71 protein-coding genes and 1 tRNA gene are annotated in these 88,234 nt (G+C 67.3%); 39 read left to right on the plus strand and 33 right to left on the minus strand.

Going from position 1 to position 88,234, the window contains the following annotated elements:
- Positions 1 to 143 precede the first annotated feature (143 nt).
- Positions 144 to 743 carry a superoxide dismutase gene (locus NYP18_RS12595; RefSeq protein ID WP_259428559.1) on the minus strand — a complete coding sequence of 200 codons (600 nt, stop codon included), beginning with the start codon at positions 741 to 743 and terminating at the stop codon, positions 144 to 146.
- Between the two features lie 165 nt (positions 744 to 908).
- On the opposite strand from NYP18_RS12595, the gene msrA reads away from it, so the two are divergent.
- The gene (msrA, locus tag NYP18_RS12600; RefSeq protein WP_259428560.1) at positions 909 to 1,586 is read left to right on the plus strand and encodes a peptide-methionine (S)-S-oxide reductase MsrA; all 678 of its coding nucleotides are present in this window, start codon (positions 909 to 911) and stop codon (positions 1,584 to 1,586) included.
- 8 nt (positions 1,587 to 1,594) lie between these two features.
- Here the strand turns inward: msrA and NYP18_RS12605 are convergent, their stop codons facing one another.
- Positions 1,595 to 2,260, minus strand: a complete 666-nt coding sequence (locus tag NYP18_RS12605) for an HAD family hydrolase (RefSeq protein WP_259428561.1) — start codon at positions 2,258 to 2,260, stop codon at positions 1,595 to 1,597.
- Between the two features lie 102 nt (positions 2,261 to 2,362).
- Between NYP18_RS12605 and NYP18_RS12610 the strand changes: the two genes are divergently transcribed.
- Positions 2,363 to 4,075 carry an alkaline phosphatase D family protein gene (locus NYP18_RS12610; protein ID WP_259428562.1) on the plus strand — a complete coding sequence of 571 codons (1,713 nt, stop codon included), beginning with the start codon at positions 2,363 to 2,365 and terminating at the stop codon, positions 4,073 to 4,075.
- Here NYP18_RS12610 and NYP18_RS12615 read toward each other — a convergent pair.
- A complete protein-coding gene (locus NYP18_RS12615) occupies positions 4,065 to 5,906 on the minus strand; it encodes an alpha/beta-hydrolase family protein (RefSeq protein WP_259428563.1) in 1,842 nt (613 codons plus the stop codon). The two genes, NYP18_RS12610 and NYP18_RS12615, sit on opposite strands and share 11 nt — an antisense overlap.
- A 108-nt stretch (positions 5,907 to 6,014) precedes the next feature.
- On the opposite strand from NYP18_RS12615, the gene NYP18_RS12620 reads away from it, so the two are divergent.
- From NYP18_RS12620 to NYP18_RS12640, 5 genes are all read left to right on the plus strand, one after another.
- Positions 6,015 to 6,980 carry an L-lactate dehydrogenase gene (locus NYP18_RS12620; RefSeq protein WP_259428564.1) on the plus strand — a complete coding sequence of 322 codons (966 nt, stop codon included), beginning with the start codon at positions 6,015 to 6,017 and terminating at the stop codon, positions 6,978 to 6,980.
- A gap of 78 nt (positions 6,981 to 7,058) precedes the next feature.
- Entirely contained in the window at positions 7,059 to 8,945 is a 1,887-nt protein-coding gene (locus tag NYP18_RS12625) for a pyruvate kinase (protein WP_259428565.1), read from the plus strand.
- 15 nt (positions 8,946 to 8,960) lie between these two features.
- A complete protein-coding gene (locus tag NYP18_RS12630) occupies positions 8,961 to 9,677 on the plus strand; it encodes a glycerophosphodiester phosphodiesterase (protein ID WP_259428566.1) in 717 nt (238 codons plus the stop codon).
- Between the two features lie 23 nt (positions 9,678 to 9,700).
- Positions 9,701 to 10,621: a DUF5926 family protein gene (locus tag NYP18_RS12635; RefSeq protein WP_259428567.1), complete on the plus strand. Its 921-nt coding sequence runs from the start codon at positions 9,701 to 9,703 to the stop codon at positions 10,619 to 10,621.
- Between the two features lie 112 nt (positions 10,622 to 10,733).
- Positions 10,734 to 11,213, plus strand: a complete 480-nt coding sequence (locus NYP18_RS12640) for an NUDIX hydrolase (protein WP_259428568.1) — start codon at positions 10,734 to 10,736, stop codon at positions 11,211 to 11,213.
- 27 nt (positions 11,214 to 11,240) lie between these two features.
- On the opposite strand, the gene NYP18_RS12645 is transcribed toward NYP18_RS12640, so the two are convergent.
- From NYP18_RS12645 to NYP18_RS12680, 8 genes are all read right to left on the minus strand, one after another.
- Positions 11,241 to 12,530, minus strand: a complete 1,290-nt coding sequence (locus tag NYP18_RS12645) for an LCP family protein (protein WP_259428569.1) — start codon at positions 12,528 to 12,530, stop codon at positions 11,241 to 11,243.
- Positions 12,531 to 12,539: 9 nt separating this feature from the next.
- Positions 12,540 to 13,472, minus strand: coding sequence for a class C sortase (locus NYP18_RS12650; RefSeq protein WP_259428570.1), 933 nt, complete (start codon positions 13,470 to 13,472; stop codon positions 12,540 to 12,542).
- Entirely contained in the window at positions 13,473 to 16,706 is a 3,234-nt protein-coding gene (locus NYP18_RS12655; protein WP_259428571.1) for a choice-of-anchor G family protein, read from the minus strand.
- Complete coding sequence (locus NYP18_RS12660) at positions 16,699 to 17,775, minus strand: isopeptide-forming domain-containing fimbrial protein (protein ID WP_259428572.1); 1,077 nt, start codon at positions 17,773 to 17,775, stop codon at positions 16,699 to 16,701. Before NYP18_RS12660 ends, NYP18_RS12655 begins: the two co-directional genes overlap by 8 nt.
- A gap of 95 nt (positions 17,776 to 17,870) precedes the next feature.
- The gene (locus tag NYP18_RS12665) at positions 17,871 to 18,752 is read right to left on the minus strand and encodes a class C sortase (RefSeq protein ID WP_259428573.1); all 882 of its coding nucleotides are present in this window, start codon (positions 18,750 to 18,752) and stop codon (positions 17,871 to 17,873) included.
- 76 nt (positions 18,753 to 18,828) lie between these two features.
- A complete protein-coding gene (locus NYP18_RS12670; RefSeq protein WP_259428574.1) occupies positions 18,829 to 20,394 on the minus strand; it encodes a SpaH/EbpB family LPXTG-anchored major pilin in 1,566 nt (521 codons plus the stop codon).
- A gap of 626 nt (positions 20,395 to 21,020) precedes the next feature.
- Entirely contained in the window at positions 21,021 to 21,752 is a 732-nt protein-coding gene (locus NYP18_RS12675) for a CPBP family intramembrane glutamic endopeptidase (protein WP_259428575.1), read from the minus strand.
- Positions 21,749 to 22,975, minus strand: coding sequence for an amidase (locus NYP18_RS12680; RefSeq protein WP_259428576.1), 1,227 nt, complete (start codon positions 22,973 to 22,975; stop codon positions 21,749 to 21,751). Before NYP18_RS12680 ends, NYP18_RS12675 begins: the two co-directional genes overlap by 4 nt.
- 34 nt (positions 22,976 to 23,009) lie before the next feature.
- On the opposite strand from NYP18_RS12680, the gene pheA reads away from it, so the two are divergent.
- The gene (gene pheA, locus NYP18_RS12685; protein ID WP_259428577.1) at positions 23,010 to 23,957 is read left to right on the plus strand and encodes a prephenate dehydratase; all 948 of its coding nucleotides are present in this window, start codon (positions 23,010 to 23,012) and stop codon (positions 23,955 to 23,957) included.
- A gap of 7 nt (positions 23,958 to 23,964) precedes the next feature.
- On the plus strand, positions 23,965 to 24,651 hold the full coding sequence (locus tag NYP18_RS12690) for a histidine phosphatase family protein (RefSeq protein ID WP_259428578.1): 687 nt from the start codon (positions 23,965 to 23,967) through the stop codon (positions 24,649 to 24,651).
- Here NYP18_RS12690 and NYP18_RS12695 read toward each other — a convergent pair.
- Genes NYP18_RS12695 through NYP18_RS12705 form a run of 3 tightly spaced genes read right to left on the minus strand, consistent with a single transcriptional unit; the run spans position 24,648 to position 26,843 of the window.
- On the minus strand, positions 24,648 to 24,995 hold the full coding sequence (locus tag NYP18_RS12695; protein ID WP_259428579.1) for a metallopeptidase family protein: 348 nt from the start codon (positions 24,993 to 24,995) through the stop codon (positions 24,648 to 24,650). The two genes, NYP18_RS12690 and NYP18_RS12695, sit on opposite strands and share 4 nt — an antisense overlap.
- Before the next feature lie 18 nt (positions 24,996 to 25,013).
- Positions 25,014 to 26,039, minus strand: a complete 1,026-nt coding sequence (locus tag NYP18_RS12700) for a septum formation family protein (RefSeq protein WP_259428580.1) — start codon at positions 26,037 to 26,039, stop codon at positions 25,014 to 25,016.
- Between the two features lie 36 nt (positions 26,040 to 26,075).
- The gene (locus NYP18_RS12705) at positions 26,076 to 26,843 is read right to left on the minus strand and encodes a GntR family transcriptional regulator (protein WP_259428581.1); all 768 of its coding nucleotides are present in this window, start codon (positions 26,841 to 26,843) and stop codon (positions 26,076 to 26,078) included.
- 118 nt (positions 26,844 to 26,961) lie between these two features.
- On the opposite strand from NYP18_RS12705, the gene serS reads away from it, so the two are divergent.
- Genes serS through NYP18_RS12720 form a run of 3 tightly spaced genes read left to right on the plus strand, consistent with a single transcriptional unit; the run spans position 26,962 to position 30,013 of the window.
- Positions 26,962 to 28,221: a serine--tRNA ligase gene (serS, locus tag NYP18_RS12710; RefSeq protein WP_259428582.1), complete on the plus strand. Its 1,260-nt coding sequence runs from the start codon at positions 26,962 to 26,964 to the stop codon at positions 28,219 to 28,221.
- A 2-nt stretch (positions 28,222 to 28,223) separates the two neighbouring features.
- The gene (locus NYP18_RS12715; protein WP_259428583.1) at positions 28,224 to 29,165 is read left to right on the plus strand and encodes a lysophospholipid acyltransferase family protein; all 942 of its coding nucleotides are present in this window, start codon (positions 28,224 to 28,226) and stop codon (positions 29,163 to 29,165) included.
- Positions 29,166 to 29,176: 11 nt separating this feature from the next.
- The gene (locus NYP18_RS12720; RefSeq protein ID WP_259428584.1) at positions 29,177 to 30,013 is read left to right on the plus strand and encodes an HAD family hydrolase; all 837 of its coding nucleotides are present in this window, start codon (positions 29,177 to 29,179) and stop codon (positions 30,011 to 30,013) included.
- A gap of 11 nt (positions 30,014 to 30,024) precedes the next feature.
- Here the strand turns inward: NYP18_RS12720 and NYP18_RS12725 are convergent, their stop codons facing one another.
- Positions 30,025 to 30,447, minus strand: coding sequence for a hypothetical protein (locus tag NYP18_RS12725; protein WP_259428585.1), 423 nt, complete (start codon positions 30,445 to 30,447; stop codon positions 30,025 to 30,027).
- Between the two features lie 66 nt (positions 30,448 to 30,513).
- Here NYP18_RS12725 and glpK point away from each other — a divergent pair, with 66 nt between their 5' ends.
- Positions 30,514 to 32,022, plus strand: a complete 1,509-nt coding sequence (gene glpK / locus NYP18_RS12730) for a glycerol kinase GlpK (protein WP_259428586.1) — start codon at positions 30,514 to 30,516, stop codon at positions 32,020 to 32,022.
- Between the two features lie 3 nt (positions 32,023 to 32,025).
- Here glpK and NYP18_RS15560 read toward each other — a convergent pair whose 3' ends face one another.
- Positions 32,026 to 34,101: an N-acetylmuramoyl-L-alanine amidase gene (locus NYP18_RS15560; protein WP_259428587.1), complete on the minus strand. Its 2,076-nt coding sequence runs from the start codon at positions 34,099 to 34,101 to the stop codon at positions 32,026 to 32,028.
- A gap of 190 nt (positions 34,102 to 34,291) precedes the next feature.
- Between NYP18_RS15560 and glf the strand changes: the two genes are divergently transcribed.
- The 4 genes from glf to NYP18_RS12755 all read left to right on the plus strand — a co-directional run bounded on the left by glf (position 34,292) and on the right by NYP18_RS12755 (position 37,583).
- Positions 34,292 to 35,485 (plus strand): UDP-galactopyranose mutase, encoded by a 1,194-nt coding sequence (gene glf, locus NYP18_RS12740; RefSeq protein WP_259428588.1) that lies wholly within the window; start codon positions 34,292 to 34,294, stop codon positions 35,483 to 35,485.
- A gap of 133 nt (positions 35,486 to 35,618) precedes the next feature.
- Positions 35,619 to 36,263, plus strand: a complete 645-nt coding sequence (locus NYP18_RS12745; RefSeq protein WP_259428589.1) for an arsenate-mycothiol transferase ArsC — start codon at positions 35,619 to 35,621, stop codon at positions 36,261 to 36,263.
- A gap of 5 nt (positions 36,264 to 36,268) precedes the next feature.
- Positions 36,269 to 36,790, plus strand: coding sequence for a phosphatase PAP2 family protein (locus NYP18_RS12750; RefSeq protein WP_259428590.1), 522 nt, complete (start codon positions 36,269 to 36,271; stop codon positions 36,788 to 36,790).
- 151 nt (positions 36,791 to 36,941) lie between these two features.
- Positions 36,942 to 37,583 carry a three-helix bundle dimerization domain-containing protein gene (locus NYP18_RS12755; RefSeq protein ID WP_259428591.1) on the plus strand — a complete coding sequence of 214 codons (642 nt, stop codon included), beginning with the start codon at positions 36,942 to 36,944 and terminating at the stop codon, positions 37,581 to 37,583.
- A 6-nt stretch (positions 37,584 to 37,589) separates the two neighbouring features.
- Here NYP18_RS12755 and NYP18_RS12760 read toward each other — a convergent pair whose 3' ends face one another.
- Positions 37,590 to 39,008 carry a DUF5129 domain-containing protein gene (locus tag NYP18_RS12760; RefSeq protein WP_259428592.1) on the minus strand — a complete coding sequence of 473 codons (1,419 nt, stop codon included), beginning with the start codon at positions 39,006 to 39,008 and terminating at the stop codon, positions 37,590 to 37,592.
- Between the two features lie 75 nt (positions 39,009 to 39,083).
- Here NYP18_RS12760 and NYP18_RS12765 point away from each other — a divergent pair, with 75 nt between their 5' ends.
- The 11 genes from NYP18_RS12765 (at position 39,084) to NYP18_RS12815 (ending at position 57,987) form a co-directional block, all read left to right on the plus strand.
- Positions 39,084 to 41,075 (plus strand): glycosyltransferase, encoded by a 1,992-nt coding sequence (locus tag NYP18_RS12765; RefSeq protein ID WP_304503838.1) that lies wholly within the window; start codon positions 39,084 to 39,086, stop codon positions 41,073 to 41,075.
- The gene (locus NYP18_RS12770) at positions 41,072 to 41,575 is read left to right on the plus strand and encodes a phosphatase PAP2 family protein (protein WP_259428593.1); all 504 of its coding nucleotides are present in this window, start codon (positions 41,072 to 41,074) and stop codon (positions 41,573 to 41,575) included. The genes NYP18_RS12765 and NYP18_RS12770 overlap by 4 nt, the downstream gene beginning before the upstream one ends.
- Positions 41,572 to 42,567, plus strand: a complete 996-nt coding sequence (locus NYP18_RS12775; protein ID WP_259428594.1) for a decaprenyl-phosphate phosphoribosyltransferase — start codon at positions 41,572 to 41,574, stop codon at positions 42,565 to 42,567. Before NYP18_RS12770 ends, NYP18_RS12775 begins: the two co-directional genes overlap by 4 nt.
- 60 nt (positions 42,568 to 42,627) lie before the next feature.
- Positions 42,628 to 44,601 carry an arabinofuranosyltransferase AftB family protein gene (locus tag NYP18_RS12780; protein ID WP_259428595.1) on the plus strand — a complete coding sequence of 658 codons (1,974 nt, stop codon included), beginning with the start codon at positions 42,628 to 42,630 and terminating at the stop codon, positions 44,599 to 44,601.
- Positions 44,602 to 44,778: 177 nt separating this feature from the next.
- Positions 44,779 to 45,807 (plus strand): alpha/beta hydrolase, encoded by a 1,029-nt coding sequence (locus NYP18_RS12785; protein ID WP_259428596.1) that lies wholly within the window; start codon positions 44,779 to 44,781, stop codon positions 45,805 to 45,807.
- A gap of 317 nt (positions 45,808 to 46,124) precedes the next feature.
- Complete coding sequence (locus NYP18_RS12790; protein WP_259428597.1) at positions 46,125 to 48,032, plus strand: alpha/beta hydrolase-fold protein; 1,908 nt, start codon at positions 46,125 to 46,127, stop codon at positions 48,030 to 48,032.
- A gap of 2 nt (positions 48,033 to 48,034) precedes the next feature.
- Complete coding sequence (locus NYP18_RS12795; protein ID WP_259428598.1) at positions 48,035 to 48,544, plus strand: DUF732 domain-containing protein; 510 nt, start codon at positions 48,035 to 48,037, stop codon at positions 48,542 to 48,544.
- Between the two features lie 18 nt (positions 48,545 to 48,562).
- A complete protein-coding gene (locus tag NYP18_RS12800) occupies positions 48,563 to 49,471 on the plus strand; it encodes a cutinase family protein (RefSeq protein WP_259428599.1) in 909 nt (302 codons plus the stop codon).
- Positions 49,472 to 49,609: 138 nt separating this feature from the next.
- Positions 49,610 to 51,472: a FadD32-like long-chain-fatty-acid--AMP ligase gene (locus NYP18_RS12805; protein WP_259428600.1), complete on the plus strand. Its 1,863-nt coding sequence runs from the start codon at positions 49,610 to 49,612 to the stop codon at positions 51,470 to 51,472.
- 137 nt (positions 51,473 to 51,609) lie between these two features.
- Complete coding sequence (pks13, locus tag NYP18_RS12810) at positions 51,610 to 56,433, plus strand: polyketide synthase Pks13 (protein ID WP_439648101.1); 4,824 nt, start codon at positions 51,610 to 51,612, stop codon at positions 56,431 to 56,433.
- 3 nt (positions 56,434 to 56,436) lie between these two features.
- Entirely contained in the window at positions 56,437 to 57,987 is a 1,551-nt protein-coding gene (locus NYP18_RS12815; protein ID WP_259428602.1) for an acyl-CoA carboxylase subunit beta, read from the plus strand.
- A gap of 335 nt (positions 57,988 to 58,322) precedes the next feature.
- On the opposite strand, the gene NYP18_RS12820 is transcribed toward NYP18_RS12815, so the two are convergent.
- From NYP18_RS12820 to trmB, 5 genes are read right to left on the minus strand one after another with little or no spacing between them, the layout of a single operon-like run.
- The gene (locus NYP18_RS12820; protein WP_259428603.1) at positions 58,323 to 58,697 is read right to left on the minus strand and encodes a DUF3054 domain-containing protein; all 375 of its coding nucleotides are present in this window, start codon (positions 58,695 to 58,697) and stop codon (positions 58,323 to 58,325) included.
- A complete protein-coding gene (locus NYP18_RS12825; RefSeq protein WP_259428604.1) occupies positions 58,669 to 59,754 on the minus strand; it encodes a lysylphosphatidylglycerol synthase transmembrane domain-containing protein in 1,086 nt (361 codons plus the stop codon). Before NYP18_RS12825 ends, NYP18_RS12820 begins: the two co-directional genes overlap by 29 nt.
- Before the next feature lies 1 nt (position 59,755).
- The gene (locus NYP18_RS12830) at positions 59,756 to 62,062 is read right to left on the minus strand and encodes an MMPL family transporter (protein WP_259428605.1); all 2,307 of its coding nucleotides are present in this window, start codon (positions 62,060 to 62,062) and stop codon (positions 59,756 to 59,758) included.
- Positions 62,063 to 62,079: 17 nt separating this feature from the next.
- Entirely contained in the window at positions 62,080 to 62,757 is a 678-nt protein-coding gene (locus NYP18_RS12835) for an NYN domain-containing protein (protein ID WP_126119973.1), read from the minus strand.
- Positions 62,758 to 62,789: 32 nt separating this feature from the next.
- Positions 62,790 to 63,572 carry a tRNA (guanosine(46)-N7)-methyltransferase TrmB gene (gene trmB, locus NYP18_RS12840; protein WP_259428606.1) on the minus strand — a complete coding sequence of 261 codons (783 nt, stop codon included), beginning with the start codon at positions 63,570 to 63,572 and terminating at the stop codon, positions 62,790 to 62,792.
- Positions 63,573 to 63,698: 126 nt separating this feature from the next.
- Here trmB and NYP18_RS12845 point away from each other — a divergent pair, with 126 nt between their 5' ends.
- From NYP18_RS12845 to NYP18_RS12855, 3 genes are all read left to right on the plus strand, one after another.
- Positions 63,699 to 64,865 (plus strand): hypothetical protein, encoded by a 1,167-nt coding sequence (locus NYP18_RS12845; protein ID WP_259428607.1) that lies wholly within the window; start codon positions 63,699 to 63,701, stop codon positions 64,863 to 64,865.
- The gene (locus tag NYP18_RS12850; protein ID WP_259428608.1) at positions 64,862 to 65,245 is read left to right on the plus strand and encodes a DUF6802 family protein; all 384 of its coding nucleotides are present in this window, start codon (positions 64,862 to 64,864) and stop codon (positions 65,243 to 65,245) included. Before NYP18_RS12845 ends, NYP18_RS12850 begins: the two co-directional genes overlap by 4 nt.
- A gap of 137 nt (positions 65,246 to 65,382) precedes the next feature.
- On the plus strand, positions 65,383 to 67,212 hold the full coding sequence (locus NYP18_RS12855; RefSeq protein ID WP_259428609.1) for a phosphoenolpyruvate carboxykinase (GTP): 1,830 nt from the start codon (positions 65,383 to 65,385) through the stop codon (positions 67,210 to 67,212).
- Between the two features lie 311 nt (positions 67,213 to 67,523).
- On the opposite strand, the gene NYP18_RS12860 is transcribed toward NYP18_RS12855, so the two are convergent.
- On the minus strand, positions 67,524 to 68,282 hold the full coding sequence (locus tag NYP18_RS12860; RefSeq protein WP_259428610.1) for a class I SAM-dependent methyltransferase: 759 nt from the start codon (positions 68,280 to 68,282) through the stop codon (positions 67,524 to 67,526).
- A 36-nt stretch (positions 68,283 to 68,318) separates the two neighbouring features.
- Here NYP18_RS12860 and NYP18_RS12865 point away from each other — a divergent pair, with 36 nt between their 5' ends.
- Positions 68,319 to 69,446: a glycosyltransferase family 4 protein gene (locus tag NYP18_RS12865; protein WP_259428611.1), complete on the plus strand. Its 1,128-nt coding sequence runs from the start codon at positions 68,319 to 68,321 to the stop codon at positions 69,444 to 69,446.
- Here NYP18_RS12865 and NYP18_RS12870 read toward each other — a convergent pair.
- The gene (locus NYP18_RS12870; RefSeq protein ID WP_500784497.1) at positions 69,403 to 70,839 is read right to left on the minus strand and encodes an MmpA family trehalose lipid delivery protein; all 1,437 of its coding nucleotides are present in this window, start codon (positions 70,837 to 70,839) and stop codon (positions 69,403 to 69,405) included. The genes NYP18_RS12865 and NYP18_RS12870 overlap by 44 nt on opposite strands.
- A gap of 5 nt (positions 70,840 to 70,844) precedes the next feature.
- Positions 70,845 to 71,930, minus strand: coding sequence for a PorA family protein (locus NYP18_RS12875; protein WP_259428613.1), 1,086 nt, complete (start codon positions 71,928 to 71,930; stop codon positions 70,845 to 70,847).
- Between the two features lie 86 nt (positions 71,931 to 72,016).
- Between NYP18_RS12875 and NYP18_RS12880 the strand changes: the two genes are divergently transcribed.
- Complete coding sequence (locus NYP18_RS12880; protein WP_259428614.1) at positions 72,017 to 73,144, plus strand: acyltransferase family protein; 1,128 nt, start codon at positions 72,017 to 72,019, stop codon at positions 73,142 to 73,144.
- Here the strand turns inward: NYP18_RS12880 and NYP18_RS12885 are convergent.
- The 3 genes from NYP18_RS12885 to NYP18_RS12895 are packed head-to-tail and all read right to left on the minus strand — an operon-like array spanning position 73,060 to position 76,845.
- Positions 73,060 to 76,173 carry an alpha-(1->3)-arabinofuranosyltransferase domain-containing protein gene (locus tag NYP18_RS12885; protein WP_259428615.1) on the minus strand — a complete coding sequence of 1,038 codons (3,114 nt, stop codon included), beginning with the start codon at positions 76,171 to 76,173 and terminating at the stop codon, positions 73,060 to 73,062. The genes NYP18_RS12880 and NYP18_RS12885 overlap by 85 nt on opposite strands.
- A 3-nt stretch (positions 76,174 to 76,176) precedes the next feature.
- A complete protein-coding gene (locus tag NYP18_RS12890) occupies positions 76,177 to 76,374 on the minus strand; it encodes a DUF2613 domain-containing protein (protein ID WP_259428616.1) in 198 nt (65 codons plus the stop codon).
- 18 nt (positions 76,375 to 76,392) lie between these two features.
- The gene (locus tag NYP18_RS12895) at positions 76,393 to 76,845 is read right to left on the minus strand and encodes a universal stress protein (RefSeq protein WP_259428627.1); all 453 of its coding nucleotides are present in this window, start codon (positions 76,843 to 76,845) and stop codon (positions 76,393 to 76,395) included.
- Between the two features lie 127 nt (positions 76,846 to 76,972).
- On the opposite strand from NYP18_RS12895, the gene NYP18_RS12900 reads away from it, so the two are divergent.
- From NYP18_RS12900 to NYP18_RS12910, 3 genes are all read left to right on the plus strand, one after another.
- Complete coding sequence (locus NYP18_RS12900) at positions 76,973 to 78,175, plus strand: glycoside hydrolase family 3 N-terminal domain-containing protein (RefSeq protein ID WP_439648099.1); 1,203 nt, start codon at positions 76,973 to 76,975, stop codon at positions 78,173 to 78,175.
- 84 nt (positions 78,176 to 78,259) lie between these two features.
- Complete coding sequence (locus tag NYP18_RS12905) at positions 78,260 to 79,960, plus strand: VanW family protein (RefSeq protein WP_259428617.1); 1,701 nt, start codon at positions 78,260 to 78,262, stop codon at positions 79,958 to 79,960.
- A 1-nt stretch (position 79,961) separates the two neighbouring features.
- Positions 79,962 to 80,300, plus strand: a complete 339-nt coding sequence (locus tag NYP18_RS12910) for a DUF2200 domain-containing protein (protein WP_259428618.1) — start codon at positions 79,962 to 79,964, stop codon at positions 80,298 to 80,300.
- Positions 80,301 to 80,483: 183 nt separating this feature from the next.
- Here the strand turns inward: NYP18_RS12910 and NYP18_RS12915 are convergent.
- Positions 80,484 to 80,557: transfer RNA gene (locus NYP18_RS12915), tRNA-Gly, on the minus strand.
- A 119-nt stretch (positions 80,558 to 80,676) separates the two neighbouring features.
- Between NYP18_RS12915 and dcd the strand changes: the two genes are divergently transcribed.
- Both dcd and NYP18_RS12925 read left to right on the plus strand, forming a co-directional pair.
- Positions 80,677 to 81,240 (plus strand): dCTP deaminase, encoded by a 564-nt coding sequence (gene dcd, locus NYP18_RS12920; protein WP_259428619.1) that lies wholly within the window; start codon positions 80,677 to 80,679, stop codon positions 81,238 to 81,240.
- 74 nt (positions 81,241 to 81,314) lie between these two features.
- The gene (locus tag NYP18_RS12925) at positions 81,315 to 82,637 is read left to right on the plus strand and encodes a UDP-glucose dehydrogenase family protein (protein ID WP_259428620.1); all 1,323 of its coding nucleotides are present in this window, start codon (positions 81,315 to 81,317) and stop codon (positions 82,635 to 82,637) included.
- On the opposite strand, the gene NYP18_RS12930 is transcribed toward NYP18_RS12925, so the two are convergent.
- On the minus strand, positions 82,634 to 83,869 hold the full coding sequence (locus NYP18_RS12930) for a YibE/F family protein (protein ID WP_259428621.1): 1,236 nt from the start codon (positions 83,867 to 83,869) through the stop codon (positions 82,634 to 82,636). The two genes, NYP18_RS12925 and NYP18_RS12930, sit on opposite strands and share 4 nt — an antisense overlap.
- 36 nt (positions 83,870 to 83,905) lie before the next feature.
- Between NYP18_RS12930 and NYP18_RS12935 the strand changes: the two genes are divergently transcribed.
- A complete protein-coding gene (locus NYP18_RS12935; RefSeq protein ID WP_259428622.1) occupies positions 83,906 to 84,865 on the plus strand; it encodes an LLM class oxidoreductase in 960 nt (319 codons plus the stop codon).
- Positions 84,866 to 84,868: 3 nt separating this feature from the next.
- Here the strand turns inward: NYP18_RS12935 and NYP18_RS12940 are convergent, their stop codons facing one another.
- From NYP18_RS12940 to NYP18_RS12950, 3 genes are all read right to left on the minus strand, one after another.
- On the minus strand, positions 84,869 to 86,134 hold the full coding sequence (locus NYP18_RS12940) for a pyridoxal phosphate-dependent aminotransferase (RefSeq protein ID WP_439648100.1): 1,266 nt from the start codon (positions 86,132 to 86,134) through the stop codon (positions 84,869 to 84,871).
- Between the two features lie 242 nt (positions 86,135 to 86,376).
- Positions 86,377 to 87,015, minus strand: a complete 639-nt coding sequence (locus tag NYP18_RS12945; RefSeq protein WP_259428624.1) for a DUF1707 SHOCT-like domain-containing protein — start codon at positions 87,013 to 87,015, stop codon at positions 86,377 to 86,379.
- An 83-nt stretch (positions 87,016 to 87,098) separates the two neighbouring features.
- Positions 87,099 to 88,010 (minus strand): cytochrome b/b6 domain-containing protein, encoded by a 912-nt coding sequence (locus NYP18_RS12950; protein WP_259428625.1) that lies wholly within the window; start codon positions 88,008 to 88,010, stop codon positions 87,099 to 87,101.
- Between the last annotated feature and the right edge of the window lie 224 nt (positions 88,011 to 88,234).

Consider the following 88,234-nt stretch of genomic DNA (forward strand, 5'->3'; position numbering starts at 1 on the left):
ATCACCTGAAAAGCACGAGCGTTGCAACGACCCTCAGAATCCGCCTCCGGCAGGGAAACGGGGGACGCCCCGCTCACGGTGGGTGAGTCGGGGCGTCGATGTTTCACGTGAAACCCGGGATGTTTCCCGGGAACGTGGGGGTATTACTTGGCTGCGGCGTAACGCTGTGCGACGTCGTCCCAGTTGAAGACGTTCCACACGGCCTTGACGTAATCGGCCTTGACGTTCTTGTACTGCAGGTAGAAGGCGTGCTCCCACATGTCCAGCATCAGCAGCGGGGTCAGGTTGATGGAGATGTTGCCCTGCTGGTCGGTCAGCTGCTCGATGACGAGGCGGCCGGCGATGTGGTCGTAGCCGAGCACAGCCCAGCCGGAACCCTGCAGGCCGAGAGCGGCTGCGTTGAAGTGGGCCTGGAACTTCTCGAAGGAGCCGAAGTCGCGGTCGATGGCCTCAGCCAGCTCGCCGGTCGGGGTGCCACCACCGTTGGGGGAGAGGTTCTTCCAGAAGATGGAGTGGTTGGTGTGGCCACCGAGGTTGAAGGCCAGGTTCTTGGACAGTGCGCGGACGCGGTCCGGGTTGGCCTCGCCGTTGCGCTCTGCCTCCAGTGCCTCCAGGGCGGCGTTGGCGCCGCCGACGTAGGTGGCGTGGTGCTTGGAGTGGTGCAGCTCCATGATCTCGGCGGAGATGTGGGGCTCGAGAGCGTCGTAGGCGTAGTCGAGCTCGGGAAGTTCGTAAACTGCCATGTTGTTTCAGTTTCCTTTCGTTTAAACAGGGGCGTTCCCGACTGTACCGCCGGAAACCGCCCACTGACCATGATAAGCGAAAGAATCATTTCCGCAACGATAATGTTGCCGAAATGGATCGGTGCAGGTGGCGGCCCCCGCGAAAGCGGGCGTACAGTGGGATCCATGTCCTGGATGTTTGTCCGCACCCCTGAACTCGTACCCGCCGACAAGGCCCTGCCCGGCCGGGACACCCCGGTCCTGGCCCATCCCCGTCCGCACGCTGTGCTGGGCACCCCGATCACCGGTCCCTGGCAGGAGGGGCAGCGTTCCCTCCTCGTCGGCATCGGCTGCTTCTGGGGTGTGGAGAAGATCTACTGGGAGATGCCGGGCGTGGAGGGGACCTCCGTCGGTTATGCCGGCGGCACCACCCCCAACCCCACCTACCGCGAGGTCTGCGGCGGCGGCACCAACCACGCCGAGGTCGTCGAGGTGGTCTACGACCCGGAGAAGCTCACCCTGCAGCAGCTGGTGGCCACCGCCCTGGAGAACCATGACCCGACCCAGGTCATGCGGCAGGGCAATGACGTGGGTACGCAGTACCGCTCCGCCTTCTACACCACCGGCCCTGACGCGGCGGCGGAACGCGATGAGGTCCAGTCGATCGTCGACTCCTACGCCGCCCAGCTCAAGCAGCACGGCTTCGGTGAGGTGACCACGGAGGTGCGCACCCTCGCGGAGACCGATTCGGGCGCCTACTATCTGGCCGAGGACGAGCACCAGCAGTACCTGCACAAGGTGCCCCACGGCTACTGCCCCCACCACTCCACCGGGGTGGCCTGCCGCCTGCCGGAACAGTCGTAGCGGCCGCCTCATCCCCAGACGATCTCGTCGAGGGAGCCGATGCTCCCCGCTGAATCCCCTCCGCGATCCAGGTGGATGGCGGTCATGCCCACCTGCCGCGCCCCCGCCACGTCATTGAGCCAGGAATCGCCGATCATGACGGCCTCCTCCGCCGTCACGCCGAGCCTCTCCAGTGTCCCGAGGTAGGCCTCCGGCTGCGGTTTCGGCGCGCCGATCTCCACGGTCGCGCACATGACCATCCCCTCGCGCCACAGGCCGGTGCTCTCCATCTTCGCCTGCTGCATGACCTGCGCCCCGTTGGTGAGGATCCCCACCTTCAGCCCGGCCGCCAGTGCGTTGTCGAGGGAGGGGGCTGCGTCGGGGAAGGCCCGCCAGTTCTCCCGGTAGACCGCGAGGTAGAACTCGTAGAGCTCGAGGGCCTCGGCCTCGCCCAGTTCAGGGCGGCCGAGGAATTCCCGGCAGCGTCCGATCCGCTGGCCCAGGTGGCTGATCCGGCCGTTCTCGAAGCGGCTGAACCAGCGCTGCTCAATGTCCGACCACCGCTCCCACTGGCCGCCGGACATGCCGAGTTCGCGGCACCAGGCGTCGACACCGGCGCGGGCGGCGTGGTCGTGGTCGACGAGGGTGCCGTCCAGGTCGTAGAGGACGGCGGCGGTCGTGGCGGGCAGTTGCATGCATCACAGGGTAGGTGACGTGGCAGTGACATTAGTTAAAGCGGTGTGAATTCTCGGTTGCCCGGTTTGCGGACCCGCAGGTCAGCCGGGACAATGAGGGCCGTGAGCAGCACAGGGCACCACCGTACCGGCCCCCGGATCACGCGACGGGGGCTTCTCCAGGGCTCCCTGATCGCCGGTGCCGCGGCAGCCGCACCGAGTTCCCTGACCCGCGTCCGCGCCTCCGATATCCAGGCCTACGCTGATGTGGATCTCAATTCCCTGCACGCCCCCCTTCCTTATGCTGACCCGGAGTACCACGCGTTCATGCACGGGGTGGCCTCCGGTGATCCGCTGCCGAATTCCGTGATCCTGTGGACGCGGGTGACCCCGACCCCGGAGTCGGTCCCCGGTTCCGGGGTCGGCCCTGATGTGCTGCTGCGCTGGGAGGTCTCCGAGGATCCGGAGTTCTCCGTCCTGACGCGCGCCGGCACGGTCACCGCCACCGCCGCGCAGGACCACACCGTCCACGTCGACCCCTTCGGCCTGCGCCCGGGCACGGTGTACCACTACCGTTTCACCGCCCTCGACGGCGAGCAGGCGGGGAGGATGTCCCGCACGGGGCGGACTCGGACGGCGCCGGCGGATGACGCGGACGTCGAGAAGCTCAGCCTCGCGGTGTGCTCCTGCGCGAACTTCGAGGCCGGCTACTTCTCCGCCTACTCCGACATCGCCCGCCGGGCGCATGCCGGGGAGATCGACATCGTCGTGCACATGGGCGACTACCTCTACGAATTCGCCTCCGGGGACTACGCCGGGAAATACGGCGTGGTCCGCCCGCACGTGCCCACCTGGGAGATCCGCACCCTGGCGGACTACCGCTCGCGCTACGGCCACTACCGCCGCGACGTCGAGCTGCAGGCCGCCCACGCTGCCGCACCCTGGGTGGTGACCTGGGACGACCACGAGATCGCCGACAACGCCTGGGAGGGCGGCGCCCAGGGCCATGATCCCTTCCACGGGGACTGGGACACGCGCCGGGACTCGGCGATGCAGGCCTATCTCGAGTGGCTCCCGGTCCGCGGCGACGCCCCCTCCCGGGGTGGGCGCATCTACCGGACGCTGCGCTTCGGGCGGCTCGCAGAGATCCACATGCTCGACCTGCGTTCCTACCGCAGCGCGCCGGGGGTGCTGCATCCGGTGCAGCGCAACGCCGTCGACCGCACGATCATGGGCTCCGAGCAGTTCACCTGGTTGGCCAACCGCCTGACCACGGCCGATACGAGGTGGAACCTCATCGGCACCTCCGTCATGATGGCCCCGCTCAACCTCATCCACGTCGACCAGGCTGTGCGTTCCCAGCTGGCGGGCATGGTGGGGCTCGATGTCGCGGGCACCCCGGTCAACGTCGACCAGTGGGACGGTTATGCCGCAGACCGCCAGCGCCTGCTCGATGAACTCGCCCGGGAGCACGGCCACGGCCGCAACGTCTTCCTCACCGGTGACATCCACTCCGAGTGGGCCAGCCACATCCACCACGGCGACCGGGTCATCGCGGCGGAGCTGGTGTGTTCGTCCATCACAGCCAACAACGTCGACGAGATCCTCGGCCTCGCGGAGGACAGCCCCGTCTCACAGAGCGCGGAGCGTCACGTGCTGGCCCACAACCCGCACATCCGGCACGTGGACCTGGATGCGCACGGTTACGCCACCCTCACTGTCCACCCGACGCACGTGGACATGTCCTGGCAGCGCGTCCGCGACGTCACCGTCGCCGGTTCCCCGGTGGTGCCGGGCCCGGGCGTGCGTTACGACGGCGCGCTGATCACCGCTTGATCGAATCGCGCCGGATGAACTCCCCGGCGCGCAGGGCCAGCCGCCGGTCCATCCGCACCGCGGCGTGCCCGCCGAGCACCGCGTCCCAGTACCAGAGCATCTCCTCGTGGTAGTTGTGCCCGTGGCCGCCGGGCACCAGCAGTGAGGTCAGCTGGTCCAGGCCGATCTGCCAGCCGGTGATGAAGGGTATCCAGCGCATCCCCTGGAACACGTCCAGGCGCTGCGGGCGGGGGGCCGGTACCCCGCGGGAGCCGGGTTCGGTGAGCCAGACGGGGCGGCGCCAGAACAGCTCCTGGTCCCACCACACGATGGGGTCGGAGGGGTGCTGGGCGACCACGACGCGGGGATAGTCCCAGTCATGGGCGTAGGGCATGCCGCTGAAGTCCTGGCGCAGGTGCTCGGGGTGGGAGACGAAACGCACGTGCCGGCCGCCGCCGACGACCGGCAGGCGGGCCGGGGTGCCGGCATCGCGTGCGTCGGTGAGGCCGCGCAGCATGCGGGTGAAGCGGGGTGCGCCGGAGAAGACGGCACCGTCGGTGCGTTCGAGGAGGTCCTCCAGACCGTCGAAGGAGGTGGCGATGCCGTAGGCGCCGAGCGATTCCCCCGCGACGTAGAACTTCGGTCTGTTCTCCGGGTCCATCTGTTCCAGGCGGCGGAGGATTGCCTCGATGAGGATGCGGGAGGCGCGCACCGGGGTGTCGTGGTCCACCAGGTAGGACAGGGCGGAGGGGAGGAAGGAGTACTGCATGGCCATGGTGGCGCAGTTCCCGCCGGTGAGGAATTCCACGGTGTCCACGGACCAGTCGGTGATCCAGCCGGAACCCGCGGAGGTCTGCAGCACCAGGGTGTTGCGGTGGAAGGCGCCGGTGCGGTCCATTTCCGCGAGGACGAGCCGGGCGGCGGATTTCAGAGAACGCCCCGGCACCAGGCCGATGAAGATCCGGATCGGTTCCCGGGTCTGCGCCAGGCCGGTGACCTCGGCGATGTCCTTCGCCCGCGGGCCGAGGGAGAGCACGGCCCGGCCCTGGGAGCCGACGGCCGACCACCGTTCCAGGGACCAGGGGGAACCGGAGCGTTCCGGTTCCCACGGCATGCTCGTGCCGGGGAAGACGGACTGGTTGAGCTGTTCGGCCCGCCGGGACATGTCCGCCAGGAGCCGGCGCATGAGCACCTTGTCGCTCAGCACCAGCGCCAGCCAGGTCAGACCTCCGGCTGCCAGTGACCATGCCACCCCCAGCGGCATCCAGCGGGAGAGCCGGCGGCCGAGCTCGTCGACGGAGACCTGGGCGGCGTCCCCGAGCAGCAGCAGGATCCCGTAGCCGGCGGTGCCGACCACCCCGCCGACGAGGGCGTGCCGGCCGCCGCGCACGTGCTCCAGGTGGACCAGGCGGGCCTGCTGGCGCTGCCGCCGCAGACTCATGAACACCGCCGCGGAAGTCACCAGCGCCACCGCCGTGTGGCCGGTCTCCAGCCAGAAGTGGCGGACCCGGGCGGGTGGGCGCAGGCCGTGCCGGCGCAGCCACCGGTTCAACGCCCAGGACACCCCCGTGCCCACCACATGGCCCGCCCCCTGGCAGATGGCGACGTTCGCCGCCGTCACCCACCAGGGACGCGGCAGCAGGGAGGGGGAGATCGCCCACCACGTGGCCAGCTCCGCGCCGAGGATCCCGGCGCCGAGGTCCGCCGGGAGGCGGCGGCGCCGCGTCATCCGGAAACCGGGTGTGAGGTCGGCGGTGACCTCCAGGGCGAAGGCCGCCCCCCTGAGTGCGCGCACCGCCACTGGCGCGGCGGCGGCCAGAATCCGGCGGTGCAGGCGGCGGGGAACCCTCATGTGGGCGATTCTGGCAGAGCGGCCGGGGCTTCGCAGGGTTTGCTGCGCAGACCGCCGGATCAGGCGATAATGGTGGCTGTCCCCCTCCCCGAGCCACCGGAGAACCCCATGCGAACAGCAGTAGGCAACAAGATCGTGCTCATCGGCGCCGGGGACGTGGGTGTGGCCTACGCGTACGCGCTGGTCAACCAGGGCACAGTCGATCACCTGGCCATCATCGACATCGACGCCAAGAAGCTCCGCGGCAACGTCATGGACCTCAACCACGGTGTGGTGTGGTCCAGCTCCACCACGCGCGTCACCGAAGGCACCTATGCGGACTGCCGGGACGCGGCGGTCGTGGTCATCTGCGCAGGCGCGGCCCAGAAACCCGGTGAGACCCGCCTGCAGCTGGTGGACAAGAACATGAAGATCATGAAGTCTATCGTCGATGAGGTCATGGGACACGGTTTCGACGGCATCTTCCTCGTCGCCACGAACCCGGTTGACATCCTCACCTACGGCGTGTGGCGTTATTCCGGCCTGGACCATCACCGGGTCATCGGCTCCGGCACCATCCTGGACTCCGCCCGTTACCGGTTCATGCTCGGGGAGCTGTCCCGGACCTCACCGACGTCGATCCATGCCTACATCATCGGCGAACACGGTGACACCGAACTGCCGGTCATCTCCTCCGCCACCATCGCGGGCGTCTCCCTGGCGTCCCGGGTGGAGCAGGAGGAGGGCTTCGAGGAACGCATCGGGGAGATCTTCGAGGAGACCCGCGACGCCGCCTACGAGATCATCGACGCCAAAGGGTCCACCTCCTACGGCATCGGCATGGGGCTGGCGCGCATCACCAGGGCGATCATCCAGAACCAGGACGTCGCCCTGCCCGTCTCCGCCCACCTGGACGGCGAATACGGCGAGAAGGACCTGTACATCGGTACCCCGGCGATCATCAACCGCGCGGGCATCGCCCGCGTGGTGGAGCTGCGCCTCAATGACCATGAGAAGGAACGGTTCGCGCATTCAGCCGCCACGCTGCGCGCCGTCAAGGAGGAGTTCTTCCCGCCCACCTCACCCGGGTCCTGAGGGGCCCGACCCCCGTCCGGGATGCCGGGCCGCCCGATCATGGGCACAATGGGAAGGAATTATCCAACCAACCCAAGCGTGCGGAGGCCGACCGTGGACATCAGGTTGCATGAGCTGATCACCGAGGTTGACAACCTCATCCAGGCGCTCGAGACAGTGGAGCGGCGCCAGGCCGACGCGATCTCCGCGGCCGCGGACAACCACCGCAGCGGGGCAGCCAACCTCGTCCACTACGCCGAACTGCGCCAGCATGATGTCCGTGCGGTGCAGGGCGGCCTCGCCTCCATCGGCGCCACCCGTCTGTCCACCGCCGAGCCGGCCGTCCTGGCCCGGCTGCAGGCGGCCCGCAACGTGCTCTCCGCCTACGCGGGTGAGGAGCTGAAGTACACCGGCGGCCAGGTCCGCAACGCCTTCGCCCTGGCCGATGACATCCTCGAGGACCACGCGACCATCCTCTTCGGCGAATCCTCCGAGGAGACCCACTCCCGCATCATGGTCACCCTCCCCACGGAGGCCGGCGAGGACCTCGGGATGGTGCGCGACTTCGCCCGGGCCGGCATGGAACTGGCCCGGATCAACTGCGCCCACGACGGCCCGCAGGTGTGGGAACGCATGATCGCCAACGTCCGCACCGCCGCCCGCGAACTCGACCGGGAGATCAAGGTGGCCATGGACCTGGCCGGCCCGAAGGTGCGTACCGGACAGATCGCACCGGGCCCGGCGGTCGGGCGTGCCCGTGTCACCCGGACCTCGACCGGCCGGGTGCTCACCCCCGCCAAGATCTGGCTCACCCCCGCTGACCTGGATGAGGAGCACACCCCGCCGGTACCCACCGGCCTGCCGGGGCGCCCCACCCTGCCGCTGCGGGTGGACCGGGCCTGGCTGGAGAAACTCACCGTCGACTCCGAGATCACGCTGCACGACAACCGGGACGCCAAGCGCCGCTTCACCGTCACCCGCATCCGGGACGAGGGGGTGCTCGCGGAGGGGCAGCGCAACGCCTACATCGCCAACACCACCTTCCTGGAGCATGACTGGGAACGGACCCGGGTCTCCGGGGTGCCACCCACGGAGCAGCGTCTGCGGCTCTACGCCGGTGACCGGCTCATCCTCACCGACGACCAGACCCCCGCGGAACCGACCCCGGGCCGGGTCCCGCGCATCGGCTGCACCCTGCCGGAGGCGGTGGCGGCCATCGAGGTCGGACAGCGCGTGCTCTTCGATGACGGGGCGATCGCCGCACGCGCCGTCGATAAGCAGCGCAGCGACGACGGGCACACGGAGATCTGGCTGGAGATCACCCGGGCACGGCCCGAGGGCACGAAGCTGGCCGCCTACAAGGGCATCAACCTGCCGGAGACCGTCCTGCCGCTGCCCAGCCTGACGGCGGAGGACATCGAGGCCTTCCGTTTCGTGGCCGCCCACGGTGACATCGCCAACGTCTCCTTCATCCGCGACGCCGCCGACGTGGCCTTCCTCCTCGAGACCCTGGAACAGATCGCCCAGGAATCACCCGACCCGCAGCAGGTCCGCAACCTGGGGCTCGTGCTCAAGATCGAGACGATCCCGGCCTATGAGAACCTGCGCGACGTCCTGCTGGAGGGCATGCGCCACCCGAACCTCGGCGTCATGATCGCCCGCGGCGACCTGGCCGTGGAACTCGGCTTCGACCGCATGGCAGAGGTCCCGCGCCTGATCTTACAGATGGCGGAGGCCGCGCACGTGCCCGTCGTCATGGCCACCCAGGTGCTGGAGAACCTGGCCAAATCGGGGCTGCCCTCCCGCGCGGAGATCACCGACGCCGGCTACGCCCTGCGTGCGGAGGCGGTCATGCTCAACAAGGGCCCGCACATCACCGACGCGATCCGCATCCTCCACACCCTGTCCACGAAGCTGGGCCGCTCCCAGCGCAAGAACCGTCAGCTGCTGCGCCGCGTCGGCAGCTGGGTCGATGACGATGAGTGACGGGGGAGGATCCCGGTGAAGATCATCGCCCACCGTGGCTACTCCGCGAAGTACCCGGAACTGACCCGCCTCGCCTTCGAGAAGGCCCTCGAGCTGCCCATCCACGGCGTGGAATGCGATGTCCGCCTCACCCTCGACGGCGAACTCGTGGTCATCCACGACCCTGTCATTGACCGGGTCTCCGATGGCCGGGGACGGGTCTCCAACGCCACCCTCGCCCGCCTGCGCGACCTCAACTTCGGCACCGCCGACCACCCGCAGCAGGTGCTCACCCTCCCGGAGCTGCTGGAGATGATGCAGGACCACCCGGACAAACACCTCTACATCGAGACCAAACACCCCGTGCGCTACGGCCGGATGATCGAGGAACAGGTCGTGCGCTGTCTGCGGCACGCCGCGCTTCTCGACGACCCCCGCATGCACTTCATCTCCTTCTCACCCGCCGCCATCATCCGCATGCGCCACATCGCGCCGGGCCTCGACCGCATCCATCTGCGCCGCAAGATCGAGCGCCGGCTCAACCCGCTGGATGTCCACCCGGGACAACCCACCGGGCTGGGGGTCTCCCTGTGGCGGGCCAAGCTGCGCCCCAGCCTCATCGGGCGCATGGGCCTGCCCACCTACATGTGGACGGTCAACGATCCCGAGGACATGCTCTGGGCCAGGGAGCGGGGCGTGGACCTGCTGGCCACCGACGAACCCGAACTCGCCCTCCGTACCCTCGGGAACTGAAGGCGGGCGGGTATCTTTGACCCATGGCCAAGAAGAACAAGAAGAACGAGAACCTGCCCGAGGGCATGAGCCGCCGCCAGGCGAAGCTCGCCGCCCGCGCCGCTGAACGAGCCGCCCTGGAGAAGGACGCCCGACCCTACGGTGGCATCGGCGGCGAAGCCGACCTCATCGCCCTGCAGGAGTTCGTGCCCTCCGCGACCGCCAAGGTCGCCGTCACCGGCATCGACCGGGACGTCCACATCGCCACCGTCCTGCCCGGCGGTGCCGCGGCGATGATCCGTGAGGAGGACAACGGCGGCGCCGCTTTCGTCGCCCTGCAGACCACCGCCCACAGCCAGAACCCGGGCCGCGACCTCGCTTACGCCCTCAACTGGCTCAAGGACGCCGAGCCGGGCCAGACCCTGGAGTCCGGCGTCGCCGACGGCAGCCAGCCGGCCCTGGGCGAACTCATCGCCGCCGACGCCACGCTCGAGATCACCGAGCACCAGGACTTCAACTGGTGGCTGCCGGAGGGCACCGAGCTCGACGCCGCCACCGCCCAGGCCCTGCAGGCCGCCAACGACTCCGTCGTGGAGTCCCACCGCGTGGACACGGAGATCCCCGGCGCCGTGTGGTGGGTCAACCCCGGTGGCGGCAAGGCCCACATCCGCTGGGTCCGCCCCGAGGACAACGAGGACGCCCTCCTCAACGCCCTGGCGCGTGTCGCCGCCCGCGGCGAGCTCAACCTCGGTGAGAACACCAAATTCGCCGGCGCCTTCCGCACCCACGGCATCATCGTCCCCGTCTTCGACCTCGACCCGGAGGTCGCCTGGGACTCCTACGGCGCCGAGCTCAGCAGGGTCTCTGCGGCCGTCGACGCCGAGGTGTCCAACGACGCCCAGCTCACCGCCGACGAGCGCAAGCAGCTGCAGAACATCAAGTCCCGCCAGGTGACCATCCGGTAGGTTGCTCTGCGACAGCACCCGCAGAATCCCACGTCCCGCCCGGAGCCGACTGGTTTCCGGGCGGGACGTGCGCTTCTCCGATGTACCACCAAGAGAGAAGGAGCCGTAGCGCATGACCCTCCGCCACAGTGTCCGGGGCCTCATCCTCGATCCCGTTGACCATGTCCTCCTGGTCAACCTCAACTGGGTGGGGCTGGGATTCGAGGGCGGGCTGTGGATCACCCCGGGTGGCGGCATCGAGGCCGGGGAGACCCGGGAACAGGCGCTGCGCCGGGAACTGCGTGAGGAAACCGGTTTCCTGCCGGAGGAGATCGGCCCCGAGATCTGGACGAAGACCACCCATGCCCCCTCGGGATCTTGGTCAGGTCAGGTGGACCACGTCCACCTCGTGCGAGCGCCGCGTTTCGATCCCTCCCCCTCCTTCACTGCCACCCAGCTGCAGGAGGAGAACATCCAGGGCCTCCGGTGGTGGTCACCTCAGGAGCTCTCCGGATCTGCAGCGACCTTCGTGCCACGGAAGCTGCCGGAGCTGTTGCGGGAGCTGCTCGACAACGGCATCTCGCAGACGCCGGTGGAGATCACGGGCTACTGAGCGGAGAAGCTGCCGCAGGAACGCCGCCTATTTCATCGACTCCCACAGCGCCTGGGCCCCGGCCTGGTCCCACAACACCACGCTGCCGACGGCATAGTCGGCGAAACCGGCCACCGGCACGGTCTCCGTCTGCACACCGCCACGCATGGCCAGTCCCACCCGGCCGAGGTGCCACACGTGGTCACCCTTGCCCACCGTGAAGGCACCGGCGGTGCTGCTGACCAGCGGGACAAAGCGGAAGGGATTGAGCAGCGTGCCCGCGTTGGTGGACTGATCCACCAGCGCGGCGAAGAACTCCCGCTGACGGTTCACCCGGTCGAGATCCCCCTGCGCGGTGGCGCGGGTACGCACGTAGCCGAGGGCGGTCGGGCCGTCCATCTCCTGGCAACCGGCCTGGACGTCCAGCTGCGCGAGAGGATCGTAGATCGGCTCCGGCGGACACAGCTCCACCCCGCCGACGGCGTCGACAACATTGGCCAGCCCACCCATGCCGATCTCCGCGTAGCGGTCGATGCGCAGGCCCGTGGCCTGCTCCACGGTGGTGGTCAACAGGGGCGGGCCACCGAAGGTGAAGGCGGCGTTGATCTTGTCCTCGCCGTAGCCGGGGATGCTGACATAGGAATCACGCGGCAGGGAAACCAGCCGGGCCTGCCCCGTCAGTGGGATGTGGAGGATCATGATGGTGTCGGTGCGACCCACACCCAGGTCACCGCCTGTGCCGAGCCGGTCGACGTCCTCCTCGCTGAGCCCCTGCCGGGAATCGGAGCCGACCAGCAGCCAGTTGGTGCCGGCGGTGTTGGCCACCCGGTACTCCGGCAGCGCCTCGACGCGGTTGAGCTGGGCATCGGCCCACAGCATCATCGACAGGCTGAGGACCACGACAGTCGCTACTGCCCAACCGAGAGTGCGCAGCGGGCGGAAACCACGACGGCCCGAGCGGCGGCGCCTGCTGCGCGGTGGGGCGGCCGGCCGTGCCGGGGGACGTGCCGCCGGACGTTGCGGAGCGCGTGCCTGGGCGGCCCGGGCCGGCGGTGCCTGGTGGCGACGGGGTGGTTCCTCGCGCCGGGGTGGGATGTACTGCTGCGGCCGCTCAGCGGGGGCTGCTTCACGACGCGGCGTCCGGCGCCGCACCGGCTCCGGCTGGGCTGAGCTGGGGCGGGCTGCCGTGGAACGGCGACGGACGGGTCGGCCATAGCGGTCGACGATGGGTTTACCGTCCCGACCCCGGACGATGTCACCGGCGTCGCGGGGATCGGCGGAGCCACCCGGCGAACGGCCGGGTCGGGGGTCGCGCTGCCGGGGGTCGCGTTCATGCATGTCAATAGACTAGCCAGACTGAGGGTTCAACCCCAGCCGGGAAGCTGTCGCCGGGGACTCCTGCTTCTGTTTCTTCCTGCGGTGCAGGGTCGACCACAGCGCAATGGCGATGATCGCCGCGATGAGTGCCAGATCCAGCTTCATCCACCAGGACAGCTGCGGCCGCCAGCCACCGGCTAACTCGTCCTCGGTGATCGGGGTGGTGTCCCGGACCGCCGTGACCAGCAACCGGTCGGAGTTGATGCCGTACGGGGTACAGGTAATGAGAACGAGCTTGTCCACACCCTCCTCATAGGTCACCGCGTCATAGTCATCAGGCTTGACCACCTCCGAGCCGGTCATCCGGTACCGCAGGGTCTCACCCAGCACGTTGATGTAGACGGGTTGACCCTCCTCCAACTTGCCGAGGTTGTCGAACATGCTGGCATTGACCATCCCGGTATGCGCCGTGATCGCCGAGGTGTTGCCCTCCCCGCCGATGGGCAGGTCACTGCCGTACATGTGACCCGCCCCGCGATAGAGGACGTTGTCGGTGGTCCCGTGGTAGACGGGCAGGTCCACCCCGATATCCGGGATACTGATGCGCGCCATGACCGAACTGCGTTCGGAGGGCAGGAGCTGGGACTTGTAGTCCAGGTACTCCGGGTCCTCTGGATCCTCCGGGCGGTAATGGTGCCCGGCAGTGTCGAGATGGTCGTTGTACCCTTCGGCCCTGCCCCAGAGATCGGCGAACACATCCGGGGAGTCGACCTTGCTGAGCTCCTCCTCGTATTTCCGCGCGATCTCACTGTTCTGGTAGTCGTTCCACAACGTGGACACCATCGGGTACAGCAGGATCACCAGACTGACAATGAGCAGCAGGAGGGAAAGCAGACGGGATTTTCTTCCCGGATCCTGCTTTCTGTCCGCTTTTCTGCGGTCCTCCAGGCTGTGCAGTGCCACTTACTTCCTCCGGCTCCGGACATAGAGGGCCAGTGCTCCCAGCGCTGCGATCAGCCCCAGGGCCAGGACCGACACGAGGGTGGTCACGCCGGTGGCCGGGAGCTGACCGAGGATATTCGAAAGACGCATCGCGCCGTGCTTGTCGGTGGCAGTGGCGGTGATCGTTCGGCCTTCAATGATTGTGGTGGCCTCGGCGGTTACCTCTGAGGTATCCGCTTCGTAGTGGAAAGGCGCCTCAGGGTTGGTGAAACTGACCTCGAAGGAGCAGGTTGCGTCTTCGCCATTTGGACCGAATACGAGCGTGCAGCCGGTGACCTCACCGGTCCCCGGACCTACGGTGATGTCGGCTGGGAGGGTGAACAGGTCATTGACCAGCGAAGGGTCGTAGATCTTGATGGCATCCAGCTCCACGGCACCGATATTCTTGACGGTGTAGCTGATAGCCATGCTGCCTTCCCCGGAGGGGAGAAGAGTGGTTTCCCCGATCCCGTCCAGCAGACCATCGATGTGCTTGTCTACCTCAATTGCCGCGTAGAAATTGGTGATACCGAGATTCTGATTCGGTGTGGGGACAACATCAGGGGTTATGACTGGGCCGGCAGCGAACGTGGTGGTTGCGTACTTGAAAGCACCGTCTGTCTCCTGTGGGTAGAAAGAAGGCAATGAGCTGTTTTCCAGCATCCACCTAACATGCTGCGACTCGGTACCCAGCCTCTCTCGGATCATGACCTGAGCTGGAACCTGAGTTGATGGTTCCGCATTGAGGGCCTCCAGATTGAGGACAGGGACGTCCTTGATGGTGAAGGAACTATCAGTAGGGATAGAGATAGGAGAATTCGTTACGTGGGGGAGCCACGTTTTTCCGCCGTCTAAGGAGTACTCGAAGTTATAGTTTTCTTCCCCTGGTGCCGGACCAGACACCGACTTCGACAGCACAATGTCTCGCCTGTCAATGTCGTAGGCATGGACGATATTCACTTTGTGAGTCTTTTCTCCGGGCGGGACGATGAAAGTGAAGGCGCGGTGCTTCCACTCAGCGCCGATTGTGGTGGTGTCCACATTTACCGGGCCTTCCTCAGCCATACCGATGGGATGCATCGCTGTGGGGCCGTCTGCAGGTGTCTCGCCGGAAACGCGCACGCCGTTAGTCTTATCGACGTCGAGGAAATAGGTATACGGAGTTCGGATACCGGGCTCATGGCCGGTCGGACGCAGGGCCTCATGTGTCTCGTTCAGTTTCGGAGAAATAGCGGTGACAGTGCACTCGGCTCCGGGCGTGATTCGTACCGGCTCGATCCCGCCGACAGCACCTGAAAGAGACAGTTCATCCGCTTCGAGGAAGAAGCCTTCACCAAGGTTGATTCCGTCGTACTGGAGACCCGTCTTATTAAGCACTTCCTGGCGGTTTTCCTCAGTGCCGATCGTACAGAGCAGGTCATAGGCGTAACCGCCGGTATGCAGATTCCGGCCGTCACCGATCTTCGCGACGTCAATATCCATCTTGACCGGAGGCTGCGCCATAACCGATGCAGTAGCCAGTGGAAGGTGAACGAGCTCACCGGAGGTGTTCAGATCACCGACGTTGACCTCCAACGCAGACACCGTGAACACGGTCCCATGTGTCTCTTCCGTTGTGAACTGCCTGTTGATGATGATGTTGGCGAGCGGTTTAAGAACTTCCTCCAAGACTGGGTCCAGAATACCCACAATCTGGGATAGCACGGCATCAGTTGCACTTCCGATTAAAGTGCTGACGACAGAAGTTGGGCCGTTGAAGAGGATTTCCTCAAGAAGTTCTCCGACTCCCCCAGTGAGCGGATTGAGAATAGCGCCCAGAATCTCCACAAGGTAAAGGAGGCCAGTGCCCTCGTACGTGAATCCACCATTGAAGAGCTGGGAAAGGGTACCGCTGATTTCAAGGGAACCAACGCCGCCCAGCAAACCAGAGCTTTTCAGGATGATGCTAACTGAGGTTTCGTAGAGCCCCCCGGTCTGCGATGCACGGTCGCCTAGCAGAAGGCTCTCCAGATGAGCCATCAGACCATTCTTATTGGTATCAGCATCATCAGTCAGCAGGCTCAGGACAGAAGCCGTGATGGCATTGATGTTGTCTGGGGTGAGTAGGTTGGTGTTGGCTTCAAGGCTGTTTAGATTCCCGGTATGCAGCTGCTTCAGATCAACCTTGATCAGACCGTTCTTCAGGTCGATTTTCACTAAGCCGTCTGCGTCGCTCAGCTCGTGGTTCAGCAGGTCCGTCACGATATTGACCGGAACTTTGGCTGTCACTTCGAGGTCGAGATTCACTAGTAGCCCAACAAGCGGAACAGCCCTAATTAAGTTCGTCAGGGTGCGCAGAAGGGAGTTGAACAGGCTGTCCTCGCCCAGTGCATCATTAATCGTGGTGTTGAGGCCATCAAAAAGAGAGGTGATGTCTCCCATCAGAGTGTCAATGAGGGGGACATCGAGAACCAAAATCGCATCTGCGACTTGGTAGCCGTGGCAGACCACTTCGGCGACAGCCGCGTCAGTACCGATATCGGTTGCAGTGAGTGGATGCGCACACGTGACCTCGTAGTTCGAGAAATCGGAGTCGTCCGGGTTTATCGCGACGGCGCTGATAGCACCGAGTTCAAGTGCGGCCGTGTCAATGATGTTTTCGGTGATGACGGTACTGTTACCCAGAGCCAAGAGACTGAGAATATCGATTGATGAGCTCTTCCCCTCGCCCGGTTGAGTCAACTCGAGGCCACCTGAATCACTGACGACGCCGGCGGCACCATGTGCGTGAGCGGCGGAAGGAACGTAGGCGTATTCGCGCAGAGTACCGACGGAAGCATCATTGAGCACGAACTCTAGAAGCCCGCCTTGACCAAGCAAGGGGAGGGAAATCTGTCCTAGGTTGAGGTAAATGAGTTCCAGCGCCTCAACATCAAGTGAGGAGGCTGCCACATTCTTGTCGTTGTCGAGCACCGTTTCCCAGAGCTGATCCACACCCCGCAAATCGGTAGCGCTCAAAGCATCGCCATTCGGTCCGATGGTGAGCCACTGGTTGAGCAGGCGTAGATCCAATAAACCACCGTAGGCATAGGAATAGGTGTTATCGAGGTGCGTCGCGGGATCGTAAGGACTCTCCTGAGCATTCGTTTGAACCGGCAGTACAACACCAGCCACGAGGAAAACGCTGAGGGCTGTCGCAAGTGTGCGACGGATTTTTGTTTTCATGTTTTTAAGCACGGCGGCCTCGCAGGAAAAGAGTGATACCGATAATCGAAAGGAGAGTTCCCAGGGCGAGCATCCCCAGGACGCTGGCACCGGTGGAAGCCAGCGGATTCCTGGACTCGGGTTGTTCCGGGGCACCGGGCGATCCAGGTTTATTGGGGGTGTCAGCAGGCGAAATCACCGGAGTCTCGCCCACGGAACCGGGAGTCAGGATGGTGCTGCTTCCTGAACTTCCCGGAAAGCCCACCGGAATAGGGATGGGCACGGGGATAAGCAGACCGCTAGAATCGGCAACCGGCAGGACATGCTCATTGGAGACCACCGACTCCTCACCGTCCTCGGGATAGCCGTCGGGGTAAAGGTGGCCGATGTTGAGTACCTGGCTACCATGCGCCAGCTTGGAGAATGCACGCACACCGAAAGTGAAACGCACGATCACGTCATCATGGTTGCCACGCTCCCCGGCAAGGAGCTCCAGGCCGGTCGGGGTGAAGGTGGCGGTGATGACGTTGTTGTCATTGGTGATGTTGTAGTGCTCGCCGGCGGTCAGCGGGACCGTGCGGGAACCGATGTGCAGCTGTACCGCGGATTTCCCGGCCAGCGTGACACCGGAAGGCAGGGCATCGCGGATGATGTAGCGGTGCAGCTGATCGTGGGTGTCGGGCAGCGGCACAGTGCCGTCGAGGGTGTACTGGAACTTAGCACCCGGGATGATTTTGCTGACGTCGGCGGATTTCCGCAGGGTCAGCGGTTGGGTCTTGGGGTAGACGGTGACGTCATAGAGATCGCCCTTGGGGACGGTCACCGTGATCGGCGCGACGGTGGCACGGGCGATGTCGCCGGTGCGGGTGGCCAGTTCACGGATGTTGTAGGTGCCGGGGGCGAGGTCGTTGAAAAGCACTGTGTCACTGTCGCTGTACAGCGTGAGCGGGGCCGTGAGGTTGCCGCCTGAGAACTCGAATTTTACGGGATGGACTCCTGGGGTATCCAGCGAGGTGGGCAGCTTCTTGATGGTCACCGAACCGAGACGTTCCTGCGCGGCGGCGGTGACGGGCATCGCCAGGACCAGGGCTGTGAGCAACATGGACAGCAGCCGGAGTAGGGTGCTCCTTCCCGATGGGCTTACAGAATTGACCTCGCCAGCAATCCTTTTGAACAGCGATGTCGATAACCATATGGTCATTTCCGCTCCTTTCTGTGCCGGTAGATCCAAACCAAGAAAATGAGAACAACAAGAGCAGCGCTCAAGGCGAAGGCCAGGAGCATCCAGGGTTGCCAGAGGAAGCGGGCGTCCTGGGCGGGGAGGGGGACGTCGGTAAGCCTTTCGCCGGTGACCAGAAGCCGGTGCGTGTTGATGCCGTAGGGCGTGCACGTGATCAGCGTGATCAGATCCTTGCCCGCGACCGTGCGCAGCGTCTCGGTCTCGGGCGGCAGCACCGTGTGGATCTGCGTGACGCGGTAGACGAGCGTCTCGCCGAGCACATCCACAGCCATCAGATCGCCTTCGGTGACATCGACGAGGTTGTCGAACAGCGTCGCCGTAGTGATGCCGGTATGCCCGGTGATCACCGCATGCGTACCCACCCCACCCACCGGCAGCGAAGTTCCGTGGAGATGACCCGCACCGTGCGCCAGCGTGTGTTCATCCGTGCCGTGGTACACCGGCAGATCGATCTGGGCTGACGGCACCCGGATACGTGCCATCACCGGGGTGATATTGAGTTGTTGAAGATAAGCCTGGTAGTCGGGGGTGAGGGTGTCATTGTCGATGGTCCAGGGATCTCCCGCGACCGGAATGCTTGTCGACGCATTCCACTCCCACGCCTGACCGAGTTCCGCATCAAGCTGCTCCTCATGTAGCCGTGCGATCTGCTCCGAGTACTCGCGGGCGATGCGCGCCTGCTCCATGTTGTGCAGCTGCGTCGAGACCACCGGTGCCAGCATGATGCCGATGCCGAGCAGAACGAGAAAAATGGGTGCCACAACATAACGCAGCACGTAACCGAGCCCTCTTCTTTTCGGAGAGGCAGGCTCGGGGGCCGGTAATGTGTGAACACCCATGTGTTTGTTTCTTGTCTCGCGCGTGTTTGCCGTGTGACCAGCCGGGAAGGCTGGTCACACGAGCTGGTTCACGTGATTAGCCGCGTGCGCGGTTTCCACGCAGGGCTGCGAAGCCACCTGCGACTGCAACGAGCAGACCGCCGGCGATCATCGCCATGGTGCCCATGCCACCGGTGGACGGCAGCTGGCCGTCGATGGTGTCCTCGAGGTTGATGACGTCGGCAGTCATGATGAATTCGTCACTGGAATCAACGTTGACCGGCTGTGGCGCCGGGTTGAGGACGTATCCAGTGGGGGCGATGGTCTCCACAACACAGAGATCCGGGTCAACTTCGGATTCGGCAGGAGCGCCGTTGTTTACCCAATCCCTGATCTGAACTCCCTCCAGGAGGGCAACACCGTTTGTAGCAGTGGTGAATTCATTGACGTTGATGAGGTCGCCCTGCTCATTCTCGATAGCGGCGGATAGGGGCCCCTCTGAAACCTCCCACGTGTCCGAGGTGATTTCCTCACAGCGCCACAGTTCGAAGCTTGCCCCGCGAGTGACGTCGCCCTCGATTTCGATCAGTGCTCCGTTGACATCCCTCTTGTTGATAGTGAGAGTTCCGAGACGGGTCTCTGCACCAGTATCTGGATCGTCAGGATCTTCCGGATCGGTGGTGATACTACCGCCATTGGGGAGTTCCACGACAACATCATTGCGGATGACGCCATCTTCAGGAAGCTCGACGATGGTAGCGGTGAAAGTGACCTGAATCTGAAGGTTAGGGTTGGTTACGCGAGCTGTCTCCAACTTTTCTAAACCGGTCTCGGTGAACTCGATCTTGATGGTGTCGTTGGAGAACTCCGTCGGGTCAATGCTGTAGTCAGTGGTCTCGACAAGAGTCACAGAAGGGGTGGTGTTGATAACCGTTACCGTGATAGCGGTATCGGTACCGAGGTCGAGCTCTGCAGGCAAGGCATCGATAATGTTAAAGCGGTCGAGTTCCTCGGCGGGCACCGAAGCATTGATGGTGTAGTTGACGGGCATGTTCAGGGTCGTACCAAGGTCACTGACGTCCTTCTCAACGCTCAGAAGTTGGTTCTTCGGCTCGACAGTCTGCTGGTATCCCCACTCTCCATCTCCGTTAGTGAAGGGGAGTGCCACCAGGAACGGTTTACCCACCGAGAAGTTGCCATTTTGTTTTTCTGTGACCAGGTAAAGACCAACGGTGAAGTTCGCGGTATCTGATCCGTCGACATTGTCGTTCGTGGTTCCGGTGGAAATTGTGACAGTACCAGTGGAGTCGGTGGTGAGCTCCCACGCATCTCCGGCAAGGTCAGGGGTAGTTCCTGCGTCGAGCGCCGCCTGAATGTTGTTGACAACGGTCCAGCCGTCAACAGTGTTCAAATTTTCGCCATTCAAATCGACTTTCGCAACAGTGAAGTCGGCGCCACCTAGGGGGGTTGTGGTGTCATCGATTTCCCCGTCATATTTGTTGATGGTCAGGGACACATCTGCTCCCAGGTTGACGCTGGATGCCTGGCCCGCGTTGATCGACTGCGCGCTCGCCATCGGCGCGAGGGCGGGTGCTCCGGCCACAGAGAAGCCGAGTGCGAGGCTCAGAACAGCGGCACTGATCCGCTTATGGGTCTTCTTCATTTTTTCCTCAAAGGTGTGGGAGGCATGCGGGCCACACTGATCGCATCAGCGGTTCATTCATCAGCTTGCGGTGGTCCAGCCAAACAGTATTTCTGCTTTTGATAAGCAAGAACGGATGCTAACAGTGTTGGCAGAAAGTAAAAATCGACTTCTAGTTATGGCATTTCCCTAAACCCGCTTTGAATGGTCAACATTATTCTGAGCTGTGAGAACACTGTGCGCACACTGGATCTAGGGGGGGTAAGAGCTGGGGGTGGAGGCTGGTAGCGATGATCCTCCGTGCGGAACCGATTGCATTTAATGCAATATGCCGGAATCGCAGGCTAGCTGAGTGTTTGTAATGACTTTCTCAGAATGTGTTAATGGAATTGCATGGTTAGTTATTATGAAATATCCGTTAATTGCAGCAGGGAAATTGTTTAAACATTGTGGCGGGTGAGCCTTCCGTGCTGGCCGGGCACGGGCAGTGGATGGAGGGGCCTCCCGACCCTTCGGCTGTAGTCCCAGTCATTCGCAATGCTGCCAAGTAATTGAAGTGCGAAGCGATCATTAATTACTTGTAGCAGCAATCAATTGTTTATTGGAGGAGCAATGGAGATGTGTCCCGCCGCTTTACTTGCAGGCCTTTAAAACCCCAACCAACTCAAATCCCCACCGATCGCGGTATAACCCACGAAGGCGACGGCGTCGATGATGAAGTGGGCGATGACCAATGGCCAGATCCGTCCGGTCCGCCAGTAGAACCAGCCGTAGAGCAGCCCCATGAGGATGTTGCCGAAGCCGGCGGAGATCCCCTGGTAGAGGTGGTAACTGCCGCGCAGCACGCTGGAGGCCGCAAGCGCAGCGGGCAGGCCCCAGCCCAGCTGCCGCAGACGGGTGAGCAGATACATCACCACGACGACCTCCTCGCCGAAGGCGTTGGCCAGCGACCAGATCAGCAAGACGGGGATCTCCGTCCAGGGGTGCTCCAGCGCGGTGGGGATGACCTGTCGGGACAGTCCCAGGTGCACGGCGGTCGCGTAGAAGGCCAGTCCCGGGATGCCGATGGCCGCCGCCAGCCCGAGACCCCAGCCGAGGTCGCGCACGCCCGGTCGTCGGAGGCGGACCTCACCGGCCAGCAGGAACAGTGCCAGTGCGCCGTAGAGGAAGAGCGTCGCGGCCGAGGCCAGCTGCAGGCCGAGATCGATCCAGGGGATGTGGGATAGGGACTGGTAGATGGTCATCTGCTGCTGATCCAGCGGACGCGGGTCGAGGAGCGCGTCGGTGAGCTGCAGCAGTGCGCGGATCCCGGAAACACCGAATGTGAGGGCGATGACCAGGACGATCTCAGTGCGTAGGCGTCGAGTCAGGTGGGTCATTCATGCAGGATAGCCGCGAGGCTGAGCAGCGCAGCGTCAGAAAGTGTGACCGAACCCAGGTGCACGCCGACGGGCGGGCGCCCGGGTACCTCCCAGGGCACGGACACCGCTGCCCGCCCGGTCATGTTGAACAGGGACCCCCAGGGCGACCAGCGGGTCTGCTCGAGGAAGTTCTCCGCGGGACGCATGTCGGCGAAATAACCGATGGGTGGGGGATCGGTGGTGGTCATGGGTGTCAGCAGGGCGTCGATACCCCAGTACTCGGCGAGGTGGGCCCCGAGGTGGTCGGCGTGTTTCTCGGCGGCGGCGATCCGGTCCGTGCTCAGGGAGCGGCCGTGGGCGCGCAGCCAGGCGACGAGATCCTCCGCCGGTTCGGGCAGCCCGGCGAGCCGGGAGGTGAAGATGGTGGTGAAGGTCTCGAAGGTCTCCTCCGCGGCAGGGTAGGGGTGGACCTCGATGACGTCGTGGCCGGCTTCGCGCAGTGTGTCGGCGGTCTCCGCCACGGCACGCAGATGCACCTCATCGACCATTGCCCCGGTGAACAGCGGCTGGGTGAGCACGCCGATGCGGCGGCGACCAGGCTCGGGGGAGAGGCGGTGGAGGAAGGCGGTGTCTGCAAGCGAGCGGGTGATGAAACCCTGCGCTGCTAACCTTGGTGCGGTGGGTTTGAAACCGACGACTCCACAGGTGGCGGCGGGCACCCGGATGGAACCGCCCCCGTCAGAGGCATGGGCGGCGGGAAGGAGACCGCGGGCCACGAGAACGGCTGCCCCACCGGAGGAGCCGGCGGGGGTGCGCCCCGGCCACAGCGGGTTCTCGGGTGCGGCCATGCCGGGTGGTTCGGTGTAGATCATGAGGCCGAGCTCGGCGGAGGCGGACTTGCCGGGGATGATGGCGCCGGCGTCGATAAGCGCCTGCGCGATCGCGTCCGAGACCTCAGGATGGCGGGTGCGGTGGACGGAACCGAAGGTGGTGGGCATGCCGCCGACGTTCGAGAGGTCTTTGACGGGGATGAGCAGCCCGTGGAGGCGGCCGCGCTGCGCGGTGGCCACCTTGTCGGCCCGTTCCGCGCGCTCGTGGGCCTGTTCGAGCGCGAGGTGGGAGAAACCGTGCTCGGTGGGACCGAGTCCGGTGAGCCGGTCGGCCAGTTCCTCGACCTGTTCCACCGCCGTCACCTCACCGCGACGTAGGGCGGCGGCGAGTTCACGCAGGGAAGTGGTCATGCGGTACAGAATACGACTGTCTAGGCTGGCAGGCATGACTGAACCCACTGTCACCGTCGCCTATCTCGGCCCCGCCGGCACCTTCACCGAGGCCGCACTGCTGCGTTTCGCGGCGGCAGGGGCCTTCGGCCCGGAGGAGGTGGCGCAGCTGCCGGTCAGTTCCCCGCGGGAGGCCCTCGAGGCGGTTCGTGAGGGGCGCGCGCAGTTCGCCTGCGTGGCCATCGAGAACTCCGTGGACGGTGCGGTGACCTCCACCTTCGATGCCCTGGTCGAGGGCGGCGGCGTGCAGATCTACCACGAGCTGGAGATCGAGATCGCCTTCTCCATCATGGTGCGCCCTGGTATGCAGCTGTCGGAGGTGAAGACCTTCGCCACCCACCCCGTCGCCCACCAGCAGGTGCGCAGGTGGTTGGCCGCGAACATCCCCGATGCCCGGTTCGTGCCTGCCTCCTCCAACGCCGCGGCGGCCGAGGCCGTCGCTGAGGGGCGTGCCGACGCCGCGGCCGCCCCCGACCGCGCCGCCGTGCTCTTCGGCCTGGACGTGGTGGAGAAGGGCGTGGCCGACATGGCCGGCGCGCGGACCCGTTTCGTTGTCGTCGGCCCGCGCGGGGTGCCCACCCCGCGCACCGGCACGGACCAGACCACCGTGGTGTTCACCCTGCCCAACGAACCGGGCACCCTCGTTGGCGCGCTCACGGAGTTCTCGCTGCGCGGGGTGGACCTCAGCCGCATTGAATCGCGGCCGACGCGCCGGACATTCGGCACCTACCACTTCTACGCCGACCTGGTCGGCCACATCGACGACCTCCCGCTCGCCGAGGCCCTGCGTGCCCTGTGGCTGCGCGCCGAGGACATCACCTACCTCGGTTCCTGGCCCACCCCGGGCCGCGACGGCCGGGAGGACGTCCTGCAGGCCGACCTCGACCGCCTGCAGCGCGCCTCGGACTGGGTGGCCGCCGTACGTGAAGGAAAGGATCTCTGACACCGCCATGACCGGAAGACTCATCCTGCTGCGCCACGGGCAGACCTACAGCAACGTCGCCCGCCGACTGGACACCCGCCCGCCCGGCGCGGAGCTCACCGACACCGGACGGAACCAGGCGTGGAACGTCGGCGAGGAACTCGTCGAGTTCTGCGGCGCGGGCAACGGTTCTGCCGGTCGGTTGGGCGCGGTCGTCAGCTCCGTCGCGCTGCGTGCCCAGCAGACCGCCCTGCTGGCGATGAATGCCTTCGAGCAGAGCGCCGGGTTGGAGGAGTTCTCGATGCGCATTGACGTCCTGCCCGGCATTCACGAGATCTACGCCGGCGAGCATGAGATGCTGGCGGACGAGGATTCCCACCGTTCCTATGCCACGGCCCTGCGCGGCTGGCTCGACGGGGATGATTCCGCCAACATTCCGGGCGGGGAGACCTACCTTGAGCTGATGGGCCGCTATCAGCCGGTGATGGAGGAGCTGGTGCTCACCCACCTGGCCGATGGCGCCAGCCGGGACGTCCTCATGGTCAGCCACGGCGCGGCGATCCGCACGATGGCCACCCATGCGGCAGCGGTGGACCCGGATTTCGCCTTCGCCGGTTATCTGGGCAACTGCCGCTTCATCGTGCTGGAACCCGGCAACCGTCCCTTCGGGCAGTGGAAGCTGGTGCGCTGGGCGGACCTGGATCACCAGATCTAACCCCAGCCGAGGCGGTGCAGCGTCTCCTCATCAATCCCGAAATAGTGACCGACCTCGTGGAAGACGGTCACCATGACCTCCTCCGCCAGCTGCTCCTCGGTCTGGCAGTGGGCCTCCAGGGCACCCTTGAAGATGGAGATGGTGTCCGGCAGGAAACCGGTGTGGTCGAAGGTGCGGTCGGTCATGGCGACCCCCTCGTAAAGGCCGAGGGTCCACGGGTTCTCCTCGTGGAAGTCGCGTACCAGGACGACGACGTTGCTCATGCGGCGGGCGAATTCCTCGGGGATGCGGTCGAGGGCGTCGTCGACCATCTCGTCGAAACGTTCGTCACTGACTTCCACCACGAAGTTATATTCTCCTGTCTACTCTGCGGGTTCGCGCAGCGGGTTACGCTCCGGCCGCTCGGCCGGCGGTTCGCCGTTAATCGTGAAACCGTCCCGGCTGTCGCGGGCGGTGCCGTTGAGGGTGGCGAAACCCCCCTCCTCGTCGGCGAAGACCAGGGAGCAGTTCACGGAACGGGAACCACCCACCCATGAGGCCTCCTGCAGGGTGCCCCAGTAGGGCTGCAGCGTGGACTGGTAGAGGTTCTCTTCCTCACCGAGGTAGTCGATGGCGGCGTCGGTGCACACGTCCCGCAGGTGATTGTCCTGGTCCTCGACACTCGGGACGCCCTCCGGGAAGACGGGAGCCAGATCGACGACGAGGGTGGTCTCCAGCTGATGGTCCTCGGCGCAGTCGACGGTGCGCAGCGAACGGGACTCGTCGACGAACAGGCAGGTCCCCGGCTGGGCAACCACCGCCTGGTCCTGATCGGCTGCAGCGCCGGCGGTGAGCATCGGGATGCCACCCATGTCGGTGGACTGGAGGCCGCACAGCATGGTGCGGTCACCGGCGGCCCAGGCCTCGGCGGGCGGCAGGATCGGGGCGATGGAATAGCGGCCCACCGGGTCGAACTGCCCGCCCAGGTAGCGCAGGGTCGGGTTGAGGCACAGCTCCTCACGCAGCTGCGCCTGGCGGGTCAGGTCGGGGATGGGGGCGTTCTCGCCGAATTCGGAGGAGGGGTAGGTGGCCAGGTTCTCCCGGGCGGAGACCTCGAAGCGGTGCTCCCCGGCGCAGTCGGTCTGCTGGAAGCTGCTCACTGTGCCGTCGGCCGCGATGTCCCAGGTCAGGCAGGAACCGGCGTCGGCGGTGGTGAAGGGGGCGACACCCGAGGTGGTCTCCCCGTTGCCCGGCGCGGCGGGCCCGGTGGCCGTGGAACCGCCGGGGGCGGAACCACCATTCGAGGCCGCGGAGAAGTAGCCGTAGGAGCCGACGGCGACGGCGGCGGCCAGGGCGGCCACCAGGCCGGTGCGCACGGCTGCCGCTGAGCGGGCGGTACTGGTCGTCATGATGGTCCCATTGTGCACCCGTTCACAACGGAAAATCTACTCCGCCATCCGCGTGACACGGGCGTTCAGCCGGTAGCGGTCGGTGCGGTAGACCGAGGAGCACCACTCCACGGGCAGCTCCCCGGAACGGGAGAGTCGCACGATGCGGAGCAGGGCGGTGCCGGGCGCGACGTCGAGAAGCACGGCGGTCTCCTCGTCGGCATTGACGGCGGTGACCACCTGATCGGCCTCGGTGACGGGCACACGGTAGTCCTCGTCGAGGATGGTGTAGACGGAGTTGTAGACGTCGTTCTCCAGCAGGTCGGGTACATGTTCGGCGTTGTACCAGGCATCATCGATGGAATAGGGCTCACCGTCCCCGAGGCGCAGGCGCCGCAGGTGGGTGTGCGGGGTACCCGGTTCGCCGCCGAAGAACTGCCGCACCTCCCCCGGGGCGGGGGAACGCCCGGAGAGCAGGATCTTCGAGCTCGCCGTGACGTTCTGGGCCTCCATCTCGGAGCTGAAGGAGGCCAGGTGCAGGCGGGAGACCAGCGGGTTGGGGGCCACGAAGGTGCCCTTGCCCCGGGCCCGCCGCAGCCGGCCCGCGGCCACGAGATCACCGATCGCCCGGCGGACGGTGATGCGGGAGACACCGTAGGTCTCCTCCAGCACGCGTTCGCCGGGCAGGAGGTCACCGGGGTGGAGTCGGGTGTCACACAGTTCCTCGAGGATCGCGCGGAGCTGGGCGTGTTTCGGTGCCGGTCCGTCCGTGATCTCCCGGGCGGGCAACTGGAGATGACGCGGTCCCCGCGCTGCTGCAGCCATGGTTCCATCCTAGACCGCTGGTTATGACCAGTGTCGCGAATCGCGTTCTCCCGGTTGCCGGGGGACAGGTGCGCAGGTCGCAGCACGGAGCGCGGGGCCGCGCGGTAGGCTCATATGCGTGATTGATCTCAAATTCCTCCGCGAGAACCCCGATGTCGTCCGTGCCTCACAGATCAACCGTGGGGAGGACCCTGAGCTGGTCGACCAGCTGATCGCCGCCGACGAGTCCCGTCGCGCATCGATCCAGGCCGCGGACACCCTGCGCGCTGAACAGAAGAGCTTCGGCAGGAAGATCGGTCAGGCCGCCCCAGAGGACCGCCCGGCCCTGCTGGAAGGCTCCAACGAGCTCAAGGCCAAGGTGAAGGAGGCCGAGGAGGCACAGAAGGCCGCCGAGGAGAAGGTCACCGAACTCCAGTACCGCATCTCCAACATCGTGGAGGGCGCCCCGGCCGGCGGCGAGGAGGACTTCGTCGTCCTCGAGCATGTCGGCGAGCCCACGAAATTCGACTTCGAGCCGAAGGACCACCTCGAGCTGGGCACCAGCCTCGGCCTGATCGACATGGAGCGCGGCACCAAGGTCGGCGGCTCCCGCTTCTACTACCTCACCGGTGACGGCGCCTTCCTGCAGCTGGGCATGATGATGCTCGCCGCCCAGAAGGCACGTGCCGCCGGCTTCCAGCTGATGATCCCCCCGGTGCTCGTGCGCCCCGAGATCATGCAGGGCACCGGCTTCCTCGGTGAGCACTCCGACGAGATCTACTACCTCGAGCGCGACGACCTCTACCTGGTCGGTACCTCCGAGGTCGCCCTGGCCGGCTACCACAAGGACGAGATCATCGACCTGTCCAACGGCCCGGTCCGCTACACCGGCTGGTCCTCCTGCTTCCGCCGCGAGGCCGGTTCCTACGGCAAGGACACCCGCGGCATCCTGCGTGTCCACCAGTTCGACAAGCTGGAGATGTTCGTCTACTGCCGCCCCGAGGAGGCGCAGGAGCAGCACCAGGCGCTGCTGGACATGGAGCGCGACATGCTCGCCGCCGTCGAGGTGCCCTACCGCATCATCGACGTCGCCGGCGGCGACCTCGGTTCCTCCGCGGCCCGGAAATTCGACACCGAGGCATGGGTCCCCACCCAGGGCACCTGGCGTGAGCTGACCTCCACCTCCAACTGCACCACCTTCCAGGGCCGCCGCCTGAACACCCGCTACCGCGACGCCGACGGCAAGACCCAGACCGCCGCCACCCTCAACGGCACCCTGGCCACCACCCGCTGGCTGGTCGCCATCCTGGAGAACCACCAGCAGGCCGACGGCTCCGTCGTCGTGCCGGAGGCCCTGCGCCCGTTCGTGGGCAAGGACATCATCGAGCCCGGGAAATAGCGATGGCGGCACAGCGGAAGTTCGAGAAGCGCGCCGGGGTCTTCCACGTTCCCGCCGACCTGCCGGAGGTGCCCGACCACCCCACGGAGGCGAAGGAGCCGGTCTACAACGGCATCATCATCCGCCTGCTCAAGGGGCTGCTGAAGGCCCAGGGCATCCGGGTCACCGTATTCGGTGCGGAGAACATCCCCACCACCGGCGGTGCACTGCTGGCCATGAACCACACCGGTTACTACGACTTCATCTTCGGTGAGGTCGCCGCCCACCTGCGGGGCAAGCGTCTGGTCCGTTTCATGGCGAAGAAGGAGATCTTCGACACGCCTGTCGCCGGACCCCTCATGCGTGCGATGAAGCACGTGTCGGTGGACCGTTCCAGCGGGGCGGCTTCCCGGGAGGAGGCCGAGGTGCACCTGCGCGCCGGCCAGCTCGTGGGGATCTTCCCCGAGGCGACGATCTCCCGTTCCTTCGAGCTCAAGGAGTTCAAGAACGGTGCGGTCCGCATCGCGGAGGGGGCTGGGGTTCCCCTGATCCCCATGGTCACCTGGGGTTCCCAGCGCATCTGGACCAAGGACCACCCCAAGCGGCTGGGCCGCACCAACACCCCGGTGTTCATCCGCGTCGGTGAACCCGTCGACATTTCCGGCACCCCGGAGGAGGCGATCGAACGGCTCCGTGGGGCCATGCAGGAGCTCCTCGACCGCGTCCGCGACGACTACAACCGCGCCTACGGCCCCTTCCCCGCCGGCGCGTACTGGCTGCCCGCCGCTGCGGGCGGCACCGCCCCGACGCTTATCGACGCCGCCGAGATCGACCGGCAGGAACGCGCCGCCCGCGTCTCCAGGAAAGAGAAGAAGGCCGCGGCGAAACTGGACAAACGCGCCGACGCAGCGCTCGGCAACGCACGGACCTTCATCGACAGGGTGAAGGAAAAATTCAGGAGGTAACGACCACCACCATGGACACTCTCGGGCCAGCACCGAAACTGGTTGCCAGCGACATCGACGGCACCCTGCTCAACTCACAGGAACGGGTCCTGCCCCGGGTACGTGCTGCCGTCATCCGCGCCGTCGAATCCGGCACCGAGGTGGCCCTGGCCACGGGACGCCCCCACCGCTGGATCTTCCCGGTCCTGGAGCAGCTGCCCATCCGCCCGGTGTGCGTCACCGCCAACGGCGCCGTCCTCTACGACTCCGCGAATGACAGGATCCTGCGCTCCCACGTCCTGCAGCCGGCGACGATGACTGAGGTCCTGGCCCTCGCGCAGGAGGCCTTCGCCGACGTCGGCGGCGTGGCCATCGGCTGTGAACGCGTCGGTGTGTCCGCCTTCGACCCGGAGGAGGAGATGTTCGTCATCTCCCCGGACTACCTCCACACCTGGCACGCACAGGGTTACAGTATCCTCCCCGAGGACGAGGTCATGGCCGAACCGGCCGTGAAGATGCTGCTGCGCAACGAATTCCTCAACGCCCCCGAGATGTACGAACTGCTCGCCCCCCACGTTGACCCGCAGGTCGCACACCTGACCTTCTCCATGAACGAGGGCCTGCTCGAGGTCGCCGCCCCCGGCGTGACCAAGGCACTGGGTGTCTCCACGCTGGCTGAGCTCCATGAGATCGACCAGGCGGACGTCATCGCCTTCGGCGACATGCCCAACGACATCGAGATGCTCCGCTGGGCCGGCACCGGGGTGGCGATGGGCAACGCCCGTGATTCTGTCAAGGAAGCCGCCGATCTGACCACCGCCACCAACGAGGAGGCCGGGGTTGCGCAGGTCCTGGAACGCTGGTTCTGAGCTGAGCCTGTTCACCCGGGGTGACGGGAGTGTCGACTTACCTCCACGGAAACTGACCCGGCCGCGAGACCGGTGACTACGGCGCTGCCCAGGAGATACAGGATCCCGGGGCTGCTGAATTCGAAGCCGCTGCACAGCAGCAGGACAGCAGCCAGCGCCAGCACCGTGGTCCCACCCCAGAGCAGGTTCCGCAGCGGGGTACCGGCGTCACTCCCCTTATTCTGTCTCCGCCCAGCGGCCCAGAGCCAGAGGGTGACGAGGGTGGCTGCCTGCGCCGCACAGATGAAAAACATGGCGAGTGCCAGCGCGAAGCTGGCACCGATATTCGTGTCCCAACCGACATCGGCCATCGCCGTCGTCACTATGCACGCCAGCAGACCGCCCACCCAGCACCAGGCTGCGATGGAGCGGAGTGTTCCCGGCGGTCTGTCCATGGACCAAGGCTATCTCGCGCCCCAGACCCCCGGGCATGCCATCCGCTCCGTGGCAGACTTGGGGCCATGACGGCTTCCTCCCCGAAACAGTATGTGGCGGCGATTGACCAGGGCACGACGTCGACGCGGTGTGTGATCGTCGACCACGACGGTCAGGTGGTCTCCTCCGCCCAGTTCGAACACGGGCAGATCATGCCGCAGCAGGGCTGGGTGGAGCATGATCCGCTGGAGATCTGGGCCAACACCCGCCGGGCGGTGTCGAAGGCGATGGTAGACATCGACATCTCCCCGGCCAACATCACCGCCCTGGGGGTGACCAACCAGCGGGAGACCGCCGTGGTCTGGGAGAAGGCCACCGGCCGGCCCATCCACAACGCCATCGTCTGGCAGGACACCCGAACCGCCGACATCGCCGGTGATGATCCGGCCCGGTGGCTGGAGCGCACCGGGTTGCTGGCCAATTCCTATCCGGCGGGCCCGAAGATCGCGTGGATCCTGGACCATGTCCCCGGGGCCCGGCAGCGGGCGGAGGCCGGCGAGCTGCTGGCCGGCACCATCGACACGTGGCTGCTGTGGAATCTCACCGGCGGGGCGCGTGGTGATGAGGGCCGCCCGGCGGTGCACGCCACGGACGTGACCAATGCCTCGCGCACCCTGCTCATGGATCTGCGCACGCGTCAGTGGGATCCGCAGCTGTGCGCTGAGATCGGGGTGCCGGTGCGGGTGCTGCCGGAGATCCGACCCTCGGTGAGTGATTTCGGCAGGGTGCGCAGCCGCGGCACCCTGGCCGGTGTGCCGGTCACCGGGATGCTGGGGGACCAGCAGTCGGCGATGTTCGGACAGGGTTGCTTCGAGGTCGGGGATGCGAAGAACACCTACGGGACGGGTCTGTTCCTGCTGCTCAACACCGGCACCACCCCGCAGTTCAGCACCCACGGGCTGCTGTCGACGGTGCTCTACGAGATCGAGGGGGAGGAACCGGTCTACGCCCTGGAGGGCTCGGTCGCGGTGGGGGGTTCGCTCATCCAATGGCTGCGGGACCAGCTGGGGATCATCCGCTCGGCGCGCGAGGTGGAGGAGATCGCGGCGGCGGACAACGGTGGGGTGTTCATCGTGCCGGCCTTCTCCGGGCTCTTCGCCCCGCGGTGGCGCCCCGACGCCCGCGGGGTGATCGTGGGCCTGACGCGTTTCGCCGACCGCAGCCACATCGCTCGTGCGGCGCTGGAGGCGACCGCCCTGCAGACCCGGGAGGTGGTGGAGGCGATGGCCGCGGATTCGGGCATCCGCCCCACGAGCCTGCGGGTCGACGGCGGCATGACGGCCAACAACCTGCTCATGCAGCTGCAGGCCGATCTGCTCGGCGCGGAGGTGGTGCGCCCCGGAAACATCGAGACCACCGCCCTCGGCGCGGCTTTCGCTGCCGGGGTGGGCGGTGGTTTCTGGTCCTCGCTTGCCAGCGTCCGCGGCCTCCAGACCGCGGACCGTTCCTGGTCGCCCCGGTGGTCAGACCAGCAGCGTGAGGCGCTGGTCACGGACTGGAACCGGGCGGTGGAGCGGTCCCTGGACTGGGTCTGAGCGTCAGCTCAGCTTGACGTCGACCTCACCGGTGGCCGGGTCGACGGTGGCGTGGCCACCCTCGAAGTCGACGCGGACGAGGTCACCTTCGTCGTACTGCTCGTTGAGCGGCATGCCCAGGGGGCCGAGGTCGAAGCCCTGGCCGGCCCACACATCCGCGATCGGGCCCCACAGTGCGCGGGCCTCCTCGGAGTCGACCTCATCGATGATGACGCCCTCGTCGAAGAGCGTGTAGGTGGCGTTCTCGGTGTTCACGCCACCGCGCGGCTCACCGAGGACAGCACCGTAGTTGGCGCCCACCCGGTCAGCGGCCTGGCTGGCCTTCGAGTCCTCCGCAAGGCTGGAGGCGACGTCCAGGATCGGCTGGAGGTTGGCCAGCGAGACCCCGTCGAGGACCTGCACGTCGCCGACCTGGGTCCCGGTGCCCGGCAGGCTGCCCTCGACGGCGAGGAAAGCCACCGCGAGTCCGGCCAGGGAACCGATGATGGTCAGCAGGGCGGTCTGGTCACCGTCGACGGCGCTGCTCATCAGGGCCGGAACCTCGGCGAGATCCGTGGCCTGGTCCGTCAGGCTGGAATCAACCGGCTCCAGGGTGCCCGGGTTATCCGGATCCGGGTCAGTCACGTCCGCCGGGGAGGTGGTGGTCGACGGAGTGGTGGAGGTACCGGGACGGTCAGCGGTGCCCGACGTCACGGCCTGGTACTTCTCCGAGGCGATGTTGCGGATGTTGTCCATCTGCGCGTAGCCGAAGGTGCCCGGGCAGGCGTTGTTGTGGGCGTCGCGGTGGGCGAAGATGGCCGGCAGGTTCATGGCGACCCCGCCGGTGTACTTCGAACCGGAGAAGGCGTAGGGGGTGTAGCGGTCCGAACCCTTCGGGTCGAAGCCGGCGATTGCGGCCTTCCAGCCGATCATGTCGCCGACGGCCTGGATCATCTCCGGGGTGGTCGGGGCGATGTCGTAGTTGCCCATCATGGAGATGCCGAAGGTGTTGTGGTTGAAGCCACCGATGTGGGCGCCCTGGACGTTCTTGTCCAGTCCGCCGAAGCGACCCTCGTAGATGGTGCCGTACTTGTCCACGAGCGCGTTGTAGCCCACATCGCACCAGCCCAGGGTGCGGGCGTGGTAGTCGTAGATACCGCGGACGATGCCGGCGGACTGTGCCCTGGTGTAGTTGTTGGAGCCTGCGGTGTGGTGGACGCCGGCGGCCTGGACCTCGTCATCGTAGGTGGCGTTGCGGCAGCGGGCATTCTCGTTGGCGCCCCAGCCGGCCCGGGTGACCACCTTCGGCATGCCGTAGGCGACGGAGTCGGTGGCCAGGGCGATGCCGCCCTCTTCCGCGCGGCCGTCGATGAAGACGACGCCGAGATCGTCGGCGGCCGCCACGTCGGCGACCGGCTGGATGTCGCCGTAGTTGGTCGGCAGCGGCGCGATGCCGGCGGGGGCGGGCTCGACCGCGGGGGCCGGATCCTCGATCACCGGGGCGTCGGCGACCGGCTCCTCAATGACCGGAGCCTCGGCCACCGGGGCCTCGGCGATGTTGATGTCGACCTCGGGGGCGGCCGGGGCGGCTTCCGGGACGGACTCCTCCTCGGTGGGGCCACCGAGGATGTCCACGCCGGTGATGGACACCTGGACGCGGTTGGTGGGCTCGACGTAGATCAGTTCGGTGCCGTTCTCCCCGCCGGGGCCGGTCTGACCGATGGGCTCGGCGTCCCACCAGGGACCCCAGGAGCCGTCGGCCTGCTCGGCGCGGATGAAGGCGGCGAGATCGCGGTGACCGTTCCAGGTCACGGCGAACATGGAGAACTCCTCGTCGCGTTCAAACTCCTTGACGGTGCGGGGGCCGCCGACGCCGGACTGGGCGGCGATGGCGGCATCATCGACAACCACGTTGTCACCGTCCGCGAAGGAGGCCTCGGCGGAGGCGACCTCGATGGGGTTGCCGCCGGCCTCCTGGGTGCGGAGGATCTGGTTTCCGCCGAAGGCGGCAGAGGCGACAAGAGCGACGGTGAGGATGACGGCCACTGTCGGATTGACGCTGGTGAGCCGTGACGTGGCGATTCGGCGTCTTTGCTGCACGGGGGAACTCCCTGGAAATATCGGAAATAGGTGTTGCCCAAGTTGGACAGAGTGAACTCTAGTACATATTCGTGACTCGTGATACTGATGTGACGAAGGGGGTCTCCTGGTGAAATCGGATGTACCCGCTGCCCTCGGCGGACGGTGTTGCACCGGGTGGGGGGAGCGGGTGTCGATTAGCCTGATCCACATGACTTACGACCTGATTGTTGTCGGCTCCGGCCTCTTCGGACTCACGGTGGCGGAACGCGCCGCCAGTCAGCTGGGCAAGAAGGTGCTCATCGTTGAGCGCCGTGCCCACCTCGGCGGCAACGCCTACTCCGAAGCGGAACCGGAGACGGGCATCGAGATCCACAAATACGGTGCCCACCTCTTCCACACCTCCAATGAGCGGGTCTGGGACTACGTCAACCAGTTCACCGGCTTCACCGGCTACCAGCACCGCGTCTTCGCCATGCACGACGGCACGGCCTACCAGTTCCCCATGGGTCTGGGCATGATCAACCAGTTCTTCGGTCGTTACTACTCCCCGGATGAGGCCCGTGCGCTCATCGCGGAGCAGGCCAGCGAGATCGACTCCGCCGAGGCCACCAACCTGGAGGAGAAGGCCATCTCGCTGATCGGCCGCCCCCTCTACGAGGCCTTCATCCGCGACTACACCGCCAAACAGTGGCAGACCGACCCGAAGAACCTGCCGGCCTCCAACATCACCCGCCTGCCGGTGCGCTACACCTTCAACAACCGCTACTTCAACGACACTTTCGAGGGGCTGCCCGTCGACGGCTATGCCGCCTGGCTCAAGCGCATGGCCGAGCATGAGCTCATCGAGGTCCGGCTGGACACCGACTGGTTCGAGGTGCGCGATCAGCTGCGCGCCGAGTCCCCGGACGCCCCGGTCATCTACACCGGTCCGCTCGACCGCTACTTCGACTACTCCGCCGGCGAGCTGGGCTGGCGCACCCTCGACTTCGAGACCGAGGTGCTGGAGACCGGCGACTTCCAGGGCACCTCCGTCATGAACTACAACGACGCGGATGTCCCCTACACCCGTATCCACGAGTTCCGTCACTTCCATCCCGAGCGGGAGAACGTCTACCCGAAGGATAGGACGGTCATCATGAAGGAGTACTCGCGCTTCGCGGAGGAGGGGGACGAGCCCTACTACCCGATCAACACCCCCGGTGACCGTGAGATGCTCAAGGCCTACCGTGAGCTCGCCGCCGCCGAGGCCCGGGACAGCAAGGTCCTCTTCGGTGGCCGGCTGGGCACCTACCAGTACCTGGACATGCACATGGCGATCGCTTCAGCGCTGACGCTCTTCGACAACAGGCTCGTGCCGTACTTCACGGAGGGCGCCACCCTCGAACAGGGGCGCGGACAGTAGTTGGCGGACAATTACCGGACATTTATGTCCGAATTGCTTGTGGGAAAACATAAACTGGGCGTAACGTTAACAAGAGGTTAACTGCGGGGGAACGATGCGTTCCCCCCTTTCGTCCGCACAGAAAGGTGCCGTCATGACCGGTGACCGTTTCGCCATCGTCCGTGAGGACATGCACCGCCGTTACGGCCAGTACTTCGATCCCGACACCATCGATGACCTGGTCGACCGTACCATCGAGGAGGTCTCCGCGCGGGCGCGGATCAAGACCTACCTGCCGGTGCTCGTCGAGCGCGAGGTCTCCGAGATTCTCGAGCACATCGCGGCCGCCGATGACCCGGACGTGGAGTCCCGCCGTGAGGTCCTCTATGTCTGCCAGCGCAACGCCGGCCGTTCCCAGCTCGCCGCCTGCATCACCCGGCACCTCGTGGGTGACCGGCTCTTCGTCCGGTCCATCGGTCTGGAGCCGGAGGAGGGCGTCGATCCGAACGTGCTCGCCGTGCTGGAGGAGCGGGGCATCTCCACGGAGTACATCTACAAGGCGACGATCATCCCGCGCACCGTCCACCGCGCCGATGTCGTGGTGCTTATGGGTGTCCACGAGATCCCGGCGGTCCCGGGCCACCGTTACGTCTACTGGAACATCGACGACCCGGCGGGCCGCCCCATCGAGCGGGTGCGGAAGATCGCCGATGAGGTGGAGAAGCAGGTCCGTGAACTGCTCCACGAGATGGATCTCCTGGTCGACCGTCTGCCCTCGGGTGAGTCTGTGGCGGGCTGAGGTTTTTGCCTCTGCCTGATTCCGCGCTCTGGCACCGGCTGATCGCCGACCGCCACCCCCTGCTTGTCGACGCCGCCGTCACCCTCTCCGCCGTCACCCGTCCACTCGCGGTGACGGCGTTGTCGCTGGTGGTGGCCGCACTGCTGGTGTGGCGCTGGCGGCCGGTGCTCGTCCTGCCGCTGGCGGTCATCGCCGCCGGGCTGGTCAGTCATGTACTCAAGCCGGTGATCGGCCGGGAGCGTCCGCCGGAGGAGTTCCGGCTGGTTGTGGAGACAAACCACGCGATGCCCTCGGGGCATGCCACGGGGATGGCGGCCCTGGCGATGGTGATCACCCTGTGGTGGTGGCCGCGCGGCGGATGGTGGCGTCTCCCGGTGGCGGGGGTGTGGGCGCTGGCCGTCGCGGTGTCCTGGACCCGCCTCTACCTGGGCGTCCACTGGTTCAGCGATGTCCTCGCCGGGCTCATCCTGGGTGGGGCGGTGGCGTTTCTGGTCGCGGGGGTCGCCAAAAGGTTAACTTTAAGTTAACACCCCTGACCTGGGGTGATGGCGCATCATTTCGCATAAACCTAGGACTTTGGTTGCGAACTCCCTGGCCGTTCGCCTAAGATGAACACTAGGTAAACATAAAGTCGCACAAGTAAACGCTTGGCGACGCCCAGAAAGAGAGACCTGCAAAATGACTGTAAACGCATTCCGCTCCGTCCGCCACGACCTCTACACCCGTTTCGGGCACCGTGCCGACAGCAGCATGATCGACACCATCCTCGATGAGGTGATCACCGAGCACACCGCCGCGGCGCGTGTCACGGATTTCCTGTCGATCTTCATCTACCGCGAGGCAGCGGAGAAGATCCAGGACCACCTGTGGACCCACGGGAATATAGGCACCCCGCGCCAGCGGATCCTCTTCGTCAGCCGCACCAACGCCGCCCGCGCCGTCCTGGCTGCCGCACTGGCCCGCCGCATCAGCGACAACGCCGTCGTAGCCACCGTCGCGAACACCCACCCCGAGAACCGTCGGGACGCCCTCATCGAGTGGGTCATGGATGAGCGTGGCCTGCGCGCCGAGCCGGTCAGCTACGCCGCTGACACCGCCCGCACCGTCGCCGCCGCCGACATCGTCGTCTACCTCGACGAGAAGGAGCCGCACGACCTGCCGGGCCGCAGCTTCGTCCAGTGGGACGTGCCGGCCACCGACGGCATGAATGTCGAGCAGATCCGCCGCTTCGCCCAGGACATGGAGGGCCGCGTCGCCGGCCTGCTCACCGAGCTGGACATCCCCTTCGTCCCGCAGTCCGCACAGCGCCTGGCCGCTTAAGCTTCCCTAAAAGCCCCGGGAGCCGCCGCCACCGGAGAACCCGCCCCCGGAATACCCGGTGGTGGCCGAGGATGAGGAGGCGCTCGCCGCCTGCTGGTCGCTGCTGTGCCAGGTGTGCACCACAGCGAAGGGTACATAGTTGCCGTAACCGTAGGCCGGGCGCCAACCCGATTCCCACACCCTCGGGGCCCGGCGGCCCTCGTCCGACGTCTCCTCCGTGCCGGATTCCTCGTAGAGGCGCTGCTGCGCCGCAGCCACGAGCACCCGGTGGTCGCCGACCAGGTCGGCGAACTCATCCATGAAACCCGGGGCGTCGAGGCGGGAGCGCAGGTCGAGCACACGGGCGTCGAGAAGCGAGAGACGCTCACCCAGCCCCGCATCCTCGATGCCGGCCCCGGCGGCGAGGATGTCCTCGTGCAGTTCCGTCAGCTCCCGGCGGCGCAACCCCGCGTCCCCGTGCTCCATGCCCGCCAACAGCTCGATGTTCTCCTCCGCCGTTTTCATCCGCGTGACCTGCTCGTGCGCCGTGGCGATGGGTGCGCGCAGCTCCCGGAACTCCGCGTCCGGGGATTCATGGCGCAGCCCCGCCAGCTGGTCGAAGGTCTCGTTGAGCCCCAGGAAACCGCTCTTGACCTCCTCCCACTGGCACCGCAGGGCATCGTCGGCCAGCGGAGAAGTCAGCGAATGCGCGCGCACGTCGATGGCCTGCAGCTCCTGGGCCACCCGCCCGTAATCACGCTGCACCTCATCGAACTGCCCCCGCGCCTTCTTCACCTGCGCACGGCGGGTGGCCACGATGGCCGCCGCGCCACCGCCCACGGCGAGCGCGCCGATGCCGCCGCCGATGGCCCAGCCCAACCAGCCCGGGGCCTGTGAACTCTCCCGCACCGCGGTGGGATCACCTGCGGCCGTTGCGCCCTCGAGCATGCCCGCGGCCCAGTTCCCGTTGCGCAGGGGGGTCTCCATCCGGTCGAGGATGCCGTCCAGGCGTCCCTCCTCGTAGATCCCGATCGCCGCGCACACATCATCGCCGCAGTACACGCCCATCTTCTGTGGATCAAGGCCCACCGCCACGATCAACGCCCCCGGCGCCCACTTATCGCGTTCCGTGCTGATGAGGTCGGAACGCTCATCCTCACCGAACTCCCGCACCGTGTCATTGAGGTTGTCGTCATTCTCGGCGAAGAGGATGTAGGTGACGTCGGTGACCTCCCCGGGCAGCTCCAGTCCCGGGGTGCGCTCCAGCAGCAGCTGCTCATCCGCGCCGCTGAGCTCATCGGCCAGGTCGATGACCTCCACCTCCCGCGTGGCCACCGCCGCGGCAGGGGAGAAGACACCCGGGAGAAACGCAACCAGCACGGCGAGGAAGCCGAACAGGAGACAGGTGGCCAGGCTTCGGGTCAGTCTCTGAATGGAGGCCGTCATGTCATCCAGGATAGAGTCCCGTCCCGGTGGGTGCACCGCGAAATCTGCGCCAGGCACACTACCCTTGTTCCGGAGATGACCCGAAAGGTGGAACCACCCGAAGTGAAGAACAACGGAGACGACAACGTGCGCGAGATGCTGCAGCGCATCCTGCTGCCCCGGAAGGGCGAGCCGCATGATGTACGCATGCTCTACCTCGTCGAGGCCGAGCAGAACAAGGAGCGCCTGACCTGGGCGGACCGGCTCACGGTCACCGTCCCCGCCGGCGCGGAGGTGTCCTTCCAGACCTACTTCAACGCCTTCCCCGCCAGCTACTGGCGCCGTTGGTCCCAGCTGGAGCATGTGCTGCTGCGCATGAACGTGGCCGGCACCGCCAGCGTCGAGGTGTACCGCTCCAAGATCGACGGCACCCGTGTGGCCGTCGACGGGGCCCTGGTCACCGACGATGTGGCTGAATTCACGATTCCCCTGTCCCACTTCGAGGACGGTGGCTGGCTGTGGTTCGACATCACCGCCGAGACGGGGACCACCATCACCGAAGCCGGCTGGTACGCCGACCGCGAACCGGCCGCCCAGATCCTGCCTGACGGCACTGAGGTCGGCCCCTTCGACAAGCGCGCCACCGTGGGCATCCCCACGTTCAACCGCCCCCACGACGCCGTCGCGGCCCTGCAGGCACTGGCCGAGGACCCGCTCGTCGACGCCGCCATCGACGCCGTCATCATGCCCGACCAGGGCACGGCGCACCCCGCCGACGAACCCGGCTACGACGAGGCCGTCGCCCACTTCGGGAACCGTTTCCACGAGTTCCGCCAGGGCAACCTCGGCGGTTCCGGCGGCTACTCCCGCATCATGTACGAGGCCGTCGGTGAGGGCCCGGCCGGCGCCGCGCAGTCCCCGTTCATCCTCTACATGGACGACGACATCGCCATCGAACCGGAGTCGATCCTGCGCGCCATCCAGGTCGGCCGCTACGCCAGGAGCCCGATCATCATCGGTGGCCAGATGCTCAACCTGCAGGAACGCTCCCAGCTGCGCACCATGGGCGAGGTCGTCCAACGCCACGACTTCATGTGGGGCCCGGCCACCCACTCCACCTACGACCACGACTTCGCCCGCTATCCGCTCGGCTTCCGCGGTGAGGACGAGGACGAGAAGGACCCGGACGCCAAGAACTCCCGGGACCTGCACCGCCGCATCGACGTGGACTACAACGGCTGGTGGATGTGCATGTTCCCCCGCGTTGTCGCCCAGACCATCGGCCAGCCGCTGCCGCTGTTCATCAAATGGGACGACACCGAGTACTCCCTGCGCGCCGGCAAGGCCGGTTTCCCCACCGTGACCTGGCCGGGTGTGGCCATCTGGCACATGGCGTGGACCGACAAGGACGACGCCATCGACTGGCAGGCCTACTTCCACCTGCGCAACCGCCTCATCGTCGCCGCCCTCAACCACGACGGCCCGGTCGACGGCATCATCACCTCCCTGCGCAAATCCACCTTCAAGCACCTGATGTGCATGGAGTACTCGACGCTGGCCATCCAGATCGAGTCCATGAAGGACTTCCTCGCGGGACCCGACCAGCTCTTCGACGTCCTCGAGTCCTCCCTGCCGCGTATCGCCGCGATCCGTAAGCAGTACTCCGACGCCGTGGTCATCCCCTCGGCCGCGGAACTGCCCGCCGCCTCCGGTGCGCCGGGTGTGCCCATCAAGGACATCGGTGGCCGCCTGGGCAAGATCAGGAAGGCCGGCTGGCTGCTCAAGGGCCTGCGCCACTCCCTGGGTAAGGAGGATCCGCACCACCACGAGGTGCCGCAGCTGAATCTCTCGCCCGCCGAGGCCCGCTGGTTCTCGCTCTCGCGTCTCGACGGCGTGACCGTCACCACCGCAGGCAACAACGGCGTGGCCTACCGCAAGCGCAACCGCGAGCTCGCTGAGCGCCTGCTCAAGGAGACCTGGGCCCTGCAGAAGGAGATCGCGGAGCGTTTCGACGAGCTGCGCACCACCTACCGTGCCGCCCAGCCCGAGCTGGTCAGCCGGGAGGCCTGGGGGAGGATTTTCGGATGAGCCGGGAAGTCGATCTGCTGGTCCGGGCGCAGGACCTACTCTGCGACCGGCCGGGCGCCCTGCGCGTGGCCACCACCCTCTCGCATTTCGGGGAGCATTCCCTCGGCTGGTTCGCGTTGGCCGGGGCGGGGGCGGCCGTCGACAAGCAGCGTCGCCGCCAGTGGGTGGCGCTGGGTGTGTCGGCCTTCGTCTCGCACGCGGCCTCCGTGGTGATCAAGCGGATCGTGCGCCGCAACCGCCCGCATGACCCGCGCATCCGGGTCGGGGTGGGCACGCCGTCGAAGCTGTCCTTCCCCTCCTCGCACTCCACATCCACCGCCGCGGCACTGACTTCTCTGTCACAGTTGAGCGGTTCTAAATTGCCGCTCGCGGGCATTCCGGTGATGATGGTCTCGCGTATGGTGCTGGGAGTGCACTACCCGACCGACACACTGGCAGGCGCGGTCCTGGGTGCCGCCACCGCCAGGATCGTCACCACGATTGAGAGGAAGACCGCGTGAGCGAGGAAAACCTGGCCGAGGACAAACCGGGCATCTTCTACTCTGAGCCGCACACCGAGGGCATCGACAACACCCGTCGCCGCCAGCCGCCGAAGAACCTTCCCGATGCGATGGTCAAGGCGCTGCGCCCCAAGCAGTGGGTCAAGAACGTCCTCGTCGTCGCCGCTCCCGCCGCAGCCGGCGCGGAGGCGCTGATCGACGGCCGCACGCTTCTCGACGTCCTCCTCGCCTTCGTCGTCTTCTGCCTCGCCGCTTCGTCGATCTACCTGGTCAACGACGCCCGCGACGTCGACGCCGACCGCGAGCACCCCACCAAGCGTTTCCGCCCGATCGCCTCCGGCATGCTGCCGATCAACCTGGCCTACGCCATGGCGGTCATCCTCATCGTCGCCTCCGTCGGGCTGTCCTTCCTGGCCTCCTCCGGCTGGGGACTGGCCGCCGTGGTCAGTGTCTACATCATCCTGCAGCTGGGCTACTGCTTCGGCTGGAAGCACCTGCCGGTGATCGACATCGCCCTGGTCTCCTCCGGCTTCATGCTGCGTGCGATGGCCGGCGGTGTCGCCGCCGGCATCTCCCTGTCCCAGTGGTTCCTGCTGGTCGCCGCCTTCGGTTCGCTGTTCATGGCCTCCGGCAAGCGCTACGCCGAGCTGCTGCTGGCGGAGCGCACAGGCAAGCAGATCCGCCGTTCCCTGCAGGGCTACACCCCGACCTACCTGCGTTTTGTCTGGACCCTGGCGGCCACCGCCGTGGTCATGAGCTACGCCCTGTGGGGTTTCCAGCTCTCCACCGAGGTCGGGGGCATGGCCGGCGTCTGGTACCAGATCTCCATGGTGCCGTTCACCATCGCGATCCTGCGCTACGCCGCCGACGTCGACCGCGGTGCCGGTGGTGCCCCCGATGAGATGGCACTGTCCGACCGGGTCCTCCAGGCGCTGGCTCTGTTGTGGATCCTGTGCATCGTGCTGGCCGTCTACCTGGTGCCGGCACTCTAGCGGCGTCGCGCCCGCCCGTGGTTCCCGGGGCGGGCCGCGGCCCCTGCTAACATTTCGGCCATGACCACAGCTGCCGGGTTGTCCGGTCACCCTGCACCACAGAAATCCCCGGAACGGAAGGCCCCGGCGTCGCTGACGCTGTGGACGGGTGTGGCCAGCGCGATCCTGCTGGCCATCCTGGCCTTCGCCGGGGGATGGCAGCGGCGGTGGATGAGCGATGACGGCCTGATCGTCCTGCGCACCGTGCGTAACCTGCTGGCCGGCAACGGCCCGGTCTTCAACGCCGGTGAGCGGGTCGAGGCCAACACCTCCACCCTGTGGCAGTACCTCATCTATCTGGTGGCCCTGGTCACCGATGCCCGCCTCGAGATCATCGCGATGTGGCTGGCCCTGATCTTCACCACCGTGGCACTCGGCCTGGCGGCCTGGGGCACCGCCCGGCTCTACCGCCACCGGCCCACGCTCCTGCTCCTGCCCGCCGGCGGGCTGGTCTATCTGGCGCTGCCGCCGGCCCGCGATTTCGCCACCTCCGGCCTGGAGTGGGGTCTGAGCCTGTTATGGATCGCCGGGCTCTGGTGTCTGCTCGTCGCATGGGCGATCCGGGAGGGGAAGGCGGGCCGGCACCACGCCGGCGGCCCCTCCGAGAAGACCACCTACTGGCTGGCGTTCTGGGCGGGCCTGTCCTGGCTCGTGCGCCCCGAGCTCGCGCTCTACGGCGGGCTGACCGGCCTGCTCATCATCTTCGCGGCCACCAGCTGGCGGCAGCGCGGACTCATCCTGGCGGCCGCACTGCCTGTACCCGCCGGCTACCAGATCTTCCGGATGGGTTACTACGGACTGCTCACCCCGCACACGGCGGTGGCGAAGTCCGCGGGTGACGCCGAATGGGCGGGGGGCTGGGAGTACCTCCGGGATCTGGTCGATCCGTACTGGCTGTGGCTGGCCCTCGCGGTGGTCATCGTCCTGGGTGCGGTGACCCTGTGGCGCTTCTCGACGCCCCATGGCGAGCCCGTCGTGGTCACCGGCCGTGGGCGGCTGCGCACCCCGGTGGCGGTGACCTGCCTGATCCTGCTGGCCGGCACCATCCACCTCCTCTATGTGCTGCGCGTGGGCGGTGACTTCATGCACGGCCGGATGCTCCTGCTGCCCCTGTTCGCCCTGCTGCTGCCGCTGGCGGTGGTGCCCCTGGTGGACCTGCGGCGGATCGCCCCGCGTTTTGATCTGCCGGCGGCTCTCGGCCTGGCGGTGCTGGCCTGGTGGGGGGTGAGCACGGTGATCACCGGTCACCCCGTCGACTGGGAGACCGACTACGAGGAACTGGGCATCGTCGACGAACGTGATTTCTGGACGTACGCAACCTTCCGGGAACAGGGTGATCCGCCGCTGGTGGCCGCTGATTTCCGCACTGCCCTGGCCATGAACAACTACCCGGAGGTGGCACAGCAGGCCAGGGAGCAGGACGTGGGCCTGATGTCGCAGATCCTGTTGAGCACGGAGCCCAACGAGTTCTCCTGGATCACCACCCCGCGGATCCCGCGCGAGCTGGCGCATGAGGACCCGACCGGCCTGGCCGACCAGCCGCCGACCGTGTACCACATCAATCTGGGTATGACCAGCATGAATGCGCCGCTGGAGTTGCGTGTGCTGGACACGGTCGGGTTGACCACCCCGCTCGCCGCACGTCAGCCGCGGGACGCGGAGGCGCGCGTGGGCCACGACAAGTGGCTGCCCTTCGAGTGGCAGGCCTCGGACACCGCCGTCGCCCTGGAGAACCTGCCCGGCTGGTATGACCGGGAGGCCACCGCCCTGGCCCGCCAGGCCCTGCAGACCCCGGCGTTGGCGGACCTGGTGGCCACCTACCGTGAGCCGATGAGCCTGGATCGTTTCCTGGCCAACATCCGTTTCGCCTTCACAGACGGCCGTACGTTGGAGTTCAGCCTCGATCCAGAGGAGGTCATTAAGGAGCACGGCCCGGTTCAGCCTGGAATTCAGGTGGCCTGGCCAGTGGAAATTTCCCCCGAAAACCCCAGGTGAGGCCGCATAAAGTCACAGACTGGTAACGAAATAATGAGCTTTTCGTTACGTATTGCTCTACAGTGTCACGCAGTAGGGACGCTATGATGCAGCGCGGCGCGGTTGTTAACGAACTGGCAGGCGCAGCCGATAGGTCCCACAGCGCCAAGACTGCAGAACGCCAAGCCGAGGAGAACCATGACCTTTCTGACCGGAGCCCGTCGCGTGAGCCGAAGAGCCCTCGCGGTGCTGGCCGCCTTCGCCACCGCCCTCACCCTCATGGTGTTCGTCGGTGCCGGGGAGGCCAGGGCCGACAACCGGGCCTGGCTGCGCCAGGACGCAAACGGCCACTGTGAATGGGACGGAGTCGGCCACTGGGTCCAGCGTTGTGACGTCTGGTCCCCCTCCACCGGCAACAACATCACCGTCCAGATCCAGCCGGCCGCCCGCGGCGGCAACGCGGGCTTCTACCTCCTGGACGGACTGCGTGCCACCAACCACGCCAACGCCTGGACCGTCGACGTCAACGCCGCGGCCGTGTACAACAACTCCAACATCACCCTGGTGATGCCGGTGGGTGGCGCAGGTTCCTTCTACGCCGACTGGGAGGAGCCCGCCACCTACGACCTGAACAACCCGGTCACCTACCAGTGGGAGACCTTCCTCTCCTCTGAGCTGCCGGCCTACCTGCAGCAGAACTTCGGTGTCGCACCGGACAACAACTCCATCGCCGGCCTGTCCATGGGTGGTACCGCGGCCCTCAACCTGGCCGCGAAGTACCCGGGCCAGTTCCGCCAGGCACTGTCCTGGTCCGGCTACCTGGCCACCACCATGCCGGGCATGCAGACCATGATGCGCGTGGCGCTTCTCGACGCCGGCGGCTTCAACATCAACGCCATGTACGGCACCATCCTCAACCCGCGCCGCTTCGAGAATGACCCCTTCCACAACATGGAGGGCCTGCGCGGCAAGGACGTCTACATCTCCGCCGCCACCGGCCTGTGGGGCCCGGAGGACAACAACTACCCGGTGAACCTCAAGCTCTCCGCGACCCCGCTGGAGATGCTGGCCCGGGTGTCCACCCGGCTGTGGGAGGGCAAGGCGCTGGCCACCGGGATCAACGTCACCACCGACTACCCGTTGACCGGCATCCACAACTGGAACCAGTTCGGCAGCCAGCTGCACAAGACCAAGGGCCGTGTCCTGGATGTCATGAACGCCTGGTAGCCACGCCACGCGTGCCCCGGAGGGCAGGAACCGCCCTCCGGGGTTCTTTATTTCCGGGGGTAGGACACGGCGTGCCCTACCCTAAAGTCTCAAGTTCAACTTAAACTTGAGCACGACCCTGGCGGAGACCCACATCACCGCCCCGGTGAGACAACTGAAGAATCTTCCGCCGACGGAGACGTCGGGCGCGGAAGGTGGGTGCCTCAGAAGCCCACCGCCCGGGGGCGGGGAACCCCCGGGCGGTGGCGGCCCACCTGACGTGCCGGGTCCCCGTCGGCACCACACATCCACGAGCACCACACACAAGGACTTCACTCATGCGCGACACCGCATCCCGTTCCCCGCAGCGCCGCCGACCCTGGCTCGCCGCCCTCGTCCTCCCGACGACGGTCGCCCTCGGTCTGTCCCTGGCGCCCGCGGCCATTGCCCAGGACCTCTCCGGAAGCAGCCTCTCCGACTCGATCCGTCCCTCCGACCCGCCGCAGCGCACCCCGGTCTCCACGGAGTACCCGGACGTCCAGGGGCTGCCCGCCGGTGTCGACGTTGAGCGTGTCGAGTGGATCACCAACCGCCGCATCGCCCTCTACATCAAATCCGCCGCCATGCCCGGCGAGCTGATCCAGGTCCAGATGCTGCTCGCCCGCGACTGGCACGCCGACAGCAGCCGCACCTTCCCGGAGGTCTGGGCGCTTGACGGTCTGCGTGCACGTGAGGACGACAGCGGCTGGACCATCGAGACCAACATCGAGCAGTTCTACGCCGACAAGAACGTCAACGTCATCCTCCCCGTCGGCGGCGAATCCTCCTTCTACTCCGACTGGCAGCGTCCGGACAACGGCAAGCACTACAAGTGGGAGACCTTCCTCATGCAGGAGCTGGTCCCGATCCTGGACAACGGTTTCCGCTCCAGCAAGGAACGCGCCATCTTCGGCCTGTCCATGGGCGGTACCGCCGCGATGAACCTCGCCCAGCGCCACCCGCACATGTTCGAGTTCGTCGGCTCCTTCTCCGGCTACCTGGACACCACCTCCCCGGGCATGCCCGAGGCCATCCTGGCGGCCCAGCGCGACGCCGGCGGCTACGACGGCACCGCCATGTGGGGCAGCCCCGGCCACCAGGACTGGGTCGACCACGATCCGAAGCTGGGCATTCAGGCCCTCAAGGACATGAAGGTCTACGTCTCCTCCGGTTCCGGCAGCGATGACTTCGGGCAGGCCAATTCCGTGGCCACCGGCCCGGCGAATGCCGCAGGCATCAGCCTGGAGATCCTCTCCCGCATGACCTCCCAGACCTTCGTCGACCGCGCCCGTGAGGCCGGTGTGGAGCCGGTCGTCCACTTCCGTCCCTCCGGCGTCCACGCCTGGCCCTACTGGCAGTTCGAGATGGTCCAGTCCTGGCCGCACATCGCCAACGCCCTGTCACTGTCCGAGAGGGACAAGGGTGCCGACTGCGTCGCCGTCGGCGCCATCGCCGAGGCCACCAAATCCGGCGTCATCGGTTCCTGCGTGAACAACGAGTACGCGGTCGGGGACGGCGCCCGCCAGGACTTCCGCAACGGTGTGGCCTACTGGTCCCCCGAGACCGGCGCGCATGCCCTGCACGGCGCCATCAACGCCCGCTACCATCACATCGGCGGCCCGGCCAGCTGGCTCGGCTTCCCGACCACCGGCGAGCGCACCACCCCGGACGGCGTCGGCCGCTACGTCCACTTCGAGAACGGCTCCATCTACTGGACCCCGGGCACCGGTGCCCAGGAGGTCCCGGGCCGGATCATGGCCGAGTGGGGTGCCGCCGGCTGGGAGCGCGGCGACCTGGGTTACCCGGTCACCCCGCCGGTCGACACCAACGGCGGCCAGGTCCAGGAGTTCCAGAAGGGCTGGATCGTCCAGGATCCGGACGGTGGGACCCACCGGGTCAAGGGTGCCATCGCTGCCAAGTACAGCGATGTCAACACCGTCAGCTCCCCCCTGGGTTTCCCCACCTCCAATGAGAAGCTCATCCGCGGCGGTGCCTTCCAGGAGTTCGAGAACGGCAACATCTACTGGTCCGCCGCCACCGGTGCGCACTACATCCTCTACGGTGGCATCTTCAACCACTGGGGCACCAAGGGGTACGAGCAGGGTGAGTTCGGCTGGCCGACCGCCGATCAGACCGGCCAGACCGTCCGCTTCCAGAACGGCACCATCAGCGAAGTCGGTGGGCAGATCCGGGAGGGGCGGAACTGATCATGCCTACTCCGGCCAGGACCGGGTTGATCATCGCCGTGCTGACCGGCGCGTTCACCCTCACCGCCTGCGGCGGGGCCACCGTGGAGAACGACCCCACGACGGCCACCTCCGTGGCGCCGCTCGAGCGCGCCCCGAAGAACGACGTGTCCGAGGAGTCCCCGGAGACCGGGGAGCCCGGGCGCCGGCCGCCGGCCGGCCGGCCTGCCGAACCGCAGCCGCAGGATCAGGGTGCCCGGGAGATCGATGAGATCCCCGAGCAGCAGACACCTCGTTCCCCGGAGGACGTCACCTTCCTCGGTGACCTCACCGACGAGGGTATCGACGTCGAGGGGGTCGAGGACCAGCTCATCGGCACCGCCTCGACCGTCTGCGGGGGTGGCGGGAACGTCCTCACGGAGGCCACCCCTCCGGCCGTGGCAGGCCAGCTCGTTGAGCAGGGCCGTACCGACCTGCCCGTCGGGGAAGTCACGGCGCTGATCGAGTCCACGGCGAAAAACGCCTACTGCTAGAGATATAAGATCTGAGACATGCGTAAGCTGCTGACCATCCTGGCCGTGTTGATCCTCGTACTCCTCATCGGCGTCGGCACGTTCCGTTTCCTGCGCTCCGGCGATGACGTCCCGTTGCCGCCGGGGGTGCCGCAGCCGACGGAACTGCTCCAGCCGGACTGGTGTCCGGACGTCGAGGTGATCGCCGCACCGGGTACCTGGGAATCGGCGGCCGGTGATGACCCGTTCAACCCGACCGCGAACGAGTATAGCTTCATGCTGTCGATCACCCGCCCCCTGCAGGAGCGATTCAGCCCGGATGACGTGAAGGTGTGGACCCTGCCGTACACCGCGCAGTTCCGCTCCATCAACTCCCAGCAGGAGATGACCTACGACGAGTCCCGGCAGGAGGGGCAGCAGGTCCTCGAGACCGAACTGGTGACGATGCACGACCAGTGCCCCTACACGGATTTCATTCTCGCCGGATTCTCGCAGGGGGCGGTCATCCTGGGTGACCTGGCCAGCCAGATCGGACAGGGCGGCGGCGTGATCCCGGCCGAGCGCATCAGGGGTACCGTCCTGATCGCGGACGGCCGCCGGGAACCTGGTGTGGGCCAGAACCCCGGCACCTGGGTCGACGGAGTCGGCGCAGAGGTTGCTCTCCAGCCACTCAACCTGCTCGTTCAGCCGGTCGTCCCCGGTGCGACCATGCGTGGTCCCCGCGTCGGCGGCTTCGGGGAGCTCCAGGACCGCACCTTCGACATCTGCGCCCCCGACGACAGCATCTGCGATGCACCCCGCAACGTGGGCAATGCCATCGAGCGGGCCCAGGCGTTGGTCGCCGCCAACGGCGTGCACGCCCTCTACGCCAGCAATCCCGATGTGATCCCGGGGACCACCGCCAATGCGTGGGTTGTGGAATGGGCCAGTGAACTGATCGCCCAGTGACCGGGGGTACCGGAGGGTACTCTCGTTATGTAACGAAAACGTCTCGACAGAGGACTAACAGGACGTATGCCTGCTCTGTTAGGTTGACACGAAAGACTTATAAAACATCCCGCCCGCGGGAGCACCACAAGGAGAAGCATGGACCTTCAAGCGGCGATGAGCCAGTTCTTCAACGACAAGGGCGAGATCGTCCTTGCTCCGCAGCTGACCCTGGCCGGCCTGGCCGAGCTGATGTACCAGGGTGATCTGCAGCTCGGCGGGGGAGAACGTCACTGTCTGCGCTTCTGGGACTTCTCCGAATCCCGGGAAGGTACCCCGGTCGACTTCACCCGCACCGAGATCAACACCCGCATCAAGGCTGTGGCGGCCCGTCTGCAGCAGGTGGGCAAGATCGGTGACCGCGTGGCCATCCTGGCGAACAACTCGCCGGAGTACCTCTTCGGTTTCATCGGTGCGCTCTACGCGGGCATGACCCCGGTCCCGCTCTACGATCCCTCCGAGCCGGGCCATGCGGACCACCTCAAGGCCGTCTTCGCCGATTGCGAGCCCGCCTTCGTGCTCACCAACTCCACCTCCGCGACGGCCGTGCGCGAGCACTTCGCCGAGCTGCCCTCCCGTGAGCGCCCCCGCATCCTCGCGGTGGACTCCCTGCCGGACACCCTGGCATCCTCCTACATGAACCCGATGATGACCCTGCAGGGTCAGCAGCTCATGGCCTCGGCGACCACCATGCCGGTCGACCAGCCCGCCTTCCTGCAGTACACCTCCGGTTCCACCCGCACCCCGGCCGGCGTGCAGCTGACCAACCGCTCCATCCTCACCAACGTGCTGCAGATCTTCACCGCCGCCCGCCTGCGCATGCCGCTGCGTCTGGTGACCTGGCTGCCGCTGCACCACGACATGGGCATCATCCTCTCCCTCTTCGTCACCATCCTGGGCCTGCCCAACGAGATCATGGCCCCGCGTGACTTCATCCAGCAGCCGAAGCGCTGGGTCGAGCAGCTCCACCGCCGCGACACCGATGAGGGTGTGTCCGTCTACACCGTCATCCCGAACTTCGCCCTCGAGCTGGCCGCCCGTTACGGGAAGCCGAAGGACGGCGAGACCCTCGACCTGTCCGCCATCGACGGCATCATCATCGGTTCCGAGCCGATCACGGAGAAGGCCGTCACCGCCTTCATCGAGGCCTTCGGTGAGTACCAGCTGTCCACCAACGTGCTGCGCCCCTCCTACGGACTGGCCGAGGCCTCCCTGCTGGTGACCACCCCGCAGACCCCGGAGCGCCCGCTGATCTCCTACTTCGACCGCGACAAGCTCTCCGAGGGTGTCGTCGAGTTCGTGGAGAAGGACTCCGAGCTGGCCGTGGCCTTCGCCTCCAACGGCCAGGTTGTCCGCCCGCAGGCCCTGACCATCGTCGACCCGGAGACGAAGGCCGAGCTGGCTGACGGCCAGATCGGTGAGCTGTGGGTCAAGGGCGACAACCTCGCCGCCGGTTACCTCGGCCGCGAGGAGGAGACCGCGGAGACCTTCCGCAACACCCTCGGCGAGCGTCTGCCGGAGTCCCGTGTCGCGGACGCCACCGACGAGGGCTGGCTCGCCACCGGTGACCTGGGCACCATCGTCAACGGTGAAACCTACATCACCGGCCGCCTCAAGGACCTCATCGTCATCGCGGGCCGTAACCACTACCCGCAGGACATCGAGTTCACCGTGATGAACGCCTCCGACCACGTCCGCCCGGACTCCGTCGCCGCGTTCTCCGTCACCGACGAGGATGCCGCCGAGTCCACCGAGCAGCTGGTGCTGGTCATCGAGCGCGATGACAAGGCCGATGCCTCGGGCGACGAGGCCGCCATCGAGGCCATCCGGGCAGCGGTCACCACCGCCCACGGTGTCACCCCGGCCGACATCCGGTTCGTCGGTCCGAACGAGATCCAGCGTTCCTCGGCAGGCAAGATCGCCCGCCGGGTGATCCAGAAGAGCTACCTGTCCGAGGCCTGATCCCCGCCGGGGACGAACAGGAATAAGTAACGAAGGGGTCCGCACAGCCGATAACGTCCCGTACGAACAAAACTGTGCTGGACCGAAGATGGAAAAGGAATACCGCGTACATGAGTGAGAGCCCTGGCCCCGCGACGATGACCGTCGAACAGCTCCGCGGGTGGCTCCGCGACTGGGTGGTGCAGGTCACCGGGTTGAACCCGGAGGACGTCACCGACACCAAGCCGATGGAGAACTTCGGTCTTTCCTCCCGTGACGCGGTCATCCTGTCCGGCGAGCTGGAGAACCTCCTCGGTGTCCAGCTGGACGCCACCATCACCTACGAGTACCCCACGATCCAGGCTCTGGCGCAGCGGCTCGTCGACGGCGAGCCCGCCGCCCGCGAACGTACCCGCCCGCGCATCCGCCACACCGGCGGCACTGACCGCACCCCGGGCACCCACGACATCGCCATCGTCGGCATGGGGGGACGTTTCCCGGGTGCCGGCAACCTGGACGAGTACTGGTCCATGCTCGTCGAGGGCCGCGACGGCACCGGTGAGCTGCCGATCGGCCGCTGGTCGGAATACGCCGGTGAGGAGGTCATGGCCGCCAAGATGGCGGAGCAGTCCCTGACCGGTGGCTACCTGGAGGACCTCTCCAGCTTCGACGCCGAGTTCTTCGGACTGTCCCCGCTTGAGGCGGCCAACATGGACCCGCAGCAGCGCATCATGCTCGAGGTCACGTGGGAGGCTCTCGAGGACGCCCACCTCGCGCCGAACACCCTGCGCGGCACCTCGGTGGGTGTCTTCCTCGGTTCCTCGAACAACGACTACGGCATGCTCATCACCGCCGATCCGGCCGAGGCGCACCCCTACGCTCTGACGGGCACCTCCAGCTCGATCATCCCCAACCGCATCTCCTACGCCTTCGACTTCCGCGGCCCGTCCGTCAGCGTGGACACGGCGTGCTCCTCCTCGCTGGTGGCCGTCCACCAGGCGGTGCGTGCGCTGCGCGACGGCGACGCCGATGTCGCGGTGGCCGGTGGCGTGAACATCCTGGCCTCCCCGTTCGTCACCACCGCTTTCGGCGAGCTCGGGGTGCTCAGCCCGACCGGCCACATCCACGCCTTCTCCGACGACGCCGACGGTTTCATCCGTTCCGACGGCGCCGGCGTGCTCATCCTCAAGCGGGTCAAGGATGCGCTTGCCGACGGCGATGACATCCTCGCCGTGGTCAAGGGCTCGGCCATCAACTCCGACGGCCACTCCAACGGCCTGACCGCGCCCAACCCCGACGCCCAGATCGAGGTGCTGTCCCGCGCCTACGACGACGCCGGCATCGACCCCACCCAGGTGGACTACATCGAGGCCCACGGCACCGGCACCATCCTCGGTGACCCCATCGAGGCCACCGCCCTCGGCGCGGTCCTCGGTGAGGGCCGCGACCTGAAGCAGCCGACCCTGCTGGGTTCGGTGAAGTCCAACATCGGCCACTCCGAGTCCGCCGCGGGAGCTGCCGGCCTGATCAAGGTCGTCCAGTCCATCCAGCACGGTGTGATCCCGCCGAGCCTGCACTTCGAGGCCCCCAACCGCTACATCGACTTCGATGCCGAGCGCCTCGAGGTCGTCGAGGACCCCCGCGAGTGGCCCGAGTACTCCCGGCGCAAGGTCGCCGGCGTCTCCGGTTTCGGCTTCGGCGGCACCAACGCCCACGTCGTGGTCAGCTCCTTCGACCCGGCCGATTACGAGGCGGAGACCGCTGACCTTGCTCCGCTGGAGTCCCAGCTGACCGACCCGGGGCACCCGAATGCGGTGCTGCTGCCGGTCTCCGGCCTGCTGCCCTCGCGCCGCCGACAGGCCGCCGCGGACCTCGCCGATTTCCTGGAGGGCCGCCCCGACACCGATCTGGTGCCGGTGGCCCGTTCCCTGGCCGGCCGCAACCACGGTCGTTCCCGCGCCGTCGTCAACGCGGAGACGGTGGAGGAGGCCGTGAAGCGCCTGCGCCAGGTCGCCGAGGGCAAGGTCTCGGTGGGCATCACCGCCGCTGATTCCCCCGCCGCTGTGGGACCGGTGTTCGTGTACTCCGGTTTCGGTTCCCAGCACCGCAAGATGGCCAAGGAGCTGCTCGCCGCCTCCCCGCTGTTCCGTACCCGCATGGAGGAACTCGACGAGCGGGTGCAGTTCGAGTCCGGCTGGTCGGTCCTGGAGATCGTCGCCGATGATGAGCAGACCTATGACACGGAGACCGCGCAGGTCGCCATCACCGCCATCCAGATCGCGCTGACCGACCTGCTTGCCGCCTTCGGTGCGAAGCCCGCGGCCGTCATGGGCATGTCCATGGGCGAGATCGCCGCGGCCTACGCCGCCGGTGGCCTCAACGCCGGGGACGCCATGCAGATCGCCTGTCACCGGGCCCGCCTCATGGGTGAGGGGGAGAAGTCCCTGCCCGAGGACCAGCTCGGTGCGATGGCAGTGGTGGAACTGTCCACCGAGGCACTCCGGGAGCTCAACGACGAGGAGGCCTTCGGCAACATCGAACCGGCCGTCTACGCCGGCCCGGGCATGACCACCGTGGGCGGACCACGGGAGCAGGTGACCGCGCTCGTCGAGAAGCTCGAGGGCGAGGGCAAGTTCGCCCGCCTGCTCAACGTCAAGGGCGCCGGCCACACCAGCGCCGTGGAGCCGTTGCTCGGCGAGCTCGGCTTCGAGACCGCCGGCATCAGCCCGCAGCCCCTGCACACCCCGCTGTTCAGCTCCGTCGACCCGGGCGAGCTGCACCAGCCGGGTCAGACCATCCACGACACCGACTACTGGCTGCGCATGACGCGCCAGTCCGTCCACTTCCAGGACGCCACCGAGGCCGCCTTCGCCCACGGTCACACCACCCTGGTCGAGATCGCCCCGAACCCGGTCGGGATCATGGGCATGATGAACACCGCCTTCAGCGTGGGCAAACCCGACGCCCAGCTGCTCTTCGCCCTCAAGCGCAAGGTCGGCGAGGTCGAGGCGCTGCGCGACCTGCTGGCCAAGCTCTACGCGGCCGGTGCCCCGGTCGACTTCTCCCTGGTCTACGGGCCCGGCCCGCTGCTGCCCGCCCCGCACATCACGTGGAAGCACCAGCGCTACTGGACCAACGCCCGCCCGGCCAGCCACCGCCCCGCGGAGCTGCCGGGCCAGCGCGTGACCCTGCCCGGTGGTGTGGTGGCCTTCAGCACCGACGCCGACCAGGTCCCCTCCGCCCTCGCGCTGCTCGAACGTGCCGCCGAGGCGGTTCAGCCGGGAGCGCAGCTCGTCGCGGCGGAGGAGTACGCCATGCTCCCGGTCACCGGTGAGATCACCACCATGGCCAACCGCGGTGTGGGCGGCGTGAGCCTGACGGTCCACGGTGTCACCGACCCCGCCGCCGGCACCACGACCCTGCTGGCGGAGGGCTTCGCCACCGCGCTGAAGCTCAACACCCCGGCCGCCGTACCGGGTGTGCAGACCCCGCAGGCCGCAGCGAGCCCCGCGGTGGTCGAGGAGGAACTCGACATCGAGGAGATCCGCTGGGACCCCTCCTCGGGGGAGACCGTCGAGGCCCGCCTGCGCGCCATCGTCTCGGAGTCCATGGGCTACGACGTCGACGACCTGCCCGGTGAGCTCCCGCTCATCGACCTGGGTCTGGACTCGCTCATGGGCATGCGCATCAAGAACCGCGTGGAGAACGACTTCCAGATCCCGCCGCTGCAGGTCCAGGCGCTGCGGGACGCCTCCGTGGCCGATGTCGTCCGCATCGTTGAGGAGGCCGTCGCCGCGAAGACGAACACCGCCACCCCGCTCATCGAGCCGGTCATGTCCGCCGACGATGTCGAGGAGGCCGAGCAGGATGTCCGGGAAGAGCCCGTGCAGGACGAGGCGCCGCAGGGCGTGGGTGTCGCCCCCCGCGACGCCGCCGAGCGCATGGTGTTCGGCACCTGGGCCACCATCACCGGCAAGGCACCGGCGGGGGTGACCACCACGCTGCCGGCGGTCGACGCGGGCGTCGCGAAGCAGATCGCCGAGCGGCTCACCGACCGCGCCGGCCTGGAGATCACCCCTGAGCAGGTCACGGGGGCGGAGACGCTGGAACCGCTGGCCAACATCGTGCGTGACGCACTGGAGACCGAGGTCGAGGGCAACATCCGCGTCCTGCGGGCCCGCCCCGGGGACTCCGCGAAGCCCAGCGTGTTCATGTTCCACCCCGCCGGCGGCTCCTCCGTGGTCTACCAGCCACTGGCCCGTCGCCTGCCGGAGGACATCCCCGTCTACGGTGTGGAACGCCTCGAGGGCACCCTCGAGGAGCGGGCCGCCGCCTACATCGACGAGATCCGCCAGTACTCCGACGGCCGCCCGGTGGTCCTCGGCGGCTGGTCCTTCGGCGGTGCCCTGGCCTACGAGGTCGCCAGCCAGCTCAAGGACACCGACGTCGAGGTCGCCTACATCGCGCTCCTGGACACCACCCAGCCCTCCGAGCCGATCCCGGACACCATGGAGGAGACGAAGGCCCGCTGGGAGCGCTACAGCGAATTCGCCGGCCGGACCTACGGCCTCGACTTCCCGGTGCCCTTCGAGCTGCTGGAGACCGCCGGCGAGGAGGCCATGCTCACCATGCTGGAGCAGTTCCTGGCCACCACCGACGCCTCCGAACACGGTCTGGCCGCCGGCGTGCTGGAGCATCAGCGCGCCAGCTTCGTGGACAACCGCATCCTGGACAAGCTCGACTTCAGCCGCTGGGCGGAGGTGAAGGTGCCGGTCCTGCTGTTCCGTTCCGAGCGGATGCACGACGGTGCCATCGAGCTGGAGCCGCGCTACGCCCACATTGACCCGGACGGCGGCTGGTCGGCCATCGTCGATGAACTTGATATCGTCCAGCTCAAGGGCGATCACCTCGCGGTACCCGACGAACCGGCCATCGGCGTCGTGGGTGCGCACATGGCCCGGCGTATCGAGGAACTGGAGTGATCTGTGACTGAAACGTCAACCGCAGCCAAACTGGCGGACCTGCGCTCCCGCCTCGACCAGGCACGCGACCCCGGCAGCGAGCGTGCACGTAGGAAGCGTGATGACGAGGGCCGGTCCACCCCGCGCCAGCGCATCGCCTCGCTTCTCGACGAAGGCTCCTTCGTCGAGATCGGTGCCCTGGCGAAGACACCGGGTGTGGATGACGCCGTCTACTCCGACGGCGTGGTCACCGGCTACGGACGTGTCGACGGCCGTCCGGTCGCTATCTACGCCCACGACAAGACCGTCTACGGCGGTTCTGTCGGCGAGACCTTCGGCCGCAAGGTCGTCGAGGTCATGGAGATGGCCATCAAGATCGGTTGCCCGGTCATCGGCATCCAGGATTCCGGTGGCGCCCGCATCCAGGACGCCGTGACCTCCCTGGCCATGTACTCGGAGATCTCCCGCCGCCAGCTGCCCCTGTCGGGCCGCAGCCCGCAGATCTCCGTCATGCTCGGCCGCTCCGCCGGCGGTGCCGTCTACGCCCCGGTGACCACCGACTTCGTCATCGCCGTCGACGGCGAGTCCGAGATGTACGTCACCGGCCCCAACGTCATCCGCGAGGTCACCGGCGAGGACGTCACCTCCGCGGAGCTCGGCGGCGCCCGCCAGCAGGAACTCAACGGCAACATCTCCATGGTCGTCGATTCCGAGGATGAGGCCTTCGACGCGGTCCGGGACCTGCTCGACCACCTGCCCCTGACCTGCCACGATCCGGCCCCGGTATTCCGGGCACCGCTGGACGAGGCCGTCGCCGACGACCCGGCCCTCGACCTGTTCATGCCGGACGACTCCAACGCCGGTTACGACATGATGGACCTGCTGGTCCAGCTGGGCGATGACGAGAACCTCGTGGAGATCCAGGCCAACTACGGGCCGAACCTCATCACCGCCTTCGGGCGTATCGACGGCCGCGCCGTCGGCTTCATCGCCAACAACCCCATGCATCTGGCCGGCTGCATCGACGCCGATGCCGCCGACAAGGGTGCCCGCTTCATCCGCACCTGCGACGCCTACAACATCCCCCTGGTCTTTGTCGTGGACACCCCGGGATACCTGCCGGGCGTGGAGCAGGAGAAGGCGGGACTGATCCACCGCGGTGCCAAGCTCGCCTTCGCCCTGGTGGAGGCGACAGTGCCCAAGGTCACCCTCATCGTCCGCAAGGCCTACGGCGGTGCCTACGCCGTCATGGGTTCGAAGAACCTCAGCGGTGACATCAACCTGGCGTGGCCGACCGCGCAGATCGCCGTCATGGGTTCCGCCGCCGCCGTGGTCATGATCCAGGGCAAGCAGCTGGCTGCCGCACCCCCTGAGCAGCGGGATTACCTGAAGAAGATCTTCATGGACTTCTACGACGAGAACATGACCAGCCCCTATGTGGCGGCCGAGCGCGGCTACCTGGACGCGATGATCCAGCCGCGGGAGACGCGTCTGACCCTGCGCCGGGCCCTGCGCCAGCTGGCGACGAAGGACGAGCAGGACCTTCCCAAGAAGCACACGATCATGCCGCTGTAACCGGAGAAATTGTTTCCCCCGGCTATGTAACGGAATGATTACTATGGCACGATGTACCCAATGTAACTGCTCGTCAACCACTTAAGGAGCATCCTCATGCTGAGCACCGCCGTGGACCTTTTCGGTGACATCATCGGTCTGATCATCATGATCAGCAACCAGCTGACCCACACCCTGAGCTCTCAGGGTTAGCCTCCGGCTGCACGACGTCCCGGCTCCCGCTCCATGCGGGGGCCGGGACGTCGTCGATTCAGCGGGTTCGAGATCACCATCCCGAGAGGAGTGAGTGCCCCGGGGGCCGAATGCGACTGGTCTCGATGAGACGCATCCGCCCCTCAGACCCGGCGGCGACGCCCCACGATCCCGGCGATCGCCCGCCAGCCGAGCATGAACAGCGCGGACATGATGGTGGCCACCAGGATGAAGGACCAGTGGGGGAACTCCCCGTTGCGCACGGTCCAGATACCCAGGCCCACCACGACGGTGATGAGCCACGCGGACACCCCCGCGGGCACCAGGCGGGCCCCGTCCCATTTCGCTGCGGTGATGACCACCCAGGACAGTGCCACGCCCAGCAGAAAGGGCCAGAGGGTGGACAACCAGCCACCGAAGTTCAGGGGCATGTCGTCGGTCTGGTGCGCGATGCGGGCAAACAGGGCGAAGGCGGCGATGGCCACCACGTCAGCGGTCAGTGCGGAGATTCTGCTCATGACCCAACTCTATCGCCGGTTCCGCAGCGCTCCGGACGCTGCGTCCGGCGAAGTAGAGGAAGTAGACCACCCAGCCGATGATGGTGGCCAGGGCGAAGGAGATCAGCCGGTAGACCAGGGCCACGCCGGTGGCGTCAACGGCGGTCATGCCGGCGGTGACCAGGGTGGCGATGATGACCGCCTCCACGGTGCCCAGCCCACCCGGGGTCACCTGCGCGGTGCCGGCGAGTTTGGCGGTGGTGTAGGCGAGCAGGACGCCCATGACGGTGGTGCGGTCGGGGGTGGCCTCCAGGCCGGGGGCGGTGCCGGTGATGGCCCAGACACAGGCGTAGAGGGCGAGGACGTCGAAAAGCCGGTTGAGCAGCGACCAGCCGGCGACGGCAGCGAAGCGGCCCCGGCTGAGGTGGACCGTGTCGAACTGGTGGAGCTGGGTGACCACGGCCTCGAGACCGGTGTCAGGGGCCCGGCGCAGCAGCCGGTTGAACACGGGCAGGAGGGCACGGGTCCAGCGTTCCAGGTGGTCGGGGTGGTTGGCGGCCCAGTACACGGCCCAGGACAGGACGGTCATGGCCGCCAGGGTGGCCAGCAGGGACCACACGCTGACCTGGGCGCCGAGGAAGAACACACCGGAGACGCCGATCAGGACCAGCCACATCGTGGACACCGCGGAGCTGAGCACCAGGAACCAGCCGCACAGCAGGCGGCTGGCGCCCCAGCTGCGCTGCACCTGGTAGGTCAGCACGGCGGAGAAAGCGGGCCCGCCGGGCAGGGAGGTGGACCACGAGTTGGAGGCCAGGGTCAGGCCGGTGGCGGCGGACAGCGGGACACGGGTACCGCCCGCCCCGAGGAGCAGGCGCATGACCTCGGCCATCGCCGCGAGGGAGAGGAAGGTCGTGATGACTGCCACGACCACCCCGGCAGGTTCCGCATCGCGCAGGCGGCGGATGCCGTCGCCGAGGAAGGGCAGCTGGTCGCGGAAGGCCACCACGAGGATGACCAGTACCACGAACGGGCCCAGCCACCGCACCCACCGGTTGGCGGTGATCCGGCGCAGCACGTCAGCGGCCCAGCTTGCGGGGACCGTTCCGGTCGGATGAGATGCGGGCCATCAGCTCGCTGAAGGGGATGAGCTCCTCATCGTCGGCGGTGGTGCGGCCACCTCGGGCGGCCTCCTCCTCGTCGACGACGACGGCGTCGTCAAGCAGCAGCTCCTGCTTCCCGACGGCCGCGGGGGCGGGTGCCTCACCGTGGCCGAGGCGGGCGTAGGCGCGTTTGATGAAGGCCGGGGCCCACCAGTTGTCCTCGCGCAGCAGGTGCATCACGGCGGGCACGAGCATCATGCGGATGATGGTGGCGTCGATGGCCAGGGCGAAGATCATGCCGAAGGCGATGTACTTCATCATGACGATCTCGGAGAAGCCGAAGGCGCCGGCCACGACGATCATGATCAGCGCGGCCGCCGTGATGATCGAGCCCGTCTGGGCGGTGCCGTAGCGGATCGCGTCGTCGGTGGATTCCCCGCGGTCGCGGGCCTCCACCATCCGGGAGACGAGGAAGACCTCGTAGTCCGTGGACAGGCCGTAGACGATGGCCACGATGAGCACCAGCACCGGTGACATCAGCGGACCCGGCGTGAAGTTGAACAGCTCCGCCCCCAGGCCACCGACGAACATGGCGGTGAGGATGCCCAGGGTCGCGCCCAGCCCCAGGACCGTCATGATCACGGCCTTCGCCGGGAGGATGAGCGAACCGAAGACCAGGGCCATGAGGATGAACGTGGCCACCACGACATAGATGGCCATCCACGGCAGCTTGTCCAGCAGGGCCTCGATGGACTCGATCTCCATGGCCGGGGTGCCGCCGATGTACAGACCGACCCCCTCGGGCGCCTCGAGGGCGCGCAGCTGATCGATGACCTGGCTGTTGAGGTCCCGGTCCTGGATGCCCGCGGAGAGCACCGTCGTCCCGTCGACCGTGCCGTGGTCCGGGGTGAACGGGGCCGTCAGGCCCCCGATGTCCCGGGCCTGGACGTAGATGTCCACCAGCTGCTGCTCCGTGGCATTCGTGACCACGAGTTTGACCGGTTCGGTGCGGAAGGCGGGGAAGGTCTCGTTGAACTCGTCCTGGGCCACCCGCGTCTCGTGGGAGGGCGGGAGATAGGTCTCGTTGATGCCGCCGAACTTCACCCCCGCCAGCGGCAGGGTGAGCAGGATGAGCAGCCCGGCGACGACGACGGTGACCACCTTGGCGTTGCGCATCGCCCAGGAGGGGATGCGGAACCACAGGGTGTCCTCCAGGCGGCGGGCGGTGCGCTTCGTGCGGCGGAGGGTCCACTTGTCGATGTTGTGGCCCAGCATGCCGAACAGGGCCGGCAGGACCGTCACCGACAGCAGCGCCGCCAGGCCCACCGCGGAGATCGCACCGTAGGCCACGGACTTGAGGAAGGCCTGCGGGAATACCAGCAGACCGGACAGGGCCACCGCGACCATCGCCGCGGAGAAGACCACCGTCTTGCCGGCGGTGGCGGTGGTCGTGCCCACCGCCTCGGGTACACCGGCCCCCTTGTCCAGCTCCTCCCGGAACCGGGAGACCATGAACAGGCCGTAGTCGATGGCCAGGCCCAGACCGAGCAGGGTGACCACCGACTGGGCGAAGACGTTGACCTGGACGGTCCCCGCCAGGATGGACAGGATGCCCAGGGAACCGGCGATGGACAGGACACCGACGATCAGCGGCATGAACGCCGCGACGACGGAACCGAAGACCACCAGCAGGAGCAGCCCCACCAGGGGCAGAGCGACGACCTCGGCGCGGACGATGTCGCCGGCCATGCCGTCGTCGAGGGAATCGGCGACGGCCGTGGCACCGGCCACCCTGGTCTCCACCCCGTCGGGCAGGTCCTCCGCCACGAGGGAGTCCTCGATGGCGCGGAAGTCCCGCAGGGTCTGCTCCCCGTCCCCGCGCAACCCGATGGCGGCGAAGGCGACGGTGCCGTCCTCGTTGATCAGCTGGGCGTTACGGGTGTCGAAGTAGCTGGTGACATGGGCGATCTCCTCCGGATGCCCGGTCTTGAGATCCTCCAGGTGGGAGGCGATGGCACCGAAGGTCACCGGATCGTTGATCGAGCGGCCCTCGGCCGCCTCGAACAGGAGGATGACGTCACCGCTGTTGTCACGGCCGAAGGTCTCCAGCTCGATGGCGGCGGCCGCGGTGGAGCTGGAGCCCGGATCGTCCCAGCCCTCCTGGCTCATGCGGTCGTCGAGACGCAGCCCGAAGACGGCGTAGAGCACCACGATCGCGGCGATGACGATCAGGGGCACCAGGCGGCGGTGGCGATAGGAGAAATGTCCCCACTTCTCGAACATCGGGCTTCCCCTCTCGGTCAGTGATTGCGGCCGGCCAGCAGGGCCGACAGCGGACGGAAAGGCTGCAGCCAGGCGCCTTCATCGGGCAGCTGGTCCAGGCTGATGCGCGGCAGCGGTTCCCGGAAGACCCCGGTGATCTCCTCCAGATCGACGAAGTCGATCGTGTCGGAGCCGACCGCCCAGGAAGCGTGCTCATGGAAACCGAGGACCGTGACCGGCAGCCCCTCCGCGATGAGCTCGTCGATGGTCTCCTTGAAGTTCTGCCCGTCCGCCGAGGCGACGACCAGGCCCTTGAGCACCCCCTCCGCGTGGCGACGGCGGATGTGGGCGAGCATGTCCGGGTCGACATCGGAGTCCTCGTCCGTCTTCGGCTTGGCGAAGACGGCGAAACCGACGTTGCGCAGCGCCTCCACCCAGGGGCGGACGACGTCCGCGCCACCCGGGGTGACGTTGGTGAAGACGGTGGCCTCCGCCTCGACATGGCCGCCCGTGTCATGGGAGAGCTTGCCGGCACGCGCCAGCAGCCAGCGGCCGATGGCGTCGAAACGCGGGCGGTAGGCCGCGGTGGGACGGCCGCCGAGGATGGCGCCGAGGCCCATGTCCAGGTTCGGGGCGTCCCAGACCAGCAGGAGGTTGTCCGGGCCGGAATTCTCCCGGCTGCCGTAGTGGTGGGTGGATTCGTGAAGATCGCTCACGGTGGATGCTCTTTTCGCAAAATAAGGGAAAATCAGGCGGGCGCGTCCGTGCGCTGCCAGAGAAATTCAGTGATGGTGTGGTCCTTGTCCAGACCCTTGCCCTCGAATTTGGTGATGACCTGCCGGTCCACCAGCTGCGGGCACTCCGCCCACGGCCAGCCCTGGTACCCGAGCAGCGGCTCGGAGTCGACGAGCTCGGTGATCCACTCCGCATAATCGGCGTGGTCGGTGGCCACGTGCAGCACGCCGCCAGGCTTCAGCCGGGTGGCGATCAGGTGCAGCGTACCGGTCTGGATGATGCGGCGCTTATGGTGCCGCGCCTTCGGCCAGGGGTCCGGGAAGAAGATCCGGACGCCGTCGAGGGAACCTGGGGCGATCATGCGGGCCAGCACCTCGACGCCGTCGCCACGCACCATGCGGATGTTGCCGATGCCGCCGCGGACCACGGAACCCAGCAGCTTCGCCAGGCCGGGCTTGTACAGCTCGACGGCGATGACGTTGGTGTCCGCCTCCAGCGGGGCCATCGCCGCGGTGGAGGTGCCCGTGCCGGAACCGATCTCCAGGATGGTGGGCGCACCGGTGCGGCCGAACCATTCGTCGACGTCGATGCGCTCATCGCTGAGGACACGGCCCAGACGCGGCCAGTTCTCCTCCCAGAGCTTCTCCTGGTTGTCGGTCAGCGTGCCGCGGCGGAAGCTCACCGCACCGAGGCGGGGGTAGTCGCGGCCGTCGTCGCCGAAATCGGTCTGCGGGGGGCGGCCGGCGGGCAGATCGCCCAGGGGCCGTTCATTATCGGGAAAATCAGTGATAGACATCGCTCTTATTCTTCCCCTACCGTGGTCAAACTTCAATTTTCTCCGCCCCGGTTGCTCCCCGGTTGCGGCCCGGGAGGGCGTGGGTGAGGATGGGCGCGGAAGCGACCCGGGGGAGGGGGCGGGAGAATGCGCACGCCGGAGATCTTCATCCGCGCGGCCGACTGGGCACACGCGCGGGATTTCGGCTGCCCGGCGGGCATCGGCCTGCGGCGGGTGCTGCTGGAGCTGACCGGGCCGCCCCGGGTCGGTGCCTGCACCCTGCACGCACCCGTGCCGCTGCCGGCATTCTGGCAGGTCAGAGAGGTGGCGGTGACGTGGCCGGTGACGAGCCCCGGCGCCGACATCGTGGTGCTCGTCCACCCGGACCCGCTGCCGGCAGCCGCCCGCTCCCGGATCGCCCTCGGCCCGCAGGAGGTCATCGTGGTCAGGCAGCTACCGGTGGAGCCGCCGTTTCCCGCCGGGTTGCTTCCGACGGTCCGCTCCCGTCTCCTCCACGGTGAAATCCGCGCACTGGCGGCCCGCCACCCCCAGCTTGCGGACGAGCTGCTGGCGCTCGCCGGGCCTGCCCCGACCATCACCCGGACCCCACGGGTGGCCGTCATCAGCCCGGACCCGGACACCCGGGTGGAGCTGCCCGGCATCGACATCGCCGATGACGCTCACGTGGATGCGGTGCTCGCCGTCGCACCTCCGGGCGGCTGGACCACCGCCGACCACCCGACCCTGGCCGATGCCGCGCGCCGGGCCGGCCGCCTGGTCTCGACAGCGCCGCTGCCCGCCGGCATCCCCGGCACGCTTGTCCCGCCCGGCCGTCCACCGGTCGAGGCGGTCCGCCATGCCCTCACCCTCCCCGCCGGCCCGTTGCCCGACGTGCGGCCCGGCACGTGGCTGCGCGCCGCCGAGCAGCTGGAGCGCCGGCGCCGCCTGCTTCTCGACGCCCACCTCACCGACCTGGTCACCCGCCGCGCGGTGGGGGAGCTGGCGCAGCTCGCCCACGAGCAGGGGCTGCCACCCGCCCCGCCGCCCCGGCTGCGGGAGCAGCTCGGCCAGGCCCTGCTCATCGCGTTCGTGGTGGGGCTGGCCGCCGGCCGTGCGGTCTGGGCGGCGGGCCCGGTCACCGGTGCCACCGCGGGAACGCTCGCGGCGCTGGCTGCGGGAGGGCTGCGCTGGTGGCGGGGTCGTCGTGAAGCACAGTCGCGGTGGGCGGCGGAGGAGGCCGCCCGTCTCCGCCGCACACCGGAACACGCGCCGGCCGTCTGGCTGCGGCGCACACTGGCCAAGGAGCTGACTTGACTGACATCTGGCTGAGCCTGCACGGGCTCGATGATCTCACCGGAGCTGATGAGGGCGCCACGCTGCACCTGCGCCTGGGTGACGAACAGTTCGAACTCGCCGGCGCGGAGGGGGACTGCGTCACCCTCAGTGATGGCACCGGAATGACCGTCTACGCCGACCTCGACGGTGACGGGGTCGTCGACCACATCTCCTCCGTCCACCACGACGGAGGCTACGAGGTCTATACCGCTGACCCCCATGCTGCGGCCTGGGGGTTGGCGTCGGATATCCCCGGGAAATCTGCTATTGAGGAAGCCCCGGGGTGGGGTTTAGCCCCGGAGGCCACCCCCGAAAGGGGGAGCGCCTCGTCCGGGGAGTCCCGGAGTAATGCCGGGTGACACCGGATTGAACGGGGATAAACCGGCAGGTTATGACCTATCCCACTCCCTGAATCCCAGCGCCACTCTTCCGAAACCACTACAAATAGATACCCTGTAAAGAGATCTCTACCGAGTGACCTGTAAATGGAGAACAAATGACCACTGCCATCAAGGGCCTGGTGGGCCCCGCCCCGACCGACAACGAGAAGCTCCTCACCTGGATTGCGGAGGCAGTTGAGTTGTTCGAGCCTGAGACGGTCGTCTTCGTCGATGGCTCTCAGGAGGAGTGGGACCGCCTCACCTCGGAGCTCGTCGAGGCCGGCACCCTGATCAAGCTCAACGAGGAGAAGCGCCCCAACAGCTTCCTCGCACGTTCCAACCCGGACGACGTCGCCCGTGTCGAGTCCCGCACCTTCATCTGCTCCGAGAACGAGGAGGACGCCGGCCCGACCAACAACTGGGTCGACCCCACCGAGATGAAGACCGAGATGACCGAGGTCTTCCGCGGCTCCATGCGCGGCCGCACCATGTACGTCGTTCCCTTCTGCATGGGCCCGATCACCGACCCGGACCCGAAGCTGGGTGTCCAGCTGACCGACTCCGCCTACGTCGTCCTGTCCATGGGCATCATGACCCGCATGGGTTCCGAGGCCCTGGCCAAGATCGGCACCGACGGTGAATTCGTCCGCGCCCTCCACTCCGTCGGTGCTCCGCTCGAGCCCGGCCAGGAGGACGTGCCGTGGCCGTGCAACGACACCAAGTACATCACCCAGTTCCCCGACACCAAGGAGATCTGGTCCTACGGCTCCGGCTACGGCGGCAACGCCATCCTGGCCAAGAAGTGCTACGCCCTGCGCATCGCCTCCGTCATGGCCAAGGAGGAGGGCTGGATGGCTGAGCACATGCTCATCCTCAAGCTGAACTCCCCGGAGGGCAAGAGCTACCACATCGCCGCCGCCTTCCCGTCCGCCTGCGGCAAGACCAACCTCGCGATGATCACCCCGACCATCGAAGGCTGGACCGCCGAGGTCGTCGGCGACGACATCGCATGGCTCAAGCTGCGCGAGGACGGCCTCTACGCCGTCAACCCGGAGAACGGCTTCTTCGGTGTCGCACCGGGCACCAACTACGCCTCCAACCCGATCGCCATGCGCACCATGGAGCCGGGCAACACCCTGTTCACCAACGTCGCCCTGACCGACGACGGTGACATCTGGTGGGAGGGCATGGACGGCGAGAAGCCGGCCCACCTCATCGACTGGCTGGGCAACGACTGGACCCCGGAGTCCGGCACCAACGCCGCGCACCCGAACTCCCGCTACTGCGTCGCCATCGAGCAGTGCCCGGTCGCCGCACCGGAGTTCAATGACCCGGAGGGCGTCAAGATCGACGCCATCCTCTTCGGCGGCCGCCGCGCCGACACCGTCCCGCTGGTCACCCAGTCCTTCGACTGGGAGCACGGCACCTTCGTCGGTGCGACCCTGGCCTCCGGCCAGACCGCAGCCTCCGCCGAGGCCAAGGTCGGCTCCCTGCGCCACGACCCGATGGCCATGCTGCCGTTCATGGGCTACAACGCCGGTGACTACCTGCAGCACTGGATCGACATGGGCAACAAGGGCGGCGACCGCATGCCGTCCATCTTCCTTGTCAACTGGTTCCGCCGCGGCGAGGACGGCCGCTTCCTGTGGCCGGGCTTCGGCGAGAACTCCCGTGTCCTCAAGTGGATCATCGACCGCATCGAGGGCCGCGTCGACGCCGAGGCCACCGTCGTGGGCAACACCGCCCGCCCGGAGGACCTGGACCTGACCGGTCTGGACACCCCGCTGGAGGACATCCAGGAGGCACTGTCCGCACCCGCCGAGGACTGGGCCCGCGACGTCGCGTCCGACGAGGAGTACCTGGCATTCCTCGGCCCGCGCGTCCCGAGCGAGGTCCACGAACAGCTGGGCAAGCTCAAGGAGCGCATCGAGGCCGCCAAGGCCTAAGGTGCCCGGCTCGCTGAGCTGAAGCAGGATTTCCCGCCCCCAGGTGGACCACGGTCCCCGGGGGCGGGATTTCTCTTGGGGTGGATGGGGCGGGTTCACAGAACCCGCGGTCACAAACCCGCGAGGGCCCTGGTCTTCGGACTCCCCGCGGGGTTCCAGGCCATTTTGTGGGTTGATCGCAGGTTTGTCTTCGCGGATGCGTGATCGCAGGGTTCCCGGCAGCACCAGACGCGAACGAGCTCGCGCTGCGGATGGAGTCCGGTCAGCGGTACCGGTCCCGCGGGGACGGTATCCCGCCGGCATCGGCCCGCTCAGTCCTTCCGCAGCACCACGACCAGGTTGGAGACCAGGAACTCCCGCAGCACCGGCACGCGCACCAGCCACCACGCCCAGGCCGGGTGGTAGCGGGGGAAGGCCGCCGTCAGCTCCGCCCCCGGCACCGCAGCGGCCCAGCGTAGGCCCTCGGTACAGGAGACGTTGAACAGTGACTCGCCGAAGACGTTCTTGGGCGGGTGCCCGTGCCGGGACTCATAACGGTGGCGGGCGAAGTCGCCGCCGATGTAGTGCTCCCAGATACCGGTCTCGTGGCCGCCGAAGGGCCCGAGCCAGACGGTGTAGCTGAGGACCATCAGGCCGCCGGGGCGGGTCACGCGCAGCATCTCCCCGGCCATGGCCCAGGGCTGCGGCACGTGTTCGGCCACGTTGGAGGAGTAGACCACGTCGAAGGAGCCGTCCCGGAAGGGCAGGGCCATGCCGTCGCCGCGCACGGAACCGGGCACGGTGATGCCGGCGGCGGCCATCTCCCCGACATCGGGTTCCACTGGCACATACCAGGCACCCAGCCCCGCGAAAGCCTCGGCGAAGTAGCCGGGCCCACCGCCGACGTCGAGGACGGACGCCCCAGCCAGGTCACGGCCGAGGAGGTCGGTGCGGAGGGCGTCGAGAAGCGATGCGGTGTCCTCGGCCAAGGGCCGGTAGAAGAGCTCGGGCCGGGTCTGTTCGTGGCGGATGGCGCGCAGCAGGGACCAGGAGCGGCGCAGCGTGGCCAGGCGTCGGGTTCGGGGCGTCACGGACTCCATCGTTGCACAGGTAGAATCAGCTGGACCATGAAGATCCTCCTGCTGTGCTGGCGCGATTCGACCCATCCGCAGGGTGGCGGCTCGGAACGCTACCTGGAACGGGTGGGGGAGTATCTCGCGGCCCACGGCCATGAGGTGGTCTACCGGACGGCCGGGCACACGGATGCGCCGCGGCGTTCCCACCGCAACGGGGTGCGGTTCTCCCGCAGTGGCGGCAAGTACACGGTGTACCCGAAGGCGCTGCTGGGGATCGTGCTGGGTCGGTTGGGGATCGGCACGCTGGGTGGTCTCGACGTGGTGGTGGACACCCAGAACGGCGTCCCCTTCTTCGCCCGCCCGGTGGCCGGGGTGCCGACGGTGCTGCTGACCCACCACCGGCACAAGGAGCAGTGGCCGGTGGCCGGCTGGGCGATGGCGAAGCTGGGCTGGTTCCTGGAGTCGCAGGTCGCGCCACGGGTGTACCGGGGTGCGCAGTACGTGACTGTCTCGGAGTCCTCGCGCGCGGATCTGCTGGAGCTGGGCGTGCGGGAGAGCGACATCACCATCATCCACAACGGGGTGGACCCGGTGCCCGAGCACATCCCGCGGTTGGAGGACAACGGTGCCACCCACCTGGTCACGTTGTCCCGGCTGGTGCCGCACAAGCAGATCGAGCATGCCATGGACACCGTGGCGCAGCTGCCCGGGGAGGTGGTCCTCGATGTCATCGGCTCCGGCTGGTGGGAGGAGGAACTGCGGGACTATGCGCAGAAAATCGGGATCACCGGTCGGGTGCGTTTCCACGGCCAGGTCACGGAGGACTATAAACACGCCCTGCTGGACCGGGCGACGGTGCACCTCATGCCCTCCCGGAAGGAGGGTTGGGGGTTGGCGGTGATGGAGGCCGCCCAACATGGGGTGCCCACCATCGGCTACCGTACGGCCGGTGGTCTGCGGGATTCGATCATTGACGGCCGCACCGGTCTGCTGGCGGAGAGCCCCGCGCAGCTGACGCAGCTCACGGCCCGCCTGATTGCCGACGCCCCCCTCACCCGCCGCCTCGGGCAGGCGGCCCGGCAGCGGGCGGAGGGTTTCTCCTGGGAACAGACCGGCGCGCGTTTTGAAGAGCTGCTCACCGCCGTCGCAGAAGGTGCAGCCCCACCCCGGCGGGGATGAGCAGCCAGCCCGCCAGCAGCACCAGACCGGGCCAGCGCGGCTGCGGACCGGCGGCGGTCTCCACGACCCGGCCGTCGGCGACGACCACCCCGACGCCGAGTTCCGCGAGCCGGTCACGGTCACGGTCCGCCCACGCGGCGGTGGCGGCGGCCCAGCGGGTGGAGGGGGCGTCGACGAGTACGCCGTCGACGCTCAGCGCCCCGGACTCCACCGCGGACAGGGCCTTGACCAGGGGGTTGAGCATCGGGGTGCCGTCGGCGCGGCGGACCAGCACGGGTTCGTCGACAAGCAGGACGTCGCGGCCCGCGGCGTGTTCCACCAGCGCCTGGTCGACCGCCACCGGCTGGGGGCGCAGTGGCGCGAGTGCCGCAGGTGCGTCGGGGACCTGGAGCAGCGCCAGGGCCAGCACCAGCCCCGCCGCCCACGTGCGTGCCGACGCCGCCGCGGCCACATAGGCCGGCAGCGCCAGGACGGTCAGTTTGCTCGCGTCCCGCAGCAGACCCGCCCCGGGCAGGGTGGCGACCAGCCAACCGGAGAGCCCGGGGAGCAGCCAGAGGAGCACTGCCCCGCCCAGGCCGATGCCCGCCAGCCACAGCAGGGGGGCGGGCACCCGCCGGGCGGAGAACAGCAGCACCGCGAAGAGGGCCACCCCGGCCAGTGCGAAACCCAGTTCCCGGGAGGCGGGCACAGCCTCCGCATTCCAGATACCGCCGAGTCCCAGCAGGGCACCAAGGGTGCCCACATGGGCCTCCGCACGCGGGGCGAAGGCCGCGGCGGATGCAGCACTGGCGGTGCCCCCGCCGCCCAGCAGGCCCGGGAGCAGCCACGGCAGGCAGCACAACAGACCGAGCAGCAGGGTGGGCAGGCGGCGGCCCCGGGCCGTCGCAAAGCCTGTGAACAGGGCGAACAGAGCGCCGGTGGGTGTCAACGAGGCCGCCCACATGGCCAGCCAACCCATCGGGGCGTGGCCGCTGAGACCGGCGGCGGCGATCAGCGGCAGCAACCAGCCGCCGATGACCAGCGACCAGTGGCCCTGCAGGAGACGTTCCACCACGAAGGGATTCCACAGCACCAGCGTCACCGCGGCGAGCATGCCCACCCGCCCGGCCCCCTGGTGGCGGGCCAGCCACACCGCGCCGACCGCCCCGGCGACCGCCCCACCCACGATGAACAGGCGCGCCACCCAGGAGGCAGGCAGGAAGATGCCGAGCAGGGCCAGCAGCCCGTCCTGCGGGGCATTGCGGGCCGGCAGGTCACCGGTGCCCAGCGCGCCGGGGGACAGGACGGGGGAGTCGAGGACCAGCATGTCGCGCAAGGCCAGCTGGCCCGGCATGATGAGCGGCCACAGCAGAGCGGTGATGAGCACACCCGCCCACAGGGGCGACCACCGCAGCCGGTTCAGGACGTCCGCCCCCGGCGTTCACGCAGCAGGAGCACCACCGCCCAGATCACGGCCGCCAGGGCGACCGTCTTGAGGGCGACGGCACTGACCTGCAGGACCCGCAGGCGGGAGGCCACCCCGGCGGCCCGCTCATGCTGCCGCTCCACGGTGGCGCCGTCCCAGGTCGCGGAGGTGTGCAGGATGCTGAACTCCGGGGCGGGGATGAAGGCACGTTCCTCGGCCTCGGGGTGGTCAGCGGCGAAGTAGATGTGGATGCGCTCCTGCGTGTCCACCAGCGTGCCGGATTTCGGTTCCACCCACACGGTGCGGTCGACGGCGTACCAGACGGAACCCAGCCCCCACGCCTCCAGGGTGGTGAACACACTGTCCTCGGTTTCTTCCTGGCGGGGGCGGTTGTCATCGGGTGCGGTCAGCGGCAGGGCGGTGAAGGTGTGGTGGAACTCGAAGGTCTCCAGGCCGGCGCGTTCCACCTCGCCGACGTAGTCCAGCAGGAGGGGCCGCCCGGCGACGGTGTCGTAGCGCGGGTAGGAACGCCGTTCCGGCGGGAAAGGGAAGAAGTACTGCAGGCCCTCCCGGACGGAGAAACCGGTGGTGGTCTCCAGATCCAGGGCAGGGATGGTCACCGAGAGTTCGCTGACCGGGTCGGAGACCGGGTAGGTGGAACGCCGGTCCAGACGCAGGGTGTCGCTGACCTCCGCTAGGAGAGTCTCCTCCGCGTGCAGCTGCCTGGTGGCCGTGATATCGACCTCGTCACGCGCGGGCGCCGCCGAGGTGGCCACCGTCAGTTCCCGGTGGGTGGGGGTCTCCACCACGAGACAGGAATAGGGGACATCAGGAAAAGTGCCCTCCCGGCATTCTGCGCGTGCCCGGTTCTCCTCCGGCACGGCACCTTCCGTCATGGCCGTGGGCGCGAGCATGACCGTCTCTGCCGGGTTGCTGCGGTAGGGCGTCTGCAGATCGGTGGGCAGGGGTTTCATCTGGCTGATGAGCAGGGGCGGGACCAGGGAACCGAGGAGGAAGGTGACCACGGCGAGCAGCAGCAGCAGCCGGATCGGCGGGCGCCGGAACACGCTCTGAGTCAATGTGTGCAGGTCCTGTTCGTTAAGATCGCCGGAAACACCCCGGGACTTCCCCGGGTGCCGAGAAGCGAAGCGGGAGGTGTGGCCGCATGTCCGTTCCATCCTACAAACCACGCCACCTGCCCGGACTGGAAGGACTGCGCGCCATCGCGGCCTTCGGGGTGGTGCTCACCCACGTGGCCTTCCAGACAGGGGTGGACCCGCGCTCGCTGGCCGGTTCCGTGCTGGCCCGCTTCGACTTCTTCGTCCCCGTGTTCTTCGCGCTGTCTGCCTTCCTGCTCTGGCGCAACCACCACGGCGACCGGGAGGCGGGCACCATCGGCCGGTACCTGGTCAACCGCACCGGCCGGATCCTGCCCGCCTACCTGGTGTGTGTTGTGGCGGTGATCCTGCTGCTGCCGGAGGCCTCCCGGATGAGCGGGGAGCAGATCCTGGCCAACCTCACCCTCACCCAGGTCTATGTCGTCGACGGACTGGCCCCCGGCCTGACACACCTGTGGTCCCTGAGTGTGGAGGTCGGTTTCTACCTGGTCCTGCCGCTGCTGGCGCTGAGCATCGGGCGGCTGCCCCGGCGCGGGCGGGTCCTCACGATCCTCGCCCTGGCCGTGCTCAGCCTGGGCTGGGCCTGGCTGCCTTTTGTCACGGCGGGCCCGGATGCGGCCGCCGGCATCCCCAACCGGCAGATCTGGCCCGTGGCGTACGCCCCCTGGTTCGCGGTGGGCATGATCGCGGCGGAGTTCTCCGGGCGGGTGCCGGACCGGGTGCGTCGGGTGCTGGGCTGGCGGTGGGCGTGGTGGTGGCTGGCGCTGATGACGGCCTGGCTGGCGGGGCAGGAGTGGTTCGGGCCGGTGGGCCTGACCCATCCTGAGCCCGCGGAATTTACCCGCCGGGTGCTGGCGGGCACGGTCTTCGCCTTCGCGGTGGTCGTGCCGGAGGCCCTGGACCCGGGTGCGCGCTGGCTGGCGAGTCCGGTGATGAAGGCGCTGGGGCGTTGGTCCTACTCGATCTTCCTGTGGCACGTGGCCATGCTCTCGCTGGCCTTCCCGCTGCTGGGTCTGAATTACTTCTCGGGGGGTTTCTGGCCGGTGCTGGCGGTGACGCTGGTGCTCACCCTGCCGGTGTCGGCGGCCAGTTATGTCTTCCTGGAGGAGCCGGGCAAGAGGCTGGTCAGGGCGGCGACGAGCAGGAGGGCCAGGGCGGTGGAGTCACCGGCGTAGTCCCCGACGGGCCAGGGCCCGCGGGCCAGCCAGGCCCCGGTGACGCTGAGCAGGGAGAAGGCGAGTAGTCCTGCGGGGATGATCGTCAGCCGCAGGACCAGCAGGGCCCCGGCCGCGGCCAGCAGGCCGGGCCAGCCGGCGAGCAGCCAGGCGGCCACTACCCCGAGGATGAGCAGGCCGGGGCCGGTCCGGTTGTCCGGGACCTCTCGTTCCCCGGGCCGGGTGCGGAGCAGCAGCACCAGACAGCCCAGCACCGTGAGCAGGGCGAGGACACCCCCGCCGAAGAGCAGGCCCCGGTAGGCCGGATCCCCGGCGAAGCTGAACTCCACCCGGCCACCCGCGCCGGCGGGCACGCCGAAGGCCTGGGTGGCGGCATCCACGACCGCCGGTTCGAGTTCCTGCCCGCCGAGGTGGGCACGCAGCCCGGGGTTGGCGGAACGGCCGGTGATGAGCAGTCGGTCGCCGTCCGCCGGCGCGATATCCGTGCCTGTCGGCTCCCACGCCGGGGAGGGGTCGAAGCCTTCCTCGGTGAGGGTGGCCCATTCCGCGCCGGTGGACAGGCGGTGGACACCCGGTTCCAGGTCCACGACAGCGCCGGGGGCGTGCACGGCGTCGTCGAGGAGGACCTCGGATTCGGCGGGGGCGTCGACAAGTACCCGCATCGGGCGCGGCGCGGTGAAATCGCGGATGATGTGCCCGGTGTCCAGGGTGAGCCGCTGGAAGAGGAACTGGCGCACGTCCGGGGAGGTGTCCGGCACGGTGACCACCCGTTCCAGCGGGTGTCCGTTGACCGTGACCTCGGCGATGCCCACCGGCTGGTCCTCGGTGAGGGTGATCCGCAGAGACTCGAAGTCACCGCGCAGATGGAAGGTGGTGGGTTCCTCCCCGATCTCGTGGAGCCGGCCGTGGAGGTTGACCGTGGTCCCGGCGGTGGCGCTCAATGTGACGGCCGGATCCCGCAGCACCCGGTCGGGGCGCAGCTCCAGCCACTGCCCGTCCGGCGGTCCCGGCGTCGGCCACCAGGCGGTGTCCGGTTCACCGTCGACTGCCGCGGTGAGCGAGCGCGCCGGGTCGGCCCCGCCGAAGCTGCCCGCATCGGCCGCCGAGGAGCTGGCGGTGACGGTGCCGCCGCGGGACTCCACCCGGGTGAAGGGGCCGGCGGAGGGGTAGTCAGGCACGACGTTACGGGAGCCCACGCCCTCATCCAGGTCGGCGAGGGGTGCGGAGACCGCCCCGTCGAGGGTGCCGTAGTGGCGCACCGTCAGCGCCGGGGTATCGGTGACCACCTCCGCGCCTTCCTCGACAAGCACGCGCGGGCCCGGGCCGTGGATCATGTCGAGCACCGCCAGGCTCTCCCCGCCGCCGGCCACCCGTACAGGTTCCTGGTCGGCGAGCATGAGGTCGGCGGCCGGGTCGAAGATGACCACCGCCAGCTGGTCCTCCGCACCGAAGTGGTGGACGGTACTGCCGGTGGCCTCAGCGAGCCTGTCGACGTCGATCTCCGCCACCCCCGTATCCAGGTCGCCGCGGTGCAGCACCGCACCGATGCCCAGCCGCCGCAGGACATCCGCCCCGGCCGCCGGATCGTGGTGCAGCACAGCCATCACCCCGTCGAGGCCGCGGATGGCCTCCGGGTCGATGAGGGGGACGGCGTCGCGGACGGCCCACGGGACATCCAGTAGCGGCTGGGCGGGTTCGTCCCGGGTCCAGCCCCAGGTCTGCCGCGCGAAGGAGGCCTCCGGGATGATGAGCGTGCGCGTGCCCTGCGCCTGCGCGTTGAGCAGGTTCGTCGCCTCCTGCCAGTAGGCGGGCACATACTCGTAGGCCCCGCGCGGCAGCAGCCGGCCCGACCAGGCCGGCGCCAGCGAGGCCACGCCGATGACGATGACCAGCGCGGCAGCCGCTTCACGACGCCCCGGTTCCAGCACCACCCGCCAGCTGCCCGGCGTGCGCAGCGGCACACCGAGCGCCGCCACCCCGACCAGCAGCGGGATACGCACCAGCGGATCGAATTTGTGGAGGTTGCGGAAAGGGGCCAGGGGACCGTCGAGAAGCGCCAGCCACTGCGGGCCCAGCGGGCCATGGGCGGCGCCCAGAATGACCACACCGAACAGCAGCATGCCCACCCACATCCGCCGGTGCGGGGTGGTGCGCAACGTGAGCCCCCATAATCCGAGGGCCGCCACCGCCGTGGTCGCCAGCACCATCGTCGGGGAGGAGGCCAGCAGGTGGCCGGCCTGGCGTTCGGTGTCCACGAACGGTGCCCAGCTGGTGGTCCCGCGCAGGATCTCGATGAGGTTGAGCCAGCGGGTGGTCACATACGCGGACTCGATGAAATCAGTGAACGGGGCGGAATAGCGCCCCAGCACCAGCAATGGTCCGATCCACCACAGGCTCACCAGCAGGCAGCCGGCCAACCAGCCCAGCAGTGTGCCCGCCGCCCGACCGTCCCGGCGCAGCACCCGCCACGCGATGACCAGGCCCGCCGGCAGACAGGCCGCGATGGTGGCGGTGGCGTTGACCGCCCCCATCAGCGCCACCGGCAGCGTCGCCGCGGTCACGGCCCGCCAGCCCAGCCGCCCCAGGAAGGGCAGGACCACCCAGGGGGCGAGCATCACCGGCCAGGTCTCCGAGGAGATCGCCGTCAGCGTGGTCAGCGTGCGTGGCGAGAGCGCGAAGAGAAACGCGGCCAACACCCGGAACGGTGTGCTGCCGATGTGCAGGCGCCCCACCAGCAGCAGAAAACCTGAGAAACCCACCCCGGTGACCAGCCACCACCACAACCGCTGCGCGATCCAGTCCGGCAGCGGATCAGTGAGCACGAAGAAGGCCCCGTGCGGGAAGAGATAACCGTAGGCCTGGTTCTGCAGCTGGCCCAGCGTGAACGTGTCCGTCCAGGCATGCGTGGCCTGCGCGAGGAAACCCGCCGGGTCGACCGTCAGGTCATGTTTCGTGTCGGCGGCCACCAGCCCCGGCGGCTGCAGGAAACTGAGCAGCCCCAGGAGCACCCAGCCGAGGAGGTGCGGCACGAATCAGCCGCGGGTGCCGTACTCCGGGCCGCCGAGCAGGGCGTCCTCGGCCGGCACGGCGTTGCCCTGCGGCACGGTGTCCTGACCCGAGAAGGAGGCGACCCCGATGACGGACACCACGCCCAGAGCCACACCGACGACCGCGCTGGCGATCACCGAGCTCACTGAGCGACGGTTGACGGAAGGGGAGGAGTAGGACATGGCTGCAGATCCTACCCCCTAATTTTCCGGCGGAACAATGAACACCGGCACCCCACCATGGTGCAGCACGCCCTCCGCTGTGGAGGTCTGCCAGAACGATTTCCACGCCGAGGCCCCCCGGGTGCCGGTGACGATGACATCCGGTTCCAGCTCCCGGGCCGCATCGACGATCGCCGACCACACCGAGGTCTCCGACTCCACGAGGTGGGCACGCGCCGCCAGGCCCAGGGACTCCGCCAGCTCCACACCCTCGTTGCAGATCTCCCGGGCCCGCGCATAGGCCGGATCATTCTCCTCCGTGTCCGTCACCCACTCCGCCTGGTGCAGCCCCGACATACTCACTGCCCGCGCTGCCGCCCGGTGCAGCGGCTCCCACGCCGTGAGCAGTTCCACACTGCGCGGGGAAAGCAGCTGGGCAGCTGCCGTGATGGCGCGCCGGGCCTCCCGAGATCCGTCAAAGGCGATGAGCATCGTCGTGGCCACGGGTGAATTCACATTCCTTAAGAGTGCAGGGCTGGTCCAGTCCCAGTCTAACGACGACTCATGCACAATAAGGGGGAACAGGACACCCGGAACACCCCAGGAAAGGACGGGCCGCATGATCAGCAGCCGCGGCATCGCGCGACTCCTGGGCGCGGCCCTGAGTATCGGGGTCCTGTCCGGCGGGTTGACCGCCTGCGCGGAACCCGCGGAGCAGCCTGCCCCGGTGAGCACCACCCCGGAAACAAGCTCGACGATGACGAGTACGGCGGCGTCGGCAAGCAGCACCCCGGCCGCCGAGCCCACACCCGAGGAGCTGGCCCGCCAGCGCGTCCCGCAGGAGCAGCGTGCGAAGGCGGCATCGCTGATGGTCGTCGGCGTGGACAACTACGACGACGCGCTGGCGAAACTGCGTCAGGGCGCCGGCGGGATCTTCATCACCAGCTGGGCGAACCCGGAACTGCTGACCACCCCGGGTCGCAACATCGTGGCCCTGCGTGAGGCTGTCGGCCGGCCCTTCTCGGTGTCCATCGACTACGAGGGCGGGCGCGTGCAGCGCCACGAACACGTCATCGGTAGCCGGATCTCCGCCCGCGAGATGGCGGCCACCATGAGCCTGCAGGAGGTGGAGCACTACGCCCGCGATCTGGGACATTCGCTGCGCTGGCACGGCGTGACCGTCAACTTCGCACCCGTGCTGGATGTGGATGCCGCCGGGCTGGAGATCGTCGGCGACCGCGCTTTCTCCACCGACCCGCAGGTCGCCGGCGACTACGGTGCCGCCTTCGCCCGCGGACTGGGCGCGGCCGGTGTCACCCCGGTGTTCAAGCACTTCCCCGGCCACGGGCAGGCCAGCGGCGACACCCACCTGGAACTCGCCGTCACCCCGCCGATCGAACAGGTCATCGCCCACGACCTGCCGCCCTACGCCACCGCCCTCGCACAGTCGGATGGTGCCGTGATGGTCGGCCACATGGTCGTACCCGGTCTCGGCGACGGCTTCAGCCCCTCCAGCCTCGACCCGGCCGTCTATGAACTCCTGCGCAGCGGCAACTACCCCGGCGGCGTGCCTTTCGAGGGCGTGGCCTACACCGATGACCTCACCGGCATGCGCGCGATCACCGACCGCCACACCCTGCCCCAGGCGGTTGTCGCCGCCGTTAAGGCGGGCGCGGACCGGCCGCTGTTCTCCACCAGCGGAGAACTGGGCGCCGCCATCGACGCCCTCGACGCAGCGGTCACCGCCGGGGAGATCCCCGCGGAGCGTCTCGACGAGTCCGCCTACCGCGTGCAGCTCCAACTGCTCACCTCGGGGAGCTGAATCGGGTATTTCCGGGGCGTTTCCGGGCCGTTTCCGGCTCCGCGCAAGTAGGCAAACCTGTGCACGGCAACTAGTGTGAAAACTGTGAGTCAGTCAAAAAGCCAGGACAGCGGTGGGCGGGGCACCCGCATCGCCGCCGGCGTCATCGCCGGTATCTTCGCCCTCCTCGCCGTCGCCTACGGGGTGGATTACTTCCTGACCAAGGGGAATGTCCCCCGCGGCACCACCGTCGGCGGGGTGGACATCTCCGGCATGAGCCCGGCGGATGCCCGCACCACCCTCGAGCGTGAACTCGGCGGCGTGGTCGATGAACCCGTCACCGTCACCGCCGGCGACCGGACGGTCGAGTTCATCCCCGCCCAGGCCGGCCTGAGCATAGACTTCGCGCAGACCGTCGAGGAGATCGGCACCGAATCCGCCAACCCCATCCTGCGCCTGCAGGGCCTGTTCGGCTCCGGCACCGAGGCCGAGATCGTCTCCGCCACCGATGACGCCGCCCTGGCCCCCCAGCTCGAGCGCATGCACTCCGAGCTCAGCGCCGAACCCGCCGACGGCCGCATCGAGCTTATCGACGGCCGCGTCCAGGTCACCGAGGCCATCAACGGCCACGTCATCGACCCCGCCGCCCTCCGTGAGGGTGTGACCACCGACTGGCTCGACCCCGCCGGCATCGAGGTCGACGCCGAGGTCACCCCGCCCGCCATCGATGCTGACACCGTCGCCGCCACCGCCGAGGGGGACGCCGCCGCAGTCATTTCGGGACCGCTGACCGTGACCGGCCGCGACGACATCAACGGCCTCATCCCGCCGGAGCGCATGGGTGAGGTCGTCACCTTCGTCCCCGAGGACGACCGCCTGCGCACCGACATCAACGTCGAGGCCGCCCAGGGCATCCTCGATGAGACCCTCAGCGAGACCGAGTCCACCCGCCGCAACGCCGACATCACCTTCTCCGGCGGCTCCCGCCAGATCACCCCGCACAGCGACGGCGTGCAGATCAACTGGGAGACCACCCTGGAGGGCTTCCACGACCGTGTCCTGAGCACCGACCCCGAGGACCGGCAGTGGGAGGCCGAGTACGAGGACGACCCCGCCACCTTCACCACCGAGATGGCCGAGGTCGCCACCTTCGACGAGGTCGTCGGCGAATTCACCACCTCCGGTTACTCCGCCTCCTCCGGCGTCAACATCCAGCTGGTCGCCAGCACCGTCAACGGCGCCATCGTCGCCCCCGGGGACACCTTCTCCCTCAACGGCTACACCGGACCCCGCGGCACCGCGCAGGGTTACGTCGACTCCGGCATCATCATCAACGGCCGCGGCGGCACTGCCGTCGGCGGCGGCATCAGCCAGTACGCCACCACCCTCTACAACGCCGCCTACTTCGCCGGCATGGAGGACGTCGCCCACACCCCGCACAGCTACTACATCTCCCGCTACCCCGCGGGACGCGAGGCCACCGTCTACGAAGGTGCCATCGACCTGCAGTTCCGCAACAACTCCCAGTACCCCGTGCGCATCGAGAGCACCGTCGGCGGCGGCAACGTCACCATCCGCCTCACCGGTGTGAAGACCGTCCAGGTCGAGTCCGTCAACGGCGGCCGCTGGGCCCCCACCCAGCCGCAGACGATGAACGTCTCCGGCAGCGACTGCAGCCCTTCCGGCGGTGCCCCCGGTTTCACCACCTCCGACACCCGCATCATCCGCGACCTGGCCGGCAATGAGATCAGCCGCGAGGTGCAGACCACCGTCTACGACCCGCAGCCGATCGTGCGGTGCTCCTGAGATGTCTGAGCGCCTGTTCCGCTACTCCTTCGTCGAGATCCACCGTCTGTACTTGAACAAGGTGGAGCGCAAGGGGCGGACCGCCGGGGAACTGGATGAGGTCCTCAGCTGGCTCACCGGCTACACCGCTGAGCAGCTGCGGAGCTTCGAGGGCGATCTCCGGGAGTTCTTCGCCGCCGCCCCACTCATGAACGACAACACCGGGTTGATCACGGGCGTGGTCTGCGGCGTGCGCGTCGAGGACATCAAGGACCCCCTCATGCAGCAGATCCGCTGGATGGACAAACTCGTCGACGAACTCGCCCGCGGAAAGAAGATGACGAACATCCTGCGGGGTTAAGAGTGGGAGAGTTGAGCAACTTTCCTGTTCACGACGCGCCCCCTGCGGCGGGCAGCTGTTTTTTCTGATCAACTCTGCGGAAAATCCGCTTGATCTGAGCAGGAGTTGATCAGAAAAAGCCCAGAACGGGGTGGCAGCACAAACGCCCCGCGGCCCGGTTCAGGGCGGCGGGGCGTTGATGAGTGGAGCCGGCGACGGGAATCGAACCCGCACTCTCAGCTTGGGAAGCTGATGTTCTACCACTAAACTACGCCGGCGTCTGTGCAGCTCAGTGCACTGCAACACACTGTAGCACCCGCCCGGGCACTGACCGGAAACCGGGGCGGAAATCGCCTGGTGGGGCGGTGGTCACAGGTGCTGACGTACACTCGGACTCGTGCTTCTCTCAGATCGTGACATCCGTGCCGCCATTAACTCCGGTGACCTGGGTATCGAACCCTTTGAACCGGCCAACATCCAGCCCTCCAGTGTGGATGTGCGGATGGACCGCTTCTTCCGGGTGTTCAACAACTCGAAGTACACCCACATTGATCCGAAGTTGCAGCAGGATGAGCTGACCACCCTCGTCGAGGTCGATGAGGGGGAGTCCTTCGTCCTGCACCCGGGGGAGTTCGTGCTGGCCTCCACCCTGGAGAGGTTCACCTTGCCGGACAACCTCGCCGGCCGCCTGGAGGGCAAATCCTCCCTGGGGCGTCTCGGCCTGCTCACGCACTCCACCGCGGGTTTCATCGACCCGGGTTTCAATGGCTACATCACCCTTGAGCTGTCGAATGTGGCGAATCTGCCGATGACGCTGTGGCCGGGGATGAAGGTGGGCCAGCTGGCGTTGTTCAAGATGTCCTCGCCGGCGGAGGTGCCCTACGGTTCGGGCAAGCTGGGTTCGAAGTACCAGGGCCAGCGTGGGCCGACGCCCTCGAAGGCGTACCTCAACTTCCCCTGAGCACACCCCCACATGAGATGACATTCATTTTCGTTTAATGCTCAGTTCATGTCCGACGGGTAAAACTTGGGGACATGCGTATGACTGTCATCGGTACCGGATACCTGGGTGCAACCCACGCCGCCTGCATGGCTGAGCTCGGCCATGAGGTCCTGGGCGTGGATGTGGATTCCGCCAAGATCGACTCCCTGAAGGCGGGCACCGTCCCCTTCTACGAGCCCGGCCTGCCGGAGGTGCTCAGCCGGAGTCTGGACTCGGGTCGCCTGGACTTCACCACCGACTACCAGCGGGTCGCCGACTTCGCGAACGTGCACTTCCTGGGTGTCGGCACCCCACAGAAGCGCGGTTCCTATGCCGCGGACCTGACCTATGTGCGGGCGGTCATCGCGGACCTGGTCCCGCTGCTGGAGGGCGACCACATCATCTTCGGCAAGTCGACCGTGCCTGTGGGCACCGCCGATGAGATGCAGGAACTGGCCGACAGCCTCGCTGGTCCGGGCACGAACGTCGAGATCGCCTGGAACCCGGAGTTCCTCCGCGAGGGTTACGCCGTGCAGGACACCATTTCCCCGGACCGCATCGTGCTGGGTATCGGCCGGGAGGGTAGCCGTGCGGAGGAGGTTGCCCGGGAGGTCTTCGCCAAGTCGATCGAGGAGGGCACCCCGTTCCTGGTCATGGACCGGGTGACCTCGGAGCTGGTGAAGGTCTCCGCGAACGCTTTCCTGGCCACGAAGATCTCCTTCATCAATGCAGTCTCCGAGATCTGCGAGATCGCCGGTGGTGATGTGACCAAGCTGGCGGACGCCATCGGCCATGACGACCGCATCGGGCGGAAATTCCTCGGTGCCGGCCTCGGCTTCGGTGGTGGTTGCCTGCCCAAGGACATCCGCGCATTCATGGCCCGCGCCGGTGAACTCGGTGCCGACCAGGCGTTGACCTTCCTGCGTGAGGTCGACGCGATCAACATGCGCCGCCGGGACCGCGTGGTCCAGCTGACCCGTGAGCTTTGCGACGGCAACCTGCTCGGCCACCGCGTGACGGTGCTGGGCGCGGCCTTCAAACCGAATTCCGATGATGTGCGGGATTCCCCGGCGCTGTCGGTGGCCGGTTCCCTCTCCCTGGCGGGTGCGGATGTCTCCGTCTACGACCCGCAGGCCATGGACAACGCCCGGAAGGTCTTCCCCACCCTCGGTTACGCCGATTCGGTGGAGGAGGCGTTGGAGGGGGCTGATGTGGTGGTCCTGGCCACCGAGTGGGCCCAGTTCCGGGAGCTGGACCCGGTCGCGGTCGGGGAGCTGGTGGACCGGAGGGTCATCATCGACGGCCGCAACGTCCTGCCCGTTGAGAAGTGGCAGGACGCCGGCTGGGAGATCCGCGCCCTCGGCCGCACGCTCTAAACCGTCGCACTGCCTGCCGACGCCGCCTTCTCCCGCACCGTCCACGCCGCGATGAGGGTGGTCAGCGGGACGGCCATGGTCAGGGCGAGGGCGCCGATGCCGGAGCGCAGCAGCTCGGTGGCGACGACGTCGCTGGTCAACGTCTGGCTCAGCGGTCGTTCCGCGACGCTGAGGAGCAGCAGCATCGGCAGGGAGGCGCCGGTGTAGGAGAGCACGAGGGTGTAGACCATCGAGGCGATATGGTCCCGGCCGACCTTCATCGCCCCGAGGAAGAGCCGCCAGGGGGTAGCCTCGGGATCGAGGTCGGCGAGTTCGGTGACGGTGGAGGCCTGCGCAATGGTGACGTCGTTGAGCACGCCGAGTGCACCGATGATGAAGCCGCACAGCAGCAGGCCGATGATGGAGACCTCCGGCAGGTAGAGCAGGATGTTGAGGTTGTCGTCGGAACCCAGGCCACGCAGGTGCGAGGTGTCGATGGCCACCTGCGCCAGACCTGCTGCGATGCCGAGGGCGATGAGGGTGCCGCCGAGCGCGGAGGCGGACTTCCAGTTCACCCCGTGCACGAGCGGCACGACGATGATGAGGATCGCGGAACCCGCCACCAGCGCCAGACCTAGGGGGCTGCCGCCGTGCAGCAGCGCGGGCAGCAGGAAGACACCGATGCCGACCATGGTGATGACCAGGCCGATCAATGCCCGGAAACCGCGCCAGGCGGCGAAGACGACAATCATCAGCGCGATGACCACGCCCCAGGTGACCAGCGGGACGGTGCGCTGGTAATCGGAGAAGGAGTAGACGGGTCCCTCCGGGGTGGGGGTCTCCGCGAGCATGATCCGGTCGCCCTCGGCGAGCCGGGGCTCACCGGGCATGCCGTAGTGGACGAGCTGGGTGCGCCGGCCCTCGTTCTGCCCCGAGGTGATCTCCACGAGGGAGCGTTCACATGCGATGCCCTCCTGGCCGGGCGGGCTCAACGGCGAGCCGTCGAAGACGGTGCCGGTGGACGGGGAGGCGCAGGCGGCGGCGTCGGCAAGCGTGACGGTGCCGGTGACCTGCGTGTGGTTGAGGTTGAAGGTGGTGGCGAAGTCCTCGGAGACGTTCGGGGCCTCCGTCGGCGGCCACAGCCGCCACAGGCCGACGAGGGTGGTCAGCACCGCCACCGCGAGAAAACCGAGCAGCGCCCACCGCCAGGGTGAGGTCGCCGGTGGTGTGCCTGTTGCCTGGTGTCTGCCCATGGTTGTTGAGGTTAGCCGCGGCTACCATCGGCGGGTATGGTCCCCCCGTTCTCGCTTTCCGACGCCCCCGTCACCGCCCTGCCCGGTTTTCGCCGCACCTTCCCCCGTGGGCGCCTGACCCTGGGGCTCTTCCTCCCGGTGGACGCCGGCCGGGCCGAGGAACCCGACGTCGACATCATCCGGCAGGTGGAGCTGGTGCGCCGCGCGGAGGCCGCAGGTTTTGCCGCGGTATGGCTGCGTGACATCCCGCTGCGGGATCCGGACTTCGGGGACGTGGGGCAGGTCTGGGACCCGGTGAGCTACCTGGGGTACCTGGCGGCGTCGACAAGCAAGATCGCGTTAGGCACCGGCGCCGTGGTGGCGCCGCTGCGGCACCCGCTGCACCTGGCGAAGCAGGCGGCGAGCATCGATCATCTCAGCGCCGGACGTTTCCTCTTCGGCGTGGCAACCGGTGACCGCTCGAGCGAATTCCCCGCCTTCGGGGTGGCGGAGGGGGAGCGCGACGCCGTCTTCCGGGAACACCTGCAGGTGATGCAGCAGGCGTGGACCACGGAGAAGCGGGGGATCCGCTGGTCGGGCGGCCGGATGTGGGGCGGGGACGTGGTGCCCAAACCCCTGGCGGTGCGTCCGCCGCTGCTCACCGTCGGTTCCTGCCTGCAGTCGATGGCCTGGCACCGCGAGCACGCTGACGCGCACGTCACCTACCAGCGGCCGCTGCCGGTGCAGAAGAAATACCTGGACACCTGGCGGGAGGAGGGCAATGACAGGCCCTTCGCCATGTCGATGTCCCTGGACCTGCACCCCGACCCCGGGGCAGCGGCCGGGCCCATCAAATTCGGCTGGCGGGTCGGTGTGCGGCACCTGCGCCGAATCCTTCACGAACTGGAGGACATGGGTGTCGATCACGTCATCCTCGGTCTCAAGCGCGGGAGCCGGCCGGCCGGGGAGATGCTCGATGAGCTGATTGAGCAGGTCGTCCCAGCCTTCCACGCCTGAGAGCTACTGCTTGTAACTGACCAGGAAGTTGCCCAGCCGCTCGATGGCGTTCTCCAGCTGGGAGGCCCACGGCAGGGTGACCAGGCGGAAGTGGTCGGTGTGCGGCCAGTTGAAGCCGGTGCCCTGCACCAGGAGGATCTTCTCCGCACGCAGGATGTCGAGCATCAGCTTGGAGTCGTCGTGGATCTCGTAGACGTTGGGGTCCAGACGCGGGAAGGCGTAGAGGGCACCCATCGGCTTCACACAGCTGACACCCGGGATCTCGTTGAGCTTCTCGAAGGCCACGTTCCGCTGGTTGAGCAGACGGCCACCTTCACCGGTCAGTTCGAAGATGGACTGGCGGCCACCCAGGGCCACCTGGATGCCATGCTGCGCAGGGACGTTCGGGCACAAACGCGTGCCGGCGAGCAGCTCCAGACCCTCGATGAAGCCCTTGGCGTGCTCCTTCGGTCCGGTCAGCACCATCCAGCCCGCCCGGTAGCCGGCCACCCGGTAGGCCTTGGACAGGCCGTTGTAGGTGATGGTCAGCAGGTCCGGGGCCAGGGTGGCCAGGGAGATGTGTTCAGCGTCGTCGTAGAGGATGCGGTCATAGATCTCATCGGCCAGGATGAGCAGCTGGTATTCGCGCGCGACGTCGACGATCCGCTGCAGGACCTCCCGGGAGTACACCGCACCCGTGGGGTTGTTCGGGTTGATCACCACGATGGCCTTGGTGTTCTCGGTGACCTTGGCGCGGATATCCTCGATGGAGGGGTTCCAGTCGTCCTCCTCATCGCAGAGGTAGTGCACCGGCTTACCACCTGCCAGGGAGGTGGCGGCCGTCCACAGCGGGTAGTCGGGGGCCGGGATGAGCACCTCGTCGCCGTCGTTGAGCAACGCCTGGGTGGTCATCGTGATCAGCTCGGAGACACCGTTGCCCAGGAAGACGTCCTCGACGTCGAAGTCCGGGAAATCGTCGATGAGCTCGTAACGGGTGACCACGGCGCGGCGGGCCGGGATGATGCCTTTCGACGTCGAGTAACCCTGCGAGGTGGGCAGCGCGGCGATCATGTCCCGCATGATCACGTCGGGGGCGTCGAAACCGAAGGTGGCCGGGTTGCCCGTGTTCAGCTTGAGGATGTGGTGGCCGTCCGCCTCCAACCGCTCCGCCTCCGCGGACACTGGGCCGCGGATCTCGTAGAGTACGTCCTTCATCTTGTTCGACTGGTCGAACACGCGGGGACGTCGGCGGATGGTTGTCGGGGAGTCGGTCTCGCTCATGATGTGCATTGTGCCACTCTCCGCCGGACTGAGTAAACCAAGCATGCGTGCCCCTGGACCCGAGGACCCTGGTGTGGGGTCGGATCCGGTACCGACCCTGAACCGCAGTCAGGGGACACGAAACCGTGGCGGGCCCTGGAGGATGGAGTCAGGCCTTGGTCAGCGCCGGCAGCCGGTACGTCGCCGTGTTGGACAGGTGGGAGGAACTAATTGGTCCCCGGAAGCGGCTCCGGGAGGAGCAGTGATTCTTGTCAGTCCCGGTCTGATTTTCCCCGGTCCAGGGCCTTGTTCACAAAGCCCATCGCCTTGTTCGTCAGCTCCGCTGTCTGTGCGCGTCGTTCCGCCCGTAGTTCGGCCAGTTTGTCCTGTTCCGCCAGCCGCAGTTCCGCTGCACGCAGCTGCTCCGCAGTCCGCAACTCCCTGATCCGCTGCCTGTCGAGCGCCCGCGAGCTCGGCACAAACCAGGACTTCGGCCCGATCTTCATGATGTAGAGCAGGATCCACAAGGTCGGGATCAGCAGAAGCAACAGAGGAGAGAAGGGCGTGGTCCCGGCCAACAGGATTGACGCCGCCGCACTGCCCACGGTGGTCAGGCCGAGAAGGCCGAAACGGGTCTTCTGCCCGTCCCGGAAAGCGCTCTCAATCTCCTGCGCCGAGTACAGCTTGCCCACCTCGGTGCCGGGGGCACCCTGAAACTGTGGGATGTCCTGGAAGAGCGGTGTCAGATCGCGGTGCAGGTCCGCTTTCGCAATCTCCGCGCACCGTCGGTCATATTCGTCGACTGTCAGCCGACCCTCCGCAAAGGCACGACCCAGCGTGGACATGGCGGCGTTGCGCTCAGCATCACTCAGTCTCATGTCCGGCTGATTGGCGGGGTACCTCATACTCATGCTTCCAATCCTACTGCTGCCTGACTGATGTGACCTCCGGGAATTCCCTGATCAATTCCGCATGACCGCAGCAACCACCCTGATCAGCGGGCAGTCACTTCGCCGAACCTCTGCGCGAGCGGGGCGATCAGGGACGGACGAACAGCGATAAGGCCTACGACGATCGCGGCCAAGGACAGAACGAAGAGACCAAAACCCGTCCAGTTTGTGGAGTCCTGCGCGGCGTACATGTGGTTGAGGTTGCGCAGAGCACCGGTGGCGAAGACCAGGATCACATGGATAACCGTGAAAATCACGAAATAGACCATCACGGGCAGGTGCACCCCTCGGGCGAGAGCGATCGGAAAAGTATCGCTCAGTGCCTTGTTGTTCTTCGGCCAGTACTCGGACAACCGCAGGCCTGTGAGGATCGCCAGGGGGGCGGCGATAAAGACGGTGATGAAGTAGGCCAGTTCCTGCAGACTGTTGTAGTTGACCCAGGAATTGTGGGTGGGCCAGTCCAGGGACAGATACTGCAGGCCAGCGGAAATTGCGTTCGGGAAGACCTCCCAGCTGGTCGGCACGATCCGCGCCCAGTGCCCGGTGGTGAATAGCAAGATGTAGAACACCGCACCATTGACGATCCACAGCAGATCCAGGACCAGGTGTATCCACAGTGTCAGGCTGATCTTCTTCCCTCCCCGCTTTGACCGCCAGTAACCCCGCGGTCTGCGCTCCCGGTTGATCTGGATTCCGGTCCGGATGATCAGGAAAAGGAAGAACATGTTGAAGAAGTGCTGCCAACCCACCCAGGCGGGGATGCCGGTCGGAGTGTTTTCGGGCAGCTCATATTCACCTGGATAGCGGGTGATGAACTCCGCTACAGGCTCCAGCCCCACCAGCCAGCGTGCGGCGAGCGTGGCGATGGCGGCGCTGACGATAAGCACAAGGAGGATAAAGCTACCCGTGACATACCACTGCTTCCGGGTCAACGGAGTCAGCAGCTGTGTTCGCACGGAGCGTTGCTTGGGCTGCTTCCGGGTTTCATCGTCGACAGTGGTCGCGTCCTGTTGCGCTGAGCTGCTGGATCCAGGCGGGGGCACGGTAGCACTGGGAGACGCTGGGGGCGTCGGCAAGGGAGTTGAAATTGCAGCACCGGGGGCGGGGACGGCAGCACCGGGGGCGGGGACGGCACCACCGGGGGCGGGGACGGCAGCACCGGGGGCGGGGACGGCACCAC

This window comes from Corynebacterium lemuris, from assembly GCF_024919295.1.
Taxonomy (GTDB): Bacteria; Actinomycetota; Actinomycetes; order Mycobacteriales; family Mycobacteriaceae; genus Corynebacterium; species Corynebacterium lemuris.

What these genes read in the sequence shown, in the direction of transcription:
- NYP18_RS12595 (WP_259428559.1), bottom strand. Translation starts at nt 743, where the DNA reads ATGGCAGTTTACGAACTTCCCGAGCTCGACTACGCCTACGACGCTCTC.
- msrA (WP_259428560.1), top strand. Translation starts at nt 909, where the DNA reads ATGTCCTGGATGTTTGTCCGCACCCCTGAACTCGTACCCGCCGACAAG.
- NYP18_RS12605 (WP_259428561.1), bottom strand. Translation starts at nt 2,260, where the DNA reads ATGCAACTGCCCGCCACGACCGCCGCCGTCCTCTACGACCTGGACGGC.
- NYP18_RS12615 (WP_259428563.1), bottom strand. Translation starts at nt 5,906, where the DNA reads ATGAGGGTTCCCCGCCGCCTGCACCGCCGGATTCTGGCCGCCGCCGCG.
- NYP18_RS12620 (WP_259428564.1), top strand. Translation starts at nt 6,015, where the DNA reads ATGCGAACAGCAGTAGGCAACAAGATCGTGCTCATCGGCGCCGGGGAC.
- NYP18_RS12635 (WP_259428567.1), top strand. Translation starts at nt 9,701, where the DNA reads ATGGCCAAGAAGAACAAGAAGAACGAGAACCTGCCCGAGGGCATGAGC.
- NYP18_RS12640 (WP_259428568.1), top strand. Translation starts at nt 10,734, where the DNA reads ATGACCCTCCGCCACAGTGTCCGGGGCCTCATCCTCGATCCCGTTGAC.
- NYP18_RS12645 (WP_259428569.1), bottom strand. Translation starts at nt 12,530, where the DNA reads ATGCATGAACGCGACCCCCGGCAGCGCGACCCCCGACCCGGCCGTTCG.
- NYP18_RS12660 (WP_259428572.1), bottom strand. Translation starts at nt 17,775, where the DNA reads ATGTTGCTCACAGCCCTGGTCCTGGCGATGCCCGTCACCGCCGCCGCG.
- NYP18_RS12665 (WP_259428573.1), bottom strand. Translation starts at nt 18,752, where the DNA reads ATGGGTGTTCACACATTACCGGCCCCCGAGCCTGCCTCTCCGAAAAGA.
- NYP18_RS12670 (WP_259428574.1), bottom strand. Translation starts at nt 20,394, where the DNA reads ATGAAGAAGACCCATAAGCGGATCAGTGCCGCTGTTCTGAGCCTCGCA.
- NYP18_RS12675 (WP_259428575.1), bottom strand. Translation starts at nt 21,752, where the DNA reads ATGACCCACCTGACTCGACGCCTACGCACTGAGATCGTCCTGGTCATC.
- NYP18_RS12680 (WP_259428576.1), bottom strand. Translation starts at nt 22,975, where the DNA reads ATGACCACTTCCCTGCGTGAACTCGCCGCCGCCCTACGTCGCGGTGAG.
- pheA (WP_259428577.1), top strand. Translation starts at nt 23,010, where the DNA reads ATGACTGAACCCACTGTCACCGTCGCCTATCTCGGCCCCGCCGGCACC.
- NYP18_RS12690 (WP_259428578.1), top strand. Translation starts at nt 23,965, where the DNA reads ATGACCGGAAGACTCATCCTGCTGCGCCACGGGCAGACCTACAGCAAC.
- NYP18_RS12700 (WP_259428580.1), bottom strand. Translation starts at nt 26,039, where the DNA reads ATGACGACCAGTACCGCCCGCTCAGCGGCAGCCGTGCGCACCGGCCTG.
- NYP18_RS12705 (WP_259428581.1), bottom strand. Translation starts at nt 26,843, where the DNA reads ATGGCTGCAGCAGCGCGGGGACCGCGTCATCTCCAGTTGCCCGCCCGG.
- NYP18_RS12715 (WP_259428583.1), top strand. Translation starts at nt 28,224, where the DNA reads ATGGCGGCACAGCGGAAGTTCGAGAAGCGCGCCGGGGTCTTCCACGTT.
- NYP18_RS12720 (WP_259428584.1), top strand. Translation starts at nt 29,177, where the DNA reads ATGGACACTCTCGGGCCAGCACCGAAACTGGTTGCCAGCGACATCGAC.
- NYP18_RS12725 (WP_259428585.1), bottom strand. Translation starts at nt 30,447, where the DNA reads ATGGACAGACCGCCGGGAACACTCCGCTCCATCGCAGCCTGGTGCTGG.
- glpK (WP_259428586.1), top strand. Translation starts at nt 30,514, where the DNA reads ATGACGGCTTCCTCCCCGAAACAGTATGTGGCGGCGATTGACCAGGGC.
- glf (WP_259428588.1), top strand. Translation starts at nt 34,292, where the DNA reads ATGACTTACGACCTGATTGTTGTCGGCTCCGGCCTCTTCGGACTCACG.
- NYP18_RS12745 (WP_259428589.1), top strand. Translation starts at nt 35,619, where the DNA reads ATGACCGGTGACCGTTTCGCCATCGTCCGTGAGGACATGCACCGCCGT.
- NYP18_RS12755 (WP_259428591.1), top strand. Translation starts at nt 36,942, where the DNA reads ATGACTGTAAACGCATTCCGCTCCGTCCGCCACGACCTCTACACCCGT.
- NYP18_RS12760 (WP_259428592.1), bottom strand. Translation starts at nt 39,008, where the DNA reads ATGACGGCCTCCATTCAGAGACTGACCCGAAGCCTGGCCACCTGTCTC.
- NYP18_RS12765 (WP_304503838.1), top strand. Translation starts at nt 39,084, where the DNA reads ATGACCCGAAAGGTGGAACCACCCGAAGTGAAGAACAACGGAGACGAC.
- NYP18_RS12770 (WP_259428593.1), top strand. Translation starts at nt 41,072, where the DNA reads ATGAGCCGGGAAGTCGATCTGCTGGTCCGGGCGCAGGACCTACTCTGC.
- NYP18_RS12780 (WP_259428595.1), top strand. Translation starts at nt 42,628, where the DNA reads ATGACCACAGCTGCCGGGTTGTCCGGTCACCCTGCACCACAGAAATCC.
- NYP18_RS12785 (WP_259428596.1), top strand. Translation starts at nt 44,779, where the DNA reads ATGACCTTTCTGACCGGAGCCCGTCGCGTGAGCCGAAGAGCCCTCGCG.
- NYP18_RS12790 (WP_259428597.1), top strand. Translation starts at nt 46,125, where the DNA reads ATGCGCGACACCGCATCCCGTTCCCCGCAGCGCCGCCGACCCTGGCTC.
- NYP18_RS12795 (WP_259428598.1), top strand. Translation starts at nt 48,035, where the DNA reads ATGCCTACTCCGGCCAGGACCGGGTTGATCATCGCCGTGCTGACCGGC.
- NYP18_RS12800 (WP_259428599.1), top strand. Translation starts at nt 48,563, where the DNA reads ATGCGTAAGCTGCTGACCATCCTGGCCGTGTTGATCCTCGTACTCCTC.
- NYP18_RS12805 (WP_259428600.1), top strand. Translation starts at nt 49,610, where the DNA reads ATGGACCTTCAAGCGGCGATGAGCCAGTTCTTCAACGACAAGGGCGAG.
- pks13 (WP_439648101.1), top strand. Translation starts at nt 51,610, where the DNA reads ATGACCGTCGAACAGCTCCGCGGGTGGCTCCGCGACTGGGTGGTGCAG.
- NYP18_RS12820 (WP_259428603.1), bottom strand. Translation starts at nt 58,697, where the DNA reads ATGAGCAGAATCTCCGCACTGACCGCTGACGTGGTGGCCATCGCCGCC.
- NYP18_RS12830 (WP_259428605.1), bottom strand. Translation starts at nt 62,062, where the DNA reads ATGTTCGAGAAGTGGGGACATTTCTCCTATCGCCACCGCCGCCTGGTG.
- trmB (WP_259428606.1), bottom strand. Translation starts at nt 63,572, where the DNA reads ATGTCTATCACTGATTTTCCCGATAATGAACGGCCCCTGGGCGATCTG.
- NYP18_RS12845 (WP_259428607.1), top strand. Translation starts at nt 63,699, where the DNA reads ATGCGCACGCCGGAGATCTTCATCCGCGCGGCCGACTGGGCACACGCG.
- NYP18_RS12855 (WP_259428609.1), top strand. Translation starts at nt 65,383, where the DNA reads ATGACCACTGCCATCAAGGGCCTGGTGGGCCCCGCCCCGACCGACAAC.
- NYP18_RS12865 (WP_259428611.1), top strand. Translation starts at nt 68,319, where the DNA reads ATGAAGATCCTCCTGCTGTGCTGGCGCGATTCGACCCATCCGCAGGGT.
- NYP18_RS12880 (WP_259428614.1), top strand. Translation starts at nt 72,017, where the DNA reads ATGTCCGTTCCATCCTACAAACCACGCCACCTGCCCGGACTGGAAGGA.
- NYP18_RS12890 (WP_259428616.1), bottom strand. Translation starts at nt 76,374, where the DNA reads ATGTCCTACTCCTCCCCTTCCGTCAACCGTCGCTCAGTGAGCTCGGTG.
- NYP18_RS12895 (WP_259428627.1), bottom strand. Translation starts at nt 76,845, where the DNA reads ATGCTCATCGCCTTTGACGGATCTCGGGAGGCCCGGCGCGCCATCACG.
- NYP18_RS12900 (WP_439648099.1), top strand. Translation starts at nt 76,973, where the DNA reads ATGATCAGCAGCCGCGGCATCGCGCGACTCCTGGGCGCGGCCCTGAGT.
- NYP18_RS12910 (WP_259428618.1), top strand. Translation starts at nt 79,962, where the DNA reads ATGTCTGAGCGCCTGTTCCGCTACTCCTTCGTCGAGATCCACCGTCTG.
- NYP18_RS12925 (WP_259428620.1), top strand. Translation starts at nt 81,315, where the DNA reads ATGCGTATGACTGTCATCGGTACCGGATACCTGGGTGCAACCCACGCC.
- NYP18_RS12930 (WP_259428621.1), bottom strand. Translation starts at nt 83,869, where the DNA reads ATGGGCAGACACCAGGCAACAGGCACACCACCGGCGACCTCACCCTGG.
- NYP18_RS12935 (WP_259428622.1), top strand. Translation starts at nt 83,906, where the DNA reads ATGGTCCCCCCGTTCTCGCTTTCCGACGCCCCCGTCACCGCCCTGCCC.
- NYP18_RS12940 (WP_439648100.1), bottom strand. Translation starts at nt 86,134, where the DNA reads ATGCACATCATGAGCGAGACCGACTCCCCGACAACCATCCGCCGACGT.
- NYP18_RS12945 (WP_259428624.1), bottom strand. Translation starts at nt 87,015, where the DNA reads ATGAGTATGAGGTACCCCGCCAATCAGCCGGACATGAGACTGAGTGAT.